Here is a 112,262-nt window from a genome sequence, read left to right as displayed (position 1 = left end):
GAAGGTGGTGCAGGCCCTGGCCCTGCTGGAACAGGGACGGACCGTGGAAAGCATCGGCCTGGACCTGGGCTACAGCAGCGCCTCGGCCTTTATCAGCATGTTCCGGCGGATGATGGGCACCACCCCGGATGAATACCGCCGCCAAGCCATGGGCCGCGACTGAGCCCGGCGCGCCTATTGATGCTGGACCTGCATCATGGAACTGACCTGCACCTGAGCGTGCATCTGCTCCGCCCCGCCACCGCGACGCATGCCGCGTACCGGGCAGGCGTCCAGATAATCCAGGCCCACCGCCAGTTTCAGGTGGCGCTCGGGGCGGTCCAGGCGGTTGGTCACGTCGAAGCTGTACCAGCCGTCATCCAGCCAGGCTTCGGCCCAGGCATGGCTGGCCAGGTGGCTCTGATCCTCGGTGCACAGGTAGCCGGACACGTAACGCGCCGGTATGCCCAGGCTGCGGGCGCAGGCCAGGAACGCATGGGTGTGGTCCTGGCAGACGCCGGCGCCGCCGGCAAAGGCTTGCGCGCCGGTGCTGCCGACCCCGGTGGCGCCAGGGCTGTAGGGCATGTGCTCGGCCAGGGCCTGCATCAGCTCGATCAGCGCGGCGCGATCGCGGCGCTCGCCACAATGCTGTCGGGCAAAGTCGCTCAGGGCCGGGTCGGCCTTGCTCAGGTGGCTGCTGCGCAGGAACGGCAGCGGCGACTGGCTGTCGCCCTCCACTTCGCGCAGCGGGTCGATCTGCACTTCGCCGAAAGCGCTGAGGACGATCGCGCCGTGGGGCTCGTCCAGGGTCATGACGTGGAGGATGTTGCCGTAGGGATCGCGCTGGGCACGCACCCGCCGCGGCAGCTCCAGGTGCCATTGGAGGATCTGCTGGCGCAGGCTGTTCTGGGGCGTCAGGCGCAGAAACTGGATGCTGGTGCAGACTTCATCGGTGTAGCTGTAGGTCGTGTCGTGACGAATGGACAGTTTCATACCACCTCCAGATAGGACTCGTGCACGGTTTGCCCCAGGTGGCGGATCTGAGCGATGCAGTCGGTCAGCCACTGGTGCAGCCCGGAGTCGAGAATCTCGTTGATCCCGGTGTAGCGCAGCCGCGCATTCAGCTCGGCGGCCAGGCGCTGTGCCGGGCGGCCGTTGTCCCCCGGCAGCGCAGCGAGGATCTGGTCCAGCTCCTCGACGCAGGCGTGCAGCGAGCGCGGCACATCGGCGCGCAGCAGCAGCATTTCGGACACCTGCTCGGCCCCCGGGGCGTTGCGGTAGATCTCGTTGAACGCCTCGAAGGAGGACAAGGCGCGGAGCAAGGCGCTCCACTGGTAGTAGCCGCGGGCCGAGTCGTCGCTGACCTCCTCGGACTCCTCGCCGAACATTTCATAGCGCGCATCCAGCAGGCGCAGGGTGTTGTCGGCGCGTTCGATAAAGGTTCCCAGGCGGATGAAGCGATAGGCATCGTTGCGCATGATGGTGCCGGCGGTAGCGCCGCGGAACAGGTGCGAACGCTCCTTGACCCACTCGCAGAACTGGCTGATGCCATAGCGCCCCAGGCCGTTGCGGGCGATGTTGCGCATCTCCAGCCAGGTGGCGTTGATGTTTTCCCACATGTCGGCGGTGATCCGCCCGCGCACCGCGTGGGCATTGCTGCGTGCCGCGCGCAGGCAGCAGTAGATGCTGCCCGGGTTGCTCTCGTCGAGGGCGAAGAAATGCAGCATGCGCTCGCTGTTGAGTTTGCCGTGGCGCTGGTGGTAATCGTCCAGGGTGCCGGCGGCCAGCAGCGACATGGCCAGTTCGGCCTGGCCGTCGCCGCGCCCGGCCTGAGGCATCAGCGACAGCGAATAACTGACTTCGAGCATGCGTGCCAAGTTCTCGGCACGCTCCAGGTAGCGGGACATCCAGTACAGATCGGCTGCGGTTCTTGAAAGCATGGTTCAGTCCTCCACCACCCAGGTGTCTTTGGTGCCGCCGCCCTGGGACGAGTTGACCACCAGCGAGCCCTCGCGCAGCGCGACCCGGGTCAGGCCGCCGGGCACCAGGCGGGTTTCCCGACCCGAAAGCACGAACGGCCGCAGGTCGATATGCCGCGGCGCGATGCCGCTTTCGACAAAGGTCGGGCAGGTGGACAGCGACAGGGTCGGCTGGGCGATATAGGCCTCGGGCCGGGCCTTGATCCGTGCACGGAATTCCTCGATCTGCGCCGCCGTGGCCGCCGGCCCCACCAGCATGCCGTAGCCGCCGGAACCCTGGGTTTCCTTGACCACCAACTGCGCCAGGTTGGCCAGTACGTGGGACAGTTCGGCGGGCTTGCGGCACTGCCAGGTGGGCACGTTCTTGAGGATCGGTTCCTCGCTCAGATAGAAGCGGATCATCTCGTCCACATAGGGGTAGATCGACTTGTCGTCGGCCACCCCGGTGCCCACGGCATTGGCCAGCACCACGTTGCCGCAGCGGTAGGCGGCGATCAGCCCGGGCACCCCGAGCATGGAATCGGGGTTGAACGACAGCGGGTCCAGGTAGGCGTCATCCAGGCGTCGGTAGATCACGTCCACCGTCTGGGCACCGGCGGTGGTGCGCATGTACACCCGGTCGTCACGCACGAACAGGTCGGCGCCTTCCACCAGTTCCACGCCCATCTCCCGGGCCAGGAACGCATGTTCGAAATAGGCACTGTTGAAGCGCCCCGGGGTCAGCACCACCACGGTCGGGTTGTCCAGGGGGCTGGAGCTTTTCAGGGTATCGAGCAGCAGGTTCGGGTAATGGTCGATGGGCGCGATGCGCTGGGCGGCGAACAGTTCGGGGAACAGGCGCATCATCATCTTGCGGTCTTCGAGCATGTAGCTGACGCCGCTGGGAGTGCGCAGGTTGTCTTCGAGCACGTAGTAGCTGCCGTCGCCGTCGCGCACCAGATCGACCCCGGCGATATGGGCATAAACGCCGCGGTGCAGGTCCAGGCCCTGCATCGCCACCTGGTAGCCCTCGTTGGCCAGCACCTGTTCGGCGGGGATGATGCCTTCCTTGACAATCCGCTGGCCGTGATAGAGGTCGGCGAGGAACAGGTTCAGCGCCTGCACCCGCTGGATGCAGCCGCGCTCCACGGTGCGCCATTCGCTGGCCTTGATGCTGCGGGGAATGATGTCGAAGGGAATCAGGCGCTCGGTGCCCTGCTCGTCGCCGTACAGGGTGAAGGTGATACCGGCGCGATGGAACAGCAGGTCGGCCTCACGCCGGCGCTGGTCCAAAAGTTCCAGAGGAGTGTCCGCCAGCCAGCGGGCAAAACCCTGGTAGTGAGGCCGGCAGACGCCATCGGCAGCATACATTTCATCAAAGAAAGCGCGGGACATAGCCAACTCCTTGCCGTGACGTGAACGGCTTTTTATTTGAACCCTGTGTGTACGTGACCCGGCTTCGAGCGTGAGGGACCCTGCCCCCTGAAAGAGTGATAGCAATCGCTATGCCGCAAATGCACGATGCGCCGCCCCGGGGCTAGCCCGTGGCAAAAATGACCGCATAGCGACAAATAGATTCAAAAAAGAGACACAAAGAAGGCTGAAGCCCCCCAGCAGCAAAGCCCCAGCAGCGTAGTCGACGCCGCTCGCGGCTTTGCGCGAACAGAATCGGTGCACAAAGCCCCCACGCTGAGGGTTTTGCCCCGTTATCGGGAGTTTTCCGGCCAATGGCGCCCCACAGCACGAGCCCAAGGCGCCACCGCGGGGCCCTGAGCACTGACCGTCAGTGCACCACCGAGGTTCAAAGACTTGGCGCCTCTGCCCCCGGCAACCTCAGGCGCCCGGCAGGCACGCCAGAATCAGGGCCAGGGCCTGCTGCGGTGAGAGCTGCGCGGTGTCCAGGCGCAGCGGCGAGCTCGCCCAGGGCTGATAGTCATGCTCGAGCACCGATTGCCAGCTGGGCGGGCGCAGGCCCGGCACATCCAGCTGGCGGGTCTCGACCCGGCGCCGATGCTCCGCAAGATCGGAGCACACCACCTCGATCTCCAGCAGCCTCACCCCCTGCCTGCTGGCCAGGGCCTGCCAGGCCTGGCGGCTTTCCTGCACCGGATTGACGCAGTCGGCCAGTACCCGGTTGCCCAGGGCCAGGTTGGCCTCGGCCAGTTGCAGGGCAATCTGGTAGCCGGCCTTGCCCACCTGCGCCAGGCCGGCGTCACGCAGGCCCTGTTCGATGCTGTCGATGCGCAGGTAGGTAGCCGCCAGGTGGGGCGCCAGGGTACGGGCGATGGTGGTTTTGCCGGTGCCCGGCAAGCCGCTGAAAACGATGAGCATGCAAGGACCCGCCAACGTTGAAGGACACACAGCTTCACCACTATTGCCGCACCCGTCCAGCCCCAGGCCTGCCATTGACCCTGACCCGGGACGCCCGTCCACCGCCCGACAGCGCACTTGCCCAAGCCCCGGCAACCCAGGAAAATGGGCCGATTTTTTGCGCCCTCCCGTGATCTATACTGACGTCCAGCATTGACGGTAGGCCCTTGTATGGCGGGCCACGCAGCCTGCCACTCCTTCTCGACTCATCCGTGTGCCGTAATTCGTTCAGGAGCCCCGATGCCGCGCTTCATCCTGCCCATGCTGATGTGGCTGACATGCCTCCCGGCGATGGCCAACCCCGCGTTCTCCTTGCAACTGCTCAACTATGAATCTCCCCACCGCCAACAACTGCCCTTGAGCGGCGACGATTGGCAATGGCTGCGCAACAAGCGTGAGCTGGTTCTGGGTACCTCGCAGCAAAACCTGCCGCCGCTGGAAATGGTCAACGAAGCCAAGGAGTACGAAGGCATCACCGCCGACTATGCCGGCCTGCTGGGCGATGCCCTGGGCGTGAGGATCAGCGTCCGCGCCTATGACACTCGCGAGCAGGTGTTCAGTGCCCTGGCCAAGGGCGAGATCGACTTCGTGGGCAGCGTCACCCAGAGCGAGGCCGAGCAACGTCAACTGTTGCGCAGCCAGATCTATCAGGCCACTCGCCCGACACTGGTCGCTCGCCTGGGGGATTCACCGTCGCTGAAAAACGGTTTGCAGGGGTACCGGCTGGCCATCTCCCTGGACAGTATCAGCCTGCCCGTGGCCCAGGCCATGTACCCCAAGGCCCGGATCGAAAGCTACGCCAGTGCCGATGCGGCCATGGCCGCGGTAGCCTTCGGCGATGCCGACATGCTGCTTGGCGACGCGGTGCTGGCGCAGTTTCTGATCTCGCGCAACTACAGCGACTACCTGCGGATCATCTACAGCGGCCCGGCCAGCAGCAGCGGCCTCACCTTTGCGGTGGCCCCGGACAACCAACGCTTGCAGCATCTGCTCGACCACGCGCTGCAAGCGGTCCACCAGGAGCAAGGCACCAGCATCCGCAATCGCTGGGGCGACCGCCTGCTGCTGAGCATGGAGAAGACCAGCCTGACGGTGGAGGAGCAGCGCTGGATCGAAAACAACCCGGTGGTGCGCATTGGTATTCACCGCTACCTGCCACCGATGTCCTACTTCGACGCCAACGGCAACTACCTGGGCATTACCGCCGACCTGCTGACCATGCTGGAGGCCAAGACCGGGCTGAGCTTCGACATCACGGCGCTGCCCAGCTTCAAGGACCTCAACGAGGCCGTGCGCAACGGCCAGGTGCAGATGGTTGCCGACCGGGCGCGCACCCCAGAGCGCGAAACCTACCTGCAATTCACCCGGCCCTACCTGGTCGGGCCCTACATGCTGGTCACCCGCGACGCCGCCGATGCGCCGAAAAGCCTCGAAGACATGGCCGGCAAGACCCTGCTGATCGGCAGCGGTCATGCCCTGGTGTCGCAGCTGCACCAGCGCTATCCGCAGATCCGCATCAAAGAGGTGCAGACCAACTTCGAAGCCCTGTCGCTGCTGCGCGACCACAAGGCAGACGGCGCCGTGCAGGCGGAAATCGCCGTCAGCTTCAACCTGCCGCGCATCAAGGAGGACCAGCTCAAGGTCAGGTCAGCCCTCAACCTGCCGTTGCTCAACGAATCCTTTGCCGTGCGCCGTGACCAGCTGGAACTGTTCAGCATCATCGACAAATCCCTGCGCAGCATCTCACCCGACGCCATCACCGAGCTCAACAATCGCTGGCGCTCCAAGGCCGCGGTGGCCCCACCCTCCTGGCGCGACTACCGCACCACCTTTTACCTGGCCGGTGCCGGTTCGATACTGCTGTTACTGATCTCCCTGGCCTGGGGCTACGCCATGCGCCGCCAGGTTCGCCAGCGCGAACAGGCCGAACACGCCCTCAACGATCAGTTGCGCTTCATGGACGCGCTGATCAATGGCACGCCCAACCCGATCTACGTGCGCGACCTGAAGCGGCGCCTGGTGATCTGCAACGACAGCTACCTGAAGACCATGGGTGCCGATCGCCAGAGCATGCTGGGTACCGATCTGGAACAATTGACGGTCCCCGAAGCCGAGCAGTTCGCCAAGGATTTCCAAAGCATCTTCGACGGTGGCCCGCCCCTGCTGATCGACCGCACGGTGCATATCCGCGGCCAGGAGATGCGGATCTACCACTGGATGCTGCCCTATCGAAATGCCGAGGGCGAAATCCAGGGCATCATCGGCGGCTGGCTGGACATCAGCGAACGCCAGCAACTGCTGCAAGAGGTGACCCAGGCCAAGGACGAGGCAGACAAGGCCAACCGGGCCAAGACCACTTTCCTGGCCACCATGAGCCATGAGATCCGCACGCCCATGAGCGCGGTACTGGGCATGCTCGAACTGGCGCTCAAGCGCGCCGAGCAGGGCCAGTTCGACCGGCCCTCGATCGAGGTGGCCTACAGTTCGGCGCAAACCCTGCTGGAGCTGATCGGCGATATCCTCGACATTGCCCGGATCGAGAGCGGCCACCTGAGCCTGAGCCCGGAGCGGGCCAACCTGCGCGGGCTGGTGGAGCCGGTGTTCCGGGTCTTCGACGGCCTGGCCCGGCAAAAGGGCCTGCGCCTGGAGCTGGAGCTGGACAGCCACGCCGGTGACGACGTGCTGGTGGATCCACTGCGCTTCAAGCAGATCCTCTCCAACCTGATCAGCAACGCCATCAAGTTCACCCAGCAAGGCGGTGTCCAGGTGCGCCTGGCGACCGGGCCCAGCGAACCGGAGTACCTGGCGTTGCTACTGACGGTCAAGGACAGCGGCATCGGCATCGCCGACGACGACCTGCAACAGCTGTTCAAGCCCTTCAGCCAGGTACTCGGGCAGCATCAGGATGCCCGTTCCGGCACCGGCCTGGGGCTGGTGATCTGTCGCACCCTGTGCGAAATGATGGGCGGCACCCTGACCCTGCACAGCCAGCCAGGGCACGGCACAGAGGTACGGGTGCAACTGCGCCTGAGCCGCCTGCCCGCCCTGGAGCAGGCCCCCACCGTGCTCCCGCCGGCAGCGCCAACGGTCGCCACGCGCCAGGCACTGCACATCCTGGTGGTGGATGACAGCCAGGCCAACCGGCTGTTGCTCTGCGAGCAGTTGAAGTACCTGGGCTATTCGTTGAGCCAGGCGAGCAATGGCGCCGAAGCGTTCAAGATCTGGCAAGAGGAGCCCTTCGACCTGGTCATCACCGACTGCAACATGCCGGTCATGAGCGGCTATCAACTGGCCCAGCATATTCGCGCAAGCGAACGCGAGCAGCAGAGCCCGCCCGTGCACATCCTCGGCTTTACCGCCAATGTCCAGACCGAAGAGGAACAGCGCTGCCGCGATGCCGGAATGAACGGCTGCCTGTTCAAGCCCATCGCCCTGCCCGACCTCGACCTGCGCCTGCGATCCCTGACCGCCCTGCCCCGCGCGCAAGCGCAGCCCCCCCGCGAGCGCTATGACATCCAGCAGCTCGACGACCTCACCAATGGCGACCCCAAGGTCATCCAGCGAGTACTGCGCGGCTTGCACCAGAGCAACCAGCAGGACTTGATACTCATCCGCGAACAGCTGGCCAGCGAGACCGACCAGGGAGTTGCCGACCTGGCCCACCGGATTCGCGGCGCGGCGCAAATCATCAAGGCACAGGTGCTGATCCAGGAATGCGAGTACCTGGAGCAAGCCTGCCTGCAGGGGGCCGCCAGCACCGAGATCAAGGCCGCACTGGCTCGCCTGGAGCAGGCCATGCTGGAGCTTGATCGCGACCTGCTCGATGCCCTGCAGCCCGAATGAGGAACGGCCCAGGTCCTCGAGCAAGAGCGTGCGGGCTTCAGCCGCCGAGGCGTTGCAACTCAATGACCGCCGAGGACGACAGCGGCCGGGCCGGCTGGATCAGGGCCATGCCAAAGCGCTTGCTGATGTAGCGACCACCGGTGCCGGTCAGGCTCAGGGCGCGGCTGTCCAGGTCCTGGATCAGCCATTTGCGCTCCAGCAAGGCCTGCAACAGCGCCGCCCCCAGGGCGCCCCCCAAGTGCGGACGGCGCATGCTCCAGTCCAGGCACGGGCAGGCAAAGCGTCGACGCAAGGCCTTGAGCCCGGCCACCTCGATCCCCAGGCTGCGGAAAAACTCTTCGCCGCTGTCGCTGACCCGGTAGGCCTCACCCTCCTCGCCCTCCTCGGCCGCCAGCAGCCAGCCGGCCTCGAACATCCGGTCGTGCAACTGCACCCCCAGGGTGCCCGCCAGGTGGTCGTAGCAGGTGCGGGCGAACTGCAGGCGGTCCGGGGTGCGCGGGGTGAAGCTGGGCGTGCGGCCCTGGCCGATCACCATCAGCGCCTCCAGGGCCTGGGCCACCAGCGGGTCGCCGAGGCAGTAATAACGGTGCCGGCCCTGGACCTGCACCCGCAATAGCCCCGCCTCCTTGAGCTTGGCCAGATGGGCACTGGCGGTAGAAGTGCTGACCTCGGCAATCGCCGCCAGCTCGGTGCTGGTGCGTGCGTGGCCGTCCATCAGCGCACAGAGCATGCGGGTGCGCGCCGGCTCGGCGATCGCCGCCGCCACTTGGGATACCCCTACGTCGTTCTGCACTACATTCATATTTCGCTCCATGACGAATCGTGTCTTCGAAAGGGTCAGGATAGTAGCAGCCTGGATATTTGCAGAACAAAGAGATAAATCATGGACGCGATCAGCGCTGCTACCCACTCAGACCCGTACTTCTACTACACCCGCCTGCGCGCCAGGGGCGGCCTGACCTACGATTGCGCCCTGCGGCTATGGGTCGCCAGCAGCGCCGCGGCGGTGGCCGCGGTGCTCGACCACCCGGCCTGCCAGGTGCGCCCCAGTACCGAGCCGGTCCCCCAGGCAATTGCCGGAAGGCCGGCCGGGCAGCTGTTCGGCCGCCTGATGCGGATGAACGACGGCCCCCGCCAGCGTTGCCCGCGTGCGGCCATCGAACCGGCCTTGCAGGGCCTCTGTACCGCCGGGCTGGCGACCCATCTGGCCCGGTGGCAACCGGCCCTTGTGGCTCCGGCCAGCGCCGCCGACCTGCAACGCTGGCAGTTCGTACTGCCGGTGGCGCTGCTGGCCAGCCTGCTTGGCGTCCCCGTCGGACAGTGCGAAACACTCGCCCGGCGCACCGGGGAATTCGTCGCCTGCTTCTCGCCCCTGAGCGATCAGCCCCGGTTGCAGGCCGCCGACCGGGCAGCGCTGGAGCTGGACGCGCAAATGCAGGCCCTGGTGCAGGCCCCGCGACACAGCCCGCTGCTGCGGCAGATTCTCGACCGCAGTGGTGAGCTTGCTCCAGCGGACCTGCGGGCCAATCTGGCGGGCCTGCTGGCGCAGACCCATGACGCCTGCGCCGGCCTGGTCGGCAACAGCCTGGTCGCCCTGCTGGCTGCACCGGCCATGCAGCAGCGCCTGCGCCAGGAACCGGGCCTGCTGGGCGAATGGCTGCTGGAGCGCCAGCGCCTGGACCCGCCGGTGCAGAACACCCGCCGCTTCGTCACCACGCCCTGCACCGTGCACGGTGTGGAACTGCAAGCCGGCGAAACCATTCTGGTGCTGCTGGCTGCGGCCAACCAGGACCCGGCGCTGGCCGCCGTTACCGGCGGCGATCCGGCGCATCAGGGCTTCAGCTTCGGCGCCGGAGCCCACCGCTGCCCTGGCCGGGAGCTGGCCCTGGGCATAGTCCAAGGCCTGTTGCACGCCCTGCTGCAGGGCCCCGGCCTGGATGCGCTGACCCTGGACTGGCAGTACCAGGCCTCGGTCAACGGGCGTATTCCGCTGTTCAGCGACCGCAGGGAGGCTGAACAATGATTGCGGTGATCTTTGAAGTGCTGCCAGCTTCGGGCCAGCGCGACGCCTACCTGGAGCTGGCGGCCGGGCTGAAAAACCAGCTGGGGGAGATCGACGGGTTCATCTCCATCGAACGCTTCCAGAGCCTGGCCCAGCCGGAAAAACTGCTGTCCCTGTCGTTCTGGCGTGACGAACAGGCCGTGGCCCAGTGGCGCAACCTGGAATGCCACCGCCAGGCACAAGCCCGGGGCCGCGGTGAGGTATTTGCCGACTACCGGCTGCGGGTGGCGACGGTGCTGCGCGACTATGGACTGCAAGAGCGTTGCCAGGCCCCTGCGGACAGCCGTCGGTTGCATGGCCGCTGAAACCGTCGACCTTGGCCCGGCGCCCGGCTTGAGGTAAAACGTGCGCCCAGGTGGCGGCACACGCCACCACCTAGCCCGGAACAAGGAGCCTGCATGCTGTTTGTGGTGATGCTGGGGGGCAAGCACCCCAGAGCGAAAATCGAAGTCCATGATGTGCAGTTCGTGGTCGCCGACAGCCTCGAAGCGGCCTACCCGCAACTGCGCGAAGGCTGGTTCGGCAGCCCGGCGGGGTTGCACATCGACTCATGGATGCGGGTGGACGGTATCGAAGACTACAGGCTCGAACTCAGCGCCCTGGCCCCGGCGGCGGATGCGCCGCGCCTGTACTTCATCAACCTGGGCGGCTATGAAGCAGCGACCTTCGGCGAAGCCCACCGTTACCTGCTGGTGGTGGCCCGGGACAAGGCGCAGGCCAAGGCCAAAGGCAAGCAGCAGATGCTTGCCCACTGGCACAAATCCCACACCGATGCCCTGCTGGACGTCGACGACTGCCTGCCCATCGACCTGGCCGACGGCCGCTACGTGCACCTGGTGAAGGGCCCTCACCAGGGCATCGTGCAGCACAACGACTACATCATCCTGTAGCAGCCGGCTGGCCGGCCAGTGAAGCGCGCAGGCCGGCCATGCTGGCGTTTTGCTTCAGGGCGCAGAAGCCATGCCGCTATGCATGCCCAACGCACAGCAAGACGACACCCAGCGCCTGACCGTCAACGAACACAATGCCCGGGCGATCCGTTTCTACCAGCGCAACGGCTTTGTGAGGGTCGGCGAAACCCTGTTCCCCTGCGGCGCCGGCCTGCACCGCGACTGGGTCATGCTGCGCCGTTGAGGCGGCCCCGCCATCAGCCGGCGCCAGGCATCAGGTCACCCAGTTCGAGGTCATCGATGGATACCACTTGCTCCAGCAGAAAGGCGCGCAGGCCGTCGATCTGTTCCCGGCGCGGGCTGTCCCGCAGCCACACCAGGTAATAGCCGTCCCCCGAGGCCAGCGCACGGGGAAACGGCAGGCTGACCAGGCCCTGGCGGATGTCCTCGGCCACCAGGTACAGGTCGGCGATGGACAGCCCGTGGCCACGCATGGCCGCGCAGATCGCCTGGTCCAGGGTGTCGAAGACGTTGCCCCGGTCCAGCCGTACCTGCCCCAGCAAGCCCTGGGCCTGCAGCCAGCGCCGCCAATCGCGGCGGTCCGCCGAAGGGTGGATCAGTGGCGCCTCCCTGAGCCGTTCCAGGGTCCAGGGCGGCGCATCCACGGCCTCCGGAGGGCCGATGGGAATCAGCCACTCATCGAACAGCTTGCAGGCCTCGACCCCGGCGCCGAACTGCCCGTTGCCCAGCAGAATCGCGCAGTCATAGGGCTCGGCATGAAAATCCACATGATCGAAATCCATCCACACGCTGGCCAGTTGCACCGCCAGCGACGGCTGCTGGTGCTTGAGCTGGTCCAGGGCCCGCAACAGCCAACGCATGGTCAGGGTCGAAGGGGCCTTGAGGCGTAGTTGGCCACTGCCGCTGCGCAGCGGCAGGCAGGCGTCCTCGATGATCCGGAACCCTGCCTTGAGCTCCCGGGCCAGGCGCTGCCCGACGTCAGTGAGTACCAATCTGGGGCCGTGGCGCTCGAACAGGCGGCAGCCGAACTGGCTTTCCAGGGTGCGGATATGCCGGCTGATGGCGCTTTGGGTCAGGGACAGCTCCTCTGCGGCCCGGGTGAAGGAGCTGGAACGGGCCGCCACTTCAAAGGCGCGCAAGGCATAGAGCGGCGGCAGGGACTCGACCATCGGCAAGCACTCAGCATGATTAAAAATCATAGTAGGTCACAGCTTTTTGCGTTTTTCAACGCAGGCTCAAGCCTTCAGGCTAGGGCCTTTGCCAATGATCGAGGAGTTGCCGGGTGGATGTGAACATGTCGTTATTGCTGGCCTATACCCTGAGCGTGGTGATGCTGGTGGCGACCCCGGGGCCGGTGGTGGCGCTGATCGTCAGCACCAGCATGAACGCCGGCCCGCGCCAGGCGCTGCTGACCGCCCTGGGCACCAACGCGGCGTCGTTGCTGCTGGCCCTGCTGGCGGTGCTGATGCTCTCCGGCGGGCTGGCCCTGGACCCACGGCTGATCCACTGGATCAGCGTGCTGGGCTGCTGCTTCATTGCCTGGCTGGCCGTGCAGGGGTTGCGCGAGGCGGCCACCCAACCCGCTGCACAAGCCCCGGGAAAAAACCTGGCCGGGCGTGGCAGGGGCCTGGCCACCGGCTTTGTGGTGGGCATCGGCAACCCCAAGGACATCATCTTCTTTGCCTCGTTCTTCCCCCAGTTCATCCAGGTCGGCCGTACCTTCGAACACAGCGCAGTGCTGCTGACCCTGGTCTGGGTACTGATCGACCTGGCGGTGCTGGGGGCCTATATCCTGGTGGCGCGCCAGGGCTTCTCGCTGAAGTACAAACGCCTGGTGACGGGGGGGTCGAGCCTGGTGCTGCTGGCAGTGGCCGTGGTGGGGCTGGCCTATTCGCTGCTGGAACTGTACCGCCCGGGCACCACCTGAGGCGCCCGGCTGCAGACGCTGCGCCATTCCAGGGTCTGGTGCGACAGCCCCGGCAGCGTGGCCAGGCACGCACGGTCTCGGCACTGAGCGAGGCCCGGGCCACCACACTGACAATCGCCGCCCGCGCCTTGCAGCGATGTGCGGATCTGCCCGGCCACCGGCTCATCGCTGGCATCGAGCAGCACCACGGCGCCGGACTTGATCAAGGCAGTCCGGTCATTCGCACAAACGCCCTGCCCGGCAGGCGAAAAAAGCTGCGGGGCAACCGATGCGGTGGATTAACATAGCCAAGTGCCACTCTCCCCCTCAGGACCCTGCCTTTCCATGTTGTCCAGTCTCCGATGATTGCCGTCTGGTCCCTGCTGTGCGTGATCTTCCTGCTGGTGCTGCTGGCGCTGTGGCTATGGCGCCGTGAACGCCGGGCCCAGGCCCGGTTGCAGGTCTATCGACGGCTCGCCGAAGGTCGGCCCGACGACGCCGAACGGTTCAAGCGCAGCCAGTATTTTGCGCGGATCGGCACCTGGGACTGGGAGGTCGATACCCAGCGCCTGTACTGGTCGGAGGCAATCTACGGCATGTTCGGCTTCCAGGTTGGCCAGGTAGTGCCCTCCTACGAGCTGTTCTGTTCCTGCGTGCACCCCGAGGACCGGGAACGGGTCCGCGCCGGCGAGCTGCGCTGCCTGGAGACCGGCGAGAACCATGATGAGGAGTACCGCGTGGTGTGGCCCGATGGCAGCGTCCACTGGCTGCGGGAAACCGGCAATGTGGTGAAGAACGTGCACGACGCCACCATCAAGATGATGGGTGTGGTGCGCGACATCACCGACGAAAAGGTCTCCACCAGCCAGTTGCAGCAACTGGCTCATTTCGACCGGCTGACCGGGCTGCCCAACCGGTTGATGCTCGAACAGCGCCTGTCCCGGGCCCTGGAACAGGCCCGTCACGACCAGACCCGGGTGGCCCTGGTGTTCGTCGACCTCAATGGCTTCAAGGCGATCAACGACCAGTACGGCCATGCCGCCGGGGACCAGGTGCTGAGCGCTACCGCCCAGCGTCTGCAAGGCATCCTGCGGGCCAGCGACACCGTGGCGCGTATCGGCGGCGACGAATTCGTGGTGATTCTCGAAGGCCTGGCCCCGGGGCTCGACCTGGCCGAAGAGGCCCGGCGCATCGGCGAGCAGATCTTCAGCCAGCTGTCGCCGCCGGTGGAAGTGGACAGCCATCGCCACAGCATCGGCAGCAGCCTGGGAGTGGCGATGTTTCCCGACCATGGCGGGCGCATGGACCAGTTGCTGCACGTCGCCGACCAGGCGATGTACGAGGCCAAGCGCAGCGGCAACAACCAGTATCGCCTCGGACAATAAGCCGCTGCCTAGGCCCCGGCGCCTTCGCCCAGCAGGCGTTGGCGCAGGAATCCCAGGGCGCCCTGGAACAGCGGGTGCCATTGCTCCGACGGCAGGCTGGCCAGAGGCTGCCAGAAAAACTCGAACCGATGGCCACCGTCATCCGCGGTGAAATGGCTCCAGCTCTGCGGCAACGGCGCTGGCACCCGGCATTCATGGAAGGCCCACACCTGGCCGCAGAAGCCCGAATGCCAGAGCCCCAGGAAACCGCTTTCCCCGGCCAGGACACCGGCCTCTTCCGCCAGCTCGCGAACGGCTGCAGCGGCCGTGGACTCCCCCGCCTCCACCGTGCCCTTGACCAGTTGCAGGCCGGCCAGTGGGTGGCGGAAAGCCAGGATCTCCAACTCGGCGGAATGGCGCAGCACCACCGGGCAGGCTTTATTGGCACGCATCGGCCCCTCGCTCCTCAAGCCTTCAATCGTCCCGGGTCAGCACTTCCAGCAACTCGATCTCGAAGATCAGGTTGGAATGGGGCGGGATGGCGCCCATGGAACGCTCGCCATAACCCAGGTGCGCCGGCACCAGCAGCTTGCGCTTGCCGCCCACCTGCATGCCCATCAAGCCCTGGTCCCAGCCCTTGATCACCCGACCGGTGCCGATCACGCACTGGAACGGCTTGCCTCGATCATAGGAGGAGTCGAAGCTGCTGCCGTCCTCCAGAAAGCCCCGGTACTGGGTGGTGATCAAGGCGCCCTTGACCACAGCCTTGCCGTCGCCCGGCTGGATATCGATGACCTGCAATTCGTCGCTCATGGTTCACTCCCGTTCAAGCATTGCCCCGTCACGGGACTGCGGCGCGCTTTTTCGCAGAATTGCCCCGGCTTGGCAATCACTGTGGCGCCACCTCGATCAGGGTATCGGTGTCGAGAAAGATCGCCCCCAGCGCCATCGCGACGTCCTCGACGCTGGCGAGCCCCGGCTTCCAGCTGATCTCAAGGCTGGGCAAGCCCCGGCACCAGGCCTGGGAGTCATCAAAGTGCAGGGTCAGACGGCCCGGGGCCAGCAGCACCTGGCGGATGCCGCCATAGCCGGAGACTGCCTGGCTGCCCAGTTCCACATGGTAGGTGTCCATGCCCAACTGCCGGTCCTGCTCGTCAAAGCATTCGGCGCGCTGCAACAGCAGGTAGTGTTCGGGGTGCTGCCCGTCGTCGGCAAAACCCAGGATCTGTACCTCGTCTTCAGTGCAGGCACTGTAGCCAGTGGCATGAAATTTCAAACCCATCGCTCCTTGCTCCTTATTGGCGGTCACTGGCGCAACAGCCCGCTTTCATAATCCAGCCAATCCTGCTCAAAGCACGCCTGCAGGTACTCCAGCACGCTGTCCAGCGACACCGAGGCAGGCACATTGACAGCAAAGAATGCCTTGCTCATGCCTTCCCAGTTGCAGCCCAGGGCGTTGATCCGCGCCAGCACCTCGGGGGTCCGGGCCCTGCCGGCGTCAAAGAACACCAGGCGCAATGTGCTGTTGCCACTGCTGCGCCCGACCCGCCTGAACCACTTCAGGCCATCGGCCTGCACCTGGACTTCGACGTCGTCCTCGTAACAGGCATCCTGGGAGTAGAACGGAAGGTTGGCGATACGGTACAGGCCATCGGGCTGGCGTTCGGCCCAGACCCCTTCGCTGGCCACCGGCGGATAGTCGTCCACCACCGTCAACCTGAGCATGATCTTGTCCATTACCTGTCCCTGGTTCATTGAATAAAAAGCAGCGGTGCCCTTCGGTCCCCGCGCAAGCCGAGCGCTTTTTCGCAGAATTGCCGGCCCTTGGCAATCATTGACGGGTCGCCGGCGAAGGTGTGTCACCGAACAGGAAGATTCCGTTACCATTGCCGCCCCCACGCCTCACCCGATAAGGACATCCCATGGCCACCGCCGATATCGTCGCCCTAGTGCTGCTCGCCGCTCTGGCGCTGTACCTGGTCAGCCTCTACAACCGCCTGACCACCCGACGTACCCGTCTGCGCAATGCCTTCGCCCAGATCGAGGTGCAACTCAAGCGCCGCTACGACCTGATCCCCAACCTGCTGGAAGCCGTCAAGGGCTACCTGCAGCACGAGCGCCAGACCCTGACTGCACTGGCCGAGGCGCGCAACAGCGCGCGCAACAGCCTGCAAGCGGCTGCTGCGCAACCCGGTGACAGCGCCAGCATCGCCCGCCTGGGCCAGGACCAGGGTGCCCTGGACCAGGTCCTCGACCGCCTGCACCTGAGCCTGGAGGCCTACCCGGAACTCAAGGCCTCGCAGAACATGGCGCAACTGAGCGAAGAACTGACCAGCACCGAGAACAAGGTCGCCTACGCGCGCCAGGCCTTCAACGATGCAGTGACCGACTACAACCTGTGCAAGCAGCGGGTGCCGGCGCTGTTTTTCGCCGGGCTGTTCGGACACCGGGCCGATGCCGCCCTGCTGCAATTTGCTGACAGCGCGCGCATTCAAGACGCCAGCAAAGTCTCCTTCCAGTAACTGCACCTGCCCCCGGAAACCTGCATGAAGTTCTTTCAACACCAGGCCCGAGCCCGGCGCCACACCCTCAAGCTGGTGCTGCTGATGACCCTGGCGGTAGCCACCCTGGTCAGCCTCAGCAGCCTGGGGCTGGGCCTTGCATGGCGCGAACTGAGCCAGGAATACAAGCAGCCCAAGGTCTTGAGCTGGACCGCGGTTACCGTGGTGGCGCTGCTGATGCTGCTGGTGGTGGTGCTGGGCAGTTGGTACAAGAGCTGGCGCCTGCGGGCCGGCGGCAAGGTCATCGCCGAGCACCTGGGGGGGCGCCTGATCAACGATTCGCCCAAAGGTAGCGAGGAACAGCGGCTGCTCAATATCGTCGAGGAAATGGCCCTGGCCTCGGGCGCCACCATGCCTGCGGTGTATGTGCTGCCGGAAGACGGGATCAACGCCTTCGCCGCCGGACTGACCCCGCAGCAGGCCGTGCTCGGCATCACCCGTGGCGCCCTCATCCACCTGGACCGCGACGAGTTGCAGGGCATGGTGGCCCATGAGTTCAGCCACATTCACAACGGCGACATGCGCCTCAACACCCGCTTGCTGGCCGTGATCCATGGCCTGCTGGTGTTCAGCCTGGCGGGCATCGCGGTGCTGCGCCAGGCTGAAAAGCAGCACCTGGGCAGCGACCGCCACCGCTTCTTCTGGCAGATCATCTTCGCCGTGCTGGGCCTGGCCCTGCTGGTCTTCGGCTCTTTGGGCAGCTTGCTGGGCAACCTGATCAAGGCCGCCATCTGCCGTCAGCGCGAGTTTCTCGCCGATGCCTCGGCGGTGCAGTTCACCCGCAACCCCCAGGGCATTGCCGGCGCCCTGAAAAAGATCGGCGGCAGCAGCGCCGGTTCACGCCTGCGCGCCTTCGCCGCCGCGCAGTACAGCCACCTGTATTTTCACCAGGGGGTGAAACTGCGCCTGGGCCGCCTGATGGCCACCCACCCACCACTGGCTGCGCGCATCCAGCGCCTGGACCCGCAGTGGGATGGGCGCTTCAAGCCGCTGTAAATGCGCTACCAGAGGGCAATCTCGTAAGTGATGTAGAGGCGGTTGCTGTCCCGCCCACGGGCGTAGTCGGAGCGATACACATAATTGCGCAGCTTCACCCCCAGCCCCTTGAACGAGCCTTGCTGAAGCACATAGGCCAGTTCGCTGTCGCGCTCCCACTCATCGACCCGGGTCCTGGACTTGCCGTCATTGCCGCTCAGGTAGCGGGAGCTGAAGGCCAGGCCGGGCACACCCAGGCCAGCGAAGTTGTAGCCATAGCCGAGCATCCAGGTCTTCTCGCCCTCTTCGATGAACTTGCCGATGCCGGCGTTACTGAAGGAGTAGACCGTGGCGCCGCTGATATACGGCAAGCCGGCATCGCCACTGAGACGCTGATAACCACCGCCAAGGGAATGCCCGGCGATCGCGTAGGTCAGTTGGCCGCTGAGCATGCGGTTGTCGATCTTGCCGTCAAAGGCCGCGCCTGAATCGGCGCTGCGAAAGTAGCGCAGGTCGCTGGTCAAGGTGCCCTGCCCCAGCGCCAGGTCATGCTGGAGGCCGACGAAGTCCTGCCGATAGAAGTTCTCCAGCTCGCCATGGAAATAGCTCAGGCGCAGGTTCTTGCTCCACTTGTATTCGGCCCCGCCGTAGCGGAAGTCCCCGGACTGGCCGCCGCTGTAGCCGTCGGGCACCAGCCCCACGCTGTCGGTGGAATCGCGCAGTTTGAAGCGCTGCAGGTAACCGCCGGTCAAGCTCAGGCCGTCGATATCCGTGCTGGTGAGCTGGGTGCCCTGATAGGTCTGCGGCAACAGACGGGCATCGTTGTAGACCAGCACCGGGGTCTTGGGCAGCAAGGTGCCGTACTTGAGCGTGGTCTTGGCCAACCGCACCTTGGCCGTGGCGCCGGCACTGGCAAATTCGCCTGCGGCGCGACCGTCGTCGTGCACCGGCAGCAGCCCTGTGCCGCTGCGGCCCTTGCCGGAGTCGAGCCGAACCCCCAGCAGCCCCAGGGCATCAACCCCCAAGCCCAGGGTGCCGGGGGTGAACCCGGACTGATAGTCCAGCAGGAAGCCCTGGGCCCATTCGGTGCGCTCGCTCTTGGCGCTGCGCGCAGCCTTGGCGCTGAGGCCGTGTTCGTCGCGGAAGTTCTCGTTGAAATAGACGTTGCGCAGTTGCAGCTTGAGGCTGCTGTCGTCAATGAAGCCGGCGCCCTGGGCCGCCGCCAGGGGCAGCAGGCTCAAGCTGGACAGCATCAGGGTGCGGGTTGGCCAATGGCTCATGGGGTAGTTCTCGTTGTTGTTATTCAAGGCGCAGTTGGCCCTGGCGCCCTTGAAACAAACGCGCCGGGCCATCAAAGAGGGTTTCGAACGAATCAGACGAACAGGGTCAGGGCGCCGGTCAGCAAGGCCAGGGCGGTAATCACCAGCGAGGTCAGCACCGCCCACTTCACCGTGGCTTTCTGGAAGTCGCCGATGTCGCGATCGACCATACCCACCAGCAGCAGGGTCGAGGCCACCAGCGGGCTCATCAGGTGCACCGGCTGGCCGAGGATCGAGGCGCGGGCGATTTCCAGGGGAGAAATGCCATAGACCGCCGCAGCGTTGGCCAGGATCGGCACCACGCCGAAGTAATAGGCATCGTTGGACAGGACGAAGGTCAGCGGCATGCTGGTCAGCGCCACCACCAGCGGGAACAGGTGGCCCCAGGACGGCGGAATCCAGTCCACCAGGGTCTGCGCCAGGGCGTCGACCATCTTGGTGCCGGAGAAGATCCCGGCGAAGATCCCCGCGGCGAACACCAGCAGCACCACGGTCATGGCGTTGCCTGAATGGGCGAGAATGCGCTCCTTCTGAATATCCAGCTGCGGGTAGTTGATCATCAGGGCCAGGACAAAACCGATCAGGAACAGCACCGCCGAGTGCATCAGCCCCAGCACCAGCGCGGTCATCACCGCCATCACCAGCAAGAGGTTGACGTAGGCCAGCTTGGGCCGCTTGTGCGGGGTGTCTTCGAGAATCGCCTTGATGTAGCAGTCGCCACCGCCGCTTTGCAGCTGGGTATTGCCGATGCGCTTGCGCTCGGCCCGGCCCAGCAGGTAGGCGGTGAACACCACCCAGGCGGCGCCGCCGATCATGGTCGGCAACAGTGGTACAAAGTACTCGCCGGCATCCAGGCCCAGGGCGGCGATGGCGCGGGTTGCCGGCCCGCCCCAGGGGGTCATGCCGCTCATGATGCTCAACGACAGCATGGAGATGGTGGCGAGGATCATCGGGTTCATGCCGATGCGCTTGTACAGCGGCAGCATGGCCGCGCAGGTGATCATGTAGGTGGTGGTGCCATCACCGTCCAGGGCCACCACCAGCGACAGCAGCGCGGTGCCCATGGCGATCTTGGTCGGATCGCCATTGACCCGTTTGAGAATCTTGCGGATCAGCGGGTCGAACAGCCCCGAATCGATCATCAAGCCGAAGAACAGAATGGCGAACAGCAACAGCGCCGCCGACGGCGCGACCATTTTCAGGCCGTCGAGCATCATCTTGCCGGTGGTGCCGGCAAACCCGCCGAGCACCGCGAAAACGATCGGCACCAGGGTCAACGCCACAATGGGCGACAGGCGCTTGGTCATGATCAGGAAGGTGAAGACCACCACCATGGCGAGGCCGAGTAAGGCGAGCATAAGTCGATTCTCTTGTTTTTATGGTGAGCGTGACCGGCACGCAGGCGCGGCCACCCGGGCACCGGACGCCCCGATCAGGGGCGCCCGGCACAGGTGTTGAGTCGGTACGTGGGGTAAAGCGCGGGTGCCTGGCGGGTCTAGCCGAGCTTGCTCGCCAACGCGGTGGCGGGGCTGCCATCGGCGGCAGTGGCCTGGGCCGCAAGCGGCTGGCCATCAAGCGTGCGCAACAGCACCTGGCGGTCGCAGGCCTGCTCCGAGAGAGCAATCACCACGGTTGCCACGGCGTTGCTGGCCAGGCTGGTCAAGGCCCGGGCCTCGGACATGAAGCGATCGATGCCGATCAGCAACGCCAGGCCCGCCAGGGGAATGTCATGGATCACCGTCAGGGTCGAGGCCAGGGCCACGAAGCCACTGCCAGTTACCCCGGCGGCGCCCTTGGACGACAGCAGCATGATCGCCAGCATGGTGACCACCTGCCCGGCACTCAGCTCGATGTTGCACGCCTGGGCAATGAAGATCGCCGCCAGGGACAGGTAGATCGCCGTGCCGTCGAGGTTGAACGAATAACCGGTGGGCAGCACCAGCCCCACCACGCTTTTCCTGCAACCCAGGGCCTGGAGTTTTTCCAGCATGCGCGGCATCACCGGCTCCGTGGACGAGGTGCCGAGCACCACCAGGAACTCTTCACGCAGGTAGCGCAGCAGCTTCCAGAGGCTAAAGCCGTTGGCCCGGCAAATGCCCCCCAGGACCACGCAGACAAAGAAAGCGCAGGCCACGTACAGGGTCATGATCAGCTTGGCCAGGGCGCCCAGGGAGGTGATGCCGTACTGGCCCACGGTAAAGGCCAGGGCGCCGAAGGCGCCGACGGGGGCAAAACGCATCAGGTAGGAGAAGATCTTGAACACCATGTGCGAGGCGGACTCCAGCACCACCAGCACCGGTTTGCCGCGCTCGCCCAGGGACGACAGGGCAAACCCGCACAGCACCGCGATAAACAGCACCGGCAGCACCTCGCCCTTGTTGAAGGCGCCAACGAAGGTTTCGGGAATGATGTGCATGAAGAATTCCACCACCCCCAGCTTGGCCGCCGAATCGGTGTACTGGGACAGGCCCTGGGTACTCAACCGGGTGGGGTCGATGTTCATCCCCGCGCCGGGCTGGAACAGGTAGACCGCCGCCAGGCCGATGAACAGGCTAATCAGCGTCAGGCCCAGGAACAGCAGCATGGTCTTGCTCAGCAGGCGCCCCAGGGAGCGCTTGTCGCTCATGCCGGCGATGCCGGTGACGATGGTGCAGAACACCACGGGGGCGATCATCATCTTGATCAGCTTGATGAAGGCGTCGCCCAGCGGCTTCAAGGCAATGGCTTGCTGGGCCCAGAAGTGCCCCACCAGTACCCCGAGGCACACCGCGCAGAGGATCTGGAAGTAGAGCGATTTAACAACTTTCATGGCATCACCCATTTTTAGAATTGTTCTGATGCAAGCGGATCGACAGCGCGTCGACTACCCGGCAAGGCGTTGTGAAGCAGGCGCGTAGACATACCCGGAAAACAATCGGCGAGCGGTGCGGACCACCGAGGCGCGGATGGTCTCGGGGCGGGTTCCGCTGTAGGACAATACGACATCTATCGCCCCGCTGGGGTGCTCGATACGGACCTGCTGCAGACGCGGCTCGCTGACCCCGCCCAGCATCTGGGCCACCACGCTGTCGGCGGTGACACAGGCGGTAGCCAGGCCGATGGAGCCGGTGATGGCCAGGGCCCGATGGCAGTTGTGGGGCATGAAATAGCGCACCGCCAGGGTGCCCCCGGCCCGAGGTCGGGCCACCAGCACCGGCTTGGGAATCACTTTGTCACTGACATCCCCCAGGCCCATGGCCAGGCCGGCCTTGAGCCGCAGGCTCTCCAGGCGCTGGAGAAAGTCCGCATCGGCATCCAGTTCGGCGGGGGTTTCATCGCCGCGCTTGCCCAGGCAGGCCGCCTGTACCAGCACCATGGGCATGGCCATGTCGATGCAGGTCACGGCAATGCCGTCGATCAGGTCCCGAGGCCGGCCGGTGGGAAACAACTGGCCGGTCTTGCTCCCGGCGGCATCGAGAAAGGTCAGGGCCACCGGCGCCGCGCTGCCCGGCACGCCGTCAATGGTGGTGTCGCCTTCGTAGCTGACCTTGCCATCGGGGGTCTGGACCTGGGCATTCACCAAAGTGCCGGTGTTGAGGTTGCGAATCCGCACCTGGGTCTGTGCCCCCGTGGCCTTGACCAGCCCCTGCTCGATGGCAAAGGGCCCAACGGCGCAGAGCATATTGCCGCAGTTGGGCGCGGTATCGACCCGCCGCTGGGACACCATGACCTGGACGAACAAGTAATCGACATCCGCGTCCGGGTGCAGCGAGGGACTGACGATCGCCACCTTGCTGGTCTGCGGGCTGCCGCCGCCGATGCCGTCGATTTCCAGCTCATGGCCGGAGCCCATCAGGTTGAGCAGCAGCTCATCACGCTCGGACACTGCCACCGGCAGATCCCAGGCCAGAAAAAACGGCCCTTTGGAGGTGCCGCCGCGCATCAACACACAAGGAATTCGTTGCATGAACACTGACTCTTGTTGATCAATCGAGGTAATTGATGTTCTGCACACAAGAGTGTCAGGGAATAAAAAGTGTTTCCAATGCAAAGATCAGAGCAATTATTGCGTTTCGCGCATGAATTAAATATCGTGTCCGGCAGCCCCCCCCAGCCGACTCCCGCCTTGAGAAGCCCGCATGGAATATGAGCTCCAGGACATAAGATCTTTCGTGAAAATCGCCGAACTGGGGAGTTTCCACGAAGCCGCCGACGCCTTGCACCTGTCCCAACCGGCCCTGAGCCGGCGCATGAAAAAACTCGAAGAGGGCCTGGGCACCGCCCTCCTCGATCGCACCACGCGCAAGGTCAGCCTGACCAGCGTCGGCCGCGACTTCCTGCCCAAGGCCCGGCGCTTGCTGGACGACTTCGACGACTCGATCCTCAACATCCGTGAGCTGGCGGAACGCCAGATCGGTCAGGTGACCCTGGCCTGCATCCCCACGGCGGCCTTCTACTTCCTGCCGTCGGTGATCCGCCTGTACAACCAGCGCTATCCGAAAATCCGTATCCGCCTGCTCGACCTCAGCGCCAACGAAGGCCTTGAAGCGGTGCTGCGCGGCGAAGCGGACTTCGGCATCAACATGATGAGCGGCCAGCACCCGGACATCGAGTTCGTGCCCCTGGTCAACGAACCCTTTGTCCTGGCCTGCCGGCGTGATCATGAACTGGCCGAGCGCAGCTCGGTGACCTGGTCGGAACTCAGCGATTATCGCTTGATCGGCGTCGGTCGCCTGAGCGGCAACCGCATGTTGCTGGACCATGCCCTGTCCGGCTTGAGCTGGCGTCCCCAGTGGTTCTACGAGGTGCAGCACCTGTCCACGTCACTGGGCATGGTGGAGGCCGGGCTCGGGGTTTCAGCGATGCCGAGCCTGGCCATGCCGGCCGCCGACCACCCGACCCTGGTCAGCATTCCGCTGACCGAGCCCGTGGTCAATCGCACCTTGGGGCTGGTGTCCCGGCGCGGCGCGTCGCTATCGCCGGCCGCAGAAAAATTTGTCTCGATTCTGCTGGAGCAGTGGCCGCACTGACCCGCCCGCCCCCCCTGCTCCCCCGTACTCCGACGTGCCTTGCAGGGCGCACCGCCAGTCTCAGAACATCCACGTCGTTTTTATCCGGGTGCAGACTGGCAATACCAATCCGCCCATCGTCATCGACGAGCCTTTATCATCACCTGCGCCCCGTTCTCCCTGGAGTCCCCCCGATGCCCCATGAAGGCAACCTGCTACAAGCCGCCGTCGTGTTCCTCTGCGCCGCGGTGCTCATCGTGCCCTTGGCCAAGCGCCTGCAACTGGGGGCCGTGCTCGGCTACCTGCTGGCCGGGGTGCTGATCGGCCCCTCGGTGCTGGGCCTGGTGGGCAACCCCCAGAGTGTCAGCCATATCTCCGAACTGGGGGTGGTGCTGCTGTTGTTCATCATCGGCCTGGAGCTGTCGCCCAAGCGCCTGTGGGTGATGCGCAAGGCGGTGTTCGGCGTCGGCCTGGCCCAGGTGCTGCTGACCGGCACCGTGATCGGCGTGGTGGCCCTGTTCCTGTTCGGCCAGTCGCTCAACAGTGCCATTGTCCTGGGCCTGGGCCTGGCCCTGTCGTCCACCGCCCTGGGCCTGCAAAGCCTGGCCGAACGCAAGGAGCTGAACAGCCCTCATGGGCGCATGGCCTTCGCCATCCTGCTGTTCCAGGACATCGCCGCCATTCCGCTGATCGCCATGGTCCCGGTGCTGGCCGGCGGCGACCACCACACCAGCAGCGCCGAGGACCTGCGCCACGGCCTGCAAGTGCTGGGCAGCATCGCCGTGGTGGTGGTCGGCGGGCGCTACCTGCTGCGCCCGGTGTTTCGCATCGTGGCCAAGACCCGCTTGCCGGAAGTCTCTACCGCCACTGCCTTGCTGGTGGTGATCGGCACCGCCTGGCTGATGGACCTGGTGGGCGTGTCCATGGCCCTGGGGGCCTTCCTCGCCGGCCTGCTGCTGGCGGACTCGGAATACCGCCATGAGCTGGAGGCGCAGATCGAACCCTTCAAGGGCCTGCTGCTGGGGCTGTTCTTCATCAGCGTCGGCATGGGCGCCAATATCAGCCTGCTGCTCAGCGCGCCCATCGCGGTGCTGGGCCTGACCCTGCTGCTGATCGCCCTCAAGCTGCCGCTGCTGTTCGTGGTCGGGCGCCTGGCCGGTGGCCTGGGACGCGAGAGTGCGGTGCGCCTCGGGGTGGTGCTGGCGGCGGGCGGCGAGTTCGCTTTCGTGGTGTTCAAGATCGGCCGCGACCAGGGCCTGTTCGAGCCCCGCCTGTATGACCTGCTGGTGCTGACCATCACCCTGTCCATGGCCCTCACCCCACTGCTGTTGCTGGCCTGCACCCGCTGGCTGAAACCCAAGGCCAAGCCGGTGGAAATGCCCGCCGAGTATCGCCGGATCGATTCCGACGGGCCGCGGGTGGTGATTGCCGGCATGGGCCGCATGGGGCAGATCGTGGCGCGGATCCTGCGGGCACAGAAAGTGCCCTTCGTGGCCCTGGACACCTCGGTGGAAACCATCGAACTGATCCGCAGTTTCGGCGGCATGCCGGTGTTCTACGGCGACCCGTTGCGCCCGGAGATCCTCAGCGCGGCCAAGGTCGGCGAAGCGGAGTACTTCGTCATTGCCACCGACGACCCGGAAACCAATATCAAGACCGCCGAACAGGTCAGCCGGCTCTACCCGCACCTGAAGATCATCGCCCGGGCGCGCAACCGTCAGCACGTGCACCGGCTGGTGGACCTGGGGGCCCAGGCGGTGCGGGAGACCTACTATTCCAGCCTGGAAATGAGCCGCCGCACCCTGGTGGGGCTGGGCTTGAGCCAGGCCCAGGCCGATTCCCGGATCCAGCGTTTCACCCAGCACGACGAACAACTGCTGGCGGCCCAGCATGCCGTCTACGACGACGCCGCCAAGGTTCTGCAAAGCGCCCAGGAAGCCCGCGCCGAACTGGCCCGGCTGTTCGAAGCCGACGAACAGGACGAACAGATCGAAAGCCCGCTGCCGCCGATGCGCTGAGGCGACAGACCCTGCGCCACCTCGTAGGAGCCGGCTTGCCGGCGAAGGTGGTCTCAAGAACGCCGGGGAATGATCTGAGGGCCGTGGTGTACCCTTCGCTGGTAAGCCAGCTCCTACAGGCCCGGCCCGACACACCGTAGGAGCCGGCTTGCCGGCGAAGGCGGTCTCAAGGACGCCGAGGAATGATCTGAGAGCCGTGGTGTGCCCTTCGCTGGCAAGCCAGCTCCTACAGGTGCGGCACGCTTGGGCGACTACCGTCAGGTTCTGTCAGTAGAGGGCGTGTAGAGTGGACGCCGCCCCGGCTTTGAATGGATACGCCCCATGAGTACTACCCAAGAACAGGCCCCCGCCCTCAAGGAAATCTTCAACCAGCAGCGCCTGATGCATATCGCCGACGCCATGCACGCGGTGCACCCGACCTTCGACCGCCAGGGGTTCGTGCAACGGGCCGGCCACGGCCTCGCCGAGCTGTCGCTGATGCAGCGCCTGGCCCGGGTCAGCGAGAGCCTGCACCAGGTGCTGGGCCTGGACTACCCCGCCAGCCTGGAGCTGCTGCAAGCCCTGGCGCCGCGCCTGAACAGCCGCTTCGTGTGCATCTTCCTGCCCCACTACGTGGCCAGCTACGGCCTGCATGACTTCGAGCGGTCCATGGCGGCGCTGAAGTACTTCACCGGCTTCGGCTCATCGGAATTCGCCGTGCGCCACTTCTTGCGCCAGGACTGCCAGCGCACGCTGGCCGTGATGCACGAGTGGGCCACGGACAGCGATGAACACGTACGCCGCCTGGCCAGCGAAGGCAGCCGCCCGCGCCTGCCCTGGTCGTTCCGCCTGGAACAGTTGCAGGCCGACCCGCAACTGGCGGCGCCGATCCTCGAACGCCTGCGCAATGACCCCAGCCTGTACGTGCGCAAGTCGGTGGCCAACCACCTCAACGACATCACCAAAGAGCACCCGCAGTGGGTCCTGGAACGTCTTGAAGGCTGGCCCCTGGAGCAGCCGCACAGTGCCTGGATCGCCCGTCATGCCTTACGCAGCCTGATCAAGCAGGGCGACCGCCGGGCCCTGGCGCTGATCGGCGCCGGGGCCCGGGCCGAGGTCCAGGTTTGCCGCTTCCAGGTGGCCCCCGGGCAATTGCGCCTGGGGGACAGCCTCAACCTGTCCCTGACCCTGGTCTCCACCTGCTCGCACGAACAGCGCCTGGTGGTGGATTACGCCATCGACTACGTCAAGGCCTCCGGCGCCACCGCGAGCAAGGTGTTCAAGCTCAAGACCTTCACCCTGCAAGGCCTGGCCCAGGTGGAGCTTGGCCGCAGCCAGCAGATCCGCGAACTGACCACCCGCCGCCACTATCCGGGGCGCCACGGCGTGCGATTGCTGGTCAACGGCGAACCCCTGGCCAGCAGCCATTTCCAATTGCTGATGCCCTGATACGCTGGCGCCCACGCTCTGTCACCCCTCAAGGAAGAACACATGGCAATCATCAGCCAATGGGCCAAGTCCATCGCCAAGCTCCTGGAAAGCAGCTATGAAGTCAGCAGCACCATCGCCAACCACAGGACGGTGCTCGGCGATGCCCGGGAAAGTTTCATCCGCGACGTGCTGCAGCGCTTCCTGCCCAGCAACGTCAGCGTCGGCTCGGGGCAGATCATCGATGCCTATGACGGCATCTCCAAGCAGATCGACCTGATCATCTACCGCAACGACTTCCCCATCCTGCGCACCTTCGGCTCCGCCGACGTGTACCTGATCGAAGGGGTGGTCGCCACCGTTGAAATCAAGTCACAGCTCAACGAAGCGAGGCTGTTCGAAGCCCTGGAAAACGGCAAGTCGGTGCGCAATCTCAAGGTCTCGCTGCTGGGGGAATCTGTCGATCACTACAGCAGCCTGGTGTATGGCGCATCGTTCGCAGAACTGACGCCCACGCAGTCGTTCTCCGTCAGGGACCAGCTCCTGCCACCGACCTACATCTACGGCTACCACGGCTATACGGGCAACAGCATGGAGGCCCTGCGCACAAGCCTGAACAGTTGGCACAACCATCTGCACAGCCACGGCGAAATGGATGTCACCCTGATGCCCGAAGTGATTGTCACCCAGGGCTGCGTGACCCAGAAAAACCTCAACAACGCCCTGAAGCTGCCACGGGCCAATGCCCAGGACCTGGAAGCCAGCCGGCAGGCCTTCAACCAGGAACTGCACAGCGACCTAGGCAAGCGCGATTTTCTCGGGTATTTCCGCGAGCGGGATGATCAGGGCTTCGACTATGGAATCGCCATCAAGGCCTGCGACTCACCCTTGCAGTACCTGATTTCCAGCCTGCTGCAGACCATCACCACTCGCATCGGCTACCCGCAACTGGGGAACACCGGCATCCAGTACAACCTGCTGAACTATCACCTCAGCGCTGAAATGGAAGGCGGCTGGTCGGGGGCAGCGGTGAACTTCATCAAGGTGGCGGACCCGAAACTGGATTTTGCCAAGTCGCTGGGAATCTGGCGCTGAGCGCCTTGCCGGGCCACCCGGGGCTCAGCTTTTGCCGGCAGTCGGCAAGAGGCTTATCAAGTGCTCGCTGCAGCCGAAGCCGCCCACTGCGCCGTCGTACCAGAACACTTCCACCACCGCGATGCAGTCGTCATAGGACTGCCCCACCAGCGTGCCGTCGGCCTTGAACACCCGCAGGTAGCCGCCAACGCTGTAGCGCGAGCTGTCGCCATCGCCGGGCATGGTCATGGCGGGAATCCAGGTGCGCCAGCTGAACAAGCGGTACTTCTGGTAGTAGAAGGCCTGGTCGGCGCTGTAGTCGCGGCCCTGATACGGCGTGCCGTAGTAGAACGAGCCATAGGCCTGGCACGCCAGGTACAGCGCCAGCGCGGCGCCGAGAATGAGGTTGATCTTTTTCATTGCAGGGTCGTTCCTTTTACCCGTGGAAGCATCAAGAAGGAGGCAGGCCCAGCATGCGCAGGCACGCCTGGACAATGGCTTCGGCCAGGGCCCGGCCATCCTCCGCGCCGGCGGCGATCACATCGTCGGTGGCGCCATGCACCCCGGCGTAGATCAGCGAAGCAATCACCCCTGGCTGGGCCAGGGACCAGCAGCCGGCGCGCTGGCCGCCTTCGAGAAGGCCCAGCAACTGCTTGAGGATCGCGTTCTTTTCCGGGTTGCCGCGGTCGTGATGATGGTGGTTGGGGTAGACGATGTCGTGCAGGCGGTAGGTATCGAGGTAGGCCTGCACACTGGTACGGATCCAGCTGCTGAGCTTCGCCACCCAGTCGTCCTCGGGGCAGGCCGCCACCGCCTGCTCCAGGCGTTGCAGGTAGTGCTGGGTATAGCGTTGCCCCAGGGCCACCAGCATGTCGTTCTTGGATTGGAAGTAGTGATAGAAGGTGCCCTTGGCCACCTCGGCGCGCTCGACGATCTCGCTGATGGTGGTGGCTTCCACGCCCTGGCTGAGGAACAGGTCTTGGGCGGCGGCCATCAGCTCTTCCAGGCGCACTTCGGCCGGTTTGGTGCGCGGCCGCGGCTGGGCAGCGCGCTTGGCAACCGGGGAGGTTTTGACACTCATGAACGAATCCGGGCTGTTCGACAAAGGCCGCCATTCTAGGGGATTTGTGGGGGAAAAGAGAGTTGAGAATCTTTTTCATTTTCCATTGACCGACGGTCAGTCGAAACACTATGCTCGCCCTGCAAGCCCATTCCAGACCCTGCGGGAGATACACCATGCAGCGCTATCGTCGCCCGGCCCTGGTCGCCGCCGCCTACCTCGGGACCTTCCTGGCGTCCCTCGACATCAGCATCGTCAACGTCGCCCTGCCAACCTTGCAGCAGGCCCTGGCCACCGATCTGGGCGGCCTGCAATGGGTGGTCAATGCCTACGCCATCTGCCTCTCGGCGTTCATGCTCTCGGCAGGCCCCCTGGGGGATCGCTTCGGCCACAAACGCTGCTGGCTGATCGGTGTGCTGCTGTTCTGCCTCGGCTCAGCGCTGTGCGCGCTGGCCCAGGAGCTTTCGTTACTGCTGGCCGGGCGCGCGGTGCAGGGGCTGGCCGGGGCCTTGCTGATCCCCGGGGCGATGCCGATCCTCAGCCACGCCTTTCCCGAGCCGCGGCAACGGGCCCATGTGATCGGCGGCTGGTCGGCCTTCAGTGCCCTGGCCCTGATCCTCGGCCCGCTGCTGGGTGGCCTGTTGCTGGAGCACCTGGGCTGGCAGAGCATTTTCCTGATCAACCTGCCCATCGGCCTGCTGGCCCTGGCCCTGGGCAGTTGGGGCATCAGCGAGCGCAAGCACCCCCAGCACGCCGCGCTCGACCCCCTGGGCCAGATCCTCAGCGTGCTCTGCCTCGGGGCCCTGACCTACGGCCTGATCGTTGCTGGCGAGGACGGTTTCGGCAGCCGCGAAGCGCTCACCTCATTGCTGCTGGCGACGCTGGCGCTGCTGGCCCTGATCCAGGTCGAGCGTCGAGTGCAGCGGCCCCTGGTGCCCGTCACCCTGTTTCGCCAGCGGCCCTTTGCGGTGGCCAACCTGGCCTCGTTCATCCTCGGGTTTTCCTGCTACAGCAGCCTGTTCTTCTTCTCGATCTTCCTGCAGCAGATCCAGGGCTGGTCCGCCGCCGACACCGGCCTGCGCATGCTTCCGCAGTTCGTGGTCACAGGTGTTGTATCGATGCTCCTGGGCCGCTTGCACCAGCGCATTCCCCTGCCCTGGCTGATGGTCGGCGGCTATGGCCTGGTAGGCCTGGCCATGAGTGCCATGGCCGGCTTCGATGCCCACACGCCCTATTGGCTGGTGGGTTCGTTGTTCGGTCTGCTGGGGCTGGGCATGGGCCTGGCGGTACCGGCCACCGGGCTGGTGGTGATGGCCTGCGCACCGGCAGAGCGCGCCGGCATCGCCTCGGCCAGCATGAACGCCCTGCGCCAGACCGGCATGAGCGTCGGCATCGCCCTGCTCGGCAGCCTGATGAGCGCCCGGGCAGTGCAAGTGCTCAGCGAATCCGGCGCCGCGGCCGGGTTCGACGGCGCCGCCGAACTGGCCCGGCAAGCGGTGACCGAACACCGCCTGCCGCTGCACGACCCGCTGTTCGCCGACCTCTATGGCGCCGCCATGACCAGCGGTTTTCGCCTGGCCATGACCCTGGCCGGTTGCGCCAGCCTGCTGGCCATGGGGCTGTTGCTGGGAACTCGCCAGCAAGCGGTCCGCGAGCCTGCCGGCAGCCCCGGCACCAGGCCGGCTCGTTGACAAGCGCCGTGGTGGCACCGACCCTCCAGGCCCGGGACCGCTGCATCCGGCCTGACGACCAAGGCGCCGCCCTCCCCGATGTCGCAAAGGCGTTGCTCAAGGTCGAATCCAGCCTGCCGCCCCAACGTACGCTGTCCATACTCAAGGGCCTTGTCCCCCGGTAATGGAATACCCCCATGAACCTGCCATTGGTCCTGCCCGACACTGCCCTGGTCAACCCACTGCGCCTGGATCAGGACGACCTGCGCCACTTTCAAGAACGCGGCTTCATCAAGCTGCGCCAACTGCTGACCCCGACAGCCATCGAGCACCTGCGTGAACTGGCCGACAGCCAACTGCGCCCCAGCCGCACCAATGCGCCCGCCCATGGCGACGGCTTCAGCCGCCTGACTCACCAACTGGGGCAGATCGGCATCCTCGAACGCCTGTACCGGCAACCGGCCTTCGCCCAGGTGCTGACCCACCTCACCGGCTGCCGGCTGATCATCAGCGAGGCCCAGAGTTTCGAACTGCAGAACGGACGCTCGGGCTTTGCCTGGCACTACGACTCGCTGAACTTTCGCTACATCCGCCCCCAGGACCCGGCCTTCAGCCTGTGGCTGCCATTGCACCCCATCCGCCCGCAAGGTCAGGGCGGCGGCATGGCCTGGGTGCCGCTGTCGCACTGTTCGGCCCTGGCCAACTTCCAGTTCTCGCGCCTGCTGGCCGAGCGCCTGGCCCATGGCCAGCCCATCAGCGAATTCTTCGAGCACCTGCGCCACACCTACGCCACCCCCGGCCTCCTCACCGACAGCTTCGAAGCACAGCGCATCGAAGACTCGTTCGATCCAGGCGACGCCCTGCTGTTCAGCAAATACCTCTGGCACCGCTCCAGCCCCCTGCTGGCCGGCGACCTGCAACGGCGCCAGGCGGTGACCCTGCGCCTGCTGGACTGGCGCGCCCGCCTCGACCGCCTGCTGCAGGACGGCGAAACCCGCAGCGCCGGCGGCCTGGGCATGGGCCGCGAAGGCGGCCCGCTGAACCCCCAATCCTATGGCTCGCGTTTTGTCGATATTGCGCCCGGCGCACCGATCCGCAGCTCGGCCCATTGCGGGCCGATTCTGTGAAGCCGCCTAAGCCTGCGGCCCCAGCAGCAGGCTCTGCTGCTGAGCACACAACTGCACCAGGTAATCCCAGACCACCCGCAGCCGCACCGATTTGTGCAGTTCGCGACGGGTGCTGATCCAGTAGGCGCGCTGGATGCTTTCCGCCGGTAGCAGCGGCACCAGTTGCGGGTCGGCGCCGGCCATGTAGCACGGCAGCACGGCGATCCCCAGGCCGGAACGGGCCGCTTCCTGCTGGGCAATGACGCTGGTGCTGTGGAACACCACCTTGGGGTTGCGGCAGAAACTGTTGAGGAACATCAGCTCCTGGCTGAACAGCAGGTCGTCGACGTAGCCGATCCAGGCGTGGCGGCCCAGGTCCTCGCGGCTGCGCAAGGGCGGTGCGCGGTCCAGGTAGGCCTGGCTGGCGTACAGCGCCAGGCGGTAGTCGGTGAGCTTGCGGGTCACCAGCATGTCGGCGCTGGGGCGCTCCAGGTGGATGCTGATCTCCGCCTCGCGGTTGAGAATGCTGACAAAGCGCGGCACCGCCACCAGTTCCACTTCCAGCCCCGGATAGCGCTCGAACAGCCCAAACATACGGCTGGCGAGAAACTTCACCCCCAGGCCCTCGGTGACCCCGACACGGATCTTGCCCAAAGGCGCGCTGGACTGGGTGATCTCTTCCTGCACCAGCAAGGCGACGTTTTCCATGGCCTCGGCGTGCTTGAGCAGCGCTTCGCCGGCCGGGGTCAGTTCGTAGCCCTGGGCGTGCTGGACGAACAGTGCGGTGCCCAGGGCCTTCTCCACCGCCTCGATGTGCCGGGCCACCGTGGCGTGGGTGGTATTCAGCCGCCGCGCGGCGGTCAGCAGGCGGCCGCTGCGTTGCAGCTCAAGAAAGAAGCGCAGGTCATTCCAGTCGAACATGGGGTTTCCTTGCCGGAGTCGAAGGCCAACGCTGTTAGAAAACGCACAGCGGGTGGGTAAAAACTAACATTCTTTTAACGAAAGCTAACAACTAGGATGGCTCCCAATAAGAACGAAAAACGAGGTTAAGGATGCTCCCTGCCTTTGACGCCTACGACTACATCGTGGTCGGCGCCGGCCCCGCCGGCTGTCTTCTGGCCAATCGCCTGTCGGCCAATCCCCAGCACCGTGTGCTGCTGCTGGAAGCCGGTGGCCGCGACAACTATCCCTGGATCCACATCCCCGTGGGCTACCTGTTCTGCATCGGCAACCCGCGCACCGACTGGTGCTTCAAGACCGAGGCCGAGCCCGGCCTACAGGGCCGCAGCCTGAGCTACCCGCGGGGCAAGGTGCTGGGAGGCTGCTCGTCGATCAACGGCATGATCTACATGCGCGGCCAGGCTGCCGACTACGACAGCTGGGCCGCGGAAGGCAACCCGGGCTGGGGCTGGGACCAGGTGCTGCCGCTGTTCAAGAAAAGCGAGAACCACTTTGCCGGCGGCAGCGAACTGCACGGCGCCGCCGGTGAGTGGCGGGTCGAGCGCCAGCGCCTGTCGTGGCCGATCCTCGATGCCTTTCGCAGCGCCGCCGAGCAGAGCGGCATTCGCAACATCGACGACTTCAACGGTGGCGACAACGAAGGCTGCGGCTACTTCCAGGTCAACCAGAAGGCCGGGGTGCGCTGGAACGCCGCCAAGGCCTTTCTCAAACCCATCGCCCAGCGCCCGAACCTGGTGGTGCTGACCGGCATCGAGGTGCAGCGGCTGATCCTCGAGGACGGCCGCGCCACAGCGGTGCGGGCCAGTTGCCAGGGGCGCCTGGAGAACTTCAAGGCGCGCCGCGAGATCATCCTCTGCGCCGGCTCCGTCGGCTCGCCGAGCATCCTGCAGCGCTCGGGGATCGGCCCGGCGCCGCTCCTGCAACGCTTGGGGATAGGCGTCAGCCATGCCCTGCCCGGGGTGGGCGGCAACCTGCAGGACCACCTGCAACTGCGCCTGATCTACAAACTGGAGAACGCCCGCACCCTGAACCAGATCGCGGGCAGCCTGTGGGGCAAGATGGGCATGGGCCTGCGCTACCTGTATGACCGCAGCGGCCCGCTGTCCATGGCCCCCAGCCAGCTTGGCGCCTTTGCCCGCTCGGGCCCGGAACAGACCCGGGCCAACCTGGAGTACCACGTGCAGCCGCTGTCCCTGGAGCGTTTCGGCGAACCGCTGCACGCCTTCCCGGCCTTTACCGCCTCGGTCTGCGACCTGCGCCCGCAGAGCCGTGGCCGGGTCGAGATCCGTTCCGTGGAGGCCGGCGATGCGCCGCTGATCCAGCCCAACTACCTGAGCCACCCCGAGGACCTGCGGGTCGCCGCTGACGCCATCCGCCTGACCCGACGCATCGTCGGCGCCCCGGCCTTGCAACCCTTCAAGCCCAGCGAATACCTGCCCGGCCCCGAGCTGCAAAGCACCGAGCAGTTGCACGAGGCCGCGGCCCGCATCGGCACCACCATCTTCCATCCGGTGGGCACCTGCCGCATGGGCAGCGATGCCCAGGCGGTGGTGGACGCACAACTGCGGGTGCACGGCATTGCGGGGCTGCGCATCGCCGATGCCTCGATCATGCCGCGCATCACCTCGGGCAATACCTGCTCACCGACCTTGATGATCGCTGAAAAGGCCGCTGAACTGATCCTTGCCAGCGTCCCCAGGAGCACCGTCCAGCACAAGGAGCCCGCGACCCCGGCATAAGCGCAGGAGCCGGCTTGCCGGTGAAGGCATCCCCAAGGCCGGCGCCCGGCTCACGGGCCTCTTCGCTGGCAGGCCAGCTCCTACGGGACAGCAGGAACAGATGCACCTGATGTAGGAGCCGGCTTGCCGGCGAAGGTGTCCCCAAGGTCGGCGCCCGGCTCACGGGCCTCTTCGTTGGCAAGCCAGCTCTTACGGATGAGGGAAACGAGGGTTCATCGTGCGGTCGCGGTGAATCTGCAACAGCGGCGCCGGAAACGGCGTCGGCAGTGGAACAACAACAATAATCACTGTAAGGAAGCCCCCTATGTCAGAACACGCACAGCCCCTGAACGCGCCCCTGCAGGACTCCACCGCCAAGGGCAGCCAGAAGGTCATCTTCGCGTCGTCCCTCGGCACGGTGTTCGAGTGGTACGACTTTTTCCTCTACGGCGCCCTGGCGGCGGTGATCAGCAAGCAGTTCTTCGCCGGGGTCAACGACACCACGGCCTTCATCTTCGCCCTGATGGCCTTTGCCGCCGGCTTCGTGGTGCGCCCCTTCGGGGCCCTGGTGTTCGGCCGCCTGGGGGACATGATCGGGCGCAAGTACACCTTCCTTGCCACCATCATCCTCATGGGCGTTGCGACCTTCGCCGTGGGCCTGTTGCCCAACTACGCCAGCATCGGCATCGCCGCGCCGATCATCCTGGTGGCCCTGCGCATGCTCCAGGGCCTGGCCCTGGGCGGCGAGTACGGCGGCGCCGCCACCTACGTGGCCGAGCACGCGCCCCAGGGCAAGCGCGGCTTGCACACCAGCTGGATCCAGTCCACCGCGACCCTGGGCCTGCTGCTGTCGCTGCTGGTGGTGCTGGCCTGCCGTTACTTCACCGGCGACCAGTTCGAGGTCTGGGGCTGGCGCCTGCCGTTCCTGCTGTCCATCGTGCTGCTGGGCATCTCAACCTGGATCCGCATGAGCCTGCACGAGTCGCCGGCCTTCCTGAAAATGAAAGAGGAAGGCCGCGCCAGCAAGGCGCCGATCCGCGAATCCTTCGGCAAATGGGAAAACCTCAAGGTGGTGCTGATCGCCCTGTTCAGCATCAATGCCGGGCAGGCGGTGACCTTCTATGCCGCGCAGTTCTACGTTCTGTTCTTTCTCACCCAGTTCCTCAAGATGGACCCGGCCCTGGCCAACAGCCTGCTGATCATCAGCGTGGTGATCGGCGCGCCGATGTTCATCTTCTTTGGCTGGCTCTCGGACAAGATCGGCCGCAAGCCGGTGCTGATGCTCGGCCTGCTGCTGGCCACGCTGCTGTACTTCCCGATCTTCAAGGCCCTGGCCCACTACGCCAACCCGGCCATCGACCAGGCCAGCCGCCAGGCGCCCATCAGCGTCACCGCCGACCCGGCCACCTGCACCTTCCAGTTCGACCCGGTGGGCAAGGCGCGCTTCGACAGCCCGTGCGACAAGGTCAAGACCTTCCTGGTCAAGCAGGGCCTGCCCTACAGCAGCATCGCCGCCCCCGCCGGCAGCGCGGTGCAGGTCAGCGTCGGTGATGTGAAGATCAACGGCTTCGACGAGGCCGCCCTGCGCGGCGCGGTGACCCTGGCCGGTTATCCGCAGCAGGCCGACAGCCAGAACGTCAACAAGACCATGGTGGTGGTGCTGATCGTCGCGCTGATCCTGATTGCCGCCATGTGCTACGGCCCGCTGGCGGCGCTGATGGTGGAGCTGTTCCCGACCCGCATCCGCTACACCTCCATGTCCCTGCCCTACCACATCGGCAACGGCTGGTTCGGCGGTTTCCTGCCGACGGTGTCCTTTGCCCTGGTGGTCTACACCGGCGATATCTTCTATGGCCTGTGGTACCCGGTGCTGATTACCGGGGGCAGCCTGGTGGTGGGGTTGTTGTGCCTGCGGGAAACCCGGGACATCGACATCAACCACAACTGAGCAGCGTGCTCGGGCTTGCCGACGGGGGCGTTCTTGCGGGCCTCTGCGCTGGCAAGCCCGCGCCTACGGTGGCCGGTGATAGTGCGGGGGCCGTAGGAGCCGGCTTGCCGGCGAAGGCGGTCTGGCGGGCCTCAGGTGTTGTTGCAGCCCTTGGCGATGGAGTCTTCGTTGGAGGTGTAGGGCCGTGAAGGCTCCAGGTTCCACTCCGGCTTGTTGCGGGCGATGTTGAAGTGGCAGACCAGTTGCCGGCGCATGCTGCCCACGCTGCTGTCACGGTTGTCCGGGTTGTTCTTCCACTGGGCGTCCAGGTAGTGGTCGCTGGCCAGTTCGTTGAAGAAGTTGTTGGTCTGGTTGTCCTTGACGTTGCGCCCGCAATCGGTGGGCGTGACTTCCAGGGTCATGAGTTTCTTGCCGAAGCCCGGGTCATCACGCTCGACCCACACCGCACTCTGCACATAACGATCGCAGCTGTTCTTCTCGGTGATCGGGTAGATCACCTGCTTCTTGTTGTCGTAGACGAAACTCGCGTCCTGCGCCGGCGTCTGCGGCAGCTTCATGTTGATCACCGGCAGGTACTGCTGCACGGCCTTGTACCACTGGATCTGGTTCAGCCGCGCACCTTCCAGGCCGCCCTCCTCGGTGTAGAACAAGGCCAGGATCGAGGGCGATTGCGGCGGTTTTTCCTCCCACTTGGCCAGGCGCAGCTCATTCTGAGTGCCGAAGGATTCTGCGGCGATCTGCGCCATGGAGCGGATGCTCTGGTAGAACGCCGGGCCGGCGGCGCTGTTGCGTTCGTCACGTACATCGAAGGAACACTGGCGCGAGTGGTCGCCACGGTTCTGTCGGTAGTTGGCGCCCCATTGCTCGGCGGTGGTCACACCGATCTCGTGGCAGTACTTCTCGACATTGCCCGGGGTGCGCCGCGAGTCGGTGCAGCCCTGCTGCCCGCGGTCGTCGGTGGCGGCGTCGATGGGGAAGGAACAGAGCACCGCATAGTCCTGGTGATCCTTGGGGTTGCCGAAGATGGTGTCGAAGATAAAGCCGCTCTGCAGTCCGTAGGCCAGCTTGCGGAACTTCGAATCCTTGCGCAGGTAGGACGCCGATACGCCGCCGCTGGCCTGGCTTTTCGGGCTGATGCTGTAGAACTGGTAGTCGGTGGACGGCCAGGTGGCGCGAAACAGCACCCCGGAACACAGGAATGCCGGTTTCGACGGGCCGCCGCAATCCTGGCGGGTGTCGTTGTACAACTGGTTGAGGCGGGCCACCGTGTCGCTGCCCTGGTCGGCCTGCACCGTGGGCAACAGGCACAGGCCGGCGAGGCCGATGGCAACGGCAAGGGGGGTTCTGCGTGCTTTCATGGGGTGACTTCCGTGTGGTGTGTAAACCCTGGCCAGCCAAGTCGTGGTCCGGCAATAAGCAGAAGATAGAAGCGCTGGTTGGCCCTGATGGACTTTTCCCGGCCTGTGTCCCCGATCCCCACCACCGGCGGCAGGCGCATGGCGATGGCTTGAATAAAACGCCGCATTGCGCCACTGTCTCGGCACTTTTTCCGGCGGAGACCGAACATGCTGTTGATCTTGCCCGCAGTGGTGGCCCTGGCCCTGATCCTGGTGTTCTGGCGCCGTCAGAAAGCCCTCACGGCCTTGCGTCGGGAAGCCCACATCCGCAATTTCACCCTGCCGCCGCGCTTGTTCGAGCCCCTGCGCACCCAGCACCCGCACCTGAGCCTCAAGGACTGCCAGCTGGTGGCCCAGGGCTTGCGCCAGTTCTTTCTCGCCTACCTCAAGAGCGGCCAGCGCTACGTGTCGATGCCGTCCCAGGTGGTGGACGACCTGTGGCATGAATTCATCCTGCATACCCGGGATTACCAGGCCTTCTGCGACAAGGCCTTCGGCCAGTTCCTCCATCACACACCCGCCGCGGTGCTGGGCCAGAACGCCGAGCAGAAAAGCGACAACGGCCTGCGTCGGGTCTGGCGCCAGGCCTGCCTGGAAGAGAACATCAACCCCGCCCAGCCCAGTCGCCTGCCGCTGCTGTTCGCCCTGGATGCCAAGCTGAAGATTGCCGGGGGCTTTCACTACGTCGCCGACTGCCAGTCCCTGCGGCGCCTGACGGACAACGCCACTACGGCTGCCGTGGTGCACTGCGGCAGCGAGCTGTACAGCAGTTCCTTCGACAGCGACTCCTCCAGCGGCAGCAGCGACGGCGACAGCTCGCGTTTCGGCGGCGATGGTGACAGTGGCGGCAGTGATGGCGGTGGAGGCGACAGCGGCGGTTGCGGTGGGGGCGGTTGTGGCGGCGGGGGTGGCGATTGATCGCCTAGGGCCGCGCCACCGACAGCCCTCAGAATGGATTGCAGCCTGCCGCCTTCGCGGCTTCAGGCGATACCGTCGGACGGAACGGTCCAGGTTCCACAGGGTCTTGCCGCGGGCCTTCGGCGTGACGCTGAGGGTCCATTCGTTGTTCTTCGTACCCGGGTCGAAACGCGCGGCCCAGGTGGCCTAGGCAATGTACTGGAGCAGTGATTTGCCAGGCGCAGGCGCAGTGCCTGTCGTACCCGCGAAGTCCACCGCCTGATCTGCCACTACGTAGCGAAAACGCTGTTGCGGCGACTGGGCGCGATGCCCAGCCCCCACATCAGAGCGCGCGGGCGCGGAAAAAATCGGGCGTTAGAACACGCGGATCGCCAGCTCGAAAACGCTCTCCCCACACCATGACGTCCTCCTGCGATGGCAACAGCATGGGGTGTGATCGATACCCTTTGAGCAGGGCCTCGATGCCTTGGGCAAAATCATGCCCAACAAAAAGCATCATGGACGCGACCAATCCGTTCAAGAACAAACGGCCTTGGCTGTCCAGCCAGAGCTGTCCATGACCATGATGTACATCACCCAAGCAAACAAAGTCGGTGCGCAGCGCTTCTTGCCAGCCATCTACTTGTTCATCGGGGCACGCCGGAGAGCCAAACTCGATGTCACTAGAGGCACACTCCTCCCCCGTGCCGATATGCCCTACGGTCAATTCGCCAAATGCTTGCAGGATGCGAAATGCCGGATGTGCGCGGGGTACGTGACGATCAACCACAACGGCCCTGCCAGGGACCCATCCGGCAGCTCTGAAAAACGGTTCTATGTTCGGAGTCAGGAGATTCATGCGGCGAAGATAATCAAAGTGCAGGAGAAACGCAAAAGCCCTGGATACGGCCCCTGCCGGAACGCTATCCGTTGCTCTGCGCAACAGCTCGACATCCACGGCTATCGACGGCAACGCCATGGCCAGCCCACCCCTGCCTCGGTCATACCTGCCCGGGACCGGGGAGAACAAGGGGGGATAGGGAAGAGTGATGTGGAAGCGGCGCATCGCGCGCCGCTCCACTGTTTCCGATCGATCAGGCGATGATGTCGGTAACGGCCGCCTGGCCCACGGTACCCACGGCGAAGTCCACCGCGCCATGACCGCTCAGGTCGATCATCAGGCTGGTCTGGTTGGTTTCGGCGTAGTAGGTGAGGATCGCGTCGCCGGCGTGGCCGGTGAAGCCGCTGACGAAGTTCAGAGTGGCGTCGGTGGAGGCAAACAGGCCGCTGAGGTCGATCTTGTCCTCGCCACTGACGAAATCCATGATCCAGTCCGGCGCGTCGAAGGTCGAATCCGAGGCCGCGCCGAACACGAAGGTATCGGCCCCTGTCCCGCCCCACAGCGTATCGCCGCCACCACCGCCGTAGAGGATGTCGTTGCCGGCACCGCCTTCCAGGATGTTGGCCACGGCGTTGCCGATCAGCAGGTCATTGCCTGAGCCGCCGATGGCGTTTTCCACGGTCACGCCGTGGGCGATGGAGACGTTGCCCACCAGGCCGCCCACATCGGAGAAACCACCCTCGTTGAGGTTGATCTTCTGGTTCTGGGTGAAACCCGAGAAATCCAGGGTATCGTTGCCGCCGCCGTCCCAGACCGCGAACACCAGCTTGTCCGAAGCGCTGTGGGCGCTGTAGAAGTCCCGACCGGTGTTGGAGTTGAAGCCGTAGACAGTGTCGTCGGCACGGGTTTGCAGGTTGGCGCCATAGAGCTTCTGTACCGCGACGATATCGTCCAGCAACGGCGCCGAGGCGTAGGCACCGCCGCCGTCCTTGCTGAAGTTCTGCCCGGTGTTGCTCTCACTCCAATAGCTCATCAGGCTGTAGCCGCGGGTGTCCTGAGCGTAGGTGACATCCTTGTAGGTGGGGTTGCCGTTGCCGGCGTTGTACACCCCCGGGTGGGACAGGCCCAGGCTGTGGCCGATTTCGTGGGTCAGGGTCTGGCGGCCGTAGTTGCCGTTGCCCGGGGTTTCGTTGACCCGGTACTGGTCGTTGATCAAGTACCAGGACTGGCCATCGTAGCTGCTGCCGGACGGCAGGTAGGCAAAGGCCGCGCCGCCGGTGCTGACGCTGTAGTTGCCGAAGCTCATGTGGCCGTCGCCACCCTTGGCCGCTTCAGTGAAGGTCAGGTTGGCCACGTCCGCCCAGGATTGCAGAGCCAGCAGCGCCTGGGCCTTTTGCAGCGCGCTGAACTCGCTGAAGCTGCCCAGGGCCGGGTTGTAGTTGGCCGGTTTTTCGGTGAGGAAGCTGTAGCTCAGGTCGATCTTGCCGTCGCCGTTCTGGTCGTGCCAGGACAGGCCTTTGCGCAGGATCGAATCCGCCGCCTGGTCGGCGGTGAAGGATGGCTTGCCGTTCACCAGCTCGCTGCCGCCACGGTCATACAGGTGGCTGAAGGCCAGAACTTGCTGGTAGGCATGGCTGGCCTGAGCGGCCGAATCGATGCCGTTGCCGACTGCTTCCGAGAGTGCTTTTGACATTGCTACGTCCTTGTTCCAGACAAAAAATCCGATAGGACAGCTGCGACCCCGCCTGCGAGATCGTCCTATCACTCGCCCATTGAGGCGCTGGAAACCTGACATATCCGTCAGCCGTGAGTCCACGGTTATTTTTGTCCTACAAAGCTCCCCGAGAGGCTCTGGCCCGGGGTAAATTTTCCACTCGCACGAGGGGGCGCCAAGGGATAGGCTAAACACCACAACGGGCCCGCGCGGCCCTCTTTGGATAGGAGTCTGTGATGCGCAAAATCCTGTTTCTGGGCACCTTGATGATCCTTGCCGGCTCGGCCCACGCCGAAGGCATTCCACTGTTCAACGTCTCCTGCCCGGGCAATCTAGCAGTCAGCGCCGACCAGGGCGGCCCGGTTTACATCAACGGCAAAGCAGTCAAGAACAGCGCCGTGGATGACCGGCATTTCCAGGTCAAGACGGCGGAAATCACCCTGTCCATCAGCGTCGAGGACGACGATTCGGTGACCGTCAAGTACACCGACAAGCATGGCGCCAGTGGTCTCTGCGAAGCCGTGGACGACTGAGCCCTCTCCCCTTTTGCCTCACCACCTCAAGAGCCGTGCATGCACATCAGCGCAGTTCCCTTCGCCACCACCGACTGGTCGAGCATCGAAGCCACCGAGCATCCCGGCGAAACCGGCAGCGCCTTCTGGCGCACCCGGCAGTTCGGTGAAATTCGCGTGCGCATGGTGGAATACAGCCCCGGCTACCTGGCCGACCACTGGTGCTCCAAGGGCCACATCCTGTTGTGCCTGGAAGGCGAGCTGCACACCGAACTGGAGGACGGCCGGCGGTTCGTCCTGACCCCGGGCATGAGCTACCAGGTGGCGGACAACGCCGAGCCGCACCGTTCCTTCACCGCCCTGGGGGCCAAGCTGTTCGTGGTGGATTGAAGCGCTTCAGAACAGGCCCATCTGCCCACCCACCAGGGTGCTGAAGTCGTCCTGCACGAACGGCAGGATGGCGTCCGCCACCGGTTGCAACTGGCGGGTCAGGTAGTGCTCGTAGTCGATGGCGGCGCGGCGGTTTTCCAGGGGCTCGGGGCCGGCCAGGGTGATCACGTAGCTGATCCAGCCGCCGTTCTGGTACTGCAGCGGGCGGCCCTGCTCGCGGTTGTATTCGTCCGCCAGGCGCGCCGCGCGGACATGGGGCGGCACGTTGCGCTCGTAGTCGTCCAGGGGCCGGCGCAGGCGCTTGCGGTAGATCAACAGGTCATCCAGTTGCCCGGCCAGGGTGCGTTGCACGTAGTCGCGCACATAGTCCTGGTAGGGCTGGCGGTGGAAGATGCGCTGGTACAGCTCCTGCTGGAATTCCCGGGCCAGGGGCGACCAGTCGGTGCGCACGGTTTCCAGGCCCTTGTAGACCATCTCCTGGCTGCCATCGGCGCGCTGCACCAGGCCGGCGTAGCGCTTCTTGCTGCCCTCCTCGGCGCCACGGATGGTGGGCATCAGAAAGCGTTTGTAGTGGGTTTCGAACTGCAACTCCAGAGCGCTTTCCAGGCCGTACTCTTGCTGCAGATGCTCGCGCCACCACTGGTTGACGTGGGCCACCAGGGCGCGGCCGATCAGGCCGGCCTGCTCCTCGTCATGCAGGCCGCCGAGCCAGACGAAGGTGGAGTCGGTGTCGCCGTAGATCACCTGATGCCCCTGGGCCTCGATCAGTTGCCGGGTGCGGGCCATGATCTCGTGGCCACGCAGGGTGATGGAGGACGCCAGGCGCGGGTCGAAGAAGCGACAACCGCTGGAACCCAGCACGCCGTAGAAGGCGTTCATGATGATCTTCAACGCCTGGGACAGCGGCGCATTGTGCTCGCGCTTGGCCACTTCGCGGCCCTCGGCGACCCGGGTCACGATCGAGGGCAGGCAATGCCGGGTGCGGGAGAAGCGCGCGCCGCGAAAGCCCGCTACCGAATGCTGCTCGTCCGGTTGGCGCAGGCCTTCCACCAGCCCCACAGGGTCGATCAGGAAACTGCGGATGATCGAGGGGTACAGGCTCTTGTAGTCCAGCACCAGCACCGACTCGTAGAGCCCGGGCCGCGAATCCATGACAAAGCCGCCGGGGCTGGCCTGGGGCGGCAGCTCACCGAGGTTGGGCGCGACAAAACCCTGGCGGTGCATCAGCGGCATGTACAGGTGGGTAAAGGCCGCCACCGAACCGCCGCTGCGGTCGGCGGGCAGGCCGGTGACCGTGGCCCGCTCCAGGAGGAAGGTCAGCAACTCGGTCTTGGCGAAGATCCGCGTCACCAGCTCGCAGTCCTTGAGGTTGTAGCGGGCCAGGGCCGGCTTGTCCTCGGCAAACATGCGGTTGATTTCGTCCATGCGCTGGTAGGGGTTGTCGATGGACTTGCCCTCCCCCAGCAACGTCTGGGCGACGTTTTCCAGGCTGAAGGATGGAAAGCTCCAGGTCGCCGAACGCAACGCCTCGATGCCATCGATGATCAAGCGGCCGGCGGCCGAGGCGAAATAGTGGGTACGGCTGCCGTGCTCGCGCCACTGCATTTCCTCGCCGCCCCGCCCCAGGCGCAGCGGCACCGCCAGGCGCCGGGCATGTTCGTGGAGCACGCGCAGGTCGAACTGCACCAGGTTCCAGCCGATGATCGCGTCGGGGTCATGCTCGGCCAGCCACTGGTTGAGCCTCTCCAGCAACTGCTCGCGGCTGGCGCAGAACTCCAGGTCGAAATCCACCGCACTGTCGTCGTCCCGGGCCTTGCCGAGCATGTACACCTGGCGCTGGCCGCAACCTTCCAGGGCAATGGAATACAACTCGCCGCGCTCGCTGGTCTCGATGTCCAGGGACACCAGCTTGAGGCTCGGCCGGTAGTCTGGCGCCGGCTTCATCTGCGCCTCCAGCAACAAGCCATCGGGCCCTGGCTGGCCGCCGAAAGACACCGGCGCGGTGATGAAACGCTCCATCAGGTAGCGCTCGGGCGGCCGCACATCGGCCTCGAACACCTCGACCCCGGCGCGCCGCAGGGTCTTTTCCAGGCGCATCAGCTGATTGTGCTGCGGGCAGTACAGGCCTAGCACCGGGCGCTGGTGGAAGTCACGCAGCTGCAAGGGGCGCAGTTGCACATCCGGGTCGTCGGTCAGCAAGCGCTCGGCCTGGGCCCGCTGCGCCGCCGGGACAAAGGCCACGGAGGTCTGCAACGGCAAGCGGATCTGGCGCGGCCCCTGGTCGGTGGCCAGCCAGAAATCGACTTGCGTGCCCGCCGGCGTATCGCGCCAGTGCCGGGTCAGGACGAAGCCTTGTTGTACATCCACCGCTGCAACCTCAGAACATTTCAAGGCGCCGATTCTACCTGCCCAGCCCTGCGTTGGGGGGCCGGGTGATGGCTTTTCGGCTTTTGTCAGACAATATGTAGTGCCTTGAATTTTTCACTACAAAACCGTTGACGAGAGGATTTCAGCCTTGCATGATGCAGACGTCTCCCCGATCGGGGGACGAGGCAAAGGTGTTATGAGCAAGCTCGTCTGACCGCCGAGCTGTGACCCGGATGTGTACTGCCCACAAGGCAGATTGATGAAACTGACCTGGCATTGACCGTCCAGTACCACGACGGGAAGCCGGCGAAAACTCTTCAAGATGCTTGTGGCCGATGGTGAGAATGTCGGCAGCTTCATCCAGGTTTACGCTGCTTCTCTTCGTTGTGACGCTATTGCGTAGCAGTTAATCAAGGCAACTACACGCATCAGGCTCTGGGCCTTATCTGTATCCGACAGACACCCTCTGTCGCCCTGTTTCCGGTATCAGGGTTCAACTTACCGACGTAGCAAGATGAATTAGCGAATCAACTTAGATAGATCGATAAATGGTCAAGGGGGCTACAAATGAATCTTAATAATCAACCCACTATTGATGAATTGGCACGTATGTTCGCCGCACAGAAAGACAGCCACGACAGCCACATCCTGTGGATCGCCAAGTCGGGCCAAGTGCATATCGACTGCCTGTCGCCCCATAGCCATGAAGCAGAGTTCGACCAGAACAACCGGGAGCTGGCGGCCCGCCTGAAGATGTACCGCCGCGGCCAGGGCTACGTCGGCAAGAAAGCCGCCGCCGACAAGGACTTCATCGGCCGAGTCCTGGAGACCCTGAAAGCCGAATGGCAATCGCTGCGGGATAAGTCGGAAGTTCGGGTCATTGATCGGTTCTGCTAAGTAACACGATCAATTCGTTAATCACCAACTAGTTGTTTAAACAATTGAATGGGCGCTCTTCATGAGCGCCCATTTTTATTTAAGCCCATTTCAAACCCGTAGGAGCCGGCTTGCCGGCGAAAGCGGTGCTAGCCTTGAAACCGCCTTCACTGGCAAGCCAGCGCCTACAACTCAGAACGCAAAACACGAACACCCAAACGCCCCCCAGAACCCCTGGAAGTCACTCACCGGTACATTGGACATACGCGCTTTCTGGTGCCCGTGGGCATGCACTGCGCACGGTCCGCTGCACTGGTGCACCTGGTTCTGCAACGGTGCGTTGGGCTTCCAATGCCCAGGCACCTTGACCACCGGCGACCAGTCCGGGGTCACCGGCAGGCTCGGTGGGGCCAGTTTTTCGAAGTCGCCGGCAGCATGGACCACCTTGCCACCCACCACGGTGAGCAGGGACTCGATCCACTTGATCGCCTCTTCCTCGACGCTGAAGTAGTCCGCCGACAGGGCCACCAGGTCCGCCAGTTGCCCGACCTTGATCTGGCCCTTCTTGCCCTGCTCCGAGGAGAACCAGGCGCTGCCGTGGGTGTAGAGCTCCAGCGCGGTGTCGCGGCTCAGGCCCTGGGGATAGAGTTCCAGCCCGCCGACAGTCCGGCCGCTGACCATCCAGTACAGCGAGGTCCAGGGGTTGTAGCTGGAGACTCGGGTGGCGTCGGTGCCGGCGCCCACCGGCACGCCTTCGGCGAGCATGCGCTGGATCGGCGGGGTCATCTCAGCGGCCTTGGCGCCGTAGCGCTCGACGAAGTACTCGCCCTGGAAGGCCATGCGGTCCTGGATCGCGATGCCGCCGCCCAAGGCCCTCACCCGTTCGATGTTCTTCGGGCTGATGGTTTCCGCATGATCGAAGAACCACGGCAGGCCGTTGAAGGGAATGTCGCGGTCGACCTTCTCGAACACATCGAGCATCCGCGAGATGGATTCATCGTAGGTGGCGTGCAGACGGAACGGCCAGCGTTGCTCCACCAGGTGGCGCACCACCGGTTCCAGTTCCTGCTCCATGCTCTGCGGCAAATCGGGACGCGGTTCGAGGAAGTCCTCGAAATCCGCAGCGGAAAACACCAGCATCTCCCCTGCCCCGTTATGCCGCAGGAAGTCGTCGCCCTGGCCGTAGGTGACACTGGAGGTCCAGTGCTTGAAGTCCGCCAGTTCTTCCTTGGGCTTCTGGGTGAACAGGTTGTAGGCAATGCGCACGGTCAATTGCTGCTGGGCCGCCAACTGGTTGATCACCTGATAGTCGTCGGGGTAGTTCTGGAAGCCGCCGCCGGCATCGATAGCGCTGGTGACCCCCAGGCGGTTGAGCTCGCGCATGAACTGGCGGGTCGAGTTGACCTGGTACTCCAACGGCAGCTTGGGCCCCTTGGCCAGGGTCGCGTACAGAATCATCGCATTAGGGCGGGCGATCAGCATGCCGGTGGGGTTGCCGTTGCCATCGCGGACGATCTCGCCCCCCGGCGGGTTCGGCGTGTTGCGGTCGTAGCCCACCACTCGCAGCGCGGCGCGGTTGAGCAAGGCGCGGTCATACAGGTGCAGGACGAACACCGGGGTATCCGGCGCCGCCTGGTTCAGTTCTTCCAGGGTCGGCATGCGTTTCTCGGCAAACTGGAATTCGTTCCAGCCGCCCACCACCCGTACCCACTGCGGCGCCGGGGTGCGCAGGGCCTGTTCCTTGAGCAGGCGCAGGGCGTCGGCCAGGGACGGCACGCCTTCCCAGCGCAGCTCCAGGTTATAGTTCAGGCCGCCGCGGATCAGGTGCAGGTGCGAGTCATTGAGCCCGGGGATCACCGTGCGCCCCATGAGGTCGACGACCTGGGTGCCGGCGCCGCGCAGGGCCATGGCCTGGGCATCATTGCCCACGGCGATGAAGCGCCCGTCCTTGATCGCCACCGCGCTGGCCCGGGGTTTGTCCCGGTCCACGGTGTGCAGGCGGCCGTTGAACAGAATCAGATCGGCAATTGCATCGGGTTTCATGGCATTGCTCCAAACGAAGGTCGGGAAGGAATCAGGCCGCATTGCGCGGCTGCAGCCAGCGGCTGAACAGGCGCGTGACCCGGGGCATGAAGACGTAGACCACCAGCAGCACGATGCTCAGGGTGATCAGCACCGTGGCCGGCACGTAGCCGCCAAGCCAGGGCAGTTGAGCGAACACCGGTTTCCACAGCTGCGGCACCAGAAAGCTCAGCGGCAGGATCACCAGGAAGGTCACACACGCCTGCTTCCAGCGCGGCGGCGGGGTCGGTGCGCCGCCGTCCTGGGGGGTAAACCAGAATTCGCGATCGGCGTTGATTTCGGTCTGGTCGCCGTCGGCCAGCAGGTGCTGGGCCTGTTGCACCAGCTCGCGGCGGTCGGCGGAATCCAGCCAGTGCTGCAACTGTTCGGTGCTGGCAAAGCGCAGCACGCTGGTGAACAGCCCGAGGCCGCCGCTGTGGCCACGTACCACGTCGATGCCCAGGTGCCCCGGATAGCTGCGGGCCTTGGCGATGATCTGCCGCAGCCAGGTTTCATAGGCCTGATCCTGGCCCTGCTTGATCCGGTGGCGCACCAGCAGGGTCACGACACCGTCGGTGAGTTCGATGTTCATCAGAAGGCTCCAGGGTCTGCGAGGAGATGCATTTGCGCATCACAGTTAAGGCCCGTAAGCGCTGGCTTGCCAGCGAAGCGGTCGGTGCGATCGCATTCGCCGGCCAGACGGCGCCTACAGCTGACGTTGCGGGGCCTTGTGCACCATGCTGTAGGCGTAGTCCACGCCCATGCCGTAGGCACCGCTGTGTTCCAGTACCAGGCCCATGACCGCGTCGTAGCTGTCCTTGTGCGCCCAGTCGCGCTGGTACTCCAGCAGCACCTGCTGCCAGGTCACCGGCACCGCGCCGGCCTGGATCATCCGCTGCACGGCCATGTCGTGGGCCTCCTGGCTGGTGCCGCCAGAAGCGTCGGTGACGATGTACACCTCATAACCTTCGGCCATGGCCTCCAGGGCCGGGAAGGTCAGGCAGACCTCGGTCCACAGCGCCGCCATCACCAGTTTCTTGCGCCCGGTGGCCTTCACCGCCTCCACCAGCTTGCGGTCTTCCCAGGAGTTCATCGACGTGCGCTCGATGGGCTGCTGGCCGGGGAACACCGCCAGCAGTTCCGGCCAGATGTAGCCACTGAAGCTTTCGGTCTCCACCGAGGTAAGGATGCTCGGCACGTTGAAGATCCTGGCCGCCTTGGCCAGGGCCACGGTGTTGTTCTTCAGGGTCTGGCGATCGATCGATTGCACACCGAAGGCCATCTGCGGCTGGTGGTCGATGAGGATCAGGGCGGAGTTGGTCGGGTTGAGCAATTCACGAATGGACATGGCGCGTTCCTTTTGCAGTCAGAGAGTGAGGGTCGAACATGACCGGCTGATGGCGCTGCTTGCGCCCCGTGGCGTCCGGCTTGGTGGCTAATCTAGGGCCTGGCCGAAAAAGGAACAATTACCTAAAATAGAGAATCATTGATTCTAAAATAGGGACAATCATGGACCGTATCGAATGCATGCGCGCCTTCGTCGTCACCGTCGACGAAAACGGCTTTGCCGCGGCCGCCCGCGCCATGGACGTGCCCCGCTCCAAGGTCAGCAAACAGATCCAGGCACTGGAAGAAGCCATCGGCGTGCAACTGCTGCAACGCACCACCCGCAGCCTGCGCCTGACCGAAGCCGGCGCCGAGTACTACGAAAGCGTTCGCGAAGTGCTGGCCACGGTGGACGAAGCCGAACAGCGCGCACGCGATGGCATCGCCGAGTTGCGCGGAGTGCTGCGGGTCAATGCACCGATGTCCTTCGGTCTGCGTCGGCTCGGGCCGCTGGTGCCGCTGTTCCACGAACAGCATCCGCTGATCGAGTTGCAGCTGGTGCTCAGCGACCAGCAGGTGGACCCGCTGCGCGGTGGCTTCGATGTCACCCTGCGCATTGCCAGCCTGCCGGACTCGTCCATGGTGGCCCGCCAGCTGGCACCGGCACCGCGGATCATGGTGGCCTCCCCCGCCTACCTGGCCCGGGCCGGCACCCCGCGCCAGCCCAAGGACCTGAGCAGCCACCAGTGCCTGAACTATGGCTACCTGCAAAGCGGCGTCAGCCTGCAATTGAGCAACGGCAGTGACGTGCAGCGGGTGCATGTCACCGGGCCGCTGCACGCCAACAACGGCGACCTGCTGGCCCAGGCCGCCGAGGCCGGCATGGGCATCGCCCTGCTGCCGGATTTCATCGTCGAGGACGCCCTGGCGGCCGGGCGCCTGGTGCCGGTGCTCTGCGAATGGCAGGCGCCGCCCATCAGCATCAACGTGGTCTACCCCTCGGCGCGGCGGGTGCCGCAGAAAACCCGGGCCTTCATCGACTTTCTGGCAGGGCTCCTGACCCAAAAAACCTCGGGCTGAACCTTGCAGCGGACGAACGTACGCCTTCACCCGCAGGCGGGCTCCTACACTCAACACAGGTTCCTGCTACTGGCGCAGCGCATCATGAAAATCTCCCTCAGGCTGGCCGCCTCCAGCCTCCTCGGCGCCCTCGCCTACCTGGGCCTGGCGATCTGGGGCATGGGCGGTTTCGCCGCCTTCTTCGGCCATCCCCAGTTGACCCTGATCGCCCTCGCCACCCTGCTGATGGTGATCGCCGCGCTGTACAGCGAAGTCAACCTGAGCAGCGGCGAGCAGGAAGACCAGGGCAACCGCTGGGTGCTGCCGGTGTTCGGGGTGATCGGCCTGTTGAGCGGCTTCGTCCCGGCCTACAGCGACCGTATCGATTTCTGCACCTTCGGCGGCGAAGGCCTGCGCTGGTTCGGGGCCTTGCTGTTCATCCTCGGCGGCGTGCTGCGGCTGTGGCCGGTGTTCATCCTCGGCCGGCGCTTCAGCGGGCTGGTGGCGATCCAGCCCAACCACCGCCTGGTGGTGGACGGCCTCTACCGCCACCTGCGCAACCCCAGTTACCTGGGCCTGCTGGTGAACGCCCTGGGTTGGGCCCTGGCGTTTCGCTCGGGGCTGGGGTTGTTGCTGGCAGCACTGACCCTGGTCCCGCTGATCGCGCGGATTCACGCCGAGGAGGCCTTGTTGCTCAAGCATTTCGGCGAGGAATACGAGGCCTATTGCGCCCGCAGCTGGCGCCTGCTGCCGGGCCTGTACTAAGGCTCTGTAAAAAAAATCAGACACGCCAGGCAGCCGGGACGCGCCGCTCTAGCACGCGGCTTTGATCATGAAGGCAAGCCTCTCGCCAAGGGGCTTGTGCCCTTTACCCCCCTTACATTGGCCTGCGCTTTCTTGCAGTATTGATCCGCCCTGGAGGCTCGCCACAGCAGTTCGCATCCTCCAGCGCCCGGTGTAAACCAAGAATAATCACCCCGAACTCGACAGCGAGATCACCCGGCAGATGCATCCCCAGAGCCCGTTCCACGGATTGGCCTGCACCCGCTCCACGGCCCCGCGCCTTGGCGGTGGTACGCTTGTCGACGCTTGCATTGCACTGCCCTGCCACTCCCCGCTGCACCCTGCCCAACGCCTTCATGAGGTGCATGAGGTGCGCGCTGGCGTCATCGGTTTTCTCTTCCTGGACAGGCCCTGCCCATGAAGCTTCTGGTCAACCTGCCCATGGCCCTGTGCCGTTCCCGCCTGCGCCATTCCTCACGCCCTCCGGATCACTCGCCGCTGGCCTGATCGCGCTCCTGCGTGGTCCCTCCCAGACCTGATTTCTGCCCTTGCAACCGGCCCGTGCGCGGCGTCGTTGCAGGACCTGAAAACCTGCGCGCCCCACGGGCGCCAAGCGAGTACAAACATGAATTTTGCAGCCCTAGACGAAGCCCGGAGTTTCCTCGCGGCCAACCCCGATATCGACATGATCGAGCTGTTCATCCTCGACGCCAACGGCGTGCCCCGGGGCAAGCTGTTGCACCGCGAAGAACTGCTGGCGGTGTACGAAAGCGGCCGGCCCCTGCCCAGCACCATCCTTGGCCTGACCCTCAACGGCGACGACGTGGAGAACTCCGGCCTGGTCTGGGATGTGGGCGATATCGACTGCCGTGCCTACCCCCTGGCCGGCAGCCTGGTACGCCTGCCCTGGCGGCAGATCCCTACCGCCGCGGTGCAGGTCAGCATGCACCCCCAGGAGGGCCTGCCCGCCAGCATCGCCGACCCGCGCCACCTGCTGATCAAGGTGATCGACGGGCTCAAGGCCGAGGGTTACCACCCGGTGATGGCCTGCGAGCTGGAGTTCTACCTGCTGGACGCCAAGCGCGACGGCAATGGCCGGCCGCAACCGGCGCTGGACGCCGATGGCGGTCGCCCGCGCAGCACCCAGGTCTACGGCCTGCGCGAGCTGGAGCAGATCGAGCCGTTCCTCGCCGACCTCTACGCCGCCTGCAAACTGCAGGGCATTCCAGCGCGCACGGCGATCTCCGAATACGCCCCGGGCCAGGTGGAAATCACCCTGGAGCACGGCGATGCCCTGGAGGCCATGGACCAGGCGGTGCGCTACAAACGCCTGGTCAAGGCCGTGGCCCACAAGCACGGGATGCAGGCCACCTTCATGGCCAAACCCTTCGATCACCTGGCCGGCACCGGCATGCACATGCACGTGAGCATCGCCGACGCCGCGGGCCGCAACCTGTTCGCCAGCCAGGACCCGGCCGGCACCCCGCTGTTGCGCCAGGCGGTGGGTGGCATGCTCGCGTCCCTGCTGGAGTCGCTGCTGCTGTTCTGCCCCAACGCCAACTCCTACCGGCGTTTCCAGAGCAACAGCTACGCGCCCCTGGCCCCCACCTGGGGCGTCGACAACCGCACCGTGAGCCTGCGGGTGCCCGGCGGCCCGGCCAATAGCCGGCACATCGAGCACCGCATCTGCGGTGCCGACGCCAACCCTTACCTGGCAGCGGCGGCGATTCTCGCCGGCATCCATCGCGGCCTGCGGGAAAACCTCGACCCCGGCGAGCCGGTACAGGGCAATGGCTACGCCCAGGCCACCGAGCTGCTGCCCACCGACTGGCTGACCTCGCTGGTGGCCCTGGAGCAATCGGCCTGGGCACGGGATGCCCTGGGCTCCGAGTTCCTCGGTGTGTACCTGGCGGTCAAGCGTGCCGAGTACCGCCAGTTCATGGCCGAAGTCGGCGAGCAGGACTGGCGCTGGTACCTGACCCAGGCCTGAGGTCCGTTGCCGATCTGCCGTGCAGGGCTCAGGCGCCTCCATTGCGTGCCGAACCCGCCGGCCCATCGACCGATTTCAAAGCCCTGGCCGCTGCCTGCCCGCAGCGGCCCGGCTCACTTTTTTGCGAGGTTCTATCCATGACAGCCGCCTTCGATCCGCGGACCCCGGCAGCCGAGCGCTGCCCCAGCTACTACAGCGCCACCCTGAACCAGGAAACCCACTACCCGACCCTGCAAGGCACTCATCAAGTGGATGTGGTGATCATCGGCGGCGGCTTCACCGGCGTCGCCAGCGCGGTGGAACTGGCCGAGCGCGGCCTGAAAGTCGCCATCGTCGAAAGCCACAAGATCGGCTGGGGCGCCACCGGGCGCAATGGCGGCCAGGTCACCGGCAGCCTCTCCGGCGATGAAGCCATGCGCAAGCAGATGCGCCGCAAACTGGGCGAAGAAGTGGACGATTTCATCTGGCACCTGCGCTGGCGCGGGCACCAGATCATCCAGCAGCGAGTGGAAAAATACGCCATTGCCTGCGACCTCAAGCACGGCCACCTGCACGCGGCCTACAAGCCCAGCCACCTGCCGGGCCTGCGCGCCGACTACGAAGAAGCGGTGCGCCGCGGCATGGGCGACGAGGTCAGCCTGCTGGACCGGGCCCAGGTCCGCGAACTGCTGGAAAGCGAGCTCTACCACGGCGCTATCAAGAACACCCGCAACCTGCACCTGCATCCGTTGAACCTGTGCATCGGCGAGGCCCGGGCCGCCGAAAGCCTGGGAGCGCTGATTTTCGAACACAGCGAAGTGCTGGAGATCATCCACGGCGAGCGCCCGGCGGTGGTCACCGCCCAGGGCCGCATCGACGCCCGGCAAGTGCTGCTGGCGGGCGATGTGTACCACAAGCTGGAACCGAAGAAACTCAAGGGCAAGATCTTCCCCGCCATGGGCGGCATCGTCACCACCGAGCCCTTGGGCGACCTGGCCAAGCGCCTCAACCCCGAGGACCTGGCGGTCTACGACTGCCGCTTCGTACTCGACTACTACCGCATGACCGCCGACGGCCGCCTGCTGTTCGGCGGCGGCGCCAACTACAGCGGCAAGGACTCGCGGGACATCGCCGGCGAACTGCGCCCGTGCATCGAACGCACCTTCCCGGCGCTCAAGGGCGTAGGCATCGATTTCCAGTGGAGCTGCGCCATGGGCATCGTGATCAACCGCATCCCGCAACTGGGCAAGCTCTCGGACAACGTCTGGTACTGCCAGGGCTACTCCGGGCACGGCGTGGCCACCACCCATATCATGGGCGAGATCATGGCCCAGGCCCTGACCGGCCACCTCGGCCACTGCGACACCTTCGCCGCCTGCCAGCACATCCGCGTGCCCTTCGGCGACCAGTTGGGCAACCCGATGCTGGCGGCGGGCATGTGGTACTACCAGATGCTGGAGAAACTGCGCTGAACCCGGGCCCGCCAAAAGCCCGCTACGGCTGAACCGCGCGTGCCTCTTTGCATCGACTGCGTCGTGTGCAGGCTTGGGCAGCGGCTACAGGGCGTCCTCGAGGATCAGGTCGGCGCCCTTTTCCGCCACCATCAGTACCGCCGCATGGGTGTTGCCGGAGGTGACGTTGGGGAAGATCGAGGCATCGACAATGCGCAGCCCCGCCAGGCCATGCACCTTCAGACGCTTGTCCACCACCGAGCGCTGCTCGTCGCTGCCCATGGCGCAAGAGCCGCACAGGTGGTAGATCGAGCCACTGTTCTCGCGAAAGTACTGCAGCATCTGCTCATCACTGGCCACTGCCGGCCCCGGTAGCACCTCATCCACCGTTATGCTCTTGAGCGCCGGGGCCTGCATGATCTTGCGCAACAGTCGGCTGCCCTGGATCGCTTCGGCAATGTCCTTGTCGGTGCTCAGGTAGTTGGGGTCGATCAGCGCCGCATCCCGAGGGTTCTTCGAAGCAATCCGGATGCTGCCGCGGCTGGTGGGCCGGCAGGGATTGAAGCACAGCAGGAAGCCGGAATACGGCTCGGGCTTGAGGCGGGCCTTGTTGCTCTTGGGAATCTGGTACGACAGCGGATTGAAGTACAACTGCAGGTTGGGGTGTGCTTGCCCGGCGTCGCCCCGGAAGAAACCGCCGGCCTGGTTGACGCTCATGGCCAGCGCGCCCTTGCGGGTCAGCAGGTATTGCAGGCCCAGCTTGAGCTGGCCGAACAGCGAGCTGAGCTGGTCGTTGAGGGTGGGCACATTGGCTTTGTAGTAGTAGCTGACGCACAGGTGGTCCTGCAGGTTCTGCCCCACCGCCGGCAGGTGCCGCACCTGAGGAATCTGGTGCTGGGCCAATAACTCGCGGTCACCGACCCCGGACAGTTGCAGGATCTTCGGTGTGTCCACGGCGCCAGCGCAGAGGATCACTTCCCGGCGGGCGCTGAAGGTCCGGGTGACCCCGTGCTGGGTGACCACGACACCCACAGCCCGCTGTTGCAGGTCGTCGAACAGCACCCGGTCCACCAGGGCATGGAGCTCGACCTTGAGGTTCGGCCGGCCCAAGGCCGGGTGCAGGTAGGCAAAGCTGCTGGAACAGCGCTGGCCATTGCGGGTGTTGACGTCGTAGATCCCCGCGCCCTCGAACGTAGCGCCATTGAAGTCTTCACTGCGGGCATAGCCCAGCTCCTCGCACCCCTTGAGAAAGGCATCGCAGATCGGATGGGTCTGGCCCTTCATTGGGGTAATGCTGATGGGGCCGCTGGCGCCGTGGTACTGGCTGTCTCCCAGCGGATGATTCTCCAGCTTGCGGAAATACGGCAGCACGTCAGCAAAGCTCCAGCCGTCGTTACCGTTGGCCGCCCAGTCATCGAAATCATGGGCCTGGCCACGCACGTAGATCATCGCGTTGATCGAGCCGGAGCCGCCCTGGACCTTACCCCGCGGGGCATAGATCGCCCGTTCGGCGAGCTGTTTCTGCGGCTGGCTGTAGTACATCCAGTTGAAGGTGGGGTTGTAATACATCTTGGCGAACCCCACCGGGATCTTGAACCAGAACGAGGAGTCCTTGCCCCCCGCTTCCAGCAGCAGGACCGAGTATTGGCCCGAGGCCGAGAGCCGGTTGGCGAGGATGCAGCCGGCAGCGCCGGCGCCAGCGATGATGTAGTCGTATGTCATGCAGGGTTACCGCTCAGATCGTGTTGAAGGCAGCCGTAGCGGCTGCCCATGCCCTGCCCGTCGCCGGGCCGGAAGTGCTCAGCCTTTGGCCGGGGAGCTGTCCTTGATGTCGACCGGACTGGCGGCCATCTGCAGGTGCAGGCGCTGGCCCTGGTACGGCGAGTGCTGGCGCACCACGTCCATGTTCAGCTCCACTCCCAGGCCTGGCTCGCTGGACGGGATGATGTAGCCGTCCTCCCACTGCAGGGGCTTGGTCAGCACCTGAGCGTGAAAGCCGCCCCAGGTCATGATGCTTTCCTGGATCAGGAAGTTCGGCGTGCACGTGGCCAGTTGGAAACTCGCCGCCGCGCCAATCGGCCCGTTGTACAGGTGCGGGGCGATCTGCGCGTAGTAGACCTCGGCCATGCTGGCGATCTTCTTCGCCTCCAGCAGGCCCCCGCAGCGCGCCACGTTCATCTGCAGGATCGAGGCCCCCCCGGCCTGCAGCAGCTTGAAGAATTCGTACTTGGTGGTCAGGCGCTCGCCGGTGGCGATCGGGATGCTGGTCTTGGCCGCCACCTGCGCCATGGCCTGCTCCTGGCCCGGCGGCACTGGCTCCTCGAACCACAGCGGGTCGTATTGCTCCAGGCGCTTGGCCAGGCGAATGGCCGAGGACGGCACCATCTGCCCGTGGGTGCCGAACAGCAGGTCGCAGCGATTGCCCACCGCTTCACGGATCTTGCGGCAGAAGGTTTCGCAGCGCTCCAGCACCTCCAGTGACAGCTGGTGCCCGGAGTACGCGGTGTAGGGGCCGGCCGGGTCGAACTTGAGGGCAGTGAAGCCCTGCTGCATGTTCTGCACCGCGCATTCGGCGGCCAGATCCGGGTCGTCGTAGTCGTACTCGCCACGGCTGTTCTGCGGGTACAGGTAGGTGTAGGAACGCAGGCGCTCGTGGACCTTGCCTCCCAGCAGCTCGTATACCGGCTTGTTCGCCGCCTTGCCGATGATGTCCCAGCAGGCCATCTCCAGGCCGCTGACCACGCCCATCATGGTCAGGTCCGGGCGCTGGGTGAAACCGCTGGAATAGGCCTGGCGGAAGAAGCGCTCGATATGGTGCGGATCCTGGTCCAGCAGGTAGCGCTGGAACACATCCTCGATGATCGGCTGCATTGCCTGGGGACCGAAGGTGGCGGCGTAGATCTCGCCCACGCCTTCGATGCCGCAGGCGGTGCGCAGCTTGACGAACAGCCAGTACATGCCGCCGATATGCGGTGGAGGGACAGCGACGATATGGGTTTCAAGGGCAACGATTTTCATCTCAGGCTCCTGTTTGCGGATTCTGCTGGGTACGTTTGACGCGAGCGCGCAAGACGATCGCGGCCAGGGTGCCAAGGGCGCCGACCGCGGCGATGTAGCCGAAGTACAAGCGGTAGCCCAGCGCCCCGGGGAAGTGTTCGGTGAGGTAGCCGTTGATCAGCGGGATAAAGGTGTCCGGCAGGTAGCCCACCACCGAGACGATGCCGATGGCCAGGCCGGTGATGCGCAGGGGGATCCGGCACGTGTCGAGGATTGCCCAGTACAGCCCGCGGATGGCGTAGGTCATCAGGCCGATGAAGATCACTGTGCCGATCAACAAGCCCAGGCTGCCCAGGGCCGGGAACAGGATCAGCCCGACGATGCCCAGGGTCGCCAGCAACAGCGCCACGATCAGCACCGAGATATTCGAGAAGCGGTCCCCCAGCCAGCCACCGCCGATGCCGCCCAGGGGCCGCATCCACAGCTTGATGGTGGTGATGGTGCCGGCCATCACCGCGGTCATGCCGCTGCCCTGCAGGTAGTCGGAAAAGCTGTAGGTGGCCCAGAAGATGTGGTAGCCGCAGAACACGATGGCGGTCACCAGCCACAGCTCGGGGATCTTCACCAGGGTCGCCAGGTCGCTGAGCAGGTTGAAGCGGCCCTGCTCCACCGGCGCCGTGTCTTCCATGGACTTGGGGTCTTTGAGCAGCACCAGCACGCAGCCGATGGCGATGCAGGTAAAGGAGTACAGGTAGACCACGTGCCGGAACCCCTCGGCCGTCGACTCACCCCGGCTCTCGGTGGCCAGGGCGAACAACCCCAGGGCCAGGGTCGCCAGCAAGGCCTCCACCAGGCCACGGCCACCGTCGAGGATGCCAAAGAAACGCCCCTGCTCGGTGTGATGGGCAATCATCTTCACCCGCTTGAGCACCGAGGCCCAGAAGGTCAGCCCGGTGGTCAGCCCCCAGCAGCCGAAGATGATCATCAGTGCCGTCAACGAAGGCGCGGTGGAGTACCACAGGCCCAGGGCACCGGTGGCCACCAGCGAGAAGAAGATCAAGAAGCGCGGCGCGATGCGGTCCGCCAGCCAGCCGCTGGGCAGGTAGCTGATGAGAAACACCGTCCCGAGCATGGAATACAGGTAGCCCAGCTCGCTGTGGTTGATCTGGAATACTTCGAGCATGGTGGTCTGGTAGACCTGGCGCAGGTAGAGGATCGGGTAGATCGCCCCGGCGGCCAGCACCAGCAGCATCAATTGAATGTAGCGACTGCGCTTGTCGCTGTTGCCCAGCGACAAGGCGGCAGAACCCGGGATAGCGGCCAGATCGGCGGCATTTTTTGACATGACGATGCCCTCGGGCGCCGGTATCCGGCGCCGCTCATTATTATTAGTGGGGCAGCGGCAAGCTTGGAGCTTCAAGCGGCAAGAACGACTGCGGTGCTCTTGCTTGCAGCTTGCGGCTGATGACGTGCAGCGCCTTTAGAAAGGCATGACCACCAGGCGGGTCTGGGTGAACTCGAGCATGCCGTGCTTGCCGTCGTCGCCACCCAGCCCCGAGCGCTTCCAGCCGGCGTGATAGCCCTGGTAGGGGTCGGCCGGGGTCCGGTTGACGTACAGCTCGCCGGCCTCGATGGCCGCGGCGACCTTCATCGCGGTGCGATAGTTCTCGGTATAGAGCACCGAGGACAGGCCGAACTGGTGGTCGTTGGCCATGGCCAGGGCCTCATCGATATCCCGGTACTTGAGCACCGGCAGCACCGGGCCGAAGACTTCCTCCTGGACGATTTCCATGTCCTGGCGACAGCCGCTGAGCAGGGTCGGCGGGTAGAAATACCCCGGCCCCGGCGGCAGCACACCACCGCTTTCGAGCACGGCACCTGCAGCCACGGCGCGCTGCACCAGGGAGTGAATCGCATCCCGGGATCGGGCATTGACCAGTGGTCCCATGGCATCCGGGTGCTGGCGTCGGTCGGCGAATTGCACCGCGGCAATCTTTTCCTTGAGCAGGGCCAGGAAGCGCTCATGCACGCTTTCGTGGACATAGACCCGCTCCACCGCCGTACACAACTGCCCGCAGTGGGTGGTCTTGGAAGCGATGATGGCGCTGGCGGCCTGCTCCAGGTCGGCGTCGGCCTCGATAATCGCTGGGGTCTTGCCCCCCAGTTCCAGGGAAGGCTTGGCGATGTTGGCCTTGCAGTAGTCGAGCACGGTGCGCCCGGCACCGACGCTGCCGGTCAGGGTGATCATGCCCACTGCCGGGTGGGTGCAGACCGTGGCGGCGGTGGCGTGGTCCATGACCAGGATGTTCACCACCCCCGCCGGTAATCCGGCCTGCTGCACCGCCCTGGCAATTTCCAGGGCCGAGAGCGGCGTGTTGTTGCTCGGACGCACCACCACGCTGTTGCCGGCGATCAGTGCCGGGGCGACCTTGCGCAGCAAGGTGTAGACCGGGTAGTTGAACGGGATCAGGCAGGCCACGACGCCAATCGCCTCGCGGTGCAGGAACAGCTTTTCGTCGGGGCTGTCGCTGGGGATGATCTCGCCCTCGATGCGCCGCGCCCATTCAGCGTGGTAGCGGGTAATCTGCGCGGCGTAGCGGGCTTCGTTGCTGGCGTCTGCCAGGCTCTTGCCGGATTCGGCCGCCAGGGCCTGGCCGATGGCCTCGGCCCGGGCTTCCAGGGCATCGGCCAGGGCGCGCAGGTGTTCGCCGCGCTGAATGCTGGTCAGCGCCGCCCATTTCTTCTGCGCGGTACAGGCGGCTTGCACTGCCTCCCGCGCCTGCTCATCGGTGGCCGCCCAGACCTCCCCCACCAGGGTCTCGTCGCTCGGGTTGAAGACCGCGATCCGGTCCTGGCCGGCAGGCTGGATAAAGTGGCCGTTAACAAAGTTTCGTTGAAGTTCCATGGCGGGTGCCCCGTCGTTGGCAAGGAAAGTGGCGCTGGCTGCCTGGAGGCGATCCAGGCCCGGCGATCAAAGGGTCTGACGTGCTCGAGCGGGCACAGCGACGCCGCCGGCGAACAGGGCGATGGCCTGCGGGCAACGAGGGGTACAGCGGGCCAGGTGCAACGACAGGCAAACGACAAGAACCGGATACGGCATGGTTGGGCACTCGGGTTGTTGTTATGTGAGTGCCGGCAGTCTTGTCGCCTGCCACGATCGGGACAAACGATTAATTTCACCCGATAACATTCGAAAAATGAATTTTAGTCAGTATGAAGGGCCTGGCAAAGGCAGTGCCGAATAGGCCATTGGAGGCTCTGGCTCCAGCCGCTCAGACAGATGCCGAGACGGCCGCAGTGGAGGGTTCGAGCTGGCGCTGAGCAAGCCAGACCTCCTCTTGCAACCATTGCCCGAACTGCTGCAACTGGGGCAACCGGGTCTGCTCCGGGCGGGTCACCAACCAGTAGGACTGATGCCCTTCCACGTGCACATTGTGCACCTGGGTCAACTGCCCGCTGGCCAACTCCGACGCCACCATGTACCAGTCGGCGATGGTGATGCCCAGGCCATCGATAGCGGCACGGATGGCCAGGTCCAGCAGGTCGAACTCGTAGCCGCCCTGGGTGTCGACACCGCTGATCCGCGCCGCGTCCAGCCAGTGTTTCCAGGTCAGGTAGCGCTGATCTTCCCGGGCCAGCACATGCAACAGGGTCATGCGCTCCAGGTCGATGCCCTGCTCCGTGGACTCGCGGGCCAGCAAGGACGGCGCGCAGACCGCGACATGCCGTTCCTGGAACAGCAGCGAGCTGTCCAGGCCGTCCCATTCGCCGTTGCCGAAGCGGATCGCGCAATCCAGGGTGGCGGTTTCCGCCAGGCTGTCCTGCAGGCGCGTGGTCAGGCTCAACTCCAGCTCCGGATACTGCTCGCGCAGGCGCCCCAGGCGCGGCAGCAGCCAGCGGCTGGCGAAGGTCGGCGGCACATTCAGGTGCAGGCGGTTGACGTGGGATTTCTGCTGGATGCCGCGCACCGTCAGTTCGATCTTGTCGAAGGACTGGTGCAGCGCCCGCAGCAGCACCCGCCCGGCGCTGGTCAGTTCGAGGTGGTGATGGCGCCGCAGCAACAGGTTCTCCCCCAACTGTTCCTCCAACTGCCGGACCTGCCGGCTGACCGCGCTCTGGGTCACGTTGAGCAACTCGGCGGCCCGGGTAAAACTGCCGGTGCTGCCGGCGACTTCGAAGGCTTTGAGCGCATTGAGCGCGGGTATCTTGCGTTTCACGGCAGGCTCTCGCTGATGGCGGCTGAAGGGCGCCAAGCATGGCACGGCGCCGCGCTGCCAGCCAATGGGCAAACATGCGTTTTACGCATGCTCTGGTGCTCCATAAATCGTTTGCCGCGCCAGGCGCAGGTGGCAACACTCGGGCCGCCCTGGAAAAACAACAACACGAGAACGGCCCATGCCCCAGTACCTGCCTGCCCCACCGATCGCCACCGGCTGAAGCCGCGGCGTCCGCTCTTCCCTCCACTCTTTCACCCTTGGCTGCCGCCCTTTGCTGCGGCCGGGTTCAGCGCATCCGACAATAACAATCCGGGAGAAAACCCCATGCATTCCCTGCGCCCTCATCCCTTCTGCAACCTCGCCCTGCTGCCCCTGCTCGGCAGCCTCGCCACCCCCGCTCTGGCCGTGCAGGTCACCGACCACCTAGACCTTGGCGGCGCCGTCCGCGCGCGCTGGGACTACGACCCGGACCGGGACATCCAGACCTTCAACTTCGACACCGCGATCCTCAGCGCCAAATACAGCTCCGAGACCTGGATCGGTGCCGCCAAGTACCGCTTCTATGGCGGTGCCTACCCGTACCGCTACACCGACAAGGTCGGCGACATCGCCTTCGCCGAGAGCGCCTGGATCGGCTACCGGTTCAACCCCGAGCAGCAGGTCCAGGTCGGCCTGAATCAGATTCCCTTCGGCCTGCAGCCGTATTTCGGCAGCACCTTTTTCGAAACCCTGGGCAACGTGGTGGGCCTGGAGGACATCGAGCAGGTGGGTGCCAAATACATCCAGCACAGCGGCGACTGGAACCTCCAGGCCGGCTACTACCTGCGCCCGGCCTGGCAGGGCAAGGGCACGAGCAATGGCCGTACCTATTCCAGCGTGGTGTCCTCTGCTGACAGCTACGTGGCCGACGGCAGCGACAACCGCGAGCGCGACACCCTGGTGCTACGAGTGGCCAGGGCCGTGCAACTGGGAGGCTGGGCCTCGGAAGTCGGGGTCTCGGGCCTGACCTCGACCCTGAAGAACAACGACACCCACAGCGACGGCCGGCGCAATGCCATGGCGGTTCACTACCTGGGTAAAAACGGCCCCTGGGGCCTGCAGCTGCAGGCGGCGCGCCAGCAGATGTCGCCACGCAACCCTGGCACCGATGAGCTGGTGACCCTGGGCGGCTACGACGGCACCTTCAACGTCGCCAGCCGCGGCAACCTGTATGTCGCCGACCTGAGCTACGACGTTGGCGGCAAGTACCTGCTCGACCAAATCAGCGGGGTCAAGCTGTACGCCAATTACAGCGCCTTCGACAAATCGGCCAGTGCCTACAAGACCTCCCAGCGGATGATCCTCGGCAGCTCGTTCTCTCTGAGCAAGCTGTGGATCGCCACCGAATGGCTGTTCGGCAAGAACGATCCATACATCGGGGGCAGCAGTTATGCCCAGAGCCTGGGGCCCGGTGGCAGCAACCAGTGGGAAAACCAGGTGTACGTGAATATCGGCTACTACTTCTGAATCCTTGCCGGCCCTTTCGCTGGCAAGCCAGTGCCTACAGTTGGCAGGAAAATATGAATCTCTCTGTAGGCACAGGCTTGCCGGCGAAGGCGATCTTGCGGTCCTCTTCGCGGGTCAGCCTGTGCCCACCGAGGGCAACTACAAGGTAAGATGGGCCCGCCAAAAGAAGCGTCCTACAACAACAATAAACCTGCCCCGCCACGTCCAGCGCCGCGCCTGCCAGGCTCGGGCCGCGACTATCTGGCGCCAGGTGCGGAGCCCGCCCGCCATGCGTCAACTGCCCTCCCTGAACATGCTCCGGGTCTTCGAGGAAGTCGCCCACCACCGCAGCTTCAGCCAGGCCGCTGTAGTGCTCAACGTCACCCAGGGCGCAGTCAGCCGACAGATCAAGCAGCTTGAGGACTACCTCGGCGTGGCGCTGTTCAGCCGCACGCCGCGCGGGCTGGCGCTGACCGAAGCCGGCACGGCCCTGGCGCCGCACCTGGGCCAGGCTTTCGATCACATCGAGCGCGCCCTGCAAGCCCTGCGCGTCCCCAATCTGCGTCAGCGCCTGCGCGTCGTCGCACCGCCGACCTGGGCCACCCGCTGGCTGTCGGCGCAGTTGCGGGACTTCTGCCAGCGCTACCCGGATATCAGCCTCAGCGTGACCCAGCACAACAGTCACGACAGCCCGGCTGAAGTCGACTGCGAAATCCGCTTCGGCCTGCAGGCCGCCACTCATTGCCAGAGCCAGCTGCTGGTGATGGAGCGGCATATCGCCGTGGCCAGCCCGGAACTGTTCAGTGCAGGCCAGGCGCCGGACCTTCAGCGCTTTCCTCTGCTGCACATCCTGCATGACGGCAAGCGCCTGCGGGTCTGGGAGAACTGGCTGGCGGCCATGGGCCGGGACGATGTCGACGCCCGGGCCGGCCTGGAGTTCAGCACCCTGGACCAGGTGATCCACACGGCCCTGGCGGGTGGCGGGCTGGCGGTGATCGACCGCCAGATGATCGAACGGGAACTGGCGGACGGCCGCCTGCTGCCGATCACCCCGGTGGAGGTGCTCGGCCCCTACGGCTATTGGCTGGATATCGCGAACGACAAGCAAGGCCTCTCCAAGGTACAGCTGTTCACCCGCTGGCTGAGCCTGGTGAGCAACCCTTGAGCCCGCGAGCCGCCTGAGGACTTGCGGGCCGCCTTTGGCGTGACTGCGTTGCCGTGCGCCGCCTTCGCCAGCGCCCCCAGCAGGTCAGATCGGAGCGACCACCTTGGGCCGTGTGACCTTGGCCGGCTCGACGCCGCTGACGCTGCACGCCTGGCTCAGGGTCAGGGACTTGGTCTCTGGCGCCCAGGCCCAGGAAATCAGCGCCCCCAGGGCCAGAATCCCGGCGAGGATGCCCATGGTCGGGCTGAGGCCGATCCCGGCCACGCTCACCGGCAGCAGGAAGGTGCTGATGGCCGAGCCCAGACGACTCACAGCGGTGGCCAGGCCAATGCCGCTGGCACGTACCTCGGTGGGAAAACTCTCCGCCGGAAACACCCCCACCAGGTTGCTCACAGCCGACAGTACCAGGGTGAACACCCCGAACAGCAGCACCATCAACCAGGCTGCACTACCTGGCAGTACCGCCAGCAGCAACAGCGCCACCGCCAGAATGATGAAGGCGTTGATCAGGAAGCCCCGACGGGAAAACTTCACCGTGCACCAGATGCCGATCAACGCGCCGAGAATCAGCAGCAGGTTGAGCATCAGTTCGGTGCCAAAGCCCTCGGCCAGCCCCATCTTCTGCAGGATCGACGGCAGGAAGGTGTAGATGGCGAAGTACGGCATGACGATGCACACGAAGAACAGGCAGTTGAAGGCGGTGCGCTTGCGGTACTCGGGGCTCAACAGCACCGCGTAGCCGGAACGGGTTTCACCCGAGGGCTGTTCGTCGAGCACCACGTTGGCCCCCAGGTGTTTGTGAACAATGGCGCGAGCCTCGGCGACACGTCCACGGTTGACCAGCCAGCGCGGCGACTCTGGGGTGCCGATGCGCGCCAGCAGGATCAAGCCGGCGGGAATCGCCGAGGACGCCAGCATCCAGCGCCAGGCATCGTCGCCGAGGCTGAGCATCGCGGTGCCGACGAAGGTCGCGGCGACGTAGCCGAAAGTCCAGATCACGCTGAACGAACCCAGCAGCACGCCACGGTGCTTCTTGGGGGCAAACTCGGCGAGCATGGCGTGGCCGACGCTGAAGTCACCGCCCAGGCCGATGCCGATAAGGACCCGGCACAGGAACAGCCCCATGGCAGTCTCGGCGTAGAACTGCATGACCGAAGCCAGGGTGATCAGCACGAAGCTAACCAGGAAGATCTTCTGTCGCCCCAGATGATCGGAGATCCAGCCGAAGAACAGGCTGCCGATAAACAGCCCCATCAGCGCCGAGGCGCCGATCAGGCCCTGCCAGAACGCATCCAGCTGCATCTGCGGGCTGAGCAGGGTGAAGGCGATGCCGATCAGGCCGAGGATATAGCCGTCGGTGAAGTGCGCGCCGAAGGTCAGGCCGGCGATTTTCAAGTGGAACCGGCCAATGGGCAGGTCATCGATCTTGACGGTTGCAGTGCTCATGTTCGTCTCCATTTATTGTTTTTGAATAAGAGATGAATCGAACCACGCAGGAACCGGCTTGCCGGCGAAAGAGCCCTTGGGCCTTGCGCCCCGCCCGGCCAGCTCCTGCATTGGAGGATGTGAGGGCTAGAGGCCGCCCATCAGCAGGTATTTGATCTCCAGATAGTCGTCCAGGCCGTATCTGGAGCCTTCGCGGCCAAGGCCCGACTCCTTGATCCCGCCAAAGGGCGCCACTTCGGTGGAAATGATGCCTTCGTTAATGCCCACCATGCCCGCTTCCAAGCCTTCGGCCATGCGCCACACCCGACCGATGTCACGGCTGTAGAAGTAGGCCGACAGGCCGAATGGCGTGTCATTGGCTCGCTGCAGTACTTCGGCTTCGTCCTTGAAGCGAAAGCATGCCGCCACCGGGCCGAAGGTTTCTTCCTGAGCGATCTGCATCGCGTCGCTGGCTTCAGTGAGGACGGTGGGTTCGAAAAAGGTGCCGCCCAGGGCGTGGCGACGGCCGCCGCACAGCAGCCCGGCGCCCTTCTCCAATGCATCGCCGACATGCGCCTCGACCTTGGCCAGGGCCGCCGCATTGATCAACGGCCCCTGCTCGGTATCGCCATCCAGGGCACCGCCAACCCGCAGCGCGGCAACCGCCTCGGCCAGCTTGGTGGTGAAGGCCTCATACACACCCTCCTGGATAAAGAAACGATTGACGCAGACGCAGGTCTGCCCGGTGTTGCGGAACTTCGAGGCCATGGCGCCCTTGACTGCGGCGTCGAGGTCGGCGTCGTCGAAGACAATGAACGGCGCATTGCCCCCCAGCTCCAGGGAGACTTTCTTCAGGGTGTCGGCGGCCTGGCGCATCAGCAGTTTGCCGGTGCGGGTCGAGCCGGTGAACGACAGCTTGCGCACCACACTTGAGGCCTGCAGCGCCTCGCCAATGGCCGGGGCATCGCCGGACACAATGTTCAGCACCCCGGCCGGAATTCCCGCCTGTTGCGCCAGCACCCCAAGGGCAAAGGCCGATAGCGGAGTTTCTTCCGAGGGCTTGAGGATCATCGTGCAGCCGGCGGCCAGGGCCGGGCCGACCTTGCGCGTGACCATGGCCAGGGGGAAGTTCCATGGGGTGATCGCCGCGACCACGCCGATGGCTTCCTTGGTCACGATGATCCGCGCATCAGCCTTGTGGCTGGGGATCACATCACCGTAGGCGCGCTTGGCCTCCTCGCCGAACCACTCCAGGAAACTCGCGGCATAGACCACCTCGCCCATGGCCTCGGCCAGGGGCTTGCCCTGTTCGCGACTGAGCAAGATGGCCAGTTCGCGCTGTTGGCCGAGCATCAGTTCGCTCCAGCGCTTGAGCCGCTGGCTGCGCTCCTTGGCGGTAAGTGCGCGCCAGGCGGGTAGCGCGCGCTGGGCGGCCGCGATGGCCAGGCGGGTTTCCTCGGCGCCGGCCTTTTGCACCTGGGTGATCAGCTCGCCATTGGCCGGGTTGTACACCGGGTAGCTGGCGCCGCCGCTGGACCATTGGCCATCGATGAAGTTACCGGTACGGATCAACGTGCTCATGCCACGGCCTCGGTCAGGGAAAAACGCTCAAGCCCCGGGCGGGCCGTGCGCAGGATACGTTTACCGGCGGTGTAGTCGTTGATCACATCGCAGGGGGTGTAGTTGCGTTCCAGCTCGTGCAACTCCTCGGCGTCCAGGGGGGTTTCCAGGGCCGCCAGGGCGCTGTCGAACTGCGCGGTGGTGTCGGCACCCACCAGCATGCAGTCGACCCCGGCATGGTTGAGTACCCAAGCCTGGGCCACCTGGGCGTTGGACAGACCCCGGGCGCGAGCCACCCGCTGCACTGAGCGGGCGATCTGCAACGAAGCCTCATCGCTGTACATCTGCTGGGTGAAGAAGTCGGTCTGATTACGGGTCGACTGCACGTCGCCGGTGAGCAGGCCCCGGGCCAGCGGGCTGAACACCGAAACCCCCAGGCCCTGGTCACGGCAGAACGGAATCATCTCGCGCTCTTCCTCGCGGTAGGCGCAGTTCAACTGCAACTGCATGTTGATCGGCTTGACCCAGCCATTGCGCTCACAGGCCATGAGCAGCTTCGCCAGTTGCCCGGTGAGCATGGTGGAAACCCCGATATAGCGGGCCTTGCCGGCGCGGACGATGTCGTTCAGCGCTTCCATGGTTTCTTCCACTGGGGTGTTCACATCGAAGTAATGCAGCATGAACACGTCGACGTAATCCATGCCCAGGCGCCCCAGGGAGGCATCGATGCTGTCGAGGATATGCTTGCGCGAATGGCCGCTGGCGTTGATCCCGCCGCGGGTGCCGTAGCCGACCTTGGTGGTGATCACCAAGTCTTCACGACGCGCCAGGCGCTTGACGATGCGCCCCACCACCTCTTCGCCGACGCCTGCGGAATAGAAATCTGCCAGGTCGATGAAATTCACCCCCTGGTCCAGGGCGTGGGCGACGATGGGCTCGCTCTGCTTTTCATCGAAGATCCAGGGTTTCCAGTCCGGGGTGCCCATGTTCATGGTGCCCAGACACAGGCGTGAGACCTGCAGGCCGGAATGGCCCAGACGAATGTATTGCATGGTGCGCTCCTCAGGCCTTGGGGGTGTAGAACGGGTTGCTGATCTGGCTCACCACGTCCGCCAGTTGCGCACGCTCGGGTTTGCCGGTGAGGGCCGCGCGAATTGCCGTGCGGCAGGCGCGGTAGTTGTTCTGGTAGACCGCATCCAGGTCGTCGCAGGCCGGGTTGACCCAGTTGGCGGTAACGATCGCCCACTGGTCTTCGGCCTCGGCCGGCAAGGTGCCGTCCAGCAGCGCTTCGAGCACCGCCCTGGCGATCCCGGCCTGGGAAGCGCCCCAGGTGGCATTGCCGTGCAGCTCGCCGGCGATGGCCGCCTTGTTCACGTACAGGGTCATGGGCTTGACCGGGATGTTCGGCTGGGCGATCACCATGAACGGGCAATGGCCCTGGCTCGGCGAAGCCAGGCTGTTGGCGAAGGCCTGCCCGGCCGGGCCGTTGCGCGGACCGATGAGGATATTGATATGGGCGGCATTGACGCCCGGGCCTTCGAAGCCTTCACCAATGTAGAGGTCAAGTGGTTGCATGGGTGCTTACTCTTTGAAGAGGCAGGGGAAAGGAACCGGATCAGCCAAGCCGACACCGGATCGGGTGGAAAATGCAGGTCAAAGAGCGCAGCCGCAGGCAGGTGCAGCGCGAACCGGGAAGCCCGGCAGGACGGGATGAAGTCATGGCCAAACGCTCTTTGTTGTTATGGATGAGCTGGTTTGGCGCTGTTGTATCACCGGATTTTCAGGCAACCGTAACCATTAAAAGTCATGCGACCATGAGCTTTAGTCATACCCCTGGTAAAGGGCGCGCCATGACGGACCAAGCGTCCGGCGACCTGCTCGCTCCCCCCAAGGTCCTCGCCGTGCCTTGAAAACATGCCGGGCGTGGTAGATTCGCCCACCGGCCATCAGCGCCGCATGTCCAGAGACCCAGCCATGAACCAAGCGTTGTATCAGGGCGGCTGCCTGTGCGGCCAGGTCCGCTTCGAGGCCCGCGGACCGGCCAGCAACCCCCACACCTGCTCGTGCCCATTGTGCCAGCGCCACAGCGGCGCCCTGACCCTGGCCTGGGTCGAGTTCCCCAGCGCCCAGGTGCACTGGACCGGCCCCGCCGGCGCTCCGGCAACCTTCAGGTCTTCGGACTCTTCGAGCCGGGCCTTCTGCCGGGCCTGCGGCAGCTCCCTGGGGGCCATCGATGATCAGCCGACCACTGCCTTGCTCCTGGGCTGCTTCGACGACAACCACGACCCGGCGCTGATGCCACACAGCCATTCATTCAGCGACCGCTGGCCCCAGGGCTGGCAGCCCGCACCGACAACGCAGGATAAAGGCGGACAGCATGAGTGAAGCACCCTCTCGCGGCAGCTCCCCCCTCGCTTCGAACGTTTGGACCTGGTACGGCCAGGACGAATACCGAAGGATCATCCTGTTGGGCGAACTGGGCGTGGCCCTGGAATTTCTCGCCCTGGACGCCAAGCGACAGCGGGTGGAGGTCGGTTGCTGTGCCGAGTGCAATCTGTGGTCTGGCTATCTCGACTATCTCGCTGATTTTGTGAAGCAGTTTCCGCGGCATCTGGCGCCACATTTGCTGTCGCGCTTGCAAGCACTGTTAAGCGGCTGTGAAGCACTGTGCCGGGAGGCTTACGGCCTGACCCTGGAAGACAACGGCTTCGAACACCCGCAATGGCGAGCGCTGCGAGAAAGCGCCCGCGAGGCGCTGGAGATATTGGGTTGGTCGCAGGTACGGGAGCATATGCCGGAGCTGACCGAGGATTGCCGTGAGGCGTTGCGCAGATGGCCGGATTGAACGCTCAAAGGGTGGCGGTGCTGCTCCGGGCCCCTTCGCCAGCAAGCTGGCTCCTACGGTATTGGGTGCAGCGCTGCCTGTAGGAGCCGGCTTGCCGGCGAAGGCGATTCGGCGGACAACACAAGTCCGTTGCTACAGGCCAGCTATCGCCGGGGTCCGTGGCAAGGCGCGTTTGTGGGCAGTGCGCAGGTAGGCACGCTCGATCAACTGGCGCACCGCGTCGGTAACGGGCTCGCCCATCAGGTAGGCATCGATTTCTGCGTAGCTGCAGCCGTAAGCCGTTTCGTCCAGCTTGCCCGGCGCCAGTTCCTCCAGGTCCGCGGTGGGCGCCTTGTACACCAGATGCCTTGGCGCGCCGAGGGCCTCGGCCAGCAGCCGCACCTGGGTCTTGGTCAGCCCCGACAGCGGGGCCAGGTCGCAGGCGCCGTCGCCGTACTTGGTGAAGAAACCCATCAGGGCCTCGGCGCCGTGGTCGGTGCCCACCACCAGGCCGTTGCTGAAGTTGGCCACCGCGTACTGGGCCAGCATCCGCGCCCGGGCCTTAACGTTGCCCTTGACGAAATCCGTAAGGGCCAGCGAAGGCTGCAGGCCGTCGATCCGCACCTGGTTCATCAGGCCCTCGACGCTGTCGGCAATGTTGCAGGTGCTCACCGCGTCCGGGCCAATGAAGTCCAGGGACGCCTGGGCATCGCTTTCATCCGCCTGTTGCCGATAAGGCAGGCGCATGGCAATGAAGCGGGCCTCCTGCCCCGCGGCGCGCATCTGTTCCACCGCCAACTGGCACAGGCGGCCGGCGGTCAGGGAATCCACCCCGCCGCTGATGCCCAGTACCAGGGTGCTGCAGCCGGACTCGCGCAGTACCTGCTGGATAAAGGCCACACGCCGGGCGATCTCGGCGGCCTCGCCACCGCGAACCAGTTGCCGGTCGATGCCCAGTTCCCGGGCGATGCGTGCTTGGGTTGAATTGCTCATGTCAGGCCTCCAGGGGCGAGTGGGCAAGATCGACGTTGAACACCTGGGCTGCGTAGCGCAGGAACGACGGGTCTTCGCAGACGTTCTTGATCGGGTCGTCGGAGAACTTCACCACCGGTTCGCCATGCACCCGCACCAGTTTCATCACGATGCTCAGCGGCTCCACGCCCTCCACATCGCAGGCCAGGCTGGTGCCCATGCCGAAACCGAAGCGGGCCTGGCCACGCATGTGACGCAGGATAGGCAGGCATTTTTCGAAGTTCAGCCCGTCGGAGAACATCAGGTCTTTGGTCCGTGGATCGATACCCAGCTCGCGGTAGCGGGCCAAAACCTTGTCGGCCCAGAGGATCGGGTCCCCGGAATCCTGGCGCAGGCCGTCGTAGAGCTTGGCGAAGTACAGGTCGAAGTCCTTGAGGAAGAAGTCGGTGCTGATGCAGTCGGTCAGGGCAATCCCCAGGCGTCCGCGGTACTCGTGCACCCAGTTTTCAAGGGCCGCGTTCTGGCTCTCGCGCAGCCGTCCCAGTTGCTGGTGCACCATCAGCCATTGGTGGGCCATGGTGCCGATCAGCGGCAGGTCGAATTCATAGGCCAGGTGCGCGTTGCTGGTGCCGACGAAGACCCCGGGAAAATCGCTGCGCATGATCTTCACCACTTCGCGCTGGGCCTTGAACGACAGGCGCCGGCGGGTGGAAAAATCCGAGACGCGGAACTCGGCAAGCTCGTCGCGGCTGGCGTTTTTCTCCAGCCATTCGAACTTCTGGTAGAGCCGGCGGGTGACGTCTTCAAGCTCTACCTCTGGGTACTTGTCGCGGTTGCGCAGCTCGCTGACCATGGCCAGCACCGGCTGTTCGAACATGATGCAGTGCAGCATCGGGCCACGGACGCGGATACTCAGTTGGCCGTCGACCGCCGCCACGTGGATGTAGCGCAGGTTGAAGCGGAACAGGCCGAGGAACTGTTCGAAGTCCGGGGTCAGGTATTCACGAAAGCGCTTGTTGAACAAAAAGCGCTGCTCGCCTTCGCGCATCTGCAGGCCGGCGAGCTTTTCCAGCTCCTGGCGGATCTCGGGGATCAGGTGCACCAGGGACTCTCTGGAACGAACGATGAACTGGTATTCCACGTCCACATTGGGGTGCTGGTGCAACACCGCCTGCATCATGGTGAAGGTGTAGTAGTCGGTATCCAGCAGGCTCTGGATCACGCCGTTGTCGCGGTCAAATGCACTTTCCATGGTGACTCCTCAAACCTTGGCCAATCTGGCGGTTTCTTCGCGGGTCGCGGCAACCGTGATGCCCGCTTGTTGCATGTCGGCGATGGCCTGGGTAGCGCCCTCGGCGCTGATGGCCCGGCACGCCGGCAGGTGAATGAGCACCTTGAAACCGGCAGCGGCCAGTTGCAGGGCAGTGGTCTTGACGCAGAAATCCAACGCCAGGCCGCCGACTATGACTTGCTGTACGCCCTGGCCCTTGAGGTACTCGATGACCCCGGTGGACAGCTTGCCGTGCAGGTCGTGGTAGCAGGCGCCGTAGGGGTGCAGGTCCGGCTCCACGCCCTTCCACACGAAGTAGTCGTAGTCATAGGGCGCAGGCAGTTCGTCCAAAAGGGTGAAACCTTCAGTGCCCGGAACGCAGTGGCTGACCCAGGTCAGGTCGGCATGCTCAAGGCCGGTGGGCTGGAGCATCTGGGCGTGCCCGGCCACCACCCAGGGCGCCTGGGGGCTGTGGGCGTCCTTGCTGCCGATACGCAGGCTGGCCAGGGTCGCCATGAAATTCAGCTCGCCACCGATGCGGTCGCCTTCAGCCACGGGCAACTCGTCCGGGCACAGCGGGGTGAAGCTCTTTTGCGCATCGACATCGAAGGAAGCGGTCTTCATCGTTTGGCTGTTCATGCTGGGTCTCTCCTCTGCATGGAGCACAAAGTACATGTCATGTACTTTCATAGCAAGACCCTTCACGTTTTATTTTTCTCGAACCGAATTCAATAGCAACGCACAAGCAAGGTGCAGAAGATTATTTCCCACTGACAAAAGCGATGCTAAAGTACACGTCATGTACCAATTGAGGAAAAGCAGATGTTTGAACTGGCCCTCTATGGCGGTGCCTTCAACCCGCCCCATGCCGGGCACGCCCAGGTGATGCTCGAAGCCGCCCGCCATGCCCGCCGGGTACTGGTAGTGCCCAGCTTCCGCCACCCGGACGGCAAGCGCATGGCCGACTTCGAACAGCGCGCCGGCTGGTTGCAGGCAATCACCGCGCACCTGCAGCCCGAGTGCGACGCCGAGCTGGCGGTCAGCCGCCTGGAACAGCACCTGGCCCTGGTCGACCCGGGCCCGGTCTACAGCTTCACCCTGTTGCAGCGCCTGGCCGACGACCTGGCCCTGGACGGCAAACGCATCGCCCTGGTGGTGGGTGAAGACGTGGCGCGCCAGTTGCCCAGGTTCCATCGCGGCGAGGAACTGCTGCGGCGCTTTTCCGTCCTCTGCATCGAAGAGCAGCCCGGGGTGCGCAGCAGCGTGTTGCGCCAATGCCTGGCCCGTGGCGAAACGCCGCCCAGGCAATGGCTGGCCCCGGGAATGAATCCGCTAAACTACGGCCTCTACGCCGTCCACGGAAGTTGATATGCACGACCGCCCCACCCTCCCCAGCGCCTACCTGCACACCATCGACCTGTGCCTGCTGCGCTATCACCGCGAACGCGGCGAGCTGCAGATCCTCCTCCATCAACGGGACGCCGAGCCCTTCGCCGGGCACTGGGCGCTGCCAGGCATCGTGGTCAACGGCGACGTCGAAGACCGCAGCCTGAATGACGCAGTGGAACGCCTGCGCCGTTCGAGCAAGGTGGACATGCCCCTGGCCTGGCTGGAACAGGTGGGCACGGTGGGCGACGCCTTTCGCGACCCGCGCTGCTGGTCGTCCTCGACCTTCTACCTGGGGATCCTCAGCGAGCCGGTGGAGCCGGCCGCGCAACAGGGCTTCTTCGCCCTCGGCGAGGTGGCCAGCGGCGCCTTCAAGCTGCCCTTCGACCACAACGCCCTGGTAGCCCAGGTGCACGAGCGGCTGTTTTCCAAATCCCTGTACAGCAGCCTGCCGCTGATGTTTCTCGGCAACGAGTTCAGCGCCCCCGAGGCGGTGAGCATCTTTTCCCTGGTGCTGCAGCGTCCGGTGCTCAAGACCAGCATCCGCCAGCGCCTGCTGAAGATGAGCGAGGCCGGCTACCTGCGTGACACCGGGCGCAAGAAGAGCGGCGACGGCGGCCGGCCCCAGGCCACCGTGGAGCAGCTCAAGCCCGCCGAGCTGTATTTGTTCGATCGTTGTTTCCTGGAGTGATAGCCCCCATGAGTTCCACCCCCGACACCCAGTGCCTGCTGGAAACCCCGTACTTCAAGGTGGTCCGTGAAAACGGCTACTTCATCATCAAGGAAGCCCAGGCGGTGAACGGCGTGGTGGCCGTGCCAACCCTGGCCGATGGCCGACTGATGCTGGTCAACCTGCGGCGCCGGGCCATCGGCGGCCAGTCCATCGAGTTTCCCCGGGGCGCCATCGATGCCGGGGAAAACGCCTGCGACGCGGCGGCCCGGGAACTGCTGGAGGAAACCGGCTGGCAAGCCTCAGAGGTACGCCAGCTGGGGCTGCTGCACAGCAACACCTCGCTGATCGCCAGCGCCGTGGCGGTGTGCCAGGTGCAGATCGCCGAGCAGCAGGCCGCCGCCACCGATGGCGAAGTGGACCATGTGCTGTGGGCCAGCCGCCAGGAGTTGCTGGCAATGATCGCCGCCGGCCAGATCACCGATGGTCATACGCTGTCGGCGGCGATGATGCTGCTGGCCAGCGAGTCGGCCTGACGCCCCCACTTCTCCAGGGCAAAGTCGACAAAGCTGCGCAGCTTGGGCAGGCGATAGCGGTCCTGGGCATAGAGCAGGTGCATGGTCCGAAAGGGCAACTGATAGTCCTGCAGCACCGGTACCAGCCGGCCTTGCTGCAGGTCCTCCTCCACCAGCGCATCGGGCATCATCACCAGCCCCAGGCCACCCCGCGCCGCACGATGCAGGCCGGACGAGGTGTTGGTCAGCAACGACCCCGACACCGGAATCTGCACATCGCCCTCAGGCCCGCGCAACGGCCACAGGGTGGCGGTGGCGCTCCACTCATCACCGGCCGGGTAGGCGAATGCCAGACAGTTGTGCCGCTGCAGGTCCTCGGGGACCAGGGGCGTGCCGCAGCGCTCCAGATACTCCGGCGAAGCGCAGATGGTCAGGGTGTAGTCCTGCAGGCGCCGGGCAATCAGCGAGGAGTTGTCCAGGTTGCCCAGGCGCACCGCCACATCGAAGGTGCCATCGGTCAGGTCGAAGCGCTGGTTGGCCAGGGTCAGCTCGACCTTGACCTGGGGGCAGCGCTGGCGGAACTCGTCCAGCGCTGGCGCCAGGCGTTCGGTGCCGAAGGTCAAGGGTGCAGTGATGCGCAAGGTGCCGGTGGGTTCGCCCTGGGCCTGTTCCGCCAGGCGCTCGGAATCCGCCACCAGCCCCAGCACCGCCAGGCAGCGCTGGTAGTAATCACTGCCAAAATCGGTAAGCCGCTGGCGCCGTGTCGTGCGGTTGAGCAGACGCACCCCGAGGCGCTGCTCCAGGGCCCGCAGGTGATTGCCCACCATGGTGGTGGACATGCCGCACTCCCGGGCCGCGGCGGTCATGTTCCCCGCCTCCACCACCTTGACGTACACCGACATCGCCTGGAACAGATCCATTATCAACCCTGACTTCAAGATGATTAAAGAAATAGCGAGTTTATCTAGCCTGGGTGGCTAACGATACTGATAGCACACCCCCAAGATGGAGCCGCCCGCCATGACCGCCGCCTGCCTGATGAGCACCTACCAACCCCTCGCGCTGAGCTTCTGCAAAGGCCTGGGCAGCCGTCTCTGGGACCAGGCCGGCCGAGAGTACCTGGACGCCATCGCCGGGGTCGCGGTGACCGGCATCGGCCACAGCCACCCACGGCTGGTCGGCGCCATCAGCGAACAGGCCGGCCTGCTGTTGCACAGCTCCAACCTCTACGACATCCACTGGCAGCAGCAACTGGCCGCCAGACTGACCCAGTTGAGCGGTATGGACCGGGCGTTTTTCAACAACTCCGGGGCCGAGGCCAACGAGACAGCCCTCAAGCTGGCACGCCTGCACGCCTGGCACAAAGGCATCGAGCAGCCCCTGGTGGTGGTCATGGAAAACGCCTTTCATGGCCGGACCCTGGCCACCCTGGCCGCTAGCGACGGCCCGGCAGTACGCCTGGGCTACGGCCAGTTGCCGGGTGGTTTCCTCAAGGTGCGCTTCGGCGATCTGGCCGCCCTGGAATCGGCCATCGCCGAGCATGCTCCACGCATCTGTGCCGTATTGATGGAGCCGATCCAGGGGGAAAGCGGCATCCAGCTGGCCCCACCCGGCTACCTCAAGGCCGTGCGCGAGCTGTGCACCCGGCGCAACTGGCTGCTGATGCTCGACGAGATCCAGAGCGGCATCGGCCGCACCGGGCGCTGGTTTGCCTGCCAGCACGAAGAGGTGGTACCGGATGTGATGACCCTGGCCAAGGGCCTGGGCAACGGCATTCCCATCGGCGCCTGCCTGGCCCGGGGCAAGGCTGCCCAGCTGTTTACCCCGGGCAGCCACGGCAGCACGTTCGGCGGCAACCCCCTGGCCTGCCGCGCGGCCTGCACCGTACTGGACGTCATCGAGGACCAGCAGTTGCTGGCCAACGCCGAACAGCGCGGTGCCCAACTGCTGCGGCGGCTGCGCGAGGAACTGGCGACGCATCCGGCGGTGCGGGAGATTCGTGGACTGGGGCTGATGGTGGGTATCGAACTGCGGCAACCGGCCCGGGAGCTGGTGCAGGTCGCCGCCCGTGAACACGGGCTGCTGATCAATGTCACCCGGGGCACCACCATCCGCCTGCTGCCACCCTTGGTGATCGATGGGCAGGAAGTGGAGATGATCGTCGATGGGCTACGTCAGACCCTGAAAGCGCTCTAGCCTGGGCGAGACGGGGCAATGCAGTCGGCAGGCCCGGGGCGGTCAGCGCCTGCCCCGGCCTGCGCCCATGGGCTTCAGTCGTCCAGCGCCTTGGGCGCTGCGGCGGGCTTGACCGCCTTGCCGCCCTTGGCATTGGCCGGCTTGACCTCCGGCTCGGGGGCCGGCGCTGCTGCCTGTTTCTCTGCCGCCGGCAGTTGGTCGACGGCACTGAAGACTTCCTTGAGCTCGATGGCCCCGGAATGCTCCAGCTTCTTCTCGCCGTCCTTGCCCACCAGGATCACCTTGGTCTGCGCCCCGGCGCCCAGCTTGAGGCTGCGGATCAGGGCCATGGTGGATTGCGGGTCGATGTCCTTGCCATCGCGCTGGCCGATGGTGTTGATCACCGTGTACAGGACCATGTTGCGTTCGTTGAAGGCTTGACGGGTGGCCGGCTCTTCCAGCGACTTCTTCAGGCTCACCAGGGTCGGGTCCACGGTGCTGGGGGCAATCACGATCAGTGGCCGTGACTTGCCCAGGTCCTGAGTCAATGGGCCGTCGTTATCGGCCGCCAGGACAGGGCCGGCAACAGCGAGCAGAGTAGCGAAGGTCAATGACCGAATGAACATGCGTCTCTCCTTATGTTTTCCACGCAGTAATGATTGCGCATTGCGGGAAAAGGTCCAGGCCGGGACTCAAAATCTGACATTTTTTTGCCCACGGTGCCGCGTGGGACGTCGGCTTGCCGCAGGCCACGCACGACCGGGGCTGGCGCCCTTCGAGCGGCCGGCACAACCAGGTTCGCGGTAAGGTTTTGTTGCACATGCGGCAGGACCGCAGCCCGCCAACTCCCCCCCTGCAGCACTCGCCCCAACAGCCTTGCCCCCGCTCTTTAATATTTGAATCAATACAACAATGGCCTTGGGTTGTTTATAAGAACCGCTGCACGACACATTCAACCCACACCATTCCAGCACTCTTAACAAGCATTGAAACGAACCACTCGCAGAACCTCCGACAACAATCAACAAGAAGATTCCGAAAGTTAATAACTTACGCACCAAGTGTCATTTTTCAAACGTCAGAAAACAGTCGCATATTCCCCGCCACGATAGAAAAATCCGTCTATATCAAGGTTTACAGAGGCCTCTCAGATCTTTGCCAGGGCCCATGCCACGGGCCGCCGCGGCCTTTTAACAGCGAGCCTGAAACAACACTAAGTTACCTACACAGGACCACTTCAATTGCAGCAGACAATGACCTGGAGCAAATAACCGAAGCCATCACTACTTGTTCTTTTATTGCCGAGGGAACTATAGTGCGGCGCGGCACGGACAGCCCAATACAACACAACTATCAAAGCGGCAACTCGCCCTGTTCCCGAACACTATCCCTTATGGATTTTTTCGAATGAGCGTCCGATACCGATGATTCCCCTCCTCATCTGCGATGACTCAAGCATGGCCCGCAAGCAGGTGCTGCGGACCTTGCCCGGCGAGTGGCGGGTGTCCGTGACCCAGGCCTGCAACGGGCGCGAAGGCCTGGAAGCCCTGCGCCGCGGGCTGGGCAAGGTGGCACTGCTGGACCTGACCATGCCCGTGATGGACGGCTACCAGGTCTTGAGTGCGGTGCAGGAGGAAGGCATCGAGACGCAGATCATTGTCATCTCCGGCGACGTTCAAGAAGAAGCCGTGCGCCGCACCCGCGAGCTGGGCGCACGGGCCTTCCTCAAGAAGCCCTTCGACCCGCAGCAACTGCGCGCCCTGCTCAACGAACTGCAACTGCTGGACAGCGCTGACGCCAAGCCACTGGCAGCCCCTTCGCCAGCACCGGTGGTGACTTTTCGCGACGCCTTCCGGGAAACCGTCAACGTTTCCATGGGCTACGCCGCGGCCCTGATCGCCAAGGTCCTGGATGTGTTCGTGCACTTGCCGATTCCCCACGTCAATGTGCTGGAAGCCGGCGAGTTGCAGATGCTGCTGGCCGATGCCAACCGCGCCCGGCAACTGACCGCCATCTGCCAGAGCTACATCGGCAGCGGCATCGCCGGCGAAGCCTTGCTGATGTTCTACGACTCCGAAGTGGCCGACATCGCCCAGTTGATAGAGCAAGGCACCGACCCCTACCAGGAAATGGAAGTGCTGATCGACCTCTCCAGCGTGCTGATCGGTGCCTGCCTGAGCAGCATCGCCGACCAGCTGGACGTGTTCTTCTCCGTGGGCCACCCCCAGGTACTGGGGGAACATACCACCATCGACGAGCTGATCGTGCTCAACCAGCAGCGCTGGAAAAAGACCCAGGCGGTGGAAATCAGCTACAGCCTGGAAGAACAGAACATCCACTTCGACCTGTTGCTGTTGTTCACCGAAGGCTCCATGGCCTTGCTGGAACAGAAGCTCGCCTACCTGATGAGTTGAGCCATGCCCAAGAGAATGGATTTCAGTGAACTGCACTGGTTGCTGGCGGTGGTCCAGAGCATCGACGTGGGTATCGTCGTGCTCGACCTGGAGTGCCGGGTCCAGGTGTGGAACAGCTTCATGGAGAACCGCTCCGGGGTGCCTTCCAAGCAGGCCATCGACCAGTCGTTCTTCGAGCTGTTCCCCGAGGTCGAGCGCCCCTGGTTCACCCGCAAGGTGGGGCGCGTGGTGGCCCTCGGCACGCCGGCCTTCACCATCTGGAAGCAGCGGCCGTACCTGGTGCATTTCAACAACTACCAGCCGATCACCGGCCAGGGCGAGTTCATGTACCAGAACACCACCCTGCTGCCGCTGCGTTCCTCCAACAGCGAGATCCACCACGTCTGCCTGGTGATCTACGACCTGACCGACGTGGCAATCAACAGCCTGGCCTTGCAGAAGGCCAATCAGCAGTTGCAGCACCTGTCGCGCACCGACCACCTGACCCAGCTCTACAACCGCGGCCACTGGGAACAGCGCCTGCAGTTCGAATACAACCGCCACGGCAGCAGCATCGCCCTGCTGATGCTGGACATCGATCACTTCAAGTCGATCAACGACCGCCACGGGCACCAGGCCGGCGATGCAGTGATCAAGCGCGTCTCCGAGTTGATCCACCAGCATGTGCGCGACAGCGATGTGGCCGGGCGCTATGGCGGCGAGGAGTTCGCCATTCTCCTGCCCCACACCGACCTTGCCGGGGCCCGCACCCTGGCCGAGCGCTTGCGCCAGTCGGTGGAAGAGCAGGAGGTGATCCACAACGGCCAGGCCATCGCCTTCACCATCAGCCTGGGCATCGCCTGCCTCGACCGTCCGGCCCGGGATCATCGCTGCCTGATCGAGTGGGCCGACCAGGCGCTGTACACCTCCAAGCGCGCCGGGCGCAACCGGGTCAGCACCTACGCGCCTTGAACGGCCGCCCTGGAAAAACCTTAAAAAAACCCGCTCCCAAGGGATAAACTGCGGTTTTTTTCGGTCCATCCCCGGTCTGCTACGCCTTTCCCAGCGCCACAAGGAGTCCTGCGCGCATGTCCCAATCGAATTCGAACCTCTCCCCGCAAGAGCAATGGCAGCAAGCCGTGCTGACCTATGCCCGGGACATCAATCGCTATGTCGAGACCGGCAACCGCGACGGCTGGAAGGGCTTGAAGGAACCGCACTTGCCCGACACCGAGCACCTGCTGCCAGACTGGCAGGCAGCCCTGGAAGCGAGCAACCAGGGGCCTTACGACGCAGCCCGGCGCCAGGCGTTCCGCCAGGACTGGCCGCCGGCGCACTTCCCATTGTCGCCACGCCTGGAAAGCCAGGGACGGATGATTCCGACCCTGGCCCTGTTGCCGGACGGCAGCCTGCTGGCGCGCATCGGCGCACCTTACGAGGCCGGCGAGGTGGTGCATATCGACGACGCAAGGATCCAGACCCTGGAGCAGGTGGAAGGCTTCGGCATGTGCCCCCAGCGGCGCTATTTCGCCTGGGCCCGGGCTGATGGCATCCAGCTCACCGACGGCTGGAACGGGCCAGAGGTGGCGAGTTTTGCCTGGCCCGATCCCCACGCGAACCTGCCGGCGGGGGTGGAACTTGAAGACACTGGGCACCCTCGCCCCAGCAGCCTGATTCCCTTCCCCGACGGGCGCCGGGTACTGCTGGTGAGTTCCGACGGCATCTTCGTCCTGCAGGCCGAGGGCGCCACGCGCCTGCTGCCGAGCCTGGAAGACCTGCAGCAAGAGCTGGCCGATGGCGTCGCCCCCGAGGACCTGGGCATCGGCCTGAGCATGGAGCATGGCGCGGTGTCGCCCGATGGCCAGTGGATCGCCGTGGGCGAGCAAAGCAGTTCGCACCTGGTGTTCGATGCAAGGTTGCAACGAGTAGCGCAGATCGGCCCCGCCAGCGAGTACCCGCATTTCGCGCATTTCAACCAGCGCGGCGATCGCCTGCTGCTCAACGCCTGCCACTTCTATGGCGGCGCCAGCGTGGGAGTGGCGGTGGCCGACCTGCCAGGGCTGTCCACCGATTTCTACAGTGACGATGCGCGCACCCCGGTGCTGCAGGAAGGTGCCCGGGTGTATGCCGCAGCGTCACGAGGCGACGAGTTCATCATCGGCGACGCCTACGGCTACCTGCGGGCCTTCAGCGAAAACGGCGAGGAACGCTGGCAGCACTATATCGGCTCGACCCTCACCGCCATGGACATCAGCCCCGATGGCAAGACCCTGGTGGCCGCCAGCTATGCCGGGATCATCGTCAAGCTTGACCTGGACGCGGGGCGCCCGGACTGGCAGATCGGCACCGGCGAGCACCTTGAAGTGCAGCGCTGGCTGTTCTGGAAGGACTTCGCCAAGCCGCTGCTGTGGTGACCGGGGGTTAAACCGGCGGGCGCGAGAAGCTCACTTGCAGTTGCAGGTGATCCGGATCGTCGATCGCCCGCAGGTACTGCTCCACGCTGACCTCGCCGGCACTGGACCGGGCCCCCGGGGCCGGCACATGGCCGGCGAGCAGCTTGTGCACCACCGCCACCGCCGCGCAGCTGGGAATCTCCGGCCCGTGGTCATGGGTTGCGGTGAGCTGCACGCTCATCGACAGTGGCTGGCCGTCCTGGCCCAGGCCGTGCACGTCGATGTACAGGGCACTGAGCCCATCTCCGAAACCTTCGAACCAGGTGCCGCAGCGATGCAGGCGCGCCGCCCAGGGCGCCGGGTCGCGCACCAGGCCGAGCTTCACCGCCTGGGCCAGCAGCGCATTGGCCAACCCGGCGATCTTCAGCCCGGCGCCGGCCTGGAAGCTCAGGGTGTGGGCACCGTAGCGTTCGGCGAACAGATCCAGGTCCGGCACATCGACATTGGCCACCAGCCGCGTACCGAGCCTGGGCAGCTTGCGCAGGGTCAGGCCCTGCCAGCCGATCACCGGGTGCGGCCGGCCGTCCTTGAGTTGCAGGATGGGTTTGCCGGCATAGGCCAGCACGCCCTGAATGGTAGACAGGCCGGGCATCTTCGCCGAGGAGGAAATGCCGTGCTCGATGCGCTCGATGCGGGAAAAACGATCACGGTGTTCATCGATCATCGCCGCCGACAGGGTCGGCACCGAGCTGCAGCCGCTGAGCAGCGTCACCCCGGCGGCCCGGGCGGCCTCATCCAGCGTGCCTATGCCGCGCACGAACTGGCGACAGTCGGCCAGGTCGCAGTAGTTGACCCCGGCCTCGATGCAGCCTCGGGCCACCGCGTAGGACTGGCCCTGGAACGGCCCGCCGGTATGGATCACCCAGTGCACCTTAAGAGCCTTGAGCGCCGGGGCCCATTGCGGCCCCATGGCATCGCCGCACCAGCCTTCGCAGGGCTGACCGCCCTCAGCCTGCAAGGCCTGAACCTTGGCCGCGAGCTTGTTCGGGTCGCGCCCCGAAATCAGCAGATGCACCCCGGGGGTATGGATCAGATAGCGGCAGACGATGCTGCCGAAATTGCCATAACCACCCACCACCAACACCCTGAGCGCCATTGCCTGCATCCTTGAACTAAGCCGTTGCGCAGCGTGAGCGCTGCCATTCGAGGCGCGGCAGCTTGGTGGATTTGCCTGCGCTCGACAAGCCCCCGCCAACCTTCGACATGCCCGTGAAACGCCCCTGGCAAGCGCTTGTAATATTCAGTTAGAAAAAAATGCCAATGCCGGTCCGGCATAATGCTATGCAAAATCCTCATCATCTACGGCCCTGGAGCGTGATAGCCTCGTCCTGCTATGTCGGCCTCGCATAACAAACCCGTCGGTTCGCGCAACCGAACGGGATAAAGACGCCTTGCTACCCACCTTGTTTCATCTTCATCTGCCCAACTAACGTTTCGCTGTGAGCCGCTCTTCCCCCGGCTCGCCAAGGGAACTGATTGCAAAATTTGACTCGACCTCAAGGTCGATCTCTCGATCCTATCTCGGAGCTGTTATGTCCAGGCTTTCCCATCAAGATTTGCGCCGCGGTTTCCGTGAACTGATCGCTTCCAACTCCTGCTACCACACCGCTTCCGTATTCGACCCGATGTCTGCCCGTATCGCCGCCGACCTGGGTTTCGAAGTGGGCATCCTCGGCGGCTCCGTGGCCTCGCTGCAAGTGCTGGCGGCCCCCGACTTCGCCCTGATCACCCTCAGTGAATTCGCCGAACAGGCCACCCGCATCGGCCGCGTGGCGCAATTGCCGGTCATCGCCGACGCCGACCACGGCTATGGCAACGCGCTGAACGTGATGCGCACCGTGGTCGAACTGGAACGCGCCGGCATTGCCGCGCTGACCATCGAAGACACCCTGCTGCCAGCCCAGTTCGGGCGCAAATCCACCGACCTCATCTCGGTGGCCGAAGGCGTCGGTAAGATCCGCGCCGCCCTGGAAGCCCGGGTTGATCCGGAACTGGCGATCATCGCCCGGACCAACGCCGGCATCCTTCCGGTACAGGAAATCATCAGCCGTACCCAGCAGTACGAGCGTGCCGGCGCCGACGCCATCTGCATGGTGGGCATCCGTGATTTCGAACAGCTGGAGCAGATCTCCGAGCATCTGAGCGTGCCGCTGATGCTGGTGACCTACGGCAACCCGGCGCTACGGGACGATGCGCGCCTGGCCGCGCTGGGCGTGAAGATTGCCGTGGACGGCCATGCCGCCTACTTCGCCGCGATCAAGGCCACCTACGACTGCCTGCGCGAGCAACGGCAGATCTTCACTCAGGCATCGGACCTGAGCGCCACCGAACTGGCCCACACCTACACCCAGCCCGAGGAGTACATCGTCTGGGCCAAGGAGTTCATGAGCGTCAAGGAGTAACACCGGCGATTGGCCGGGGTGAGGCGCCATGCCTCAACCCTGGGCCGATTTCAGCGCGCCTTCCACGCAGTCGAGGATCTGCCCGATGGTCCAGGGCTTGCGAATGAAGGACACCGGATAACGCACCCCGGAACTCTCGGGGGTCTCGAAACCCGACATGACCACGATCGGCAACTGCGGCCAGCGCTCGCCGCACAGATTGCTCAGGCTCGCGCCATTGAGGGTGCCGGGCATGGTGATATCGGTCAGCAGCAGGGCCACGTTCGCGGCCTGTTCCTGCAGGAATTCCCAGGCCCGATCCGCGCTGTCCATCGCCTGGGTGGCAAACCCTTCGTCCTCCAGGATCTCGCAGAGAAACTCCAGCACCGTCGGCTCATCCTCCACCACCAGGATCAAACGGGATTGGGCGCCGGGATTGACTGGCGTGGCTGGGTTCATGATGGGTGACACTCCCTGACGGATTGAGGCGGCTACACAAGACCGCTGACAAGAGTTATGAGCGGCGACTTGGCGATAAATTCATTTACGCTGCAAGGCCGGCGCTTTTTTAGTACCGGTCCGATCCGCACACGAAAGCGGGCGCCCCGTTCTTTCACCCACGGCAGGAACATTTTCAACCATGCAGTTCGATCCCAAGCGCCTGGCCCAGGCCCGGCATGTGGTGGTATTCAGCGGTGCCGGGATCTCGGCGGAAAGCGGCATCCCGACCTTTCGCGACGCCCTGACCGGCCTGTGGGAACACTTCGACCCGGCGCGCCTAGCCACCGTGCAAGCCTTTCGCGAGGACCCGGCACTGGTCTGGGGCTGGTATGAATGGCGACGCCAGAAAGTGCTCCAGGCCCAGCCCAATCCAGCCCATCTGGCCCTGGCCGAACTGGCCCGGCGGGTGCCGCGCCTGACCCTGATCACCCAGAACGTCGACGACCTGCACGAACGCGCCGGCAGCCCCTCGGTGCTGCACCTGCACGGCAGCCTGCACACCCCCAAGTGCTTTGCCTGCAACCGCCCGTTCAAGGGCCAACTGCCCTTGCCGGACTTGCCGGAACAGGGCGCCAGCCTGGAGCCGCCGCGCTGCACCGGTTGCAACGGCAAGATCCGCCCCGGGGTGGTGTGGTTCGGCGAACCCCTGCCCCAGGCCACCCTCAAGGCTGCCTTCAACGCCGCCGAAGCATGCGACCTGCTGCTGTCGGTGGGCACCTCCGGGCTGGTCCAGCCGGCGGCGAGGATTCCCCAACTGGCGCTGCAGCACGGCGCCTGCGTGGTGCATATCAACCCCCAGCCCCAGGCCTGCACCGAGGCCGAGGAATACAGCCTGGAGGGCAAGGCCGGGCAGTTGCTGCCGGAACTATTGCGCCAGGCCTTTGCCTGATTCCCTGGCGGCTCAAGCCGGGCCGCCGCTTCTGTTCAAGGATGCTTTCACATGCCGCAATCCCCCGACTCTTCATGGCTCGAAGCCGCCTGGGCGCAACGTGAAGAACAGATCTACCCGGCGCTCTTCGGCGTACTGGGCCCGGGCATCTACCCCCTGGACATGGCGCTGTTCAGCCAAGTCTTTGGCCAGCACGACGTCGATCCGCGCTGGCTCAGCCACGGGGTCTTCGAATCACCGCCCAATGCCGGGCGCAGCAGTTGGCTGTACGTCACTTCGGGCCTGTCCAATGCCTGGGAAGATGCCCGGCCCGATGCCGATGGCGAATCCGGCTTGGGCCACGAACTGCTGCTGGAAACCCGCGACCAGTCACCCTGGGCCCTGCGCCTGTTACGCAATTTCTGCGCCTACCAGTTGCTGCTGGCCGCCGGCCGTTTTGGCGAGCAGCCGCCGTTGGGCGAATGGGATCGCATGCGTACCGGCGAACCGATCAATGGCGGCGACAGCCTGTTGCAGGCACTGCTGTTCATCCCCGCGCCAGGTTTTGCCGGCCCCCGGCAACTGCTGAGCGGGCGCTTCGGATTTCTGCAGATCATCGGCCTGACCCTGGCCGAACACGCCTGGGGCCAGGCCGAGGGCTACCCGGCCCTGATGGAGCGCCTGGCCCAGGCCGGGGCTGCGCCGGTGCTGGACCCGACCCGGGCCAGCCTGTGCTGAAGGCCGGCGAAAAATCCGCCACGACCAGGGCGGATCGTCATTTTTCCCGCCACGCCGGGCCCGCATGAGGTAGATTCAAGCAGCGAACAATCTCGCGACGACGTTTGCTTTCTTGCCCTGCCGCTGGAAACCAAGCCCCGTACCGGTGGCTCTGTTCACTGCCCCGCTATTTTTTCGCCACTGGCCGTACACGGCGCGGTGGCGTCGCTTTCAGGAAATGGATGAATGCCGCAAAGACAAGTGATCAATGCTTCGGTGAGCCCGAAAGGCAGCCTGGAGACCCTCTCGCAACGTGAAGTGCAACAGCTCAGCGCCGCCGGTTCCGGCAGCATCTATACCCTGTTCCGCCAGTGCGCCCTGGCCATCCTCAATACCGGCGCCCACGTCGACAACGCCAAGACCATCCTCGACGCCTACCACGATTTCGAAGTGCGCATTCACCAGCAGGATCGCGGCGTGCGCCTGGAACTGCTGAACGCGCCGGCCGACGCCTTCGTTGATGGCGAGATGATCGCCAGCACCCGGGAAATGCTCTTCAGCGCCCTGCGCGACATCGTCTACACCGAGAACGAACTGGACAGCCAGCGCATCGACCTGGACAGCTCCCAGGGCATCACCGACTACGTCTTCCACCTGCTGCGCAACGCCCGCACCCTGCGCCCCGGCGTGGAGCCCAAGATGGTGGTGTGCTGGGGCGGCCACTCGATCAATACCGAGGAATACAAATACACGAAGAAGGTCGGCCACGAGCTGGGCCTGCGCAAGCTGGACATCTGCACCGGCTGCGGCCCGGGCGTAATGAAGGGCCCGATGAAGGGCGCCACCATCGCCCATGCCAAGCAGCGCATGAGCGGCAGCCGCTACCTGGGCCTGACCGAGCCGGGGATCATCGCCGCCGAGGCGCCCAACCCCATCGTCAACGAGCTGGTGATCCTGCCGGACATTGAGAAGCGCCTGGAAGCCTTCGTCCGCGTCGGCCACGGCATCATCATCTTCCCCGGCGGCGCCGGCACCGCGGAAGAGTTCCTCTACCTGCTGGGCATCCTGATGCACCCGGACAACCGCGACCTGCCCTTCCCGGTGATCCTCACCGGCCCCAAGAGCGCGGCGCCCTACCTGGAGCAGCTCAACGCCTTCGTCCTGGCAACCCTGGGCGAAGCGGCGCGCCAGCACTACCAGATCATCATCGACAACCCGCCGGAAGTGGCGCGGCAGATGACCGAGGGGCTCAAGACCGTCAAGCAGTTCCGCCGCGAACGCAACGACGCCTTCCACTTCAACTGGCTGCTGAAGATCGACGAGAGCCTGCAACGCCCCTTCGATCCGACCCACGAGAACATGGCCAACCTGCAACTGAGCCATGCCCTGGCGCCCCACGAACTGGCGGCCAACCTGCGTCGTGCGTTCTCCGGCATCGTCGCCGGCAACGTCAAGGACCAGGGCATCCGCCTGATCGAGCAGAAAGGCCCGTACAGCATCCACGGCGACCCGGCGATCATGAAGCCCCTGGACCAGTTGCTCAAAGCCTTCGTCGAGCAGCACCGCATGAAGCTGCCCGGCGGCGCCGCCTACGTACCGTGCTACCGCGTGGTCAACTGAGCCCTGCCCTGCTGCCTTGAACAACGCCGCGTTCCCTGCCCGGGAACGCGGCGTTTTTTTTGCCCGGCATCCACCCGCCGCGCAAGTGCCTATGTGCAGCGGGCTTGCGTGCTTGAGCAGCACAAAGAGGCCTGCTGGCCACTCTGACTTTCCCGCCTGAGCGATATCGCCTTCCTGCCCTTCCGGCAGCCCTCCAGAAGGCCCCGTAGCTAAAAGCGCCTTCTGCTCCCCCTGTGCCCATGAGCCTGCCTGTTGCTCCTGGCGGTTTGACAGCTTCCCCGGCAGTGTGGAATAGTTTTTCAAATTAATGGAACACAATTCCATTTTTATCATAATTCAAAAAAAGGCCCTGTCATTGTGAGCGACGTTCCCGCTGCAACCCTCCCGCCCCTGGATTGTGACTTGCTGGTGATCGGCTCCGGCGCCGCTGGCCTGGCCTGTGCGGTGACGGCCGCGTGGCATGGCCTGAAGGTGATAGTTGTGGAAAAAGATTCCACTTTTGGCGGTGCCAGTGCCTGGTCCGGCGGCTGGATGTGGGTGCCGGGCAATCCCCTGGCACGCCGCGCGGGCATCCATGAACACCCTCAGCAACCGCGCACCTACCTCAAGCATGAACTGGGGGAGCGCTACGATGCCGCACGCATCGACGCCTTTCTGGATAACGGGCCGCAGATGGTGGCCTTCTTCGAACAGCACACGGCCCTGCAATTTGTCGACGGCAATGGCATCCCCGATATCCACGGCCGGGTGCCCGGGGCCGGGATCGAGGGCCATCAGGTGATCGCCGCGCCGTATGACGCTCGGGCCATCGGCCCACTGCTCAAACGGCTGCGCAAGACCCTGCGGGAAACCTCGTTCCTGGGCATGCCGATCATGGCCGGGGCCGACCTGGGGGCCTTTCTCAGCATGACCCGGTCCTTCAAGTCGCTGCGGCATGTGGCCGGGCGCTTTGCCCGCCACCTGCGGGACCTGGCCCTACACGGCCGGGCCATGCACCTGGTCAACGGCGTGGCGCTGATCGGCCGGCTGGGCAAGTCCGCCGAGGACCTGGGGGTCAACCTGCTGGAGTCCACCCCGGCCCGCTCGCTGCTGCGCGATAGCCAGGGCGTGCAGGGCGCCCTGGTGGACACGCCTGAGGGGCCGCGGGAAATCCGCGCCCGCCGTGGAGTGCTACTGGCCGCCGGCGGCTTCGCCAATGACCTGCCTCGGCGCCAGGCGTTGTTTCCCCGCGCCCCCGGGCCGGACGAGCACCTGGCCCTGCCGCCGCGCAGTTGCTGCGGCGACGGCATCCGCCTCGGCGAACAGGCCGGCGCCGTGCTGGCCACGGACCTTGCCAGCCCGGTGGCCTGGGCCCCCGTCTCTCGGGTGCGGCATGCCGACGGCAGCATCGGCCACTTTCCCCACATCATCGACCGGGCCAAACCCGGGCTGATCGGCGTACTGGCCAACGGCAAGCGTTTCGTCAACGAGGCGGACGGCTACTACGACTACACCGCAGCCATGCTGGAGGCGGTTCCCGCGGGCGAGGAAGTGGCGTCCTGGCTGATCTGCGACCACCGCTTCCAGCGCCGTTACGGCCTGGGTTATGCCCGGCCCTTCCCCCTGCCGGTGGGGCCGCTGGTGCGCAGCGGCTACCTGGTACGGGCCGACTCCATCCAGGCCCTGGCCAGCCAGTGCGGCATCGACCCCCAGGGCCTTGCGGCCACGGTGCAGGCATTCAACCAGCATGCCCGCAACGGCCAGGACCCCGAGTTCGGCCGAGGCTCGACGCCCTACAATCGCAAGCAGGGCGACGCCCTGCATCCCGGGCCCAACCCCTGCGTGGCGCCCATCGAACAGGGGCCGTTCTATGCGGTGAAAGTGCTGCCCGGCAGCTTCGGCACCTTTGCCGGGCTCAAGACCAACGCCCAGGCCCAGGTGCTGGATTCGCACGGCACGGCGATCCCCGGGCTGTACGCCGCAGGCACCGACATGGCCAGCGTGATGGGCGGTTTCTACCCCTCCGGCGGTATCAACCTGGGGCCGGCCATGACCTTCGGCTACATCGCCGGGCGCCATGCGGCCGGGGTCAGTGACTACGAAGTACCGCTGGCCCCCGGTGCCGAGGCCACCCCGGGCTGAGCCGCCAGAAAGGGCTCAGGGGCCCCGGCCATCGCCGGCGTCCTCATTGACCAGCGGCGCCTGCAACTGGCGTTCGAGCTGCTGGCCGAGGTAATACACCCCGGCCATGACTCCATGCTCGGGGTCATGCAACTGCCTGGCCCAGGCCTGATCGAAGGCTGCGCCCAGGTCCCGCCGGGTCTGGGCCTGCAGGTCTTCCCGGTCATGGTCCTGGACCAGCGCCCGGACCCCGGCCACCCCCACCGAAATCAGCGCGCCGGCCACCCGCCCCACCGCCGCCGATACTGCACCGGCCACACCGCGGCTGGCGAACTGGGCCTGGAGCTTGTCACTGGTCACTTGCGCCACCTGGGACACGCCCGGGGCCGGCGCTCCCTGTTCGCCGGTCGGAGTGCCATGGATCTGCTGCAACAAAGGCCCATAGGCGGGCAAGCGGGCAATGGGCTCGGCCCGTATCAGCTGGTTCAACGAGGCGCGCTGCTCGGGGGCCGGCCCCAGGTCGATGGCCAGTACCTGATCCAGGTGGCGTTCCAGTTGCGGCGCCGGCAGTGGGTAATGGCTGCGGATCTGCGCCAGTTGCTGGCGCAGCAACTGCACATAGAACTCCATGGCCTCGCCGGTGATCGCATCGGCATCGACTTCCAGCGCCACCGGTGCCAGCACCCGTTCCCGGTACTGCTCCTGCAAGTAGGCTGCCAGGCGCCGGGAAGCTTGCCCGGCGTCGCCCTTATCGTTCAGGGAATACCAGCCGACCTTGAGCGACAGCCATTCCTGGGTCCAGTACCCGCTGAACCAGGGAATGAAGTTTTCCTCGGTCTGCTGGTAGACCCGGGTCCGCCAGTGCTCCATGGAGCCCTGGGCATAGACCTCGGCCTGTTCGGTGGCACTGCGGGAAGCCTCCAGCAGTTCATGGTTGACCTGGCGCCAGGTGGCCGGGCTGACCGGCATCGCGGCCACCGGCTCCGGAGCCCGATGGGCGCAGCCGGCGAGCATCAGCACCAGCACCAGGACCCCGTGGCGGCAGCAGAGCATCGTTGGCCGCAAGGCATGCACCTCCCGCAAAGGCCGCGCCAGCTTCGGCAAGCCGCCCTGGCGTTCCAGCAGTATAGGTAGCGCAAAGGCAGGCCCGATCGATTGCGAGCCAGGCTTTTTTCCTGCACCACGAAGAAATACTGCCAGCGTCCACCAGCCCTCGGTATATTGCCGCCCCGGCGCCTGCGCCACGGAACTGCGCCCTACAAGGAACCCCCATGCTCTACCGTATTGCCGCCGACAGCCTGGTGCTGTTTCACCTGTCCTTTATCGTCTTCGTGCTGCTGGGTGGCCTGCTGGTGCTGCGCCACCCGCGGCTGATGCTGCTGCACCTGCCCGCCGCGGCCTGGGGCGTGGCAGTGGAAGTGCTGCACCTGGAGTGCCCGCTGACCCGCTGGGAGAACCTGCTGCGCCACGCCGCCGGCCAGGACGGCTACGGCGCCGGCTTCATCGAGCATTACCTGATCCCGCTGATCTACCCCGCCGGGCTGACCCCGGGCATTCAGCTGTGGCTGGGCAGCCTGGTGCTGCTGATCAACCTCTGGGTCTACGGCTACCTGGCCCGACGCTGGCTGCGCAAGCGCCGCGCCTGAGCCTGCCGCCAGCCGGAACGGCGCACCGTTCCGGCCTTGCCTCCTCTGTTCGCCCCTCTACGAAACAGCCGAGACAGCAGCGCCGGCGCCTGAGGCAGGCGTTTCGCTATATACTTTTGTATATTGCGATTTCACACCCCCGAGATTTGCCCATGCACTGCCCCTCATCCACCCCGTTTTGCCCGCCCCCGCAGGCGCTTGAGGCCGACTCGGCAGCGCCCCGGGTGCCAGCGCCAGCCCGCCAGGAACGCCGCTCGCGCCTGCGGCATCGGCAACTGATCCTCGATGCCGCCCGCAACGAGTTCGCCGCCAAGGGCTTCAGTGCCTGCCAGACCCTGGATATCGCGCTGCGCGCCGGGGTGCCCAAGGCCAACCTGTACTACTACTTCCACACCAAGGAAAACCTCTACGCCGAAGTCCTGCAGCCCCTGCTGGAACCCTTGCACCAGGCGTCGCGGCTGCTGCGCCCGGAGGCCGATCCGGCGCAGGCGTTGCAGGCCTACATCGAGGCGCGGATGCAGATCGTCGAGGATTTCCCCCTGCGTTCTAAGATTCTCTGCAGCGAGTTGCTGCACGGCGCGCAGCAATTGCCACAGGCCTGGCGTGAAAGCCTGGAGGCGCAGAACCGCAGTGAAATCGCTTGCCTGCGCAACTGGGCCGAACGTGGCCTGATCCGCGCCATTGCCCCGGAGCACCTGCTGCTGTTCATAGGAGCGGCGACCCAGACCTACCCCACCCTAGGCTGGCAGATCGCCCTGATGAGCGGCGTAGCCCAGCCCTCCAGCAGGGACTTCCAGAGCGTCGCGGCCACCCTGACCCGCATGGTGCTCGCCGGGGCACTGCCGGCGCTGGCGAGCCCCCAGGGCCTGCCGGCCCGGGCCCTGGCGATCTAACCCGGTTCGGGTTCGCAGGCCAGGGTGAGGCGCTTGAGCGCGGGCTTCAGATCAGGCGCTGGATCTGCTTGTGGCGCCACACCAGCTTGAAGTAGCAGACCTGCAGCACCAGCATGGTCAGGTAGGCCACCGGGAACGCCATCCACACCCCTTGCAGGCCGAAATGCGCGTCCAGCACATAGGCCGCCGGCACCTGCACCCCGAGGATGCAAAAGATCGAGATCGCCACCGGCACCAGCACCGTGCCGCTGGCGCGCATGATGCCGCCGACCACCGCCTGGAAACCGAACACCAGGATGCTCCAGAGCATGATGTGCAGCAGGTGCTGGGCCTGCACCAGGGCTGCCGGGTCGATGATGAACAGGCCCAGCAGCCAGTGGGAAATCAGGTAGCCGAGCAGCACCAGGGCGCCGGTGAGGCACAGGTTGATCGCAAGCCCGGTACGCAGGATCGGGGTGATGCGCTCCAGGCGCCCGGCGCCAATGGCCTGGGCGCCGAGGATCGAGGCGGTGATAGCGATCGACAGCGCCGGGAACTGCACGTAGTTGACGATCTGGGTCACCGCGCCATAGGCCGCCGTGGCCTGGGAACCGTGGCGGTTGACCAGGGCCAGGATCACCAGTTCGGAAAGCGAGATGACCACCATCTGCACCCCGGTGGGCAGGCCGATGCGCAGCACCTTGCCGAGTATCGCCCGGTTCAGCCGCAGCGCCGCTAACAGCGCCCGGTCCGGGGCCAGGGGGTGGTCGCGGCCACTCAGGCGCCAGACCAGAAACCCCATGGCCAGGATATTTCCCGCCAACCCGGCGAAGGCTGCACTCTGGATACCCATGGGCGGCAGGCCCAGCCAGCCACGGATCAACGCCGGGGTCAGCAGCAGCCCCGCCAGGGTCGAGACCATCAAGGCCAGCAGCGGCGACAGGGTATCGCTGACACCCCGCAGCAATTGGGTGTAGAGCACGAACACCAGCAGCAGCGGCATGATCAGCATCATCACCCGGGCATAGCCCACTGCGTCGTCCAGTACATCCGCCGGTGTGCCCAGGCCCTGCAGGGCCGGGCGGGCGAACAGCATGCCCAGCACCGCCCCCAGCAGGCCGATCAAGGCCCCCAGCATCAGGGTACTGCCGGCCACGGACTTCACCGCATCCAGCTCCCGGGCACCCCAGGCCTGGCCGATCAGCACCGAGGCACCGGCCCCCAGGCCGATCACCAGGGCAATGAAGAAGAACACGATGGGGAACATCCCCGACACCGCCGCCAGCGCCTGGGTGCCCAGCAACTGGCCGATGTAGATACCGTTGAGGGTGCCGGAAAACGACTGCAGGAAATTCGACAGCACCATGGGCAGCAGGAAGACCAGGTACACCTGCCAGAGGGGGCGCTGAGGGGAAATGGACATGAAACAGGCAACCTCGGATCAAGAGGACGAAGGGCCGCGAAGAAGCCCCGTGGCACGGAGCTCGCGTCGGACCTGAAACATGCAGCAACCCAGGCCGCGCACGGCGTAGCGACAGCGCGGCCCGGGGTCTATATCAGTGGTTGACGTCGACCACCACCCGCCCGCGAACCTTGCCTTCGAGCAACTCGTGGGCAACGGTCAGGGCCTCTTCCAGGCCCACTTCGCGGGTGATCCGCTGCAGGTGCTGCTGGTCCACCTCGGCGGCCAGGCGTTCCCAGGCATGCACCCGCTCGTGATAGGGGCGGGTCACACTGTTGATCCCCAAGAGGCTCACCCCACGCAGGATGAAGGGCGCCACCGAGGCCGGGAAATCCATGCCCTGGGCCAACCCACAGGCGGCCACCAGGCCATCGGCGGCAGTACCGGCACAGACGTTGGCCAGCGTGTGGCTGCCCACCGAGTCGATGGCCGCCGCCCAGCGTTCCTTGGCCAGCGGCCGCCCCGGCTGGGACAGCTCGGCGCGCTCGATGATGCGGCTGGCGCCCAGCGCCTTGAGGTAGTCGGCCTCCTCCGGACGCCCGGTGGCGGCGATTACCGAGTAGCCCAGGCGCGACAGCAGGCTGATGGCAAAACTGCCGACCCCGCCGCTGGCACCGGTGACCAGCACCTCGCCGTGTTCGGGGGTCAGGCCGCTGCGCTCCAGGGCGATCAGGCAGAGCATGGCGGTGTAGCCGGCGGTGCCGATGGCCATGGCCTGGCGCGCGCTGAAGGCTTCAGGCAGGTGGATCAGCCAGTCGCCCTGCAACCGGGCCTTCTGCGCCAACCCGCCCCAGTGGCTCTCGCCCACGCCCCAGCCATTGAGCAGCACCTGTTCACCCGGGCGAAAGCGCGGATGGCTGCTGGCTTCGACGGTGCCAGCCAAGTCGATACCGGGGACCATGGGAAACTGCCGCACCACCGGGCTCTTGCCGGTGATTGCCAGGCCGTCCTTGTAGTTCAGGGTGCTGTAGGCCACCCGCACCGTGACATCGCCCTCAGGCAGTTGCGCCTCCTCCAGTTCGCGCAGCTGGGCGCGATAACCGGCGGTGTCTTTGTCGATCACAATGGCCTTGAACATCATGGACTCCTGTTGGCAAGGGAGGCTGCAGCGCTGGCTGCAACGGCGTAGAACGCGAACGCGCCATCCTACGCAAGCCTCCGGAGGGCGTCCATGAGCACCCCACGCCCTCAGGTTTCCTGCGGCGGCCGTGCAGGCGCGGCGTACCACTGCTCCCGCGGCACACTCTTTTGCTGTTGCGGGTCGGCCAGGTAGTGCGGCGACATGATCTGCACGCCGTACTCGTTGAACACATCCTGGATATGCCCGTGCAGCACGCTGAGCAGTAGCGCCCGCGGCCGCGGCTCGCTGGGCAGGGCCTGGGCCACCAGGCGGTACTCGGGGTAGAAATCCGACAATGCGGTCTGGAACACCTGCGGCACCGGCTGCGCCAGCACGCCGTCGGTGCGCCGCGCCGCCTCCAGCAGCATGGCCTCGACCTGGCGCCAGGGGGTGTCGTAACCGATGGTCACGGTGGTGTCCACCACGTAGCCCTCCCCCTGCACGGCGCGGGAATAGTTCTTGGTCACCGAACTGGTGATCAGCGAGTTGGGCAGGGTCAGCACTTCGCCCAGGCCAGTGCGGATGCGTGTGGTGAACATCCCCAGCTCAGTCACCGTGCCCTCGTAATCGCCGATGCGCACGAACTCCCCCGGGCGCAGGGTGCGGGTGTACGTCAGGATCAGCCCGGCGGCAGCCTGCCCGACCACGCTGGAGGCCCCCAGGGAAATCATCAGGCCGATCAGCACCGACAGGCCCTTGAAGGCATCGGTACCGGCCCCCGGCAGATAGGGGTAGGCCATGGCCAGGGCGAACAGCCAGATCGCCAGGGACGTCAGGCGCGTGGTCGGTTGCAGGGTTTCCGGGTTGAGCCAGCTGAAGGTGCCCGGCATGGCCATGCGCTTGAGCAGCCGACGGCTGAAGAGGCTGGCGCCGCGGGCAATGAAGAAGATCGCCAGGGCCACTCCCAGCCCGGGTATGGCGCCGATCATGCCTTGCAGCAGATAACCGGCCAATTCCAGCAGATAGTGGTTGAGGCTCTCGCCCCAGGGCCGGGTATAGGGAAAACGCGACAACACAAAACCCAGCCACTGGTAGGTGAACAAGGCCACCAGCGTCCAGCGCAACAGACCGAACAAGCGGCTTACCAGTGGGTACAGGTAGTGGGCGTCGATCACCGGGGTCTGGCCGACCTTCAGCGCCTGGGTATGCCGGCGCATCAGCCCCGGCAGGCGCCCCAGCAACCGGCGCCGCAGCCAGCCCAGCCCCCCGAGCAAGGCGACATACAGCAAGGTGGCCAGGGCCGACGCCCCCAGCGCCAACAGCAGCGCATGCAGGTCGCGGCCCTCCTGGGTTTCGGCGATCACCTGGCGCAGGTTGCTCGCCGCCGCTTCGGCGGCCTGCTGCACCGAGTCGAACTGCACCGGGTCGATGTCCTTGGTCGAGAGGATGAAGGCACGCTTGTTGCCCAACAGCACCAGGTAGCTTTGCTGGATCGGGTCGATGCGCACGTCGAGGTCGCGGTCCTCGTCCAGCGCCTCGCCGATCACCGCCCGGGCACGCTTGACCCGCTGCTCGGGGCTCTCGCCCAGCAGCATCGCCCGCAGCACCACCACACTGCGGTTGGCCACCTTGAGTTCGGCGGCCACCGGCGCCGGGGCCACAGCCTCCTCGGCAGCCCAGGCTGCGCCGGCACAGCACAGCACCCAGCCACACACCAGCATCGCCAACGTCCTGCCTGTCATTTAGCGCCCCCTTCAACGTTATCCCTGCAAGCGCCGCGACACGCGGCCTGTCCCGCCACCCCATCCCCCGCTCCGGCGCCTCGTACGCAGCGTAGCCCAGCGCGTGCGAGCTGCCAGAACAGCCCCTGTGCCCGTTGAAGACGTGGCAACGCCCTGCTCTGCAGCGTTACCATTGCCCGCTGTTAGCGCCGCCACCGAATGGATTCCCGACCGTGTCCCACCTCCTGGAAAAAGCTGCCGCGCGTGGCGATCTCGTAGCACTCAAACGCCTGCTGGACGCTGGCGCGGACCTTGAATGGCGGCATAAGAGCACCGGGCGCACCGCCCTGCTGGCCGCCACTATCGCCGGCCATTCGGCCGCCGTGGCGCTGCTGCTGGAGCGCCGGGCGAATGTGTTGCAGCCGTGCAAGGCCCTGGGCTACAGCCCGCTGGCCTGGGCCGCGAGCAATGGCGACCTGGCCAGTGCCGAACTGCTGCTCGCCCATGGCGCCGCACTCGATCAAGCCTCTCCCGACCTGCAACGCACGGCCCTGATGAACGCCGCCCAGGCCGGCCACGAGGCAATGGTGGCCTTGCTGCTGAACGCCGGCGCCGATCCCCGGCTGCTGGACTTTGAGCAGCGCAACGCCTGGTCCCTGGCCCAAGAGAAGTCCCATGCCCAGGTCATGCAGCAGCTTGAACAGGCCGGCGCTGGAGCACCTCCAGCGCCCAGGCCCGCCCCTCACCTACCCTGGCCGGCCCCGGCGCAAGGGCACGACAGCAGTGGCGATCCGGTCACCCAGGTGCGCGCCTATACCCTGGCCGTGGCCGCCTGGGAACAGCGCGGCAATGCCGCGGGCCACGAGGCGCTCGATGCCGACTTCTGGGCCGAACCGCAACGACTCATCGAACGTTTCTGCACCCGGCGCCCACGGGCCTATCCGCGCGCGTCCTACGGTGACCCCACGACATATTCGCCCGCCGATGAACTGCTCGGCTGCGAACGGCTCAAGCCCGCCCAGGCTGAAGTGCTGATGCGCGACCCGGCCGTGCGGGCGCTGTGCTACGAGCATCGCTTCCTGCTCAAGCACGTCGCCGGGCAATGGCGGATCGACAGCGTCAAACGCCGCCTGGCCGGCACCCGGGAATGGACAAGCGCCATCCTCTAACGAACCCGAACGGGCTGCCGTTCACCCAGCTGGACCTTGCCCCATGAAATACGACGAGGCCTCCTGGCACTACGGCGGCGACTTCCCCGCAGACCTGCCAGCCAGCGCCGGCGCCCCCATATCGGCCTGTTCCTGGCCTGGATGCTGATCAAGGGTTTTGCCAGCGAAGAGCTGGCGGACGATGCCGCGCAAGACATCACCCTGGTGTGTTCCAGCGCCCTCGATGGCCCGGCATTGAACGGCTGGCCGCGGTGATGGACCAGCGGTTGGCGACCTGGCGCGCCACAAGTCGGCCGCAGTACATCGACTGAGCACCGGGGCCAGGCTCGTGGTTGGCGGATATTGCCCCGCCCGTGGTTAAATGCCGCCCCGAAAAAACGACCGGCCCCGCTGATGAACCCTCTCGCCCTCGCCACCCTCAACCAGCATCTGTTAACCGCCCTGGCCGCCGCGCCCACCGAGACCCGGCGCCTGTTCCATGGCCGTGGCCGCTGCTGGCCAGGGCTGGAACAACTGACGGTGGACTGGCTGCAGGGGGTAGTGCTGGTGTCCTTGTTCAAGGAACCCGAAGCCGGGCAACTCGAAGCCCTGCAGCAATTGCTGGCAGACCTGGGCTCGACCCCGCAATGGGCCGCCAGCGGCGCCCGCAGCCTGATGCTGCAACACCGCTACCTGCCCGACAGCCGTGGCCAGTGGCTGTTGGGCGAGGCCATCGACAGCTGCACCATCACCGAGGAAGGCCTGCGCTACCAGGTGGACCTGGGCAGCAAGCAGAACAACGGGCTGTTCCTCGACATGCGCTACGGGCGCAACTGGGTGCGGGCCAATGCCCGGGGCAAGAATGTCCTGAACCTGTTTGCCTATACCTGCGGCTTCTCCGTGGCGGCGATTGCCGGCGGCGCCGAGCGGGTGGTCAACCTCGACATGTCCCGGGCGGCCTTGAGCCGCGGCCGCGACAACCACCGGCTCAACGGCCACGACACCAGCCGGGTGAGCTTCCTCGGCCATGACCTGTTCAAGTCCTGGAGCAAGGTCAAGCAGGGCGGGCCCTACGACCTGGTGATCATCGACCCGCCGTCGTTCCAGAAAGGCAGCTTTGTCCTCGGCAAGGACTATGCGCGGGTGCTGCGGCGCCTGCCGGAGTTGCTCACGGCCGATGGCTGCGTATTGGCGTGCATGAATGATCCGGCGTTTAGCGTGGACTTTCTTTTGGAAGGGGTGATGCAGGAGGCGCCGGGGCTGCGCTTTGAACAGCGGCTGGAAAACCCGCCAGAGTTTCCGGATGCGGATCCGCAGTGCGGACTCAAGGCACTGGTATTTCGGCAAGGGGCATAGGCCTTGATCCTGGCTGGATAGCCGTTGCTGCAGCAACGGGCATCCAGCCAGCCCCTTACAACTCCATCCGATACTCGATCACCCCCGGTTTGTACGCCACCCAGTCATACAACCGTTGCGCCCGCTTGTTGCTCTCCTGGGTATGCCAGTACAAACGAGCGCACTGGTGTTGCCGGGCAAAGGCCTGCACCCACTCGATCAACAATTTGCCCGCCCCGCTGCCGCGAATCGACGGGGCCACGTACAGGTCTTCCAGATAGCAGAAGTCGCCGACGGCCCAGGTCGAACGGTGCAACACCAGGTTGACGAAGCCGATCACTTCATCGTCCTGCACCGCCACCGCCGAATACATCGGTTCCCGCGAATCGAGGAAACGCTCGAACGTGCGGCGGCTGACCTCTTCGCTCAGCGTCACCTGATAGAAATCCTGATAGGCCAGCCACAGCGGCAGCCACTGCTGGTAATCCCCTGGCTGAATCGCCCGTACCGTCACCGCGGGTTGTTGATCGCTCATTGCGCACTCCTCTTGATCATCCACACCGGGACCAGCCCCGGGTATTGAAGAGCGCGCAGGTTAGTGCGTGAGTGGCGGATTTTATCAGGCCAATTCTGCCGTCTGTAACAGACCACTTTACCCAAACCCTCACTGCCCGGGCCGCTGATGGGTCCCGCAGTGAATGCCGCCGCCCCCTGCGGCGATAGCGTCGATATCCAGCTGGATCACCTGCCGCCCGGGATACAGGTTGGCGAGCAGGCTGTGGGCCTTGCCCTGGTCAGCCAGTTGCTGAGCCCTTTGTGCGAACAGAGCGTGCACGGCCCGACCTGGGCCTGGTTGATTCAGCGCGACAGTGAAAGCAGCCCGCTGACCCGCAGTTTCTCGCAGTGGCTACAGGGTGCGCTGAAGGGAACAGTGCAGGCAGCCCCCTAGCATTGAGGCAGTCGCTCGGCGGCCCCCATGCCCTGATATCCAGGGCGACGATCTGGACGCTGGGTTAACTGACGATGTTGTTGCGCTTGGCAAAGTCCACCAACTCCAGAAAGGAGTCGGCATTGATCTTTCTCAAGATCCGAGTCTTATAAGTACTAATGGTCTTATTACTGAGCAACATCTTGTCGCCAATTGCCTTATTGCTATAACCCAGGGCCAGTTGCTGCAGGATCAAGATCTCTCTATCGGTCAGTTTCTTTATCCGCGCGGCATCACTGGCCGAACCATCACTGGCTTTCGGAGCATTCAGGGAACGATTGGGGAAATAGGTGTAACCATCCAGCAAGGCAGTGATGGCATTGCTCAGGCTCTGCATGCTTTGCTCTTTGCTGACGAAGCCATTGGCACCCACTGCAATGCAGCGATTGAGATAGGTCTCCACCGGCAGCGAGGTAAATATCAGGATCAATACCGGCTGTGCCAGTGCCCGGATGCGACTGATGACCTCCAGGCCATCCTGTTTCGGCATGCTGATGTCGAGAATGACCACATCCGGTTCAAGACTTCTGATCAGGCTCACGGCATCTACCCCGTTATCGGTGTCTCCGACAACGTCCAGGCCTTGGCTGCCCAATGCGATTTTCAGTGCGGAGCGAATAACCGGATGATCATCGACGATCAGTACTCTTTTCATATTTCATATCACTGACAAATTATAAAAGTGCAATTTAAAACAACACTGACCGACGCCAGAATTCCAACTAGATAGTTATGAAACTCCACCTCAAAAAAACTCAGACCCTGAATTCAGCTCGCCTATTAAGAGGCAAACACAAGAGGTTGTAAAGTATACATTTTTTACCACCCTTCAAAATAACTGCCACTCTTAGTTGATTACGATGAACATTGTAAGATGTGAAGATTTTCTTGGTTTCACTAGGAAATTTCCCACAAAACGGAGGGAACGAGCTGAAAGATTTGCCAGGAAAGGTCGATGAAGATAGCCCGTGTCATCACTCCTCAGACGCTCAGCCATGCCCGAAATCAGTGTAATGGTCCTCGAAGACCAACCGTTCCAGCGACTGGTCGCTGTGTCGGCGTTAAGAAAGGCCGGTATTGGCCCACTCTGTGAAGCCGCCGATGGCGATGAAGCACTGGCGGTGCTCAAAGCCGCGGGTGGCGTGGATGTGGCGATCTGCGACCTGCACATGCGCGGTATGGATGGCTTGACCTTCCTGCACCATGCCAGCCAGAGCGGCCTATTACGCTCGGTAATCCTCAGCAGCGACCTGGACCCGATACTGCGCCAAGCGACCGCGTCGATGATCCAGTCCCTGGGGCTGGAGTTTCTCGGAGACCTGGGCAAGCCCTTCAACCTCGGTCGCGCCCGCTCGCTGCTGCAGCGCTACAGTCGCCCGGCGCTGGCCTCGGAGGTTGCTGCCGAGCACCCCCGAACACCCAGTGTTTCAGACATCTTGCGCGGCCTGAACAATGGTGAATTCGAAGCCTATTACCAACCCAAGGTGGACTTGGCCAATGGCCGGTTGCGCGGAGCAGAAGTACTGGCACGCTGGAACCACCCGCAGCTAGGCATCCTGCCCCCCGCGCGTTTTCTGTCCACCATGGAAGCCAACGACCTGATCGGGCAGCTCTTCGGCGCTCTGCTCAGCCAGGGCATTGCCCTGCAACGGCAGTTGACCCAGCTGCGGTATCCCGTGGAGCTGGCCTTCAACCTGCACGTTTCGCAGTTGGCCTCGGTGGAACTGGTGGAACACATCAGCCAGGCCCTGGAGCAGTTCCAGTTGCCCGCCAGCGGCTTGCTGTTTGAGGTGACAGAGTCAGGTTTGATCCAGGCGCCGGCCAGCAGCCTGGAAACCCTGCTCAGGTTACGGCTGCTGGGCTGCGGCCTGGCCATGGATGATTTCGGCGCCGGCTATTCTTCGCTTGAGCGGCTCTGTGAATTCCCCTTCAACCAAATCAAGCTGGATGCCTCGTTCGTACGCAAACTGGATTTTCAACCCCGCAGCCGGGCCGTCATCCGCAGTGCCGTCACACTGGCGCAAGCCCTTGGCCTTTCACTGGTAGTCGAAGGCGTCGAGACTCCCGCGCAGTCACAGCAACTACATGAACTGGGCTGTACCCTGGCCCAAGGGTTTCTGTTCGCCCGCCCGATGCCTGCCAAGCATTTCATCTCCTACTGCCAGGATCAAAATGTGCAGTAATTCACGCCCCATTGATCCGAGTTGATAGACAATGCAAGCCACGCCGCCCACCACCGATGGTCCCCCCCTGCACTCCGGGCATTTGCCTACTGCTTGAGCTAGCGTTCCTAAAGCCTTTCGTTCCAACCAGGTAGTTCCGATTTTGCCCATCTCGTCTTTTTTCGCCCGTTCAAGGCGCCTGCTGCCAGCGCTCTGCCTCATGTTGATGAGCGGCCTCGCCTGGGCTGAGAGTTCCACGCTCACTTCCCTGAACATCAACAGTCAGTTGGTCCCGACATCCAGCGAAATCGTCCTTGACGACGCCGACTGGCATTGGCTGCGACAGAAGCATCGCCTGGTCCTGGGCGTCTCCGCGTCGCGCTTTCCGCCCTATGACATTCTCTACAGCAACCAGGACTACGAAGGCATTACCGCAGACTACCTGGCGCTGGCCGGGAAGCTGCTGAACATCCAGGTGCAGGCCGTTTCGGTCCCCGATAGGGCTACCGGGCTGGCCGCCCTCGCCTCAGGAGAAATCGACCTGCTAGGCACCTCCAACAGTTTCGAGGATCACAACCCGGCGGTGATACTGAGCAAACCCTATGTACGGGATCGACCGGCGCTGTTCCGGCGCCAGGGCGATACACGGATCTTTGCCGATGATCTGCATGGGCTGAAGATCGCCATGCCCAGGGACTACCTGCGGCTGGCCGAACTGCAGGCCCGCTTCCCTGCCGCGCAGATCATCTCGATGAACTCCCATATGGAAGCCATGGCGGCCCTGGCCTTCGGCAGGACCGATCTGTACCTGGGCGATAACCTTTCGGCCTTCGACATGATCAATCAGAGCTACTTCAACGAAGTGCGCTTCGAGCGCTTTCTCGACCTGAATGTGGCCGGTTTCAGCTTCGCCATGAACCAGGACAACGCGCGCCTGCATCGCATCATCGACCGGGTGATCGATACGCTGGGCGAGGACCGCCAGCAGCTCATCATCAAGCGCTGGACCGGGGGCGATGTGGCTCTGGCCAACGGCAAGCTGACACTGACCCCTCAGGAAAATCGCTGGATCACGCGCCACCCTGTCGTGCGCCTGGTGATCAATGACGATCTGGCCCCCGTCGCCTACTACAACACCGAGGGCAACTTCACCGGTATTGTCGCCGACCTCCTGGTGATGATTTCCCTGCGTACGGGCCTGCAATTTGAAGTGCAACGCCAGGGCAGTTTCTCCAGCATCATGACGGCCCTGAAAAACAAGAGTGCCGACTTGACGATCCTGACGGCCAGTCCCGATCGCGAAGATTTCCTGCGCTTCAGCCGCCCTTTCGGCACCACGGCTTTCGCCCTGGTGAACAAGGAAGGAGCCGGGGCTGCCAACACCGACCTCGCCGGTTTGCAGGACAAGCGACTGGCCATGGTCGAGGGGCATGTGCTGCTCAAGAAAATCGCCAGCGAATTTCCACGGATCCAGATCGTCACCGCCCCCACCACTCTCGACGCCCTGAGCCTGGTCAACGACGGCAAGGCCGATGCCGCACTGCTGGCCCTGACCAGCGCGCGCTATTACGTGGCGCGGCTGTATGACCAGAAGCTGCACGTCGCCAACATCATCGATAACGGCCAGGCCACCGGCAACTTCGCCATGCGCCGCAGCGATACCGAACTGCAGTCGATCCTGGACAAGGCCTTGCAGAGCATTCCGCCTGACGAACTGAATGCCATTTCCTATCGCTGGCGGGCCAACGCTTCGATGAGCGGACAGACCTGGCGCGACTACCGCGGTGTCATCGCCACCGTCGTCATCGGCGCCCTGCTGCTGTTGCTGATGGCCCTGGGCTGGATCTTTCATCTGCGCCGGCAGATCAGCAAGCGGCTGGAGGCGGAACAGGCGTTGAGCGAGCAATTGACCTTCGTTCAGACCCTGACCGATGGCATGCCGCACCCGGTGTACGTGCGTGATCGCAACGGCCGTATGCTGTCGTGCAATGACAGTTACCTGCAAGCCACAGGCCTCACGCGCCAGCAGGTGATCGGCAAGACCGTCACCCAGCTCCTTGAAGACCCGGGCGTGTCGATCCCCGACCTACACGACAACTATCTAGAAGCCATGGAGCAGGACCAGATCATCAACAGCTCGCAGAGCATCGAGCTGTGCGGCAAGACGCTGTGGATCGATCACTGGGTCCAGCCGTTCCATGGTCCCTCCGGTGCGGTCAAAGGCGTGATCTGTGGTTGGCTGGACCTGACCGACCATCGCCGGCTGGTGGATGAACTGGAGAGTGCGAAAGACCTGGCCGACGAAGCCAGCCGGACCAAGACCGCCTTTCTCGCCTCCATGAGCCATGAAATCCGCACCCCGATGAATGCGGTGATCGGCATCCTTGAGCTGGTCCTCAAGCGCGGCGAGCGCGGCCAGTTCGACCAGGCCAGTATCGAAATCGCCTACTCCTCGGCCAAGAGCCTGCTGGGGCTGATCGGCGATATTCTCGATATCGCCCGTATCGAGTCCGGGCGCCTGAGCCTGTCGCCAAAACGAGCCAACCTGCGTGAACTGATGGAGTCGGTGGTGCTGGTCTTCGAGGGCCTGTCGCTGCAGAAAGGCCTGGAGCTGAAACTGGATATCGACTCCAGCACCAACTGCGACGTGCTGATCGATCCACTGCGCTTCAAGCAAGTGTTGTCCAACCTGCTGAGCAATGCCATCAAGTTCACCGACGAAGGCTGCGTCAAGGTCCAGCTCAGGGGCGAGATTGTCGAGACCGCCCGCCTGAATCTGCACCTGCTGATCGAGGATTCCGGGATCGGCATCTCCACCGAGGATCAGCAAAAGCTCTTCCAGCCATTTGCCCAGGCCACTCATGGTGTCCACAAAGGCCAGGATGGGGCAGGCCTGGGGCTGCTGATCAGCCGCTCGCTGTGCGAACTCATGGGGGGGCGCCTGACCATGACCAGCACCCGGGGCCAAGGCACCCAGGTCCAGGTCGAGCTGCAACTCAATATCCTCGAACCCGTCGAGGCCCCTCATTCGCTCAACATGAAGCTGCTGCCCGAAGCCGCCCAGGCGTGGAAGGTGCTGGTGGTGGACGACCACGCCATCAACCGGGAGATCCTGCGCCAGCAGATGAACTTCCTCGGACACCAGGTGACGGAAGCCGACAACGGCTCGGTCGCGCTGGACAAGTGGCGCAAGGGCGAGTTCGATGTGGTGCTCACCGACTGCCACATGCCCTTGCTCAGCGGCCCGGAACTGGCCAGGGCGATTCGCCAGGAAGAGAACGAGCAACAGCGTTCGCCCTGCGTCATCGTCGGCCTTACCGCTGACGCTCAACCCGAAGAGCTGGAACGCTGCATTCAGGCAGGGATGAACGAATGCCTGATCAAGCCGGTGGGCCTGGATATTCTTGCCGAACGCATCACCAGCATCTACCGGACCTGTCAGCGCAACATCGATTGCCTACCGCAAAACGACCGCGAACCCATCGCCGACTTCGATCAGAACGTGCTGTATGACCTCACGCCATTGGCTGAACTGACGGTTGGCGATCCCAGCCTGATGACCCATCTGCTCGACGAATTGCTGGTGAGCAACCGCAAGGATCTTGAGGACCTTATCCAACTGGTGGAAGAGAAAAATGCGCGGGGCTTGTCTGAACTGGCCCATCGAATAAAAGGCGCAGCCCGAGTAGTCACCGCCAACCGATTGATCAGTTGTTGTGAACAACTGGAACGGATCTGCACCGAACAGCAATTGCCCTATTCGGTTCTGCTGGAGGCAGGCGACGCCGTTGAACAGGCGATCTTTGAACTGGAGCAGGCACTGGCGCGGTTGCCCAAGGAATAGGACCGCACTGGCGCAAAACCGCTTTCCACTCCTGCCCCTAACCCCACGCGTGGCGGCGCCTTAAGCTGGCGCCAGTGCAATCCGCACTGCCTTCCAGGAGCCGCCCGTGCCCCCGATCCACGACATCAACTGGCCGCTGTGGCTGTCCACCATGCTGCCCATGGCCCTGAGCGCCGGCCCCGGCAACCTGATGGTGGCCAGCTCCGGCGCTCAGGGCCATGGGCAGCAGGGCCTGGCCGGCTTCGGTGAGAAAATAGCCCTGGGTGGTCTTGAGGAACAGCACGCTGCTCAAGGCCTGCTCCAGCACCAGGATCTTGCGCGAGACCGTCGAGGCCGACACCTTCAGCGCCTGCCCGGCGTCGGTGATGTTGCTGGCATTGGCGACGGCAATGAAAAACCGCAGATCGTCCCAGTTCACGCTTACCTGCCCTATCCCTGAAAACCAAGGCCCGGGATCTTATGCGAAATAAGCAGCGCAGCGGTCAGACTTTTCTCCTGTAAAGTGCCCAAAATCTTTCCTGCCCACGGATCGGGAGCCCCCATGCTGGAACTGCACACCCCTCGCCTGAACCTGCGCCCCCTGAACGCCCATGACTGGGAGCTGTTCCTGACCCTGCACAGCGACCCGGAAAACCTGCGCTATGTCTGCGATCCGCTCTCCCGGATGCAGATCGAGGAGCGTTTCACCTCGCGCCTGCCCCATTGGGACATGGATTGCGACCACTGGCTGTGCCTGGTGATCCGCGATCGCCACAGCGGCGAGGAGCTGGGCTTCACCGGCCTGCGAATCAGCGACCGGCCCAGCGCCGAAGCCGAGGTCGGCTACCTGCTGGCCCCCGGTCATCAAGGCAAGGGCCTGGCCACGGAATCCCTGCGCGCGCTGATGCAGTACGCCCGCCACAGCCTGGGGATCAAGCGCCTGGCGGCCACGGTCACCGACGGCAATGTTGCGTCCTGCCAGGTTCTGGAGCGATGCGGTTTCGTCTTCCAGCAACGTGACGAAGGGGCCTTCCGCAGGGGGGGCGAAGACTTCGACGACCTGATTTTCAGCTGCCCCCTGACGGCCTGAGCGCGGGTTTGTGGCCCCCGCCCCCGCCAGCCGGGCGTGGGTTTTTCTTGACAGCGAAAATTCCCAACGGCTATTGTCTGACAACCTGACTACCAAGGTTTTACCCACCCATGCTTGAACTCCAGCGACCCGACTCTCTCGTTGTGCGCGTGGTCAATGCGATCCGCACCGAGATCGACTCCGGCCGCCTGGCCCCCGAATCGCGCCTGCCCACCGAGCAGCAACTGGCCGAGCAGTTGAACGTCAGCCGCTCGGTGATTCGCGAGGCCATCGCCCAGCTCAAGGCCGACGGCGTGCTGATCGCCCGGCGTGGCCTGGGTTCGTACATTTCCAAGACCCCGGCCGGCACCGTGTTCCGTTTCCCCCAGGGCGATGGCCGCCTGCCGGACCTGGCGCAGATGTTCGAGATGCGTTTGTGGATCGAAACCCAGGCCGCGTCGATCGCCGCCCAGCGCCGCGACGCCGCCGACCTGCAACGGATGCAGGAAGCGTTGCAGGAAATGCACGACAAGCGCAGTGATTTCGAAGCCGCGGGGCTGGCCGACGTGGAGTTCCACCGGGCCATCGCCGAGGCCAGCAAGAACGACTATTTCGTGGCCTTCCATGATTTTCTGCGCAGCCAGCTGACCAGCGCCCGCAAGGCCGCCTGGGAGAACTCGGCGCTGCGCATGGTGGGCGGTTCCGCCGATGCCACCCAGGAACACCAGGCGCTGTACCAGGCGATTGCCGCTGGCGACCGCCAGGCCGCCGCCGGTTGCGCCGACGCCCACTTGCGGGCGTCGGCCAAGCGCCTGGGCCTGGAGCTGCCGACTATCGATTGACCCCAGCTTCACGCTTCGAGCCGCATGCCACGGCCTGCGGTTTTTTGTCGGATTAGTTAGTCTGACAACCTGATAACCAGACCGAAACGCATTCGATCCAAGGTACCCACGAACAATGATTTACGACTTTTGCATCATCGGCGGCGGCATCGTCGGCCTGGCTACAGCGATGGAGATCCTCAAGCGCCAGCCCGGCGCTTCGCTGGTCATCCTGGAAAAGGAAAACGTCCTGGCCAAGCACCAGACCGGGCACAACAGCGGGGTGATCCACGCCGGCATCTACTACGCCCCGGGCAGCCTCAAGGCCGACCTGTGCAAGCGTGGCGCCGAGGCCACCAAGCAGTTCTGCAGCGAGCACGGGATCAAGTTCGAGGTCTGCGGCAAGGTGCTGGTGGCGTCCAATGCCCTGGAAGTGCAGCGCATGGAGGCCCTGTACCAGCGCTCGCAGCAGAACGGCCTGAAGGTGGAGCGCCTGGACGCCGAGCAACTGCGCCAGCGCGAACCGAATATCGTCGGCCTTGGCGGGCTGTTCCTCGACGCCACCGGCATCGTCGACTACCGCGAAGTCTGCGACACCATGGCCCGGGTGATCCGCCGCGAGGGCGGCGAGATCTGCCTGAGCCAGACCGTCACCGCGATCCAGGAAAGCGCCGACAGCGTCACCGTCAGCAGCCACGGCGGCAGCTGGCGGGCGAAGAAGCTGGTAGCCTGCGCCGGCCTGCAATCGGATCGCCTGGCGGTGATGGCCGGGGTGAAGATCGATCACCAGATCATCCCCTTTCGCGGCGAATACTTCCGTCTGCCGGCGTCGAAGAACAACATCGTCAATCACTTGATCTACCCGATCCCCGATCCGGAGCTGCCGTTCCTCGGGGTGCACCTGACCCGCATGATCGACGGCAGCGTGACCGTCGGCCCCAACGCGGTACTGGGCCTGGGCCGGGAGAACTACAAGAAATTCTCCATCAACTGGCGCGACGTGGCGCAGTACGCCAGCTTCCCCGGTTTCTGGAAAACCATCTGGCAGAACCTCGGCTCCGGCACCACCGAGATGAAGAACTCGCTGTTCAAGTCCGGCTACCTGGAGCAGTGCCGCAAGTACTGCCCTTCCCTGCAAGTGGAAGACCTGCTGCCTTATGAGGCGGGGATCCGCGCCCAGGCAGTGATGCGCGACGGCAGCCTGGTGCACGATTTCCTGTTCGCCGAAACCCCGCGCATGTTGCACGTGTGCAACGCGCCCTCGCCCGCCGCCACCTCGGCGATTCCCATTGGTTCGATGATTGCCGACCGGATTTTCCAGGCCGCCTGAAACACCCCGCGCCATCACCTTGCAGCGCAGTGCCCCGGCACTGCCAAGCGGGCCGCGTGTCGCCGCAATACCCCTTAGGGCGCGTCGCGCAAGGCTCGCGTCAACTCGACAATAAATACAATGATTCATGAGGATGTACGGATATGACCGCAGTTGAAACCAGCAGTACTGCAGCGGAAACCCCACAACAAACCCGGAAACGCCTGCGCAAGGTCGCGGCGGCCACCATCTTCGGCTCGATGCTGGAGTGGTATGACTTCTACCTCTACGCCACCATGGCGGCCATCGTCTTCTCGAAGATCTTCTTCGATAACAGCAACCCGAAGAGCGCCACCCTGATGGCCTTCTCGACCTTTGCCATCGGCTTTATCGCCCGCCCCTTCGGCGGCATCCTGTTCGGCTACTTGGGGGACAAGTTCGGCCGCAAGCAGGTGCTGGTGCTGACCTTCTGCCTGATGGGCGTGTGCACCGCGCTGATCGGCCTGATCCCCAGCTATGCGTCAATCGGCATCTGGGCGCCGATCCTGCTGGTAGCAATCCGCATCATCCAGGGCCTGGGCGCCGGCGCCGAACTGTCCGGCGCGGCGGTCACCTCCTATGAGCACGCCAGCGAAGGCAAGCGCGGCAGCCAGGGCGCCTGGCCGGCACTGGGGCTGAACCTGGGCCTGCTGCTGTCGTCGCTGACCGTGTACCTGCTGACCATCAACGGCAACGAGTTCCTGCTGGCCGGCGGCTGGCGTATCCCGTTCGTCTGCAGCATCGTCCTGGTGGGCATCGGCCTGTGGGTGCGCAACAGTATTCCGGAAACCCCAGAGTTCAAGGAACTGAGCAAGGAAAGCCAGAAAGCCAAGGCCTCGCCGCTCAAGGCGCTGTTCAAGAACGACCTCAAGGGCCTGGCCGTGGTGTTCTTCGTGGCGGTGGGCTACAACGCCCTGAGCTACATCTTCAAGACCTTCTCCCTGGCCTACCTGACCCAGTACAAGAACGTCGATGTGCACGTCACTTCGCTGTCGGTTACCATCGCCAGCCTGATCGCCATCGTCGCCGTGCCGTTCTTCGGCTGGCTCTGCGACAAGTGGAGCAGCAAGACCGTGCTGATCCTCGGCGGGCTGTTCTCGGTGCTGTTCGCCTACCCCTTCCTGGCCCTGCTCAACACCGGTGAGAGCCTGATGATCTACATCGCCATCGGTGTCGGCACCGGCATCCTGGCGCCGATGATGTTCGCCCCACAGGGCTCCTTCCTCAGCCGCCAGTTCCCCACCGCGACCCGCTCCTCGGGTTTCGGCACCGGGCGCGAGATCGGCACCGCCATCGCCGGTGGCCTGGCGCCGCTGGGCGCTCTGTCCCTGGTGACGGCCTCGGCCACCCACTCCACCGACGGCGTGGTGATCATTCTCGCCGTCGCCGCGGTGCTGGTGGTGGTGTTCGCCTTCCTCGACCAGGGCCGCAAGCACTCGGCCTTCAAGAACTGAGGCTGGCCCCGACCCTGCCCGGGCCGCTCCAACGGCCCGGGCAGACTTTGCTAAGGTGGCCGCTGAACCCGTATCGCAGGCCACCCCATGTCACCCGATAGCGCATTCGGCGTCGATGCCGACGGCTTGATCGCCCTTGCTGCCGAACCACCCCTGCAGCCCGAGTACCGAGCCCTGCTCGACGAGCTGTGCGCCGCCCTCACCGTTCCCGCCAGCCCGCCGCTGCATAGCCTGTAGTTGTACGGCAGTGTCGCCCGTGGCGCCGCCCGGCCTGGAGCGTCCGACCTGGACCTGTGCCTGATCCTGCAAGATCCCGCCGGCCCGGCCGCGTGCCTGCATCTGGAAAACCTGCGCCAGGCCCTGCAAGCGCGCCACCCGCTGGTGTCGAAGATCGATTTCGATATCGGCGACCTCAACCAGGTACTGGAAACGCAGAACCTCGACAGCTGGGGCTATTGGCTCAAGCACCATTGCCGCTGCCTGTGGGGCGAAGACCTGCGCTCGCGCTTTGCACCTTTCAGGCCCAGCCGGGAGATTGCCCTGGCGGTGAACGGCGACTTTCTCGCAGTGCTGTACGACTACGCCGAGCGCATCGACCGCGAACAGATGCCCACCGACGTTCTCCGGCTGCAACGGCAGGCCTCGCGCAAACTTGTTCGTGCCACCAACCTGCTGCGCCGGGAGCAGGAGCCGAGCTGGCCCCAGAGCCTGGATGAGCACGTGCGGCTGTTTGTGCAGCACTACCCGGAAATGGCAGGCCCCATCGACGAGTTCCGCCAGACCGCCGAGGCAACGGCCCCCGCCGGCGCCGGTTTCAGC

Annotated in this window: 101 protein-coding genes and 4 pseudogenes (2 of these 105 cut by a window edge); 56 read left to right on the top strand and 49 right to left on the bottom strand. The window is 64.7% G+C overall.

Annotated elements, in window-relative coordinates; genetic code table 11:
* Positions 1-163: the 3' end of a helix-turn-helix domain-containing protein gene (locus KCG88_RS26680; RefSeq protein WP_210713492.1), read on the top strand. The gene continues 635 nt to the left of window position 1, outside the view; the window shows 163 of its 798 coding nt (coding positions 636-798); its start codon lies off the left edge, out of view; it ends in the stop codon at positions 161-163.
* Between the two features lie 11 nt (positions 164-174).
* Here KCG88_RS26680 and KCG88_RS26675 read toward each other — a convergent pair whose 3' ends face one another.
* The 4 genes from KCG88_RS26675 to KCG88_RS26660 all read right to left on the bottom strand — a co-directional run bounded on the left by KCG88_RS26675 (position 175) and on the right by KCG88_RS26660 (position 4,268).
* The gene (locus KCG88_RS26675) at positions 175-972 is read right to left on the bottom strand and encodes a transglutaminase family protein (protein ID WP_011060817.1); all 798 of its coding nucleotides are present in this window, start codon (positions 970-972) and stop codon (positions 175-177) included.
* On the bottom strand, positions 969-1,919 hold the full coding sequence (locus tag KCG88_RS26670; protein ID WP_210713491.1) for an alpha-E domain-containing protein: 951 nt from the start codon (positions 1,917-1,919) through the stop codon (positions 969-971). The genes KCG88_RS26675 and KCG88_RS26670 overlap by 4 nt, the downstream gene beginning before the upstream one ends.
* A gap of 3 nt (positions 1,920-1,922) precedes the next feature.
* Positions 1,923-3,332, bottom strand: a complete 1,410-nt coding sequence (locus tag KCG88_RS26665) for a circularly permuted type 2 ATP-grasp protein (RefSeq protein WP_047286060.1) — start codon at positions 3,330-3,332, stop codon at positions 1,923-1,925.
* A 438-nt stretch (positions 3,333-3,770) separates the two neighbouring features.
* Complete coding sequence (locus KCG88_RS26660; RefSeq protein WP_047336485.1) at positions 3,771-4,268, bottom strand: AAA family ATPase; 498 nt, start codon at positions 4,266-4,268, stop codon at positions 3,771-3,773.
* A 279-nt stretch (positions 4,269-4,547) separates the two neighbouring features.
* Here KCG88_RS26660 and KCG88_RS26655 point away from each other — a divergent pair, with 279 nt between their 5' ends.
* Entirely contained in the window at positions 4,548-8,150 is a 3,603-nt protein-coding gene (locus KCG88_RS26655) for a transporter substrate-binding domain-containing protein (RefSeq protein WP_210713490.1), read from the top strand.
* A gap of 37 nt (positions 8,151-8,187) precedes the next feature.
* Here KCG88_RS26655 and KCG88_RS26650 read toward each other — a convergent pair whose 3' ends face one another.
* On the bottom strand, positions 8,188-8,952 hold the full coding sequence (locus tag KCG88_RS26650) for a metalloregulator ArsR/SmtB family transcription factor (RefSeq protein WP_047286054.1): 765 nt from the start codon (positions 8,950-8,952) through the stop codon (positions 8,188-8,190).
* Between the two features lie 81 nt (positions 8,953-9,033).
* On the opposite strand from KCG88_RS26650, the gene KCG88_RS26645 reads away from it, so the two are divergent.
* From KCG88_RS26645 to KCG88_RS26630, 4 genes and pseudogenes are all read left to right on the top strand, one after another.
* Positions 9,034-10,173, top strand: coding sequence for a cytochrome P450 (locus KCG88_RS26645; RefSeq protein WP_210713489.1), 1,140 nt, complete (start codon positions 9,034-9,036; stop codon positions 10,171-10,173).
* Positions 10,170-10,517, top strand: coding sequence for an antibiotic biosynthesis monooxygenase (locus KCG88_RS26640; RefSeq protein WP_047286049.1), 348 nt, complete (start codon positions 10,170-10,172; stop codon positions 10,515-10,517). The genes KCG88_RS26645 and KCG88_RS26640 overlap by 4 nt, the downstream gene beginning before the upstream one ends.
* Before the next feature lie 93 nt (positions 10,518-10,610).
* Positions 10,611-11,102: a DUF1543 domain-containing protein gene (locus KCG88_RS26635; RefSeq protein WP_015635251.1), complete on the top strand. Its 492-nt coding sequence runs from the start codon at positions 10,611-10,613 to the stop codon at positions 11,100-11,102.
* Positions 11,103-11,214: 112 nt separating this feature from the next.
* Positions 11,215-11,346 (top strand): annotated as a pseudogene (locus KCG88_RS26630) (GNAT family N-acetyltransferase); the annotation flags it as partial.
* 13 nt (positions 11,347-11,359) lie between these two features.
* On the opposite strand, the gene KCG88_RS26625 reads toward KCG88_RS26630, so the two are convergent.
* Entirely contained in the window at positions 11,360-12,292 is a 933-nt protein-coding gene (locus tag KCG88_RS26625) for a LysR substrate-binding domain-containing protein (RefSeq protein ID WP_047286047.1), read from the bottom strand.
* A 119-nt stretch (positions 12,293-12,411) separates the two neighbouring features.
* Here KCG88_RS26625 and KCG88_RS26620 point away from each other — a divergent pair, with 119 nt between their 5' ends.
* Entirely contained in the window at positions 12,412-13,050 is a 639-nt protein-coding gene (locus KCG88_RS26620; RefSeq protein ID WP_210713549.1) for a LysE family translocator, read from the top strand.
* On the opposite strand, the gene KCG88_RS26615 is transcribed toward KCG88_RS26620, so the two are convergent.
* The gene (locus tag KCG88_RS26615) at positions 13,011-13,256 is read right to left on the bottom strand and encodes a hypothetical protein (RefSeq protein WP_246882841.1); all 246 of its coding nucleotides are present in this window, start codon (positions 13,254-13,256) and stop codon (positions 13,011-13,013) included. The genes KCG88_RS26620 and KCG88_RS26615 overlap by 40 nt on opposite strands.
* A gap of 135 nt (positions 13,257-13,391) precedes the next feature.
* On the opposite strand from KCG88_RS26615, the gene KCG88_RS26610 reads away from it, so the two are divergent.
* A complete protein-coding gene (locus KCG88_RS26610; RefSeq protein ID WP_210713488.1) occupies positions 13,392-14,414 on the top strand; it encodes a sensor domain-containing diguanylate cyclase in 1,023 nt (340 codons plus the stop codon).
* A gap of 8 nt (positions 14,415-14,422) precedes the next feature.
* Here the strand turns inward: KCG88_RS26610 and KCG88_RS26605 are convergent, their stop codons facing one another.
* The 4 genes from KCG88_RS26605 to KCG88_RS26590 all read right to left on the bottom strand — a co-directional run bounded on the left by KCG88_RS26605 (position 14,423) and on the right by KCG88_RS26590 (position 16,130).
* Positions 14,423-14,845: an NUDIX domain-containing protein gene (locus KCG88_RS26605; RefSeq protein WP_210713487.1), complete on the bottom strand. Its 423-nt coding sequence runs from the start codon at positions 14,843-14,845 to the stop codon at positions 14,423-14,425.
* A 22-nt stretch (positions 14,846-14,867) separates the two neighbouring features.
* Positions 14,868-15,206 carry an FKBP-type peptidyl-prolyl cis-trans isomerase gene (locus tag KCG88_RS26600; protein ID WP_047286041.1) on the bottom strand — a complete coding sequence of 113 codons (339 nt, stop codon included), beginning with the start codon at positions 15,204-15,206 and terminating at the stop codon, positions 14,868-14,870.
* A 76-nt stretch (positions 15,207-15,282) separates the two neighbouring features.
* Entirely contained in the window at positions 15,283-15,675 is a 393-nt protein-coding gene (locus KCG88_RS26595) for an Imm10 family immunity protein (protein WP_210713486.1), read from the bottom strand.
* Between the two features lie 23 nt (positions 15,676-15,698).
* Positions 15,699-16,130, bottom strand: coding sequence for a DUF4265 domain-containing protein (locus tag KCG88_RS26590; RefSeq protein WP_047286032.1), 432 nt, complete (start codon positions 16,128-16,130; stop codon positions 15,699-15,701).
* Between the two features lie 185 nt (positions 16,131-16,315).
* Between KCG88_RS26590 and KCG88_RS26585 the strand changes: the two genes are divergently transcribed.
* On the top strand, positions 16,316-16,915 hold the full coding sequence (locus KCG88_RS26585) for a LemA family protein (RefSeq protein ID WP_210713485.1): 600 nt from the start codon (positions 16,316-16,318) through the stop codon (positions 16,913-16,915).
* A 24-nt stretch (positions 16,916-16,939) separates the two neighbouring features.
* The gene (locus KCG88_RS26580) at positions 16,940-17,950 is read left to right on the top strand and encodes a M48 family metallopeptidase (RefSeq protein ID WP_210713484.1); all 1,011 of its coding nucleotides are present in this window, start codon (positions 16,940-16,942) and stop codon (positions 17,948-17,950) included.
* Between the two features lie 5 nt (positions 17,951-17,955).
* Here the strand turns inward: KCG88_RS26580 and KCG88_RS26575 are convergent, their stop codons facing one another.
* From KCG88_RS26575 to KCG88_RS26560, 4 genes are all read right to left on the bottom strand, one after another.
* On the bottom strand, positions 17,956-19,209 hold the full coding sequence (locus KCG88_RS26575; protein ID WP_210713483.1) for an OprD family porin: 1,254 nt from the start codon (positions 19,207-19,209) through the stop codon (positions 17,956-17,958).
* 92 nt (positions 19,210-19,301) lie between these two features.
* Positions 19,302-20,606 (bottom strand): citrate:proton symporter, encoded by a 1,305-nt coding sequence (locus KCG88_RS26570; RefSeq protein ID WP_210713482.1) that lies wholly within the window; start codon positions 20,604-20,606, stop codon positions 19,302-19,304.
* Positions 20,607-20,743: 137 nt separating this feature from the next.
* Positions 20,744-22,069: a C4-dicarboxylate transporter DctA gene (gene dctA, locus KCG88_RS26565; protein ID WP_210713481.1), complete on the bottom strand. Its 1,326-nt coding sequence runs from the start codon at positions 22,067-22,069 to the stop codon at positions 20,744-20,746.
* A gap of 42 nt (positions 22,070-22,111) precedes the next feature.
* Positions 22,112-23,194: a 4-oxalomesaconate tautomerase gene (locus KCG88_RS26560; RefSeq protein WP_210713480.1), complete on the bottom strand. Its 1,083-nt coding sequence runs from the start codon at positions 23,192-23,194 to the stop codon at positions 22,112-22,114.
* Positions 23,195-23,366: 172 nt separating this feature from the next.
* On the opposite strand from KCG88_RS26560, the gene KCG88_RS26555 reads away from it, so the two are divergent.
* The 4 genes from KCG88_RS26555 (at position 23,367) to KCG88_RS26540 (ending at position 28,756) form a co-directional block, all read left to right on the top strand.
* The gene (locus KCG88_RS26555) at positions 23,367-24,257 is read left to right on the top strand and encodes a LysR family transcriptional regulator (protein ID WP_047286020.1); all 891 of its coding nucleotides are present in this window, start codon (positions 23,367-23,369) and stop codon (positions 24,255-24,257) included.
* 173 nt (positions 24,258-24,430) lie between these two features.
* Positions 24,431-26,254, top strand: coding sequence for a monovalent cation:proton antiporter-2 (CPA2) family protein (locus KCG88_RS26550; RefSeq protein ID WP_041117590.1), 1,824 nt, complete (start codon positions 24,431-24,433; stop codon positions 26,252-26,254).
* 321 nt (positions 26,255-26,575) lie between these two features.
* Positions 26,576-27,682 carry a DNA alkylation repair protein gene (locus KCG88_RS26545; RefSeq protein ID WP_210713479.1) on the top strand — a complete coding sequence of 369 codons (1,107 nt, stop codon included), beginning with the start codon at positions 26,576-26,578 and terminating at the stop codon, positions 27,680-27,682.
* A gap of 42 nt (positions 27,683-27,724) precedes the next feature.
* Positions 27,725-28,756, top strand: coding sequence for a DUF6602 domain-containing protein (locus KCG88_RS26540; RefSeq protein ID WP_047286015.1), 1,032 nt, complete (start codon positions 27,725-27,727; stop codon positions 28,754-28,756).
* A 24-nt stretch (positions 28,757-28,780) separates the two neighbouring features.
* Here KCG88_RS26540 and KCG88_RS26535 read toward each other — a convergent pair whose 3' ends face one another.
* A complete protein-coding gene (locus KCG88_RS26535; protein ID WP_210713478.1) occupies positions 28,781-29,155 on the bottom strand; it encodes a hypothetical protein in 375 nt (124 codons plus the stop codon).
* A gap of 31 nt (positions 29,156-29,186) precedes the next feature.
* The gene (locus tag KCG88_RS26530) at positions 29,187-29,816 is read right to left on the bottom strand and encodes a TetR/AcrR family transcriptional regulator (RefSeq protein WP_047336473.1); all 630 of its coding nucleotides are present in this window, start codon (positions 29,814-29,816) and stop codon (positions 29,187-29,189) included.
* Positions 29,817-29,971: 155 nt separating this feature from the next.
* On the opposite strand from KCG88_RS26530, the gene KCG88_RS26525 reads away from it, so the two are divergent.
* Together KCG88_RS26525 and KCG88_RS26520 are read left to right on the top strand one after the other, a co-directional pair.
* Positions 29,972-31,486: an MFS transporter gene (locus KCG88_RS26525; protein ID WP_241774724.1), complete on the top strand. Its 1,515-nt coding sequence runs from the start codon at positions 29,972-29,974 to the stop codon at positions 31,484-31,486.
* Between the two features lie 176 nt (positions 31,487-31,662).
* Entirely contained in the window at positions 31,663-32,592 is a 930-nt protein-coding gene (locus tag KCG88_RS26520; RefSeq protein WP_210713477.1) for a phytanoyl-CoA dioxygenase family protein, read from the top strand.
* A gap of 6 nt (positions 32,593-32,598) precedes the next feature.
* On the opposite strand, the gene KCG88_RS26515 is transcribed toward KCG88_RS26520, so the two are convergent.
* A complete protein-coding gene (locus KCG88_RS26515; RefSeq protein ID WP_047336470.1) occupies positions 32,599-33,492 on the bottom strand; it encodes a LysR family transcriptional regulator in 894 nt (297 codons plus the stop codon).
* 131 nt (positions 33,493-33,623) lie between these two features.
* Between KCG88_RS26515 and KCG88_RS26510 the strand changes: the two genes are divergently transcribed.
* Positions 33,624-35,270: a GMC family oxidoreductase gene (locus KCG88_RS26510; RefSeq protein ID WP_015635229.1), complete on the top strand. Its 1,647-nt coding sequence runs from the start codon at positions 33,624-33,626 to the stop codon at positions 35,268-35,270.
* 304 nt (positions 35,271-35,574) lie between these two features.
* Positions 35,575-37,197: an MFS transporter gene (locus tag KCG88_RS26505; protein ID WP_210713476.1), complete on the top strand. Its 1,623-nt coding sequence runs from the start codon at positions 35,575-35,577 to the stop codon at positions 37,195-37,197.
* Positions 37,198-37,328: 131 nt separating this feature from the next.
* On the opposite strand, the gene KCG88_RS26500 is transcribed toward KCG88_RS26505, so the two are convergent.
* Positions 37,329-38,555, bottom strand: coding sequence for a DUF2599 domain-containing protein (locus KCG88_RS26500; protein ID WP_047336467.1), 1,227 nt, complete (start codon positions 38,553-38,555; stop codon positions 37,329-37,331).
* A 207-nt stretch (positions 38,556-38,762) separates the two neighbouring features.
* Here KCG88_RS26500 and KCG88_RS26495 point away from each other — a divergent pair, with 207 nt between their 5' ends.
* On the top strand, positions 38,763-39,512 hold the full coding sequence (locus tag KCG88_RS26495; protein WP_047285995.1) for a hypothetical protein: 750 nt from the start codon (positions 38,763-38,765) through the stop codon (positions 39,510-39,512).
* Between the two features lie 322 nt (positions 39,513-39,834).
* Here KCG88_RS26495 and KCG88_RS26490 read toward each other — a convergent pair whose 3' ends face one another.
* The gene (locus tag KCG88_RS26490; protein ID WP_080965414.1) at positions 39,835-40,470 is read right to left on the bottom strand and encodes an SUKH-3 domain-containing protein; all 636 of its coding nucleotides are present in this window, start codon (positions 40,468-40,470) and stop codon (positions 39,835-39,837) included.
* Between the two features lie 115 nt (positions 40,471-40,585).
* Positions 40,586-42,025 carry a serralysin family metalloprotease gene (locus KCG88_RS26485; RefSeq protein WP_210713475.1) on the bottom strand — a complete coding sequence of 480 codons (1,440 nt, stop codon included), beginning with the start codon at positions 42,023-42,025 and terminating at the stop codon, positions 40,586-40,588.
* A 257-nt stretch (positions 42,026-42,282) separates the two neighbouring features.
* Between KCG88_RS26485 and KCG88_RS26480 the strand changes: the two genes are divergently transcribed.
* Positions 42,283-42,579 (top strand): hypothetical protein, encoded by a 297-nt coding sequence (locus KCG88_RS26480; RefSeq protein WP_210713474.1) that lies wholly within the window; start codon positions 42,283-42,285, stop codon positions 42,577-42,579.
* 39 nt (positions 42,580-42,618) lie between these two features.
* Positions 42,619-42,948 carry a DHCW motif cupin fold protein gene (locus KCG88_RS26475; RefSeq protein ID WP_210713473.1) on the top strand — a complete coding sequence of 110 codons (330 nt, stop codon included), beginning with the start codon at positions 42,619-42,621 and terminating at the stop codon, positions 42,946-42,948.
* Positions 42,949-42,954: 6 nt separating this feature from the next.
* Here KCG88_RS26475 and KCG88_RS26470 read toward each other — a convergent pair whose 3' ends face one another.
* Entirely contained in the window at positions 42,955-45,315 is a 2,361-nt protein-coding gene (locus tag KCG88_RS26470; RefSeq protein ID WP_210713472.1) for a DNA polymerase II, read from the bottom strand.
* Between the two features lie 567 nt (positions 45,316-45,882).
* Here KCG88_RS26470 and KCG88_RS26465 point away from each other — a divergent pair.
* Entirely contained in the window at positions 45,883-46,212 is a 330-nt protein-coding gene (locus tag KCG88_RS26465) for a hypothetical protein (RefSeq protein WP_041117563.1), read from the top strand.
* 171 nt (positions 46,213-46,383) lie between these two features.
* Here the strand turns inward: KCG88_RS26465 and KCG88_RS26460 are convergent, their stop codons facing one another.
* The 3 genes from KCG88_RS26460 to KCG88_RS26450 all read right to left on the bottom strand — a co-directional run bounded on the left by KCG88_RS26460 (position 46,384) and on the right by KCG88_RS26450 (position 49,600).
* On the bottom strand, positions 46,384-48,234 hold the full coding sequence (locus KCG88_RS26460) for an amidohydrolase (protein WP_210713471.1): 1,851 nt from the start codon (positions 48,232-48,234) through the stop codon (positions 46,384-46,386).
* A 31-nt stretch (positions 48,235-48,265) separates the two neighbouring features.
* Positions 48,266-48,844 carry an antibiotic biosynthesis monooxygenase gene (locus KCG88_RS26455; RefSeq protein WP_047336461.1) on the bottom strand — a complete coding sequence of 193 codons (579 nt, stop codon included), beginning with the start codon at positions 48,842-48,844 and terminating at the stop codon, positions 48,266-48,268.
* A 114-nt stretch (positions 48,845-48,958) separates the two neighbouring features.
* Entirely contained in the window at positions 48,959-49,600 is a 642-nt protein-coding gene (locus KCG88_RS26450) for a hydrolase (RefSeq protein ID WP_011060773.1), read from the bottom strand.
* Positions 49,601-49,761: 161 nt separating this feature from the next.
* Between KCG88_RS26450 and KCG88_RS26445 the strand changes: the two genes are divergently transcribed.
* From KCG88_RS26445 to KCG88_RS26430, 4 genes are all read left to right on the top strand, one after another.
* Positions 49,762-50,658 carry a LysR family transcriptional regulator gene (locus tag KCG88_RS26445; RefSeq protein WP_210713470.1) on the top strand — a complete coding sequence of 299 codons (897 nt, stop codon included), beginning with the start codon at positions 49,762-49,764 and terminating at the stop codon, positions 50,656-50,658.
* An 84-nt stretch (positions 50,659-50,742) separates the two neighbouring features.
* Positions 50,743-51,402: an isoprenylcysteine carboxylmethyltransferase family protein gene (locus tag KCG88_RS26440; protein ID WP_047285982.1), complete on the top strand. Its 660-nt coding sequence runs from the start codon at positions 50,743-50,745 to the stop codon at positions 51,400-51,402.
* 643 nt (positions 51,403-52,045) lie between these two features.
* Entirely contained in the window at positions 52,046-53,410 is a 1,365-nt protein-coding gene (locus KCG88_RS26435; protein ID WP_053150859.1) for a glutamine synthetase family protein, read from the top strand.
* A gap of 137 nt (positions 53,411-53,547) precedes the next feature.
* On the top strand, positions 53,548-54,861 hold the full coding sequence (locus tag KCG88_RS26430) for an FAD-binding oxidoreductase (RefSeq protein ID WP_210713469.1): 1,314 nt from the start codon (positions 53,548-53,550) through the stop codon (positions 54,859-54,861).
* A gap of 84 nt (positions 54,862-54,945) precedes the next feature.
* Here the strand turns inward: KCG88_RS26430 and KCG88_RS26425 are convergent, their stop codons facing one another.
* The 5 genes from KCG88_RS26425 to KCG88_RS26405 all read right to left on the bottom strand — a co-directional run bounded on the left by KCG88_RS26425 (position 54,946) and on the right by KCG88_RS26405 (position 62,054).
* Positions 54,946-56,562, bottom strand: coding sequence for a GMC family oxidoreductase N-terminal domain-containing protein (locus KCG88_RS26425; protein WP_047285974.1), 1,617 nt, complete (start codon positions 56,560-56,562; stop codon positions 54,946-54,948).
* Between the two features lie 78 nt (positions 56,563-56,640).
* A complete protein-coding gene (locus KCG88_RS26420) occupies positions 56,641-57,858 on the bottom strand; it encodes a mandelate racemase/muconate lactonizing enzyme family protein (RefSeq protein ID WP_210713468.1) in 1,218 nt (405 codons plus the stop codon).
* 1 nt (position 57,859) lies between these two features.
* The gene (locus KCG88_RS26415) at positions 57,860-59,182 is read right to left on the bottom strand and encodes an MFS transporter (protein WP_210713467.1); all 1,323 of its coding nucleotides are present in this window, start codon (positions 59,180-59,182) and stop codon (positions 57,860-57,862) included.
* Between the two features lie 135 nt (positions 59,183-59,317).
* The gene (aldA, locus tag KCG88_RS26410) at positions 59,318-60,742 is read right to left on the bottom strand and encodes an aldehyde dehydrogenase (protein WP_210713466.1); all 1,425 of its coding nucleotides are present in this window, start codon (positions 60,740-60,742) and stop codon (positions 59,318-59,320) included.
* Between the two features lie 367 nt (positions 60,743-61,109).
* Positions 61,110-62,054 carry a LysR substrate-binding domain-containing protein gene (locus tag KCG88_RS26405; protein ID WP_210713465.1) on the bottom strand — a complete coding sequence of 315 codons (945 nt, stop codon included), beginning with the start codon at positions 62,052-62,054 and terminating at the stop codon, positions 61,110-61,112.
* A 324-nt stretch (positions 62,055-62,378) separates the two neighbouring features.
* Here KCG88_RS26405 and KCG88_RS26400 point away from each other — a divergent pair, with 324 nt between their 5' ends.
* Together KCG88_RS26400 and KCG88_RS26395 are read left to right on the top strand one after the other, a co-directional pair.
* A complete protein-coding gene (locus KCG88_RS26400; protein ID WP_210713464.1) occupies positions 62,379-63,560 on the top strand; it encodes a hypothetical protein in 1,182 nt (393 codons plus the stop codon).
* 268 nt (positions 63,561-63,828) lie between these two features.
* Positions 63,829-64,704: a LysR substrate-binding domain-containing protein gene (locus tag KCG88_RS26395; RefSeq protein WP_047336451.1), complete on the top strand. Its 876-nt coding sequence runs from the start codon at positions 63,829-63,831 to the stop codon at positions 64,702-64,704.
* Between the two features lie 84 nt (positions 64,705-64,788).
* Here KCG88_RS26395 and KCG88_RS26390 read toward each other — a convergent pair whose 3' ends face one another.
* From KCG88_RS26390 to fae, 4 genes are all read right to left on the bottom strand, one after another.
* Positions 64,789-66,150, bottom strand: coding sequence for an MFS transporter (locus KCG88_RS26390; protein WP_047285961.1), 1,362 nt, complete (start codon positions 66,148-66,150; stop codon positions 64,789-64,791).
* Between the two features lie 126 nt (positions 66,151-66,276).
* Positions 66,277-67,710 (bottom strand): NAD-dependent succinate-semialdehyde dehydrogenase, encoded by a 1,434-nt coding sequence (locus KCG88_RS26385; RefSeq protein WP_047285959.1) that lies wholly within the window; start codon positions 67,708-67,710, stop codon positions 66,277-66,279.
* Complete coding sequence (locus KCG88_RS26380; protein WP_047285958.1) at positions 67,707-68,741, bottom strand: aldo/keto reductase; 1,035 nt, start codon at positions 68,739-68,741, stop codon at positions 67,707-67,709. Before KCG88_RS26380 ends, KCG88_RS26385 begins: the two co-directional genes overlap by 4 nt.
* A gap of 10 nt (positions 68,742-68,751) precedes the next feature.
* Positions 68,752-69,264 (bottom strand): formaldehyde-activating enzyme, encoded by a 513-nt coding sequence (gene fae / locus KCG88_RS26375; protein WP_210713463.1) that lies wholly within the window; start codon positions 69,262-69,264, stop codon positions 68,752-68,754.
* A 71-nt stretch (positions 69,265-69,335) separates the two neighbouring features.
* Between fae and KCG88_RS26370 the strand changes: the two genes are divergently transcribed.
* From KCG88_RS26370 to KCG88_RS26360, 3 genes are all read left to right on the top strand, one after another.
* Positions 69,336-69,599: a hypothetical protein gene (locus KCG88_RS26370; protein WP_210713462.1), complete on the top strand. Its 264-nt coding sequence runs from the start codon at positions 69,336-69,338 to the stop codon at positions 69,597-69,599.
* 64 nt (positions 69,600-69,663) lie between these two features.
* The gene (locus KCG88_RS26365) at positions 69,664-70,074 is read left to right on the top strand and encodes a GFA family protein (RefSeq protein WP_047285954.1); all 411 of its coding nucleotides are present in this window, start codon (positions 69,664-69,666) and stop codon (positions 70,072-70,074) included.
* Positions 70,067-70,534, top strand: coding sequence for a hypothetical protein (locus KCG88_RS26360; RefSeq protein ID WP_210713461.1), 468 nt, complete (start codon positions 70,067-70,069; stop codon positions 70,532-70,534). Before KCG88_RS26365 ends, KCG88_RS26360 begins: the two co-directional genes overlap by 8 nt.
* A 132-nt stretch (positions 70,535-70,666) precedes the next feature.
* On the opposite strand, the gene nadE is transcribed toward KCG88_RS26360, so the two are convergent.
* The 3 genes from nadE to KCG88_RS26345 are packed head-to-tail and all read right to left on the bottom strand — an operon-like array spanning position 70,667 to position 73,394.
* Entirely contained in the window at positions 70,667-71,506 is an 840-nt protein-coding gene (gene nadE, locus KCG88_RS26355) for an ammonia-dependent NAD(+) synthetase (protein ID WP_210713460.1), read from the bottom strand.
* A 1-nt stretch (position 71,507) separates the two neighbouring features.
* The gene (pncB, locus tag KCG88_RS26350) at positions 71,508-72,737 is read right to left on the bottom strand and encodes a nicotinate phosphoribosyltransferase (RefSeq protein ID WP_047285949.1); all 1,230 of its coding nucleotides are present in this window, start codon (positions 72,735-72,737) and stop codon (positions 71,508-71,510) included.
* 9 nt (positions 72,738-72,746) lie between these two features.
* Complete coding sequence (locus tag KCG88_RS26345; RefSeq protein ID WP_011060763.1) at positions 72,747-73,394, bottom strand: nicotinamidase; 648 nt, start codon at positions 73,392-73,394, stop codon at positions 72,747-72,749.
* 183 nt (positions 73,395-73,577) lie between these two features.
* On the opposite strand from KCG88_RS26345, the gene KCG88_RS26340 reads away from it, so the two are divergent.
* Genes KCG88_RS26340 through KCG88_RS26330 form a run of 3 tightly spaced genes read left to right on the top strand, consistent with a single transcriptional unit; the run spans position 73,578 to position 75,347 of the window.
* Positions 73,578-74,123, top strand: a complete 546-nt coding sequence (locus tag KCG88_RS26340) for an adenylyltransferase/cytidyltransferase family protein (RefSeq protein WP_210713459.1) — start codon at positions 73,578-73,580, stop codon at positions 74,121-74,123.
* Position 74,124: 1 nt separating this feature from the next.
* Complete coding sequence (locus tag KCG88_RS26335) at positions 74,125-74,832, top strand: NUDIX hydrolase (RefSeq protein ID WP_047285945.1); 708 nt, start codon at positions 74,125-74,127, stop codon at positions 74,830-74,832.
* An 8-nt stretch (positions 74,833-74,840) separates the two neighbouring features.
* Positions 74,841-75,347 (top strand): NUDIX hydrolase, encoded by a 507-nt coding sequence (locus tag KCG88_RS26330; protein ID WP_047285943.1) that lies wholly within the window; start codon positions 74,841-74,843, stop codon positions 75,345-75,347.
* Here KCG88_RS26330 and KCG88_RS26325 read toward each other — a convergent pair.
* A complete protein-coding gene (locus tag KCG88_RS26325; RefSeq protein WP_047285942.1) occupies positions 75,299-76,246 on the bottom strand; it encodes a LysR family transcriptional regulator in 948 nt (315 codons plus the stop codon). The genes KCG88_RS26330 and KCG88_RS26325 overlap by 49 nt on opposite strands.
* A gap of 100 nt (positions 76,247-76,346) precedes the next feature.
* On the opposite strand from KCG88_RS26325, the gene KCG88_RS26320 reads away from it, so the two are divergent.
* Entirely contained in the window at positions 76,347-77,522 is a 1,176-nt protein-coding gene (locus KCG88_RS26320; protein WP_047336444.1) for an aspartate aminotransferase family protein, read from the top strand.
* A gap of 74 nt (positions 77,523-77,596) precedes the next feature.
* Here KCG88_RS26320 and KCG88_RS26315 read toward each other — a convergent pair whose 3' ends face one another.
* Positions 77,597-78,127: a DUF4174 domain-containing protein gene (locus KCG88_RS26315; RefSeq protein ID WP_210713458.1), complete on the bottom strand. Its 531-nt coding sequence runs from the start codon at positions 78,125-78,127 to the stop codon at positions 77,597-77,599.
* 798 nt (positions 78,128-78,925) lie between these two features.
* Between KCG88_RS26315 and KCG88_RS26310 the strand changes: the two genes are divergently transcribed.
* From KCG88_RS26310 to KCG88_RS26300, 3 genes are all read left to right on the top strand, one after another.
* The gene (locus tag KCG88_RS26310) at positions 78,926-79,915 is read left to right on the top strand and encodes a response regulator (protein WP_210713457.1); all 990 of its coding nucleotides are present in this window, start codon (positions 78,926-78,928) and stop codon (positions 79,913-79,915) included.
* A gap of 3 nt (positions 79,916-79,918) precedes the next feature.
* Entirely contained in the window at positions 79,919-80,866 is a 948-nt protein-coding gene (locus KCG88_RS26305) for a sensor domain-containing diguanylate cyclase (protein WP_047285937.1), read from the top strand.
* A 116-nt stretch (positions 80,867-80,982) separates the two neighbouring features.
* On the top strand, positions 80,983-82,308 hold the full coding sequence (locus KCG88_RS26300; protein WP_210713456.1) for a hypothetical protein: 1,326 nt from the start codon (positions 80,983-80,985) through the stop codon (positions 82,306-82,308).
* Between the two features lie 7 nt (positions 82,309-82,315).
* On the opposite strand, the gene KCG88_RS26295 is transcribed toward KCG88_RS26300, so the two are convergent.
* Complete coding sequence (locus KCG88_RS26295; protein WP_210713455.1) at positions 82,316-83,443, bottom strand: saccharopine dehydrogenase NADP-binding domain-containing protein; 1,128 nt, start codon at positions 83,441-83,443, stop codon at positions 82,316-82,318.
* A 436-nt stretch (positions 83,444-83,879) separates the two neighbouring features.
* Between KCG88_RS26295 and KCG88_RS26290 the strand changes: the two genes are divergently transcribed.
* Positions 83,880-84,749, top strand: coding sequence for an oxaloacetate decarboxylase (locus KCG88_RS26290; RefSeq protein WP_047336440.1), 870 nt, complete (start codon positions 83,880-83,882; stop codon positions 84,747-84,749).
* 33 nt (positions 84,750-84,782) lie between these two features.
* On the opposite strand, the gene KCG88_RS26285 is transcribed toward KCG88_RS26290, so the two are convergent.
* Positions 84,783-85,187, bottom strand: a complete 405-nt coding sequence (locus KCG88_RS26285) for a response regulator (RefSeq protein ID WP_047285930.1) — start codon at positions 85,185-85,187, stop codon at positions 84,783-84,785.
* 181 nt (positions 85,188-85,368) lie between these two features.
* Between KCG88_RS26285 and KCG88_RS26280 the strand changes: the two genes are divergently transcribed.
* The 4 genes from KCG88_RS26280 (at position 85,369) to KCG88_RS26265 (ending at position 90,555) form a co-directional block, all read left to right on the top strand.
* The gene (locus tag KCG88_RS26280; protein WP_047336439.1) at positions 85,369-86,118 is read left to right on the top strand and encodes an NAD-dependent deacylase; all 750 of its coding nucleotides are present in this window, start codon (positions 85,369-85,371) and stop codon (positions 86,116-86,118) included.
* 51 nt (positions 86,119-86,169) lie between these two features.
* Positions 86,170-86,835, top strand: a complete 666-nt coding sequence (locus KCG88_RS26275) for a suppressor of fused domain protein (RefSeq protein ID WP_047336438.1) — start codon at positions 86,170-86,172, stop codon at positions 86,833-86,835.
* A 225-nt stretch (positions 86,836-87,060) separates the two neighbouring features.
* Complete coding sequence (gene ppnN, locus KCG88_RS26270) at positions 87,061-88,434, top strand: nucleotide 5'-monophosphate nucleosidase PpnN (RefSeq protein ID WP_047285924.1); 1,374 nt, start codon at positions 87,061-87,063, stop codon at positions 88,432-88,434.
* 357 nt (positions 88,435-88,791) lie between these two features.
* The gene (locus KCG88_RS26265; RefSeq protein ID WP_047336437.1) at positions 88,792-90,555 is read left to right on the top strand and encodes an FAD-dependent oxidoreductase; all 1,764 of its coding nucleotides are present in this window, start codon (positions 88,792-88,794) and stop codon (positions 90,553-90,555) included.
* A gap of 15 nt (positions 90,556-90,570) precedes the next feature.
* On the opposite strand, the gene KCG88_RS26260 is transcribed toward KCG88_RS26265, so the two are convergent.
* Positions 90,571-91,599, bottom strand: a complete 1,029-nt coding sequence (locus KCG88_RS26260) for a hypothetical protein (protein ID WP_241774723.1) — start codon at positions 91,597-91,599, stop codon at positions 90,571-90,573.
* Positions 91,600-91,805: 206 nt separating this feature from the next.
* Here KCG88_RS26260 and KCG88_RS26255 point away from each other — a divergent pair, with 206 nt between their 5' ends.
* Both KCG88_RS26255 and KCG88_RS26250 read left to right on the top strand, forming a co-directional pair.
* Positions 91,806-92,180 (top strand): DUF2784 domain-containing protein, encoded by a 375-nt coding sequence (locus tag KCG88_RS26255; RefSeq protein WP_011060745.1) that lies wholly within the window; start codon positions 91,806-91,808, stop codon positions 92,178-92,180.
* Positions 92,181-92,404: 224 nt separating this feature from the next.
* On the top strand, positions 92,405-93,073 hold the full coding sequence (locus KCG88_RS26250) for a TetR/AcrR family transcriptional regulator (RefSeq protein ID WP_348984539.1): 669 nt from the start codon (positions 92,405-92,407) through the stop codon (positions 93,071-93,073).
* A gap of 46 nt (positions 93,074-93,119) precedes the next feature.
* On the opposite strand, the gene KCG88_RS26245 is transcribed toward KCG88_RS26250, so the two are convergent.
* From KCG88_RS26245 to KCG88_RS26235, 3 genes are all read right to left on the bottom strand, one after another.
* On the bottom strand, positions 93,120-94,475 hold the full coding sequence (locus tag KCG88_RS26245; RefSeq protein WP_047285915.1) for an MATE family efflux transporter: 1,356 nt from the start codon (positions 94,473-94,475) through the stop codon (positions 93,120-93,122).
* A 133-nt stretch (positions 94,476-94,608) separates the two neighbouring features.
* Positions 94,609-95,592, bottom strand: a complete 984-nt coding sequence (locus tag KCG88_RS26240) for an MDR family oxidoreductase (RefSeq protein ID WP_047285913.1) — start codon at positions 95,590-95,592, stop codon at positions 94,609-94,611.
* 110 nt (positions 95,593-95,702) lie between these two features.
* Entirely contained in the window at positions 95,703-97,316 is a 1,614-nt protein-coding gene (locus KCG88_RS26235; protein ID WP_210713453.1) for a mechanosensitive ion channel domain-containing protein, read from the bottom strand.
* A gap of 212 nt (positions 97,317-97,528) precedes the next feature.
* On the opposite strand from KCG88_RS26235, the gene KCG88_RS26230 reads away from it, so the two are divergent.
* Both KCG88_RS26230 and KCG88_RS26225 read left to right on the top strand, forming a co-directional pair.
* Complete coding sequence (locus tag KCG88_RS26230; protein WP_210713452.1) at positions 97,529-98,464, top strand: ankyrin repeat domain-containing protein; 936 nt, start codon at positions 97,529-97,531, stop codon at positions 98,462-98,464.
* Between the two features lie 393 nt (positions 98,465-98,857).
* Entirely contained in the window at positions 98,858-99,799 is a 942-nt protein-coding gene (locus KCG88_RS26225; protein ID WP_210713451.1) for a class I SAM-dependent methyltransferase, read from the top strand.
* A 55-nt stretch (positions 99,800-99,854) separates the two neighbouring features.
* Here KCG88_RS26225 and KCG88_RS26220 read toward each other — a convergent pair whose 3' ends face one another.
* From KCG88_RS26220 to KCG88_RS26210, 3 genes and pseudogenes are all read right to left on the bottom strand, one after another.
* Positions 99,855-100,313 carry a GNAT family N-acetyltransferase gene (locus KCG88_RS26220; protein WP_047336429.1) on the bottom strand — a complete coding sequence of 153 codons (459 nt, stop codon included), beginning with the start codon at positions 100,311-100,313 and terminating at the stop codon, positions 99,855-99,857.
* A 129-nt stretch (positions 100,314-100,442) separates the two neighbouring features.
* Positions 100,443-100,565, bottom strand: a pseudogene (locus KCG88_RS31045) (agmatine deiminase family protein); the annotation flags it as partial.
* 226 nt (positions 100,566-100,791) lie between these two features.
* A complete protein-coding gene (locus KCG88_RS26210) occupies positions 100,792-101,421 on the bottom strand; it encodes a response regulator transcription factor (RefSeq protein ID WP_047336427.1) in 630 nt (209 codons plus the stop codon).
* A 340-nt stretch (positions 101,422-101,761) separates the two neighbouring features.
* Between KCG88_RS26210 and KCG88_RS26205 the strand changes: the two genes are divergently transcribed.
* The 3 genes and pseudogenes from KCG88_RS26205 to KCG88_RS31210 form a co-directional block, all read left to right on the top strand.
* On the top strand, positions 101,762-102,949 hold the full coding sequence (locus KCG88_RS26205) for an EAL domain-containing response regulator (protein WP_210713450.1): 1,188 nt from the start codon (positions 101,762-101,764) through the stop codon (positions 102,947-102,949).
* 205 nt (positions 102,950-103,154) lie between these two features.
* Positions 103,155-106,772, top strand: coding sequence for a transporter substrate-binding domain-containing protein (locus KCG88_RS26200; protein ID WP_210713449.1), 3,618 nt, complete (start codon positions 103,155-103,157; stop codon positions 106,770-106,772).
* Between the two features lie 106 nt (positions 106,773-106,878).
* A pseudogene (locus tag KCG88_RS31210) lies at positions 106,879-106,986 on the top strand (LysE family translocator); the annotation flags it as partial.
* A 78-nt stretch (positions 106,987-107,064) separates the two neighbouring features.
* On the opposite strand, the pseudogene KCG88_RS31035 reads toward KCG88_RS31210, so the two are convergent.
* Positions 107,065-107,190 (bottom strand): annotated as a pseudogene (locus KCG88_RS31035) (LysR family transcriptional regulator); the annotation flags it as partial.
* 123 nt (positions 107,191-107,313) lie between these two features.
* Between KCG88_RS31035 and KCG88_RS26185 the strand changes: the two are divergent.
* The 6 genes from KCG88_RS26185 to KCG88_RS26165 form a co-directional block, all read left to right on the top strand.
* Positions 107,314-107,841 carry a GNAT family N-acetyltransferase gene (locus tag KCG88_RS26185; protein ID WP_210713448.1) on the top strand — a complete coding sequence of 176 codons (528 nt, stop codon included), beginning with the start codon at positions 107,314-107,316 and terminating at the stop codon, positions 107,839-107,841.
* 110 nt (positions 107,842-107,951) lie between these two features.
* Positions 107,952-108,662 (top strand): FadR/GntR family transcriptional regulator, encoded by a 711-nt coding sequence (locus KCG88_RS26180; RefSeq protein WP_047285900.1) that lies wholly within the window; start codon positions 107,952-107,954, stop codon positions 108,660-108,662.
* A gap of 115 nt (positions 108,663-108,777) precedes the next feature.
* Positions 108,778-109,971: an L-2-hydroxyglutarate oxidase gene (lhgO, locus tag KCG88_RS26175; RefSeq protein WP_047285898.1), complete on the top strand. Its 1,194-nt coding sequence runs from the start codon at positions 108,778-108,780 to the stop codon at positions 109,969-109,971.
* 143 nt (positions 109,972-110,114) lie between these two features.
* Complete coding sequence (locus KCG88_RS26170) at positions 110,115-111,443, top strand: MFS transporter (protein ID WP_210713447.1); 1,329 nt, start codon at positions 110,115-110,117, stop codon at positions 111,441-111,443.
* 87 nt (positions 111,444-111,530) lie between these two features.
* Positions 111,531-111,680 (top strand): hypothetical protein, encoded by a 150-nt coding sequence (locus KCG88_RS31030; RefSeq protein WP_246882839.1) that lies wholly within the window; start codon positions 111,531-111,533, stop codon positions 111,678-111,680.
* On the top strand, positions 111,681-112,262 hold the 5' portion of the coding sequence (locus tag KCG88_RS26165) for a nucleotidyltransferase domain-containing protein (protein ID WP_246882838.1). It continues 66 nt past the right edge of the window; only the first 582 of its 648 coding nucleotides appear in the window; it begins with the start codon at positions 111,681-111,683; its stop codon lies off the right edge, out of view.

The organism is Pseudomonas sp. MWU349 (assembly GCF_017947325.1).
Lineage (GTDB): Bacteria > Pseudomonadota > Gammaproteobacteria > Pseudomonadales > Pseudomonadaceae > Aquipseudomonas > Aquipseudomonas protegens.
Note: the sequence above shows the minus strand (reverse complement) of the source record. Positions and strands in the feature narration are given on the sequence as shown.

What these genes read in the sequence shown, in the direction of transcription:
- fae (WP_210713463.1), bottom strand. Translation starts at nt 69,264, where the DNA reads ATGCAACCACTTGACCTCTACATTGGTGAAGGCTTCGAAGGCCCGGGC.
- KCG88_RS26635 (WP_015635251.1), top strand. Translation starts at nt 10,611, where the DNA reads ATGCTGTTTGTGGTGATGCTGGGGGGCAAGCACCCCAGAGCGAAAATC.
- lhgO (WP_047285898.1), top strand. Translation starts at nt 108,778, where the DNA reads ATGATTTACGACTTTTGCATCATCGGCGGCGGCATCGTCGGCCTGGCT.
- KCG88_RS26530 (WP_047336473.1), bottom strand. Translation starts at nt 29,816, where the DNA reads ATGAGTGTCAAAACCTCCCCGGTTGCCAAGCGCGCTGCCCAGCCGCGG.
- KCG88_RS26295 (WP_210713455.1), bottom strand. Translation starts at nt 83,443, where the DNA reads ATGGCGCTCAGGGTGTTGGTGGTGGGTGGTTATGGCAATTTCGGCAGC.
- KCG88_RS26495 (WP_047285995.1), top strand. Translation starts at nt 38,763, where the DNA reads ATGCTGTTGATCTTGCCCGCAGTGGTGGCCCTGGCCCTGATCCTGGTG.
- KCG88_RS26245 (WP_047285915.1), bottom strand. Translation starts at nt 94,475, where the DNA reads ATGTCCATTTCCCCTCAGCGCCCCCTCTGGCAGGTGTACCTGGTCTTC.
- KCG88_RS26425 (WP_047285974.1), bottom strand. Translation starts at nt 56,562, where the DNA reads ATGACATACGACTACATCATCGCTGGCGCCGGCGCTGCCGGCTGCATC.
- KCG88_RS26305 (WP_047285937.1), top strand. Translation starts at nt 79,919, where the DNA reads ATGCCCAAGAGAATGGATTTCAGTGAACTGCACTGGTTGCTGGCGGTG.
- KCG88_RS26510 (WP_015635229.1), top strand. Translation starts at nt 33,624, where the DNA reads ATGCTCCCTGCCTTTGACGCCTACGACTACATCGTGGTCGGCGCCGGC.
- KCG88_RS26395 (WP_047336451.1), top strand. Translation starts at nt 63,829, where the DNA reads ATGCGTCAACTGCCCTCCCTGAACATGCTCCGGGTCTTCGAGGAAGTC.
- KCG88_RS26545 (WP_210713479.1), top strand. Translation starts at nt 26,576, where the DNA reads ATGAGTACTACCCAAGAACAGGCCCCCGCCCTCAAGGAAATCTTCAAC.
- KCG88_RS26450 (WP_011060773.1), bottom strand. Translation starts at nt 49,600, where the DNA reads ATGTCCATTCGTGAATTGCTCAACCCGACCAACTCCGCCCTGATCCTC.
- KCG88_RS26605 (WP_210713487.1), bottom strand. Translation starts at nt 14,845, where the DNA reads ATGCGTGCCAATAAAGCCTGCCCGGTGGTGCTGCGCCATTCCGCCGAG.
- KCG88_RS26585 (WP_210713485.1), top strand. Translation starts at nt 16,316, where the DNA reads ATGGCCACCGCCGATATCGTCGCCCTAGTGCTGCTCGCCGCTCTGGCG.
- KCG88_RS26415 (WP_210713467.1), bottom strand. Translation starts at nt 59,182, where the DNA reads ATGTCAAAAAATGCCGCCGATCTGGCCGCTATCCCGGGTTCTGCCGCC.
- KCG88_RS26460 (WP_210713471.1), bottom strand. Translation starts at nt 48,234, where the DNA reads ATGAAACCCGATGCAATTGCCGATCTGATTCTGTTCAACGGCCGCCTG.
- KCG88_RS26490 (WP_080965414.1), bottom strand. Translation starts at nt 40,470, where the DNA reads ATGGCGTTGCCGTCGATAGCCGTGGATGTCGAGCTGTTGCGCAGAGCA.
- KCG88_RS26345 (WP_011060763.1), bottom strand. Translation starts at nt 73,394, where the DNA reads ATGAACAGCCAAACGATGAAGACCGCTTCCTTCGATGTCGATGCGCAA.
- KCG88_RS26380 (WP_047285958.1), bottom strand. Translation starts at nt 68,741, where the DNA reads ATGCAATACATTCGTCTGGGCCATTCCGGCCTGCAGGTCTCACGCCTG.
- KCG88_RS26310 (WP_210713457.1), top strand. Translation starts at nt 78,926, where the DNA reads ATGATTCCCCTCCTCATCTGCGATGACTCAAGCATGGCCCGCAAGCAG.
- KCG88_RS26560 (WP_210713480.1), bottom strand. Translation starts at nt 23,194, where the DNA reads ATGCAACGAATTCCTTGTGTGTTGATGCGCGGCGGCACCTCCAAAGGG.
- KCG88_RS26440 (WP_047285982.1), top strand. Translation starts at nt 50,743, where the DNA reads ATGAAAATCTCCCTCAGGCTGGCCGCCTCCAGCCTCCTCGGCGCCCTC.
- KCG88_RS26365 (WP_047285954.1), top strand. Translation starts at nt 69,664, where the DNA reads ATGAACCAAGCGTTGTATCAGGGCGGCTGCCTGTGCGGCCAGGTCCGC.
- KCG88_RS26290 (WP_047336440.1), top strand. Translation starts at nt 83,880, where the DNA reads ATGTCCAGGCTTTCCCATCAAGATTTGCGCCGCGGTTTCCGTGAACTG.
- KCG88_RS26465 (WP_041117563.1), top strand. Translation starts at nt 45,883, where the DNA reads ATGAATCTTAATAATCAACCCACTATTGATGAATTGGCACGTATGTTC.
- KCG88_RS26480 (WP_210713474.1), top strand. Translation starts at nt 42,283, where the DNA reads ATGCGCAAAATCCTGTTTCTGGGCACCTTGATGATCCTTGCCGGCTCG.
- KCG88_RS26390 (WP_047285961.1), bottom strand. Translation starts at nt 66,150, where the DNA reads ATGAGCACTGCAACCGTCAAGATCGATGACCTGCCCATTGGCCGGTTC.
- KCG88_RS31030 (WP_246882839.1), top strand. Translation starts at nt 111,531, where the DNA reads ATGTCACCCGATAGCGCATTCGGCGTCGATGCCGACGGCTTGATCGCC.
- ppnN (WP_047285924.1), top strand. Translation starts at nt 87,061, where the DNA reads ATGCCGCAAAGACAAGTGATCAATGCTTCGGTGAGCCCGAAAGGCAGC.
- KCG88_RS26280 (WP_047336439.1), top strand. Translation starts at nt 85,369, where the DNA reads ATGCAGTTCGATCCCAAGCGCCTGGCCCAGGCCCGGCATGTGGTGGTA.
- KCG88_RS26200 (WP_210713449.1), top strand. Translation starts at nt 103,155, where the DNA reads ATGAGCGGCCTCGCCTGGGCTGAGAGTTCCACGCTCACTTCCCTGAAC.
- KCG88_RS26210 (WP_047336427.1), bottom strand. Translation starts at nt 101,421, where the DNA reads ATGAAAAGAGTACTGATCGTCGATGATCATCCGGTTATTCGCTCCGCA.
- KCG88_RS26540 (WP_047286015.1), top strand. Translation starts at nt 27,725, where the DNA reads ATGGCAATCATCAGCCAATGGGCCAAGTCCATCGCCAAGCTCCTGGAA.
- KCG88_RS26660 (WP_047336485.1), bottom strand. Translation starts at nt 4,268, where the DNA reads ATGCTCATCGTTTTCAGCGGCTTGCCGGGCACCGGCAAAACCACCATC.
- KCG88_RS26485 (WP_210713475.1), bottom strand. Translation starts at nt 42,025, where the DNA reads ATGTCAAAAGCACTCTCGGAAGCAGTCGGCAACGGCATCGATTCGGCC.
- dctA (WP_210713481.1), bottom strand. Translation starts at nt 22,069, where the DNA reads ATGGGTGATGCCATGAAAGTTGTTAAATCGCTCTACTTCCAGATCCTC.
- KCG88_RS26170 (WP_210713447.1), top strand. Translation starts at nt 110,115, where the DNA reads ATGACCGCAGTTGAAACCAGCAGTACTGCAGCGGAAACCCCACAACAA.
- KCG88_RS26235 (WP_210713453.1), bottom strand. Translation starts at nt 97,316, where the DNA reads ATGACAGGCAGGACGTTGGCGATGCTGGTGTGTGGCTGGGTGCTGTGC.
- KCG88_RS26590 (WP_047286032.1), bottom strand. Translation starts at nt 16,130, where the DNA reads ATGGACAAGATCATGCTCAGGTTGACGGTGGTGGACGACTATCCGCCG.
- KCG88_RS26675 (WP_011060817.1), bottom strand. Translation starts at nt 972, where the DNA reads ATGAAACTGTCCATTCGTCACGACACGACCTACAGCTACACCGATGAA.
- KCG88_RS26535 (WP_210713478.1), bottom strand. Translation starts at nt 29,155, where the DNA reads ATGAAAAAGATCAACCTCATTCTCGGCGCCGCGCTGGCGCTGTACCTG.
- KCG88_RS26360 (WP_210713461.1), top strand. Translation starts at nt 70,067, where the DNA reads ATGAGTGAAGCACCCTCTCGCGGCAGCTCCCCCCTCGCTTCGAACGTT.
- KCG88_RS26625 (WP_047286047.1), bottom strand. Translation starts at nt 12,292, where the DNA reads ATGGTCGAGTCCCTGCCGCCGCTCTATGCCTTGCGCGCCTTTGAAGTG.
- KCG88_RS26650 (WP_047286054.1), bottom strand. Translation starts at nt 8,952, where the DNA reads ATGAATGTAGTGCAGAACGACGTAGGGGTATCCCAAGTGGCGGCGGCG.
- KCG88_RS26285 (WP_047285930.1), bottom strand. Translation starts at nt 85,187, where the DNA reads ATGAACCCAGCCACGCCAGTCAATCCCGGCGCCCAATCCCGTTTGATC.
- KCG88_RS26385 (WP_047285959.1), bottom strand. Translation starts at nt 67,710, where the DNA reads ATGAGCACGTTGATCCGTACCGGTAACTTCATCGATGGCCAATGGTCC.
- KCG88_RS26655 (WP_210713490.1), top strand. Translation starts at nt 4,548, where the DNA reads ATGCCGCGCTTCATCCTGCCCATGCTGATGTGGCTGACATGCCTCCCG.
- KCG88_RS26505 (WP_210713476.1), top strand. Translation starts at nt 35,575, where the DNA reads ATGTCAGAACACGCACAGCCCCTGAACGCGCCCCTGCAGGACTCCACC.
- KCG88_RS26225 (WP_210713451.1), top strand. Translation starts at nt 98,858, where the DNA reads ATGAACCCTCTCGCCCTCGCCACCCTCAACCAGCATCTGTTAACCGCC.
- KCG88_RS26640 (WP_047286049.1), top strand. Translation starts at nt 10,170, where the DNA reads ATGATTGCGGTGATCTTTGAAGTGCTGCCAGCTTCGGGCCAGCGCGAC.
- KCG88_RS26525 (WP_241774724.1), top strand. Translation starts at nt 29,972, where the DNA reads ATGCAGCGCTATCGTCGCCCGGCCCTGGTCGCCGCCGCCTACCTCGGG.
- KCG88_RS26185 (WP_210713448.1), top strand. Translation starts at nt 107,314, where the DNA reads ATGCTGGAACTGCACACCCCTCGCCTGAACCTGCGCCCCCTGAACGCC.
- KCG88_RS26340 (WP_210713459.1), top strand. Translation starts at nt 73,578, where the DNA reads ATGTTTGAACTGGCCCTCTATGGCGGTGCCTTCAACCCGCCCCATGCC.
- KCG88_RS26320 (WP_047336444.1), top strand. Translation starts at nt 76,347, where the DNA reads ATGACCGCCGCCTGCCTGATGAGCACCTACCAACCCCTCGCGCTGAGC.
- KCG88_RS26475 (WP_210713473.1), top strand. Translation starts at nt 42,619, where the DNA reads ATGCACATCAGCGCAGTTCCCTTCGCCACCACCGACTGGTCGAGCATC.
- KCG88_RS26645 (WP_210713489.1), top strand. Translation starts at nt 9,034, where the DNA reads ATGGACGCGATCAGCGCTGCTACCCACTCAGACCCGTACTTCTACTAC.
- KCG88_RS26520 (WP_210713477.1), top strand. Translation starts at nt 31,663, where the DNA reads ATGAACCTGCCATTGGTCCTGCCCGACACTGCCCTGGTCAACCCACTG.
- KCG88_RS26600 (WP_047286041.1), bottom strand. Translation starts at nt 15,206, where the DNA reads ATGAGCGACGAATTGCAGGTCATCGATATCCAGCCGGGCGACGGCAAG.
- KCG88_RS26400 (WP_210713464.1), top strand. Translation starts at nt 62,379, where the DNA reads ATGCATTCCCTGCGCCCTCATCCCTTCTGCAACCTCGCCCTGCTGCCC.
- KCG88_RS26430 (WP_210713469.1), top strand. Translation starts at nt 53,548, where the DNA reads ATGACAGCCGCCTTCGATCCGCGGACCCCGGCAGCCGAGCGCTGCCCC.
- KCG88_RS26610 (WP_210713488.1), top strand. Translation starts at nt 13,392, where the DNA reads ATGATTGCCGTCTGGTCCCTGCTGTGCGTGATCTTCCTGCTGGTGCTG.
- KCG88_RS26445 (WP_210713470.1), top strand. Translation starts at nt 49,762, where the DNA reads ATGGACCGTATCGAATGCATGCGCGCCTTCGTCGTCACCGTCGACGAA.
- nadE (WP_210713460.1), bottom strand. Translation starts at nt 71,506, where the DNA reads ATGAGCAATTCAACCCAAGCACGCATCGCCCGGGAACTGGGCATCGAC.
- KCG88_RS26595 (WP_210713486.1), bottom strand. Translation starts at nt 15,675, where the DNA reads ATGGGTTTGAAATTTCATGCCACTGGCTACAGTGCCTGCACTGAAGAC.
- KCG88_RS26420 (WP_210713468.1), bottom strand. Translation starts at nt 57,858, where the DNA reads ATGAAAATCGTTGCCCTTGAAACCCATATCGTCGCTGTCCCTCCACCG.
- pncB (WP_047285949.1), bottom strand. Translation starts at nt 72,737, where the DNA reads ATGGAAAGTGCATTTGACCGCGACAACGGCGTGATCCAGAGCCTGCTG.
- KCG88_RS26580 (WP_210713484.1), top strand. Translation starts at nt 16,940, where the DNA reads ATGAAGTTCTTTCAACACCAGGCCCGAGCCCGGCGCCACACCCTCAAG.
- KCG88_RS26670 (WP_210713491.1), bottom strand. Translation starts at nt 1,919, where the DNA reads ATGCTTTCAAGAACCGCAGCCGATCTGTACTGGATGTCCCGCTACCTG.
- KCG88_RS26515 (WP_047336470.1), bottom strand. Translation starts at nt 33,492, where the DNA reads ATGTTCGACTGGAATGACCTGCGCTTCTTTCTTGAGCTGCAACGCAGC.
- aldA (WP_210713466.1), bottom strand. Translation starts at nt 60,742, where the DNA reads ATGGAACTTCAACGAAACTTTGTTAACGGCCACTTTATCCAGCCTGCC.
- KCG88_RS26255 (WP_011060745.1), top strand. Translation starts at nt 91,806, where the DNA reads ATGCTCTACCGTATTGCCGCCGACAGCCTGGTGCTGTTTCACCTGTCC.
- KCG88_RS26240 (WP_047285913.1), bottom strand. Translation starts at nt 95,592, where the DNA reads ATGTTCAAGGCCATTGTGATCGACAAAGACACCGCCGGTTATCGCGCC.
- KCG88_RS26330 (WP_047285943.1), top strand. Translation starts at nt 74,841, where the DNA reads ATGAGTTCCACCCCCGACACCCAGTGCCTGCTGGAAACCCCGTACTTC.
- KCG88_RS26435 (WP_053150859.1), top strand. Translation starts at nt 52,046, where the DNA reads ATGAATTTTGCAGCCCTAGACGAAGCCCGGAGTTTCCTCGCGGCCAAC.
- KCG88_RS26180 (WP_047285900.1), top strand. Translation starts at nt 107,952, where the DNA reads ATGCTTGAACTCCAGCGACCCGACTCTCTCGTTGTGCGCGTGGTCAAT.
- KCG88_RS26500 (WP_047336467.1), bottom strand. Translation starts at nt 38,555, where the DNA reads ATGAAAGCACGCAGAACCCCCCTTGCCGTTGCCATCGGCCTCGCCGGC.
- KCG88_RS26220 (WP_047336429.1), bottom strand. Translation starts at nt 100,313, where the DNA reads ATGAGCGATCAACAACCCGCGGTGACGGTACGGGCGATTCAGCCAGGG.
- KCG88_RS26315 (WP_210713458.1), bottom strand. Translation starts at nt 78,127, where the DNA reads ATGTTCATTCGGTCATTGACCTTCGCTACTCTGCTCGCTGTTGCCGGC.
- KCG88_RS26550 (WP_041117590.1), top strand. Translation starts at nt 24,431, where the DNA reads ATGCCCCATGAAGGCAACCTGCTACAAGCCGCCGTCGTGTTCCTCTGC.
- KCG88_RS26205 (WP_210713450.1), top strand. Translation starts at nt 101,762, where the DNA reads ATGCCCGAAATCAGTGTAATGGTCCTCGAAGACCAACCGTTCCAGCGA.
- KCG88_RS26570 (WP_210713482.1), bottom strand. Translation starts at nt 20,606, where the DNA reads ATGCTCGCCTTACTCGGCCTCGCCATGGTGGTGGTCTTCACCTTCCTG.
- KCG88_RS26335 (WP_047285945.1), top strand. Translation starts at nt 74,125, where the DNA reads ATGCACGACCGCCCCACCCTCCCCAGCGCCTACCTGCACACCATCGAC.
- KCG88_RS26370 (WP_210713462.1), top strand. Translation starts at nt 69,336, where the DNA reads ATGCAGGTCAAAGAGCGCAGCCGCAGGCAGGTGCAGCGCGAACCGGGA.
- KCG88_RS26665 (WP_047286060.1), bottom strand. Translation starts at nt 3,332, where the DNA reads ATGTCCCGCGCTTTCTTTGATGAAATGTATGCTGCCGATGGCGTCTGC.
- KCG88_RS26555 (WP_047286020.1), top strand. Translation starts at nt 23,367, where the DNA reads ATGGAATATGAGCTCCAGGACATAAGATCTTTCGTGAAAATCGCCGAA.
- KCG88_RS26455 (WP_047336461.1), bottom strand. Translation starts at nt 48,844, where the DNA reads ATGAACATCGAACTCACCGACGGTGTCGTGACCCTGCTGGTGCGCCAC.
- KCG88_RS26275 (WP_047336438.1), top strand. Translation starts at nt 86,170, where the DNA reads ATGCCGCAATCCCCCGACTCTTCATGGCTCGAAGCCGCCTGGGCGCAA.
- KCG88_RS26325 (WP_047285942.1), bottom strand. Translation starts at nt 76,246, where the DNA reads ATGGATCTGTTCCAGGCGATGTCGGTGTACGTCAAGGTGGTGGAGGCG.
- KCG88_RS26575 (WP_210713483.1), bottom strand. Translation starts at nt 19,209, where the DNA reads ATGAGCCATTGGCCAACCCGCACCCTGATGCTGTCCAGCTTGAGCCTG.
- KCG88_RS26300 (WP_210713456.1), top strand. Translation starts at nt 80,983, where the DNA reads ATGTCCCAATCGAATTCGAACCTCTCCCCGCAAGAGCAATGGCAGCAA.